This window comes from Lacibacter cauensis (genome assembly GCF_007830055.1).
Lineage (GTDB): Bacteria > Bacteroidota > Bacteroidia > Chitinophagales > Chitinophagaceae > Lacibacter > Lacibacter cauensis.
The window spans coordinates 749,729-865,071 of the sequence record NZ_VLLE01000003.1 but is presented as its reverse complement, the minus strand read 5'-3'; the positions used below and the strand labels follow the sequence as shown (position 1 = coordinate 865,071).

Sequence of the window (115,343 nt, the reverse complement as noted above, 5' to 3'; positions counted from 1 at the left end):
CGCAAACAACTACTGCAAAAGGTTCAGCAGCAGATACCGGCATTGCTACTCAACAGGGTAATGTAGAAAATTATGGATTCAAATCGCTGTTTGTAAACAAAGAGTTCAACAGTACCAATGCGTACGATGCACAGATCCATCCGCAGGCATGGGGTTTTATACAAGACTATCTCGACCGGCACGGTAAGAATCTGCAAAAAATGAAGAGCTGGGGCACACCTTACTTTACACTGATTGATAATGTGCTTACACAATATGGTTTACCACATGAATTAAAATACCTGGCCGTTATTGAAAGCGGCTTGAACACCAATGCGACCAGCTGGGTTGGTGCACGTGGACCATGGCAGTTTATGCCTTACACAGCCAAAGAATATGGATTGAATGTAAACGGCTGGATTGATGAACGCACCGACTATTTCCGCAGCACACATGCAGCCGCAAAATATCTCACCACGCTTTATAACGACCTCAATGATTGGTTACTGGTAATTGCAGCCTATAACGGCGGACCAGGACGTGTGTATAGCGCCATTAAGAAAAGCGGCAGCAGAGATTTCTGGAAGCTGCAATATCATTTGCCTGAAGAGAGCCGTAACCACGTAAAGAAATTTATTGCTACGCATTACATCATGGAAGGAAAAGGCGGCGTTACAACTGTTGTAAACGATGGCAAACAACAACAGCCTGCCGAATTTGCCCCGGAAAAAACAGATCCGAATATTGATGTGCAGGTGATAGCCGGAAAATTCAGTTCGGTAGTGATGGCAAAAAACCTGATGGTGGATCTGTTATACTTCAATCAGCTGAACCCGAATTTTGATGCGGTACTGGCGGGCAACAATACATTTAGCCTGCGTTTACCAAAGGAGAAGATGCAACTCTTCAACAGTAATCGATATGCTATACTTAGCGAAAGTATTCAGCTGCTGATGCGCTTTTATGGCGAAGATGGCATGAAAGATATTTATCCGAAAGTTTCTGAATTACCGGAAGTAAAGAAGAAACCTGTGGTGAAGAAAAAGGGTTAGGCTCTTTACGCATTTGATGGAGAAACAGATTTACTAATTTTTATTTCCTCGAATCAACTAATAAATATTCCTTTGAGATAAGGAAATCAAATCAAGGTCTAAGGTTCAGTAACATAACCTGACATCTCACAATTCTTTATTTGCTTCTACCAAGTCAGCCATTTCATTAATAAACCACTTTTCAAACAAGTTAAAAAATACTATTGAAAGAGATAAAGTCATATTAATAAACAGATTGTACTTTTCCTTCGCCTCATCAGAATTAGTAAGTATAAATTTATTCTCTAGCGAATCAATAATGATTTTTGGCTCATCCGTTTTATACTTGAAAGAAATAATATTTCCCGATCCATCTAATATAGGTTCTACTGAATTTTTCTGAAATAGACTAAAACTACGATTTCCAAGAAATAAAAAACTCTTTACATCAGCTTCTTCACATATCCAGTACTTATTTTTATTCACAACAATGTAAATCTCTGGAAAACAATAAGCATCAATTGAATTATAGCCTAATTTCTTAGACACATACACTAATTCTAACGCCACTTTATCTGATATCCTCTTTTGTCCAGCGTTATTTCCAATTTCATTATAACCACCAATTAACTGGACGAAATCGTAATCTAGGTTCATCATTTTTTTTTCATCGTAAATATAAAAGGGTCTTGGAGATAACCCTTTTATACCTTCTAAGCTGTCAAACTCCCTTCGTCCAAAATAATTTTTCTGTTCATTTCCCATTAGCTTGTTTATAGCTTTTACTTCTCGCTCATCATAAATAATATCATTAAACCCAAGTCGTGGTTTCATGTATCCGAGAAGCTTACTATTGAAATCAAAGAAAGAATTTGCTTCGACACTTTCGACCCATTCAACAATACCGATATTACTCTCATAATAAGTCTTACTAATAGCACTAGCCAATGCTTCATTTGCCGTAAGCATATCAATCAAGAGTAACTTATATGCGCCAATATTTTTTCTCAAAATGTCAGTGAGAGCAGAGTAATTCATGAAAATCTAACCCAATTTTAGAATAGTAAATAAGTTAAACGATGTAAAAGAATCATCCCAACACTTTCCGTATCGCATCTGCTTTCAGTAAACATTCCTCATATTCCTGTTCTGCATTGCTGTAATAGGTAATACCGCTGCCTACCATGTACGAGAGATAATTGGAAGCAGCATTGTAAAAGATGCTCCTGATGACCACATTAAAATCAAAATCGCCATTGGGAGCGATGTAACCAACTGCACCGGAGAACAATCCTCTTCGTGACTGCTCATACTGTTCAATGAGTTGCATTACTTTTCGCTTGGGAGCACCCGTCATACTACCCATAGGGAACGTTGCACGGAGCACATCTGTAAACGTTAACGCATCATTTACTTCACCGCTGATGGTTGAGATCATTTGATACAGTTGCGGAAACGAATAAATACCAAACAACTCATCTACCTGCACCGAGCCTTCTTTGCATACACGACTCAGATCATTCCGCACCAAGTCTACCACCATTACGTTTTCACTACGGTCTTTTTCGCTTTTATGTAACTGCTGTTTCAAGAGTTCATCATCCGCTGCATCTGTAGTATTACGCTTAATGGTTCCTTTAATGGGTTGTGATATGAGTTTATTTTCTTCCTTACGTAAAAAACGTTCCGGACTCGCACAAAGCAGATAGCTGTTGTTTACTTTATAAAAAGCAGAGAATGGATTGGGGGATATCGTTGTAAGCGATTGATAACAGTACAAAGGATCGAGCTGCACATTTTCTGCAAAAAACTCCATGCAGTAATTAAGCTCGTAACAATCTCCACGCAAAATATGTTTGCGGATGGTTTCAATGGCATCAATGTATTGGGCTTTACTGATGCGTTCGCTTACCTGCAGAGGCTGTTTTGTTTGTGCTGCCTGTAAAACCTCAGTTTTGATCTGCTGCCAAACCAAATCATGATCGTAATTAACGGAACCGATCTTCAATTCGGTTTCCGACAGTTGCAGCACATACTGCGGTACAAAAAAACACAGATCAGCAAATCCTGTTTTGTTTTGGTGTGAGGAAGGGAGGTCATCGATCTCTGCTTTCAAATCGTAGCCCAAATGTCCAAAACGCCATTCTTCTGCGTGCTGTTGCAACCATTGTTGCAATTGTTCAAGTGCAGTACCGGCGTTGAGTTGTAATAAGGAAACTTCGCCACAACCAACTAAACACTCGTAACTGTTACCAGGCAAGCGGTAGTGGTGGTTGTCTAAAAAAGAACAAATGTTGAACCGGTTGTTACACCAGCTCAACATTTGTTGCTTTACTACAGAAAAATCTGTTATGAAATAAGTGCGGAAGTTATGCTTCACGTGCAGATTTAAAAATCATCATCATCATCATCAAAATCATCACCACCACCCATCATATCAAACTCTTTGAAATCTTCATCGAGTTTAAAATCATCGTCATCATCGCCGCCTTTCTTTTTACCGGCACCTGTAGCTTTACCTTTCGATTTAGGTAAATCAAATTCTTCGAAATCGGGATCGTAATCATCATCATCTTCCGATTTGTTCCAATCGTCATCTTCATCATCACCTTCTTCATCGTCATCATCATCGTCGTCTTTCGACTTCGATTTTGATGCAACAGCTTTACCGCCCTTTTTTGCAACGGGTTCATCATCTTCTAACTCAAAATCATCTTCGTCTTCATCTTCTTCATGATTCTTTTTTGGCTTGCTGTCAGCCTTGCCTGTGTTCTCCGCCTTAGGAGATGATTTGTCCGCAGATTTCTTTATTGACTTTGCCATTTTATTATTGGATTGTGCTGTAAAATTTCAACGGGTTTTTGAATTAGCCAAACTTTTTTCCAGTTTTTTTTAATTGCTTATTTTCTTATCAGCCGGTAATAATCTGATCACGACCGGGACCATTTGATACATACTTAACATCTACTCCAAGGTAATTGTTGATGAATGCTAAATAGTCGTTCATTTGCTCAGGAAAATCGGCCCATGTTTTACACTCCGTAATTGGTTTACTCCAACCACTGAATGCTTTGTATACAGGTTCAATTTTTACTTTGCTAATCTCAAACGGAATCTGTTTGGTTTCCTTTCCGTTTACATTGTATGCCGTACATACTTCAAGTTCGGTAAAACTATCCAGTACATCGGCTTTTGTCATTACAATTTGTGTAATACCATTCACCATACATGCAAACTTCAATGCTACCAGGTCAATCCACCCGCAACGGCGTGGGCGACCAGTTGTTGCACCAAACTCATTCCCTATTTTACGCAGCTCTTCACCGGTTGCATCGAACAATTCTGTTGGGAAAGGTCCGCTGCCCACACGTGTACAGTAGGCTTTGGTAATACCAATGATCTCACGTATTTTATTCGGCGCAACACCTAAACCTGTGCTTACACCCGCAGAAATCGTGTTTGATGAAGTTACAAACGGAAATGTTCCGAAATCCACATCGAGCATGCTACCCTGTGCCCCTTCGGCCAATACCTTTTTACCTTCATCTATTTTTTCGTTGATGAAATATTCGCCGTTTACAATGTTGAGTGTTTTTACAAACTCAACTGCTTCGAAAAATTCTTTTTCCCACTCGCTGATGTCTTCTGAAAAATTATAATTACCGAGCAGTTGCAGATGTTTTGCTTTCAGCTTTTCGTACAGCTTGTTAAATTCAGGATCGAGCAGGTCGCCAACACGCAATGCATTACGCCCTGTTTTATCCATATAAGCAGGACCAATCCCTTTTAAGGTTGATCCGATTTTTTCATCGCCTTTTGCCAGTTCAGCAGCTTTATCCAACGCACGGTGTGTAGGTACAATAATGTTTGTACGCTCAGCAATAAACAGGTTTTCACGCACATCCACTCCCATGGCTGCTACTTTCTCGCATTCCTTTTTCAAGGTAACAGGATCGAGTACAACACCGTTACCAATGAGGTTAACAATGCCTTTATGAAAAATACCGCTGGGTATCTGGTGCAACACCACCTTGGTACCATTTACATACAGTGTGTGTCCTGCATTGGGGCCTCCCTGGAAACGTGCAATCACATCATAATTAGGTGCAAAAAAATCAACGATTTTTCCTTTTCCTTCGTCGCCCCACTGGAGGCCGAGAATTACATCAACCATAAAAAAGTTTGAGTGGATTATTTTGAAGCCGCAAAAATAAGAGAATACAAAGGGCAAGCCGCAAAAAAATGCGAGTGGGGAAAAGAAAATTATTGCTCTGTATCGTACCGCTCTACTTTCTGAATGCCCGTTAGTTTATACAGCCTCGAAACAAGGTCGTCGAGTTCGTCTTTATCGTGCACAAAGATTTTGATATTGCCTTCAAAGACACCTTCTTTTGCTTCGATGGTAATGGCGCTGATGTTGAGACGCATTTCGCCACTGATGAGGTTGGTGATCTTGCTCACCACACCCACATCATCCACTCCAATAATTTTAATACCGGTGAGGAACGAAATCTCTTTGTTTTTCGCCCACTTGGTTTTTACCACCCTGTGGCCGAAATTAGCCAGCAACCTCGAAGCATTGGGGCAACTGGTACGATGTATGATTAAACCCTTACCTGTGGATACAAAGCCAAACACGTCATCGCCGGGGATGGGCTTACAGCAGTTCGCCAAGGTATACACAATACGATCGCTGCTTTCACCAAAAATGATCAGCTCCGAATCTTTGTGCGATGGTTTGTTGGGATCGTAATCGGGCTTGGGCTCCATGACCGGCTTAACCGGTTTTGGCAGTTCAAACTTATCGCCCACCAGGTGCAGCTCTTTCAGCTCCTTGAGATCGATGCCTTTTGTAGCAATTTTAAAAAACAGTTCAAGGTGCGAAGGCTGTTTGTAAAACAAGGTAAGCGTATCCACATTCTGCACATCGTAACTGGCCCCCAGTTGTTCCAGTTTACGTTGCAGCACATATTTTCCTTCGTCGGCAACCTTGCGCTTTTCTTCCTTCAGCGCATCTTTAATCTTGTTGCGGGCTTTAGCAGTAACAACAAAATTCAACCAGTCTTCGCTGGGCTTTTGTTTGCTGCTGGTAATAATTTCAATCTGGTCGCCGCTGCGTAGTTTGTGCGCTATCGGTACCAATTTGTGATTCACTTTGGCGCCAATACAACGGCTACCTACATCACTATGCACACTAAATGCAAAGTCCAGTGCTGTTGCACCAACAGGCAGCATCTTTACGTCGCCCTTTGGTGTGTACACATAAATTTCTTCGGCCAGAAAGGAGCTTTTGAAGTCCTGCAGAAAATCGATGGAGCTGCTGTCCTGTGTATTGAGTGCTTCACGAATATTATGGAACCATTTATCAAAGCGGTCTTCATCACCGGTTCCTTCTTTGTATTTCCAGTGCGCCGCCAACCCTTTCTCTGCAATTTCATTCATCCGCTTGGTGCGTATCTGTACTTCCACCCATTTACCTTGCGGCCCCATCACGGTTGTGTGCAGGGCTTCGTAGCCATTGCTTTTAGGATTACTCAGCCAGTCACGCAAACGTTCGGGACTAGGCGTGTACATATCGGTAACGATGGAATAGGCTTTCCAGCAATCTTCTTTTTCCTTTTCGGCAGGTGAATCGATGATGATTCGGATGGCAAACAGATCGTACACCTCTTCAAAGCTTACACCCTTCTTCTTGATTTTATTGGAAATCGAATGGATTGATTTCGGGCGACCATACACCTCATAACTGCCAAAACCTGCACGGTCGAGTTTTTCTTTAATGGGTTTAATGAACTCATTAATATACCGGCTGCGTTCCCGCTTGGTTTCGCTGAGCTTACGGGCAATTTCTTTATAGGTATCGGGCTCCAGGTACTTCATGGAAAGATCTTCCATTTCAGTTTTGATGTTGTACAAACCGAGGCGGTGTGCCAGTGGCGCATACACATAAACCGTTTCGCTGGATATTTTCAGTTGCTTTTCCCGCTTCATACTGTCCATCGTACGCATGTTGTGCAAACGATCGGCCAGCTTAATCAAAATCACACGGGGATCATCGGTAAGGGTAAGCAGAATCTTTTTAAAATTTTCGGCCTGTTGCGAGGAGTTGGCATCAACTACGGTAGAAATTTTAGTAAGCCCATCAATAATGCGGGCAATTTCATTGCCAAATTCACGGGCTACATCTTCCAGTGTAATATCGGTATCTTCTACCGTATCGTGCAGCAATGCACAAATGGTAGAGCGTACACCCAACCCAATTTCTTCCACACAAATTTGTGCCACCGCCAACGGGTGGAGTATATAAGGTTCGCCGCTTTTACGACGCATCGTCTTGTGTGCATCGGCTGCCATTTCAAAGGCAGTACGCACCAATTCCTTGTCGCCTTTTTTAAGTTTCGTCTTCAGCGAGCGCAATAAACTACGGTAATGGCGAAGGATTTCCTTTTTTTCCTGTTCGGGGGTAAGGGTATAGGCCGGTATGTTCACGTTTGTTTCCAGTAAATGCGAATTTAGGAAAAAGCGCTTTTACAAAGCGCAGGAATAACTGAAACCCCCTACCTTTGCAACCCATTTAAAAAAGGTCCAGACCACAAAAACCAATGCCCAAGCGCACAGCAGTATTGGAGTTTGGATTTTTCACATTGGATTTTTGACTCCGGATGTGGTGAAATTGGTAGACACGTCAGACTTAGGATCTGATGCCGTGAGGTGTGGGGGTTCGAGTCCCTCCATCCGGACAACCGCTTCAACCTCCCCTTTACCGGGGAGGCTTTTTTAACAGCTTACAGCCGGTAGCTGAAAGCTAAAAGCAGAAATTACTATGGCAACAGTAACAAGAGAAAACATTGGGTTGTTAAACGACAAACTCACTGTAAAAATCACCAAGGAAGAATATTTTCCTGCGTTTGAAAAAACATTAAAAACTTACAGCAAGCAAGCAAATATCCCCGGTTTCCGTAAGGGTATGGTGCCTGCAGGTATGGTAAAGAAAATGTATGGTCCCGGTATCTTTACCGAAGAAGTAATCCGCAATATTGAAAAAGGATTGAACGATTACCTCGTAAACGAAAAGCTGGACATTTTTGCACAGCCTCTTCCTCTTGCCAACACGGAGTTTAAGCCAAACATGGATCAACCGGCTGATTACAGCTTTGATTTTGAAATTGGTTTAAAACCTGCATTCGAAATCAACCTCGGTAACGTAAAAGCTCCTTATTATAAGGTGAAGGCTACTGCCGAAATGGTAAACGACGAAATTGAGCGTTTGCAAAACCGTTTTGGTAAAATGACTGAGCCAGAAGCGGTTAACAGCGACGACAATGTACTGAACCTTACGTTTGAAGAAAGCGATGCACAAGGTACTGTTGTTGAAGGCGGCATTAAAAAAGACAACTCTCTCCTCGTAAAATATTTCACACCAGCTTACCGCACGCAACTGCAGGGCAAAAAGAAAGACGATACAATCGTTATTACTTTGGCTGATGCATTTGAAGAAAAAGAACGCAGCTGGGTTGTAAGTGATTTAGGTTTGAAAGATGCAGCAGAAGCTGAAGGTAAATTCTTTAAACTCACCATTACAAAGGTTGGCCTCATTGAAAAACGTGAGTTGAACGAAGAGTTCTTTAAAGAAGCGTTGCCTGGTAAAGACATTACTACAGAAGCCGATTTCCGTGCTGCCATTGAAGCCGATATCCAGGCATACTGGGATCGTCAGAGCAGCAACCAGATCCAGCACCACCTGTATCATGTGTTGTTAGATGATACAAAAATGGAATTACCTGAAAGCTTCCTGAAAAAATGGTTAGCTACTTCCGGTGAAAAGCCAAAAACAGCTGAAGAAGTGGAAGCAGAATTCCCAACCTTCAACAACCAACTCCGCTGGACGTTGATTACGGATAAAATCATTACTGAAAATAAACTGGATGTAACCCAGGAAGAGCTGAAAGAAAGCATGCGCCAGCAGGTGCTCAGCTACTTTGGCAGCATGAGCCTTGGTGATGGCAACCTCGAATGGTTAGATCAATATGTTGATGGTTTATTGAAAGATGAACAACAGGTTGATCAAACATACCGTCGTTTGGTGACAGAAAAAGTATTTGTGTGGGCAGAAGGCCAGGTGAAAAAAGATGAGAAAGAAGTAAGCTCTGAAGAGTTTATTAAGATGAACGAAGAACACCACCACCACCACCACTAGGATTTTTTTGATTTGCGATTTTAGATTGCAGATTTATTATAAACCCCGCTGTATAATTTACAGCGGGGTTTTTGTTTAAGCAAGCCTCCAACATCTGAAATCTAAAATCGCCAATCTGCAATCAACCCAGCCATAATAACCGAACTGCAAGCAACCATAAACCTTAAACCATAAACCTTAAACCGTTTCCTCTGCCTTAATGTCCTGCTTTTATGCCTCGCATGGTATTTGAAAACAATTTATTCCAAACGTTTCCCTTAACTTCAAACCGGAAAATAAATGACTATGGATTTCAATAAAGAATTTGAAAAATACGCCGTGAAACACCGTGGTATCTCCGGCGCCACATTGCATAATTATCAGAACGCTTTCACCCCTACTAATCTTACGCCTTACATCATCGAAGAACGTCCGTTAAATGTTGCAAGCATGGATGTGTTCTCCCGCCTGATGATGGACCGTATTATTTTTATGGGCGAACCGATTAATGATTATGTAGCCAACATTGTAACAGCCCAGCTGTTGTTCCTGGAAAGTACCGATCGTACACGTGATATTCAGATGTACATCAACAGTCCCGGTGGCAGCATTTATGCAGGGCTTGGCATTTACGATACCATGCAGTACATCACCCCCGATGTAAGCACCATTACCATTGGTATTGCTGCAAGTATGGGTGCGGTGCTAATGTGTGCCGGCACAAAAGGCAAACGTACAGCGCTGAAACATTCTCGTATTATGTTACACCAGCCATACGGCGGTGCAGGTGGCCAGGCTACCGATATTCAGATTATGGTGAATGAAGTAAAAAAGCTGAAAGATGAATTATACCAGATCATTTCTTACCACAGTGGTCAAACATTCGATAAAGTAAAAGAAGACAGCGACCGTGATTTCTGGATGACTGCATCTGAAGCAAAAGAATACGGACTGGTGGATGAAGTACTGGTAATGAACCCACGTAAATCAAAAGAAAGCTAAACCTCAAAACCGTTACAAACAATGAATCAGTATAATTTAAAATTTCCTGTTCGTTTCGAAGACCAAGATGATGAGCCAAAAGAAAATCCGTTGGAACAGTTTTCGGCTGCAGCTTTCGGACCATACAATAAAAAATTCTTAGAGCAACGCAAGATCTTTTTCTGGGGTGTTGTACACGATAATTCAGCCAAAGAAATCGTAAACAAACTGCTTTACTTAGATGCAGTAAAACCCGGCGAAGAAATTAAACTCTACATCAACAGCCCCGGTGGTGTGGTAACGAGCGGTATGGTTATTTACGATACCATGAAACTCATCAGCTCACCTGTAAGCACAATCTGTATGGGCATGGCTGCATCAATGGGCTCTATTTTGCTCAGCGGTGGTACAAAAGGCAAGCGTTATATTTTCCCAAGTGGCGAAGTAATGATTCACCAGCCAAGCATTGGTGGTGCGCAAGGAACCAGTGCTGATTTGGAAATTATTGCTACACAAATTGCCAAAACCAAAGAAATGGGCGCCAGAATTTTGGCTGAAAACTGCGGCAAATCGGTAGAACAGGTGTTGAAAGATTTTGACCGTGACTACTGGATGGATGCCAAAGAAGCTGTAGAGTACGGTATTGTGGACGGTATTCTCGATAAGCTGTAACAGAACATTTACACTATTTACTGGGATGGGGCTTTGTAGTGCTCCATCCCTTTTTTATCATTCTACTACCTTAATTAAAAAGCATTGTTATCTTTGAGTTGGTTTTGTATAATCAAAACAACCTGAAAACCCATTCCAAATGGCGAAAAACAACATGTTGCATTGTTCTTTTTGTGGCAGAAGCAGAGACGAAGTGAAGATCCTCATTGCAGGACAGGAAGGTCATATCTGTGAGAATTGCGTTGAACATGCACAGGAAATTATTGCGCAGGAATTATTGCTGCGTAATGAAACAACTACTTCTAATTTTAAACTCAACGTAAAAAAGCCGATTGAAATAAAGCGCTTTTTGGATGAGTATATCATTGGCCAGGACGAAGCAAAGAAAGTATTGGCAGTTGCAGTGTACAATCATTACAAGCGCTTAAAGCAAAAAGCCGAAAGCGAAATTGAAATTGAAAAGAGCAATATTGTAATGGTGGGCGAAACAGGTACTGGTAAAACATTGCTGGCGAAAACTATTGCACGCTTACTCAATGTTCCGTTTGCGATTGTTGATGCTACCGTATTTACAGAAGCCGGCTATGTAGGTGAAGATGTGGAAAGCATCCTCACCCGTTTGTTACAGGTTTGTAACTACGATGTTGCCGCTGCTGAAAAAGGTATTGTATACATTGATGAGATTGATAAAATTGCCCGTAAAGGCGATAATCCTTCTATTACCCGAGATGTAAGTGGCGAAGGTGTACAGCAAGGTATGTTGAAGCTGCTGGAAGGAACAGAAGTATTGGTTCCACCACAAGGCGGCCGTAAACACCCCGAGCAAAAACTCATTAAGATCAACACACAGAATATTCTCTTTATTTGCGGAGGTGCATTTGATGGTATTGATAAAGTGATTGCACGTCGTGTAAACACCAATGCCATTGGCTTCAATGTAAACAAAGAAGAACAGGAGCACATGAAGAAGAATCTGTTGCAGTATGTTAATGCACAGGATCTGAAAACATTTGGTTTGATCCCTGAATTACTCGGCCGTTTACCAATCGTTACTTACCTCAATCCGCTGGATGCAGAAACGCTCCGTGAAATTCTGGTTACACCAAAGAATGCTTTGATTAAACAATACAAAAAGTTGTTTGAACTGGAAGGCATTGAACTCGTCATCGATAATGAAGTGTACGATTTTATGGTAGCAAAAGCAATGGAATACAAACTCGGTGCAAGAGGTTTGCGCAGCATCTGCGAAAGCATTTTAACCGATGCCATGTTTGATTTACCGGGCAGCGAAGAAAAACAATTCCATCTTACACTCGATTATGCAATGCACAAGTTTGATAAGAGCAAACTCGGCTTGTTGAAAGTTGCGTAAACGCAAGTAAGAATTACAAAGTTAGAAGTACGAACGTGAACTATATTTCAACCTGTTGATTTTTTCAACAGGTTTTTTATTTGCAGAAAGATAGATTGACTTGTAACAGGGACACTACCAATGCACACACATAACAAATCAGTTAGCATCTGCTAAAATCTGCGTCATCCGTGTTTCTATCCAAGTTTAATCTTCTAACTTTCCACTTTAAACTTTTACGCATGCAGGATCTTATCAACCGTTTAATGGAAAAAGGTTTAACCGAACAGCAGGCCTATGCAGCTATCGATGTCATCAAAACATTTGCGAAAGAAAAGTTTCCCATCTTCGGCGGAGCTATTGATAAACTGTTTGACAAGTACGGGCCAAAAGACGACGATGATTTTCTCGATTAAACAATAAAGCCGTTCCCGAAGGAACGGCCCGGCTTTCTCATGCTATCGATCGCCTATTTTAATTGTTCACGTGCAATAACAATCTTCTGTATTTCACTGGTGCCTTCGCCAATGGTGCAGAGTTTACTGTCACGATAATATTTTTCAACCGGAAAATCTTTGGTGTAACCATAACCGCCAAAAATCTGTACGGCATCGTTACTTACTTTCACCGCTATTTCGCTGGCATAGTATTTTGCCATAGCCCCAGCTTCGGTTACTTTTTCACCACGGTTTTTTAAATCGGCTGCTTTTAAAATCAGTAATTCAGCTGCAGCAATTTCAGTAGCCATATCGGCCAGCTTAAACGAAATTCCCTGAAAATTGGCAATCGGCTGATCGAACTGGTAACGCTCCTGCGAATATTTTACCGCCGCTTCGTAAGCTCCTTTGGCAATACCCAGCGAGAGAGCAGCAATAGAAATCCGGCCACCATCCAGTATTTTCAGCGCCTGCCGGAACCCATCTCCCACCGTACCAATTCTGTTGGCATCGGGTATACGACAGTTATCAAAAATCATTTCTGCTGTTTCGCTTGCACGCATGCCCAGCTTGTTTTCTTTCTTTCCGGCTTTAAAGCCAGGTGTACCTCTTTCAACCAAAAATGCTGTTGAGTTACCGCTTTCCCGTGGTTCACCGGTGCGTGCAATCACTACCGCCAGTTCTGCACTAATACCATGCGTAATCCAGCATTTGGTGCCGTTCAATATCCAGTCATCACCATCTTTAACAGCCGTAGTCTTCATATTACCTGCATCGCTGCCGGTATTGGGCTCTGTTAAACCCCATGCACCGATCCACTCGCCACTTGCCAGTTTAGGCAAATACTTTTTCTTCTGTTCCTCGCTTGCACAATAAAGAATATGTCCTGTGCACAACGAATTATGAGCAGCGAGACTTAATCCTATCGACCCACACACTTTGGCTGTTTCCACAATTGCAGCTACATATTCGTAATAGCCAAAGCCACTGCCACCATACTCTTCCGGTACAAAAATGCCCATAAGCCCCAGCTTACCCATTTCATGAAATACATCTTTGGGAAAATGCTGGCTTTCATCCCACTCCATTACATGTGGCAGAATGTGTTTCTGTGCAAAATCTCTGGCTACCTGCGCTACCTGCTGTGTTACTTCGTTTTGCGAAAAATTCATCCTGTATTCTTGTTTACGGTCTTCTTTAAAATAAGTTGAGCCATGAACTGACTCTCAAACCAGTACCATGACTCAACTGTTTTACATAATAGCAATCAATCGAAACGGCTAAACAAATATAGGAGAATTACTAACACGTGTTAGCGAAACAGAGAAAATATTTTTCCTTTATTCAACCTGCAGGTAAGGACTGATCTTTTGGTACAGCTTTTCGTCGATTGCCCCAATTTTCTGTAATTCGGTAATACTGCTGAAACTGCCATGCTCTTTCCGGTATTGCACGATGGCATTGGCAACACTAAAACCAATATAAGGATGCGCTTTTAACTGTTCAACTGTACTGTTGTTCAGGCTTATTTTCCGCACATCAGCTGTTGTATTTTTTAACTGAGGTTTTATTTGTTGAAACACGCTGTCGGGTAGTCCGTAAGTTTCTGCAACCTGATCAACCGAAACAAAACCACCGAGTTTGTTGCGAAAATTAACAATCCGGCGGGCATAACCAGACCCAATGCCACGAAGCAACTTCCAATCGCTTGTATCGGAGCTGTTAATATCAACAACGATCTTTGTAAATTCTTTCCTTTCTTTTGTATAAGAAGTTTCAACAGTTGAATTTTCAGTAACGCTTGCAGGCTTTTGTTTTGCTTCAATTGATACGAAGGGAAGCAACCGCTCTGCTTCATCGGGCCGCAGCCCATAAATACGTTTCAGATCTTCCGGCTTGTAAAATTTACCACCTTTGCTTCTGTACTTAAGAATTGTTGCAACTGTTTTTTCTCTTACACCAAGTCTTTTCCACTCATCCGCAGTTGCGTTGTTCGGATCAAAATAAAACAACTCGCTGCTCTGTTTTTTTCTTTGATACTTTTCAAACTGCGACTCTTTGGGTTGAAACAACGAGGCATCATCATATTCATCATTCACTTTTCCTTTTTCTGTTTCTATAGTTTGTAAAGCGGCCAGTTGCTGCTGCACAGTTGTGTCAACAGTTAGCTCTAGATCATTTTTTACAAGAAATGGAAAAATAGAAGGCAGCAAGGAAAACAAAAGTGCAGCTGCAGCAAGTAGTAATGTTGCATTGCGTTCTTTTTTGGTGAAGCTGAAGTATTCTTTTATCCAATGGGGGCGGGTAAACTGCATACTTTAAAATTAGCAGTTGACGCTTTTAAATGAAATACTTCAAAACGGGTAGAGCTGCAGCTCACAAATGCAGCACAAGACCATCGAACGCTAAATGAATGCCCTTGGGCAATTCTTTTTCAACTACATCGTGCAAACCTAACTGATGGCTGATATGCGTAAAATAAGCCTGCGGTACTTCAAGTTCCTGCACCAGCGCAACAGCTTCCTCAAGATTGTAATGAGAAATGTGTTTTTCCTTGCGCAGTGCGTTCACCACCATTACTTCGCTGCCTTTGATCTTTTGCTGTTCAGCAGGTTCAATAAAATTTGCATCCGTAATATAAGTAAACGGTCCAAAGCGAAAACCAAGCACAGGCATTTTCATATGCCACACCAAAACAGGCTCAATCAATAATTCGTTAATGGTAAATGGTTGATCGGTGATGGTATTGAGATTGATTTCGGGTACACCGGGATAACGGGTATCGGAGAAGGCATAATAGAAATCTCTGCGTAAGGCTTCTTCTGTAAGATAGTTGCAGTACACTTCCATGGGTTTGCGGTTGATGTAGTTGAAGGCACGTACATCATCGAGTCCGGCAATATGATCTTTATGCGGATGTGTAAAAATGATAGCGTCTATTTTCTTTACCCCCAGTCGCAACATCTGGTAACGAAAATCGGGCGTTGTATCAACAACAATTGTTGTATCGGCCGTTTCAACCATAATGCTGCTGCGGAGCCGGTTGTCTTTTTTGTTGGATGAAGTACATACGTCACAATCGCAACCGATCATCGGTACACCACTGCTGGTGCCCGTACCGAGAAATGTAATTTTAATGGGAGGATAGCTCACAACTTAAAATTAAAAATGAAAAATTGAAAAGGAGGAATGAAAAAGTGCATAGATCGACGGCGTTTCCTTTTCATTTTAAATTTTTCATTTCTAATTACTCATTCGTTGCTTTTGCCGCAGCCAGTGCCATCACTTCTTCGTACAATTTTTGCGACTCGCCGGTTAATGCATCAAAGCTGATGTTGATGAGGGGAATTAATTCGAGCAGGGTATTTACCCGGCTTTCGAGCATCAAAAATTTATTCAATACCACCACTTTTTTCTGTTCCAGTATGCAATAACCACTTTGAAAAGTACCACGTTCGTAGCGAACGATATAACCGCTTTCGCCTAAAATAGCTTCTAACTTATTAAGTGTCGTCTGATTCAGTTTCATACTCTGCCCCAATGGGAAGCTTTAGTTCTTGGCAAATTTACCGTTACTGCCTCTTTTTACCTGTTTCGGTAAGGAGGACTTTTCCACAGTTGTACTTTGCCGTTCTTACTTTATACTTGCTATTTGCTTGTCATCCGCACCACAGGTATAATCATTTCCTCCAAACTCACCCCGCCATGCTGAAATGTGTTGCGGTAATAGTTGACATAGTAGTTGTAATTGTTGGGATAGCACAGGTACACATCTTCCCTGGCAAAAATGTATGAGGAATTGACGTTGGGCACCGGTAACCCTGCTTCGGCAGGATCACGAAAAGCCAATACATCTTTTGGTTCAAAATTGAGGTTACGGCCATGCTTGTAGCGGATATTGGTAGTGGTTTCCTTATCACCAATTACTTTGGCGGGCTTTTGTACACGAATACTGCCATGGTCGGTTGCCATTACGATGTTGATCTTTTTATCCGCAATTTTCTTCAATGCCTGGTTCAGCGGCGAATGTTCGAACCAACTGGCGGTAATACTGCGGTAACTTTTTTCATCGTTCGCCAGTTCCTTCAGCACTTCCATTTCGGTACGGGCATGGCTCAGCATATCCACAAAATTGTACACAATCACATTAATATCGTTCTGCAACAGGTTATGTATATTGTTCACCAGCTCCTGCCCTGCCTGGTGATTGAGCACTTTTGTAAACGATACTTTCAAATCGCCTTTGCCCAACCGTTGCAGCTGTGCCCGGAAGAACTCTTCTTCGTGCAGGTTTTTCCCGCCTTCATCATGATCATTCTTCCATTGTTTGGGGAATTTCTTTTCAATATCAACCGGCAACAATCCGCTGAAAATAGCATTGCGGCTGTATTGTGTGGCAGTTGGTAAAATGGCGTAGAACGACTCCTCTTCCGCAATGCGGAAGTTATCGGCAAACACCGGCTGTATCGCCTTCCATTGATCGAAACGCAGGTTATCGATCAGTATAAAAAATAAAGGCGTTCCTTTTTCAGCATGTGGCAATACTTTAAACTGAAACAGCGTATGGCTCATAATGGGCGATTCGGCTGCCTTCGGTTTTACCCAAGTGGAGTAATTGCGTGAAATGTATTTGAAGAACTCATTATTGGCTTCACTCTTTTGTTGCTGCAATACTTCGCTCATTTCGGGACTGTCGGCCTTGCTCATTTCCAATTCCCAATACACCAGCTTTTTATAGATGTCCATCCACTCGTTGTAATTGGGATTACTGTTGAGTGCCATAAACAAATTGCGGAACTGTTGCTGGTAAGCCGATGTTGTTTTCTCGCTCACCAACCGTTTATTGTCGATGATCTTCTTCAAACTCAATAAAACCTGGTTGGGGTTTACGGGTTTAATCAGGTAATCGCTTATCTGTGAACCAATGGCGTCGTCCATCAGGTTCTCGGTTTCATTTTTAGTAATCAATACAACCGGTATGGATTGGTTCACTTCCTTAATTTTTGTAAGTGTTTCCAACCCCGTAATACCCGGCATGGTCTCATCCATCAGCACCACATCAACCGGGTTTTCTTTTACATAATCAATGGCATCAAAACCGTTGGTTAGTGTATGTACTTCGTAGCCCTTCGCTTCCAGAAACAGCTTCTGCGATTGCAGACTTTCAATCTCATCATCAACCCATAATATTTTTGCTAAAGCCATGCTTATTGGTTTATTCTAAAGTTAAGAACCTAAGGTACAAGTTTCAACGCATAAGCTATTACCTTTGCACACTTGCCCGTTTGATATTTAACAGTTTACCAATGAAATGAGCCATAAAAAACAATGAACATTCTTTACAAAAGCAATGTTCATCAATGGCCAATAACGGGTGGCAATAAAAAGCAACTATACATAGCACATGAAGTTTAGAAAAATAGTGAATGATCCGGTGTATGGGTTTATTACGTTCGACGATGAGTTGATTTACAAAGTGCTGTCGCACCCTTTTTACCAACGTTTACGACGCATTCATCAAATGGCGATGGCGCACATGGTTTACCCCGGCGCTGTGCATACACGCCTGCACCACAGCATGGGCGCTTATCATTTAATGTGCCTGGCATTGGCCGAATTGAAAAGCAAAGGTGTTGACATTACTGCCGAAGAAGAGCAAGGGGCAAAACTGGCTATTTTACTGCACGATGTGGGACATGGGCCCTTCAGCCATGCTTTGGAGCATGTGTTAATTGAAGATGTACATCACGAAGAGATATCATTGCTCATATTTGAACACCTCAACAACGAATTCAACGGCGGATTGGAAACAGCGATTGCTATTTTTAAAGGCACGCATCCGAAATTGTTTTTACACCAGCTCATCAGCAGCCAGCTGGATGTAGACCGCATGGATTACCTCACCCGTGACAGTTTTTACAGTGGTGTAAGTGAAGGTGTAATTGGCTACGACCGCATTATTAAAATGATGGTGGTGCACGATAATGAACTGATGGTGGAGGAAAAAGCGGTGTACAGCATTGAAAAGTTTTTAGTAGCACGACGCCTCATGTACTGGCAGGCTTACCTGCACAAAACAGTGCTGAGTGCGGAGAATATGCTGGTAAAAATCCTGGAACGGGCAAGGTTACTGGCGAAGCAGGAAGAAGGTCTTTTTGCATCAACGCCATTGTTGGACGAATTTTTGCGTACAACGCAATCATCGGCATTTATCCGGAACAACCTGGCGAAATTTTGCGAGCTGGACGATTACGATGTGCTCGCATCCATCAAAAAGTGGCAGCACCATCCGGATAAAGTGCTCAGCACCCTCAGCCAATGGCTGTTGAATCGTAATATGCTTAAAACAAAACTGCAGATGCAGCCGTTTGATGAAAAAGAAATGGAGGTGGTGCAGCGTAAAGCAAAGGAACAATTGTCGTTAACAGAAGAAGAAGTCAACTATTTCGTTTTTAATGGCATAGCCGAAAACAGGATGTACAATACGGGTAATGAGCACATCAATATCCTGTTTAAAGATGGTACGGTAAAAGATATTTCGGAAGTTGAGTACGGATTGATACACGAAACAGTGCTAACCCCGGTGCGTAAGTTTTATCTTTGCCGGCCTGCGCTGAAGTAAAAAGTGCAGAAAGCACGTCATAAAGATTGTTTTGGAACGTTTTTGAAAGTAACTTTAAAATAATAAGACAGGATACATGGAGTTTTCGGCCTCGCAAATTGCGCTCATCATTAAAGGTTCAGTAGAGGGTAATCCCAATGCAACAGTAAATTCCTTCAGTAAAATTGAAGAAGCCGTTGCAGGTCAGCTCGCTTTTTTAGCTAATCCCAAATACGAAGATTATTTATATACCACCGGTGCCTCGGTCATCATCATCAACGAATCGCTGGAATTAAGGCAGCCCTTAGAGGCCACTCTTATCCGTGTGCCCGATGCATATACCGCTTTCGCCACCCTTTTACAGGCTTACGAACAAATTATGGAACAAAAGATGGTGGGTATTCAGGAACCATCGTTTGTTGCTAAAACTGCAACCGTGGGCGAAAACGTTTTCATAGGTGCTTTCAGCTACATTGGCGAAAACGTAAAGCTGGGAAAGAATGTAAAGATTCACCCGCATTGCTACATTGGCAATGGGGTAAGCATTGGTGATAATTGTGTGATCAACCCGGGTGTAAAAATTTACCACAATTGTGTAATCGGCAATAAAGTCATTATCCATGCGGGCACCGTACTCGGTGGTGATGGTTTTGGTTTTGCCCCACAAGCTGACGGCACCTATAAGAAGGTACCGCAAATTGGCAATGTGGTGGTAGAAGATGAGGTGGAGATCGGTTCTAATTGCACCATCGACAGGGCAACCATGGGTTCCACCATTATTCATAAAGGCGCCAAGCTCGATAACCTGATTCAAATAGCCCACAATGTTGAAATTGGTACATACACCGTAATTGCGGCACAAACAGGCGTTAGCGGCAGTACCAAAATCGGCAGCCGGGTAATGATTGGCGGACAGGCCGGCATTGTTGGCCATATTACCATTGCCGATGGCAGCCGCATTAACGCACAGAGTGGTGTAAGCAAATCGCTGAAGCAACCCAACAGTGTGGTTACCGGTTCACCCGCATCCGATTATACCAGCACCTTGCGCAGCCAGGCTATTTTTCGCAACCTTCCGGATATGGAAAAACGCATTGCCGAACTGGAACTGTTGGTAAAACAACTCATGGCCGAAAGGGAAAGTATACAGTAAGCGATCTGCTTACAATCGTTTCACCTGTTTTTTATTACTTTCGTGCCCATGAATCAGAGTAACGGCAACGAAAATGCCAACCAACATACACTTGCCCAACCAATTACAATCAGCGGTGTAGGTATACATACAGGTGCATCGGTAACGATGACCCTTGAACCCGCAGAGCCAAACACCGGTATTGTTTTTCAACGAGTTGACTTACCCAATCAACCTTCGGTAAAAGCAGACGTTGATTTTGTAACCGAAACCAACCGCAGCACAACCCTTGCCAACAATGGCGCTTCGATAAGCACAATTGAGCATTTACTGGCAGCCTTTGCCGGTTGCGAAATCGATAACGTTTTAGTAAAGATCGACGGACCGGAAGTACCCATCCTCGACGGCAGTTCCCGCCCTTTTGTGGAAGCCTTGGAAAAAGCCGGTCGTCAAAAACAAGATGCCATCAAAACCTGGTACAGCATTGAACACAATATTTATTTCTTAGATGAGAATAAGAAAGTGGAAATGGTAGCCATGCCGGCTGATACGTTTCGCATTAATACCCTCATCGATTTTAACTCGCCGGTGCTGGGTACACAGCATGCGCAAATGAGCAATATCGGTGAGTTCAATAACGAAATTGCATCCTGCCGTACGTTTTCGTTCTTCCACGAATTAGAATTTCTTTTAAAGAACAACCTCATTAAAGGCGGCGATTTAAACAATGCCATTGTGGTGGTTGATAAGCCCGTTACAGATGAGCAGCTGGAAACCTTATCCACTGCGTTTGGTAAAGAAAAATTTGCGGTTACCAGCGAAGGCTATCTCAACAACCTGCAGTTACGCTTCCCCAACGAACCTGCCCGTCATAAACTCCTCGACCTGGTGGGCGATCTGTCGCTGGTGGGTATACCGTTCAAAGCACACATCATTGCCAACCGCCCCGGTCATGCCAGCAACGTAGAGTTTGCACGCAAGATCAAAGAACATATTAAAAAGAACCGTTTTAAAGCACAGGTGCCGGCTTATTATCCTGATAAGCCACCGGTACACGATGTAACAGCCATTGAAAAAATTCTGCCGCACCGTTATCCGTTCCTGTTAGTTGATAAGATTATTGAGTTGACAGACACCTATATTGTAGGCGTAAAAAATGTAACTTACAATGAGCCCTTCTTCCAGGGACATTTTCCCGGAAACTATGTAATGCCCGGTGTGTTACAGGTTGAAGCATTGGCACAATGTGGTGGCTTGCTGGCAATACCAAAAGATACAGACGATAAGTACGATACTTATTTCCTGAAAGTTGATAATTGTAAATTCAAGCAAAAGGTAGTGCCCGGCGATACCTTAATTTTAAAAATGGAATTGAAAAACCCCATCAGAAGAGGTATTGTTGAAATGAGGGGGACTATTTTTGTGGGCAGTAAAGTTGTTTGTGAAGGCGATCTCACTGCTCAAATTGTAAAAAGAACCAAGAATGATTAGTAACCTTGCTCATATACATCCTAATGCTCAGATCGGTAAAAATGTAACCATCGATCCGTTTACTGTTATCCACGACGATGTTGTTATTGGCGATGGTACCCATGTAATGAGCAACGTCACTATTTTTTCTGCCTCAAGAATCGGAAAAAACTGTAACATTTTTCCCGGTGCTGTTATTGGTGCTGTTCCGCAGGATTTGAAATACCGGGGCGAATACACCCTTGCAGAAATTGGCGATAACACTACTATCCGTGAATGTGTAACCATCCACCGTGGCACCACCGATAAAAACACCACGAAAGTTGGCAGCAACTGTTTAATTATGGCGTATGCGCATGTGGCACACGATTGTATTGTTGGCAACAATGTTATTCTCGCCAACTCTGTGCAATTGGCTGGCCATGTTACGGTTGATGATTTTGCCATCATCGGCGGTATGAGTGCCGCCCACCAGTTTACACATATTGGTAAGCATACTTACATTGCGGGCATGAGCGCCATCCGCAAAGATGTACCTCCGTATGTAAAAGCAGCCCGTGAGCCATTAAGCTATGTAGGCATTAACAACGTTGGTTTAAGTCGCCGTGGTTACAGCAAAGAAACCATTGAAGAGATCTTCAAAATTTATCATATCCTTTTTGTGGAGAAGCATATTGTTTCAAAAGCAGTTGAGCTGATTGAAAGTATGTTGCCTTCTACCGAAACAAGAGACGAAATTCTCGGCTTCATTAAAAAATCGGAGATCGGCATTATCAAACGTCATTCACAAACCATCAGTGATGAAGATATTGCTTTCTGATGCCGGTAAGCGCTACAACAGGGAGTGGATTTTTCGCCATGTAACATACGAGTTCAATGCAGGGGAAGCCTATGCTGTTACCGGTAACAATGGTTCCGGGAAATCGACCTTGCTGCAGATCATTTCAGGAGCAGTTCAACATTCGGAAGGTACTATTGAATACAATAATGGTTCTACCATAGCTGCCGATGTGCAACATCGTTTGGTTGCGATGGCAGCTCCTTACTTAGAGTTGCCCGAAGAAATGACACTGGAAGAATTTCTAACGTTCCATCAATCGTTCAAAACTTTTTTGCCGGGTTTAACTGTGAAAAAGATCATTGCTTTGCTTGGACTTGAAAAAGCAGCGGCCAAACAAATCCGTTATTTCAGCAGCGGTATGAAGCAACGGGTAAAACTGGCCCAGGCTATTTTAAGCGATGTACCTGTTGTATTGCTGGATGAGCCTTGTACCAACTTAGATGCAGATGGTATTTCGTTGTACCATCGTTTAGTGAATGCTTACTGTGCTGATCGTTTGGTGATCGTTAGCAGTAACGATGAAGTAGAATACAACTTCTGCCAACACAAGATCAGCATTATGGATTATAAACAATAAGTGTATGTATTTCCATCATCTCAACAACATTGAAGCTAAAGAATTATTTCCCGGCTATCACGGTAAGTTTGTGCATACAGGCACTTCAACTGTTGCCTTCTGGAATATTGATGCCGGTGCTCCTATTCCTGAACATTCGCACATGCACGAACAGATTATGCATGTTGTGGAAGGCGAGTTTGAATTAACAGTTGATGGAAAAACAGAACAATTAACCGCAGGAGCGGTTGTAACCATTCCCGGCCATATTAAACATGGCGGCAAAGCCATCAGCAACTGCAAAGTGATTGATATTTTTATGCCGGAGAGAGAGGAGTACAAATAACATTGTAACTCTCTTCAACTGTTCTTTATTAACTCCAAAGGAGTTCCCTGCTTTTAGAATATTAATCATAGTATGTCTGGCTCCGTAGGAGCCTCCTGTTTCTCATAAAAATTCAAACAAATATTTCTCGTCGTAAGGAATTACAAATTTTTCAAGAAACTCCAGGTATTCTTCCTTAAACGTTTTCTTTTGATGATGCGCCTCTTGGTTAAGCACATATTTTGCAACTGCATCTATTTGTGAATGACCGTAGGAAAATACACCATACCCCTCCTGCCAGTTAAATTTTTGTTTCATCCACGGTTTGTCATTTATAAACTCATTGCTGGCAACCTTCACTTCCTTTACAAAATCAGAAATAGACATGACCGGTTTAAAGCCTACAAACAAATGGGTATGATCGGGCATACAATGCACAGCAATCATCTTTGCTTTTCTGTTTTGCACGATGCCGGTAAGGTATTTGTGTAATTCTTCTTTGTGTTCTTTGGGTATGAGGCTTTGCCGGTGTTTTACCGCAAACACAAACTGCAGATAGATTTGGGAATAGGTATTTGGCATATGCATGTTTTTCAAACCGGGAGGCTCCTACGGAGCCGAATCTTGCTTTTGATTATGCTAGAAACCGTGTGTTCCTACAGAACAAAAGCATCAGCTAAAGCTCTAAACAAATGTGTTTGTCTCCGAACTGAGAAGATTCTTTCAACAAACAATCAATCGGAATTATTACTCAGAAAACCATTCTTACAAACAAAACGTTCCTTTTATTTTATACCGCTCCCGATAAGCTATCTGTTCTAACCCCTGCTTGCAATCAACAAATTCAAATCGGTGTATTTTAAATCGAAACGCTGACTTAAATAAAAATTGGTGAGCGCTCCCTTAAACAGGTAAATACCGTTGCGGATATTGAGCTTGTGCCAGAGTAGTTTTTCCAAACCACCTTCGTCTGCCATTTCAAGTAATAACGGCATCAATACATTGCTGATGGCTTGCGATGCCGTACGTGCAAAACCACTCGGTATATTGGGCACGCAGTAATGGATTACACCGTGTTTGATGAAGATGGGACTTTCATGACTGGTTACTTCACTTGTTTCAAAGCAACCTCCACGATCAATACTTACATCTACAATAACACTGCCGGGCCGCATGTTGGCAACCATTTCTTCGCTTGCTACAATAGGGCTTCTTGCACCACCAATGGATGATAATGCCCCTACTGCAACATCACACGTTTTTAATTGCTTGGCTAAAATTTTCGGCTCAATAACGGAGGTCCACATGCGATGACCGATGGCCGTTTGCATGCGCTTGAGTTTATAGATATTGTTGTCGAACACTTTTACACTGCCACCCATGGCCAATGCTGTACGGGCTGCATATTCGCCCACAATACCTGCACCGATGATGATGACTTTTGTTGGAGGGATGCCACTGATGCCACCAAGCAACACGCCTTTACCGTTATTGAAACTGCTCAGGTATTGTCCGGCAATCAACATCACTGCACTACCGGCAATTTCGCTCATACTCCTAACAATGGGATTATGTCCCGAATCATCCTTCAGATTTTCAAACGACAATGCCGTAATTCTCTTCTCCATCATACCGGCTAAAATTTCCGGTTTCATCACAGCAATATGTATGGGCGAAATTATGGTTTGCCCGGGCTTGAGTAATTCCAGTTCTGCTTCGCAAACCGGAGCCGATTTAATAAGGATATCACATTGATACACTTCTTTGCGATCGTATGCAATTTTTGCACCTGCTTCACTGTAATCTTTATCGCTGAAATGGGCACCTTCACCGGCAAGGTATTCAATCATCACCCGGTGACCGTTGCTCACCAGTACGCTTACCGCTTCAGGTGTAAGTGCCACACGGTTTTCCTGGAACATATGTTCACGAGGTAAGCCAATAAACAGCTGTGCTCCTTTCGATTTAATATCTAATTTTTCCTCTAATGTTTCGTAGCTGAAGGATGCGCTCACAATCGGTTTCGATAAAGCCATACGGTTTGAAGCTGGTTTCTTGTTGGAAAGAGGTACAAATTACAAAATCAGGACGGAACTTTCACCGTTATTCTGCGGGTTGTGCTGTCCACAACATCGATCGAGAGCTGAACGGTATCTGCAGGAAAAAGATCGGGTGTTTTTTCGGGCCATTCCACCAGGCAGAGATCGCCGCTGTACAATACATCTTCCACCCCGGCCTGTATCGCTTCTTCTTCATCGTTGATGCGGTATAAGTCGAGATGATACACAATTGATCCATCTGCGGCTTTATACTCATTAATGATGGAAAATGTAGGACTGCCCACCGCATCTTCCACTCCCATTACATCGCACAATGCATGAATAAACGTTGTTTTCCCACTGCCCATCGCCGCATAAAAAGCCCATACTTTGTAAGGCTTCAATTGCTGCAATAATTCGTTTGCAACGCTGTGTATATTCTCCTTTGTAATAGTGTACTGCACGGCAGAATTGAATGATGGTTGCAAAGATATTGATTGAAGCGCTTTTGATACTGCCGTAACTTTGCAGTATGGAAACAATGAACTGGAAAGTTGATGGAATGACCTGTGCAAATTGTGCCCTCACCATCAGCAAATACCTCGAAAAAGAAGGCTTGAAAAACGTTAAAGCCAATCCCGCCAGCGGCGAAGTATTATTTGATTTTACAGAAACAACCGATCAGGATAAACTCGAAAAAGGATTGGAGTCCTTGGGCTATACCGTAGCCGAACGTAACGGCGTTGTGGCTAAACCGGAAGAGAAGAAAAAGATGAACCGCTTTCTCCGTTATGTTTTGATTTGTGCGCCATTTACATTGGTGCTGATGCTGCATATGATTGAAAAATGGGTACACATTCATTGGCTCATGAATCCGTGGGTACAACTGGGTTTGTGTTTACCGGTGTATGTAATTGGTATGAGTTATTTTGGCCGCAGTGCATGGAAAAGCATCCGCAACGGTTTACCGAATATGAATGTATTGGTAGCTGTTGGTGCTACTGCTGCATTCGTATACAGTTTATACGGCACATTAACCGGACAGGCAGAAGAATACATGTTTTATGAAACAGCTGCTACCATTATTACACTGGTGTTCTTGGGTAATTATTTAGAAGATGCATCGGTTGAACAAACACAACGTGCACTAAACAGTTTGGCAAAAAGCCAGAAGGTAATGGCCAACATGATCGCCTTTGATGATCAGCATCAGGAACAGATTTTTCCTGTTGAGAATACCGTGTTGCATGTAGGCGATCTCATCCTTATTAAAAGCGGTGAACAGATACCGGCCGATTGTAAAATACTCTGGGGTGAAGCAACGGTTAACGAAGCAATTATTACAGGTGAAAGTTTACCCTTAACAAAAAAACAGAAAGATCAACTGATTGGCGGAAGCTTATTGGTGGATGGCACTGTTAAAGCGCAGGTAACAGCAACTGCAAAAGATTCTGTACTCGCAAACATCGTCAACTTAGTAAAACAGGCGCAGGGCGAAAAACCACCGGTGCAACAATTGGCTGATAAAATCAGCGCTGTATTTATACCGATTGTATTAGGTATTGCCGTTGTAACATTAGCTGCCAACTGGATCATCTTAAAAGAATTTACACCTGCACTCATGCGCAGCATTGCGGTATTGGTAATTGCCTGTCCCTGTGCCATGGGCTTGGCTACACCTGCAGCTATTGCCGTGGGTTTGGGTCGTGCTGCAAAAAATGGCGTACTGTTCCGTAATGCAAAAAGCCTGGAGCTTTTTAAGAACATTACACAGGTTGTGTTCGATAAAACAGGAACGCTTACAACAGGAAGATTTACATTGGCCGATTGGAAGATTGTGAATGGACAAGAAACAACTGTGAATGGTGAATGGTCAATGGTCAATAGTCAGGTTCAAAATAATACTCTACCGAAAGAAAGTAATATTTCAACAGCAGGATCTTCCATTCACCATTCACCATTCAACATTGACAATGACGAATTCCAGCGCATTGTTTATTCGCTTGAAAAATATTCCAATCACCCGATCGCTGTTTGTATAGCAACCGAATGGAAAACGAATAAAGATGAACGCTGGGCTTCTATTGAAGAGATCAAAGGTTTGGGTATGAAAGCCGTTACCAAAGATGGTGTGGAATGGATCGCCGGTTCCTATAAAGCAGCTGCTGTACAAACAACAGATGAAAGTCACAATGTATATGTATTACGCAATGGAGAATTAGTTGGCTGGGTTGATGTAAAAGATGAATTACGACCCGAAGCAAAAACAATTGTACAATACCTGAAAAGCAAAAACATTAAAACCATTTTGCTGAGTGGCGACCGCAAAATAAAGAGTGAAGCCATTGCAAAAGAGCTGGGTATTGATGAAGTGATTGCCGAACAAACACCCGAACAAAAACTGGAAGTAGTTGAACGTTTAAATAAAGCTACACCTACGGCAATGGTTGGCGATGGTATTAACGATGCGCCTGCATTAGCAAAAGCAACCATTGGCATTTCATTGAGCGAAGCTTCGCAGGTAGCGATGCAAACGGCCGATGTGGTGTTGATGAATCACGGATTAAAAAATCTGCCCTTATCATTAGGCTTGGGTAAACATACCTTCTTAACCATCAAGCAAAATTTATTCTGGGCGTTTTTCTACAACATCATTGCCATACCTGTTGCTGCGTTTGGTTTATTAACGCCCACCTTTGGTGCATTGGTCATGGGTATGAGTGATGTGGTACTGGCGATTAACAGTGTAAGGTTGTTTGTGAAAAGAGTCGTGTAATAAGCGTGAGTCGTGAATCGGTAGTCGTGAGTGAGACCCTGATTTTTTCAGGTTACCTGCTATATTTTACAGGACTTTCATTTTCTTTCGAAAATGTTTAGTTTGTATTAAAAATATGTTTCTCAACCTATCGCACACCAACCTCGATCTGTTTAAAGTATCACGCACTTTTACACTGCTTTGCTATAAGGAAACAAATAACTTTCCTTCTGATGAAAAGTTTGCAATAATTCAACAGATCAGAAGGGCAGCATTGTCTGTTCATCTGAATATTGCCGAAGGCGCATCCAGAAAATCACTGGCTGAAAGAAAAAGATTTTACGAAATTGCAAGAGGTTCACTTGTTGAAGTAGATACAGCATTTGATATTGCAGTTGAATTAAATTACACAACAAACGAACAATTACAGGAGCTTGGCTCACACATCATCCGCTGCTTTCAAATGCTGTCGAAGATGATCGGAGCCTGACTGACGACTGACGATTCACGCCTCACGGCTAAACATGTACATGCAAAAAGTTCACGACATACTTCACCAATATTGGGGCTACTCTTCTTTCCGTCCGATGCAGGAGCAAATCATTACTTCTGTACTGGAAGGGCATGATACCCTGGCTCTGCTACCAACGGGTGGAGGTAAAAGTATTTGTTACCAGGTGCCCGCTTTAGCAAAAGAGGGTTTGTGTATTGTGGTTTCGCCATTGATTGCATTAATGAAAGATCAGGTAGAAGCGCTGCACCGGAAAGACATTCGTGCCGCAGCTATTTACACAGGCATGCCGTTTCCGCAGGTAAAAGATATATTACAGATGGCGGTGAACGACAAATTGAAATTTTTGTACGTATCACCCGAACGTTTAGAAACAAATTTGTTTTTAGAATATCTGCCGGGTATGAACATTCAGTTGATTGCTGTAGATGAAGCGCATTGTATTTCGCAATGGGGTTATGATTTTCGTCCTTCGTATCTAAAGATTGCTGCGTTTCGGAAAGAACTTCCCGGTGTTCCTGTGTTGGCTGTTACTGCTTCTGCCACGCCATTGGTGCAGAATGATATCTGCAAACAATTACAATTCCGCAAGCATCATATTTACAAAGGCTCTTTCCTGCGACCGAATGTTTCGTTCAGTGTGTTTGAAGTGGAGAGCCGCATCAATAAAGTTGTACAGGTATTGCAGAATGTGCAGGGCTGTGCTATTGTTTATTGCAAGAGCCGGAAACGTACGCAGGAAGTAGCACAGCTGTTACAGCTGCAACAGATTACTGCCGATTATTACCATGCAGGTTTATCGAACGATGAACGCAGCAAACGGCAGGAAGCATGGTTGCGCAACGAAACAAGAGTAATGGTTTGTACCAATGCATTCGGCATGGGCATTGATAAACCCGATGTACGTGTGGTGATCCATCACGACATGCCCGACTGTTTGGAAAACTATTACCAGGAAGCCGGGCGTGCAGGCCGTGATGGACAAAAAGCATATGCTGTTTTGTTATACGATGCAAAAGATATTGCAGAGTTGAAGGATTTATCGGCCATTCGTTTTCCTTCGGTGGAAGATGTGAAACAGATTTATCGCTGCCTGGTAAACTATCTACAATTACCCTCTGGCAGCGGCGAAGGACAATGGTTGGAATTCGATCTGCAGGATTTCATCAAAACATTTCAGCTCAACAGTCATACTGCTGTGTATGCGTTGAAAACATTGGAACAGGAAGGCTGGATCAGTTATGCCGAACAGATCTTTCTCCCTTCAAGAGTAGTATTTACCAGCAGCAGGCAAACATTAGAAGAATTTGAAGCACAGCATCCGCAACTGGAACCCATCATCAAAGGATTGTTACGTACCTATGGTGGTATCTTCGATATGGAATGTATTATTTCGGAAAAGCAATTGGTAAAAGTGCTCAAAACCGATCTGGCATTTATACAGCAAGCATTAATACAACTGCATCGTTTCGGCATTCTGCAATACACGCCACAAAAAGAAAAACCGCAACTGCAGTTTTTACAAAGCCGTGTACCTGTTGAACAATTGTTTATTAACCCAACAAATATCGCCAACCGCAAACAACAGTTTGAAGCAAGAGTGCAGCAGATGATCCGCTACACAACCGACAACAGCCATTGTCGCAGCAAAACCATTGGCTTGTATTTTGGTGATGAACATAGTACCGATTGCGGCGTGTGCGATGTATGCTTATGGAAAAAAGGAAACGAACTCTCTCCTGCTGAGTTTACACAACTACAGCAACAGATTTTACATGCTGCTACTGAAAAAGGCATTGTCGTAAAAGAATTCATCAGTCGACTTGGAAGCAAACAAAAAGAACGGGTATGGAAGGTGATTGATTACTTGGTAGCGGAAGAGAAGATTGTGTTGAATGAGGAGGGATTGTTGAAAATCAAATAAAAATAATTTTTTATGAATTTTAAAAACCTATCAAATGAAGAAATTATATCATTTCATTTAAACTTGATTGAGCCTTATGATGATGATACGATTGTATTTTCTTCTTTGGTAGCTGCACTTCGTGACGCTAGACAAGCTACGGGGAGAAATATTGAAACAGGAGAAAATCCTGACAAAAATAATAACACTCTTTCAAGCAATTGGTTAGGCTCCATTTGTTATTTAGTAATCCTTGATCAGTTAGGGAAGTGCTACAAAGCCAAAAAGGATCCGAACTTAACAGATTTGAGCCCTATTCAACGTTGTTTAAAACTAAACACAAAGCTTAGTGACCAAGAAATTGATGCAATCTATGCACTTAGAAATGCATTTGCTCATGATTACAGCCTTTCCAATAAGAATAGCAAAAAGCCCTCTTTAACACATCACTTTACATTAAGAGGTGCATATACTAATCCATTTATTAAAATACCTTCCGTAAAATGGGATGGTCAAAATGAAAATAAATCGATTGATAATACAACAATCATTGGTCTGCCATGGATTGGAGACTTCGTTGAAGATATTTACAAAATAGTATCATCTCTTCACACTGAAAATAAATTAGAAATAATAATTCCGGGAGGAGCTGAAGAAATTAAAAACAGATACCTGCTTTTTAGTTATAAACATTAGCTTCAACTACTCTCAAATAATTTTTTAAAACCATCCCCCATATAGTCCAAGTATTTAATCTTTAACATTCGGAAATCTGGCGCAGGAATGAGGCGAAGGATTTGTGCTTTTGCTTCCTGTGCCTGAAAATTAAACTGTTTGCAGTACTATATTCAGGCACAAGATAGCCGCACACAAGCCTGCTCACAAATCTTGCGCCAGCACTCGAACTAAGCTATTTTCCCAATGCGGGAGATATCGATACATTCAACACTTGCACAAAGCTGGTCAGATCCCTCATTCTTCGGGATGACAATAACGATCATCAAAACCAACCCGTCTTCTTACGCTTGGTTGTTCTTCCGCCCAAACCTAATGCACCCAATAAGCTGCGTGTTATAATAGTTGCAGCTGTACGACCAACCTGTTTTACTGTTGGGTTATCAAAAAAGCTTTCTTCTTTTTTAGCAGGCCGTTTCTTTTCTTCTTTTGCTTCTTCTTTCGCCTGCTCTTCTGCTTCTTCAGCTGCTTTTGTTTTGGCGGCAGCTTCTTCCAGTTTAGCTGTAATTATTTCATGCGCACTTTCATGATCAATTGTTTCGGCATACTTGCGTACCAGTTTACTTTTACCTGTCAGCTCATCTACTTCCGCATCACTCAACACATCCATGCGACTACGTGGCGGCATCAACATGGTGTGCACCAACGGTGTGGGAATACCTTTTTCATTCAGCAATGTAACAAAGGCTTCACCAATACCTAATTGTGTGAGCAGCTCATCTACATCGTAGTATTCTGTTTCCGGATAATTTTCTGCGGCCTGTTTAATTACTTTGCGATCGGCTGCTGTAAATGCACGTAACGCATGCTGCACCTTTAAACCCAATTGCGATAATACACTGGCTGGTACATCCTGCGGATTTTGTGTACAGAAGAAAATACCAACGCCTTTCGAACGGATGAGTTTAATCACTGTTTCAATCTGTTGCAACAAAGCTTCATTGGCTTCCTGGAAAACCAGATGCGCTTCATCAATAAACAATACCAGCTTGGGTTTATCCATATCGCCTTCTTCGGGCAATGTAGCATACAGTTCAGCCAATAAACTCAACATAAATGTAGAGAAGAGTTTGGGCCTGTCCTGCAGTTCCATTACACGCAAAATGCTGATCATGCCACGGCCATCATCACCTATTCGCATAAGATCATCTACTTCAAAACTTGGTTCACCAAAAAATGCATCGGCACCCTGCTGTTGCAGCTCTACTACCTTACGCAAAATGGTTCCCGTAGATGAAGTAGAAATTTTGCCGTAGTCTTTTTCAATGGTTGCCTTTCCTTCATCGCTGATGTATTGAATTACTTTGATAAAATCTTTCAAATCGAGCAAGGGCATTTTATTATCGTCGCAGAATTTAAAAATCATGGCAACTATACCCTGCTGCGTATCATTCAATGCTAAAATTTTCGATAAGAGTATTGGGCCAAACTCACTAACGGTGGCCCGCAGGCGAACTCCTTTTTTGTCGTCGCTCAGCGTCATTAACTCCACCGGAAATGCAGTGGGTTTGAATTCGCCGCCCATCAACTGCAAACGCTCTTCAATTTTTGCATTACTTGCACCTGCTGCTGCAATACCACTCAGATCGCCTTTAATATCCATCAACACAACCGGCACACTGGCATCACTCAATCCTTCGGCAATTACTTGTAAGGTTTTTGTTTTACCGGTACCGGTAGCCCCTGCAATTAAACCATGACGGTTCATTGTTTTCAACGGCAACAATACATCGGTTCCTTTCAACACCTGTTGATCGAGCATTGCTGTTCCTAAGCGAAACCATTCGCCTTTGAATGTATAACCCTGTTGTACTGCGGTAGTAAATTGTTGTGCGTCTGCCATTATGAAGTTATTAGATGATTCGTGTATGCTGCTTTTCTTTTGTTGCCGTATAAAGTTACCTGTTTGTTGTATTGACAACAGCAACAAACGAAATTACTTTTACTGCGTCAAGCAATTTTTCTCATACTTTATTGTAACCGCTGCATGTTTATGCAGCGTTTTTTTTAGCTACCACTTTGCGGTAGCTCCCTCAAAGTGGTATTGTTCGCCTTCGTTTAGTAAAATAGTTTTGTGCCTCATTCATCAGTTATCATTAAACCTTAAACTAAACCAAATGAAAAAGCTAGTTACAGCATTTACCGTTTTATCGCTTCTGTTCGTATTTGCATCGTGCAAAAAAGAAAAAGATCCTGTTTATTCCATCGAAGGCTATTGGGTTGGAAAGTATGGCAGCGGATCTGCTACTCCTGCAAGCGGATATTCAATGCTGATTGAACCAGGTGGTGTATTAACAATCGCCGATGGTAGTAAAATTTCAACTTCAAGCAAAGCGGTTGGTACATGGACAATGACTGGTAACGTATTTAAAGCAACCTATACGTACCAAAATGGTGGTTCTACTTTCAGTATTCAGGCTAACTTCAGCAACACCGGTAAATTAACCGATGGCACCTGGGGTTCGGGTTCCAATGTTTCGGGGAGCGGAACATGGTACATGGACCGTGTAAATTAATTCTGGTTCGCTTACATAAAAAAGCATCCTGTTTTCACAGGATGCTTTTTTATAACTCTTCTTCCCGCTCAAGCATCAAAATAGCACTCTGCGGAACAATAAAATACTTATCGCCTTCGTACATTACCTCGGTAGCTCCGCTTAATAAAAAAATGGCAAGATCACCTTCCTTCGCCTGCAGCGGTACATACTTCACCTGGTCTTCATCACTTTTCCACGGTTCATCTTCTACCGGCATAGGTATGGCATAACCCGGGCCTGTTTTTATAACAAACCCCTGCTGCACTTTTTCTTTTTCCTGCACCCCGGGAGGCAAATACAATCCACTTGCAGTTCGTTGATCGGGAGTGCCGGGCTTAATTAAAACACGATCGCCAATTACGATTAACTTTTTAAAACGGTTATCTGCTGTAATACGCATAGCTTTTCAGTTAAAGTGCAAAAATAAGTACCGTGCAATTTTTTATACCTTCTCATACTGCCAAAAACGAGCTTTCTTTAACAAAAAATTGCGCATCAAATGAGGTAAGTACCAAAAGCTTTAACTTTATTTGACATTAAATTTTATACGATGGAAGAAGTAAAATCAAAAGTATTGTTGGTGGAAGATGATACCAGCTTTGGAAATGTGCTGAAGAATTATTTAGAACTGAACGATTTTGATGTGGTGCTGGAGCGTGATGGCCGCCTCGGTTTGGCTGCGTTTCAACGGGAAAAATTCGATATCTGCCTGCTGGATGTAATGATGCCGCACGTGGATGGTTTTACACTGGCTGAAGAAATTCGTGATATAGACCCCGATGTTCCTTTGTTTTTCCTGAGTGCAAAAACCATGAAGGACGACATTTTAACCGGTTATAAACTGGGTGCTGACGATTACATTACCAAACCCTTCGACAGTGAAGTGTTGCTGATGAAAATCAAAGCCATTTTAAAACGTAACGAAGAAACGAAACAGGAAACCGAAAATAAAGAATTCGACTTGGGAATTTACCATTTCAACCCCAAGTTGCGTGAACTGACGATTGAAGGAAAAACGCATACCCTTTCGCCTAAAGAAAGCGAACTGTTACGTATGCTTTGCGAATACAAGAATGATCTGTTACCAAGAGAAACAGCGTTGAAACGTATTTGGGGCAGCGATACCTATTTCAACGGCCGCAGTATGGATGTTTATATTGCCAAGCTGCGTAAATACCTGAAAGATGATCCGAAAGTGGAAATTGTTAACATCCACGGTAACGGTTTCCGTCTGGTAGTATCGGAGTAAGGATAATTAAAAATGAAAAATATCGAATGAGAAATGAAGAAGTATACACTTCTTCATTTCTCATTTTTCATTTAAGCTTCTTCCTATTATTCTTCCTGCTTTGGATTGTAGTAATCTTTGTTGCACTGTTCAATAAAGCCGAGTATTTCTTTTCTTCCCCTGTACTTTACAGCCGAGCTTACAAAACTCTGCGGCAGAAACTGCCAGGTTTTACCCAATGCGGTTAAAAATGTTTTTACCATGGCCGCCACTTCTTTTTGTGTGCTCTTATCGGCTTTGGTAAACACAATTGTGAATGGTATTTCCCACTCGCCCAGTTGATTGATGAAGTCCAAATCGATTTCCTGTGGTTTGTGTCGGCTGTCGATAAGTACAAACAGATTCACCAGGTTTTCCCGTTTGCGGATGTAGTTCTCAATCATTTTGATCCATTGTTTCCGCTTGCCCTGCGCCACTTTCGCATACCCATACCCCGGCAGATCGACCAGGTACCAGGCTGTTTTTTTGTTGCTTTTCTCATCCAGGCTTTCAATTACAAAATGATTGATCATTTGTGTTTTGCCCGGTGACGCACTGGTTTTGGCCAGCTTCTGGTTGTTGCAGATCATGTTAATGAGCGATGATTTGCCCACATTACTGCGGCCGATGAAGGCATATTCGGCCTTATCGGGCTTGGGGCACTGCTCTACCGACGGACTGCTGATGAGATATGTTGCTGCATGAATGTTCACGACTGCAAGATAGTTGTAAATGGTTAAAGGTTAAGGGTTGAAGGTTTAGGGTATAAGCAGCGGCTTTTCCTTCCACCTTCTACCTTACTCCTTACAGCTTTGCCTTACCTTTGCGGCCCATGGCAGAACAATATTCACACGACAAGGTAGTACCCGATGCAGCCTCGGCCGAGAGCAAGAAAAAACAAGTGGCTGAAATGTTCGATGACATTGCGCCCCGTTACGATTTCCTCAACCGTTTTCTTTCGGCCGGTATTGATGTAAGCTGGCGTAAAAAGGCATTGGCCAAACTGGCCCCACTCCATCCGAAGCTGATGCTGGATGTGGCAACAGGTACCGGCGATGTAGCTATTATGGCGGCCAAACAACTGCAGCCGGAAAAAATTATCGGTATCGATATTAGTGAAGGTATGTTGCAGGGCGGAAGGGTAAAAGTGAAAGCCAAGGGTTTAGAAACGGTGATTGAACTGAAAAGCGGCGACAGCGAAACAATAAACTTTCCCGATAACACGTTTGATGCTGTAACTGTGGCATTTGGGGTACGCAATTTCGAAAACCTGGAAAAGGGAATCAGTGAAATTTACAGGGTGTTAAAGCCCGGTGGACGATTAGTGGTGCTGGAATTTTCGAAACCCAAACTACCTGGTGTACAGCAGGCATATAACCTGTACATGCGTTTGGTGGCTCCACAGGTTGCCGGCGTTTTAAGTAAAAACAAAAAAGCCTATCAATATCTTAACAACAGCATACAGGCTTTTCCGGAAGGAAAAAACTTTGTTGCTGTATTGAACAAAACCGGATTTACAAACACTTCATGCAAACCTCTTACGCTCGGCATATGCAGTATTTATTGCGGCGACAAATAATCGTTACCCTGTTTCTGTTTATTTGCATCAGTTCATTTGCTCAACGGGAAATTAATTTGCCGAACCATGAAATGAAGCCCTATTACTTTGGTATTACATTGAGCGGTAACACGGCTTATTTTCATATGGATCATGCCCCGAAATTTTTACAGGACGACAGCGTTGCAAGTGTTGCGTCCATCGGTAAAGGTGGTTTTGGTTTAGGTTTGCTGGGTACACTTCGTTTGGTGAATCACCTGGAAGCAAGAACAAATCCGCAGTTGATCTTTGCAACAAGAGGCATCAATTATTACATTAATCAACCGTTAACCGGCGATCCGAACTGGCAACAAAAAAATGTGGAAAGCATTTACATCAGCCTGCCCTTGCAATTAAAATTCAGCAGTGATCGTATTGATAATTTTCGTGTGTACATGCTGGGCGGTGGTAAATACGAATACGATTTGGCTAGCAACAGCCAGGCACGTCGTGCAGAAGACTTAGTGAAGCTCAACAAATCAGCCTTGGGCTATGAGCTGGGTCTTGGGTTCCATTTTTATTTTCCAACGTTCATCTTCAGTCCCGAAATAAAATTCAGCAACAGCTTTAACAGCGTACACAGCCGGGATAAAAATCTCATCTACTCGAATGTAATTGACAGAATGCAGGCAAGAATGCTGGTGTTTAGTATTCATTTGGAAGGATAAGGCAATAGAAACGCAGATGACACTGAGCATTGCTGATACTCACTGATTATTTCAAATCATTTGACCGACTTGTAATTCAGATTCATTAGCAGAAAAAATCAGCGCTCATCTTTTCAATCGGCGTCATCTGCGAATCTATCATCAATAATCATACTCCCTGTACCACAAATTCATCCGCACACCCAAGCCGAGCATGGTTGTGTTTTGTGCAGCAGCTGTGCCTTTGGTAAAACGGCGGAACAGCAGGTTAGCATCAATAAAAATATTTTCATACAGTTCGTAACTGGCAAGGAACAAGGCATTAATGCCGGTACTCTTCACACCATTGGCCAGGCTATATCCATAATTGCTTGTACGGCCATCGTTATTCAACCGAAAAATATCGCTGCCGGAGTTGCGGCCACTGGCACTATCCAATCCTTGTTTCCAGTAAATAAGTTTGCCGGTTAAGTTAAGCTTGCCAGTTGGCTGGTAACGCAGAATAGCAATCACCTCACTAAAGTTCGCTCCTAACGGATGCGCCAATGGTTGATTGTAATGCGTGTAGCTCGATACCGAATCGAAATGCGAGTAGGTGAACGGACGCACACTGTTCCATTCCACCTGCAGATCCAGGTTGTTTACATTGGCAACATCAATATACTTCAACCCTAACTGTGTACCTGTTTTGTTACCCCACCAGCTGCGATCCTTACGGAGTTCTTTAAAATTGAATTCATCAATAATTAACTGACCGTACAATTGCACACGCTTGGCCAGGTTTGCTTTAAAATCAGCACCTACCAATGCATTGTCGCTGCTGCCTAAGTTTCCTTCAATGGTGCGGTAAAAGATAAGCGGGTTCATATACCCGAATTCAAACTTATCCTTCCGTCCAAATACCACGCCTTCAAACACACCCACATTTAACCAGGGCAACACATTCATACTTAAGTGGTGCATGGCTGCATACTTCTTTGGCACCAGGTCGTTGTTGTTGTTATTCTTTCCTTTTGTATGCAACTCCATAAAAAGATTCTGGTAATTAAATTTCCAGATGCGGGTATTGAGTTTTACAAACAGCTGGTTACCTGCAAACTCACTCAACATTAAACTACGGTAACCATTACCGATAAAATTGCGGTCGTATCCAATTTGAAAGTTGATATACTTCGCCGCATTAAACGTAAACGAACCACGTGCATCAAAATAATCAACACCGGTTTGCTTAAATTTTTTATAGAAGTTGGCACCGGGTACCGCATCCACACTATCAATCCATTGCTGTACAAACAACGGCCCTCTTTCCTGTACATCCATCACCATTGCATTAAAGCCAACACGGTTATCAATACCGCCACGTACCGTTAAACCTCGCTGGTTAATAAATAAATTCTGACTGGTATTATTCAGCTCGACCGATTGACGATAGCTGATGATGGGGTTTACGGCAACAAAAAAATCATCACCATACTTTTCAATCAAACTGGCGGGTGTTTTATAAAAATTTTTCAGAAAAGGTTTCTTACTGTTAAACACACTGCGGTCGCCTTTTACCCATTCCTGGTTGTTGAGGTACAGGCTGCGGAGATTGTATTCATCTACCTTACTCAACCGCAAAGCAGTATCCTGGTTAAAAAACAAAGGCTTCAGCGCCAGCATGGAATCGGCCTTGGCCCCCAGCCATTGTACGGCATATTTACGATCGTACGGTTTCGTGGTGGTGAAGTTGAGGTTACTGACAGTACCTGTTTTCAACTCCAGGCGGTCGATGAAATGCTGGTGTTTCGATTGCTGCGGCAGGTAGGTGCTTTGTGCAGCTGCAAAAAAGGGAAGCGTAAGAAGAGCGAACCATAGACTGCATTTGCTAAATTGCATGCGGTTATATTTTATTCGTAAAAATAAGTTATGCAAAACTATCTCCTCAAAAATTGTTTGCTGGTAAATGAAGGAACCATTACTGCAACAGATGTATTGGTTAAGAACGGACGTATTGAAAAGATTGCTCCCAACATCGGCACCGATACTGCTGTAACAGAAATTAATGCCGAGGGCAAACATTTGTTTCCCGGTGTAATTGACGACCAGGTGCATTTTCGTGAACCCGGTTTAACGCATAAAGCCAATATTTATACAGAGGCGAAAGCTGCAGTGGCAGGTGGTGTTACATCATTTATGGAAATGCCCAACACCGTACCCAACGCATTAAACCTCGAATTGCTGGAAGATAAATACACGATTGCCGCCAACACATCGCTGGCCAACTATTCGTTTTTTATGGGAACGAGTAATGTCAGTGCCGATGATACGCTGAAAGCCAATCTGCATAAAGATAAAATCTGCGGTATTAAAATATTCATGGGTGCCAGTACAGGTAATATGCTGGTGGATAATTACAATACACTGGATAAAGTATTTCGTGAAAGTGAAATGCTGATAGCCACCCATTGCGAAAGCGAAAGCATTATTAAAGAAAACTACGAAAAGCTGAAAGCCGAAAAAGGAGAACTTTCTCCTGCCGATCATCCGGTTATCCGCAATGTAGATGCCTGTTACGAATCGAGCCTGATGGCTATACAAATTGCAAGGCAATACAACACACGTTTACACATCCTCCATATTACAACAGCCAAAGAACTGGATTTATTCGGAAATATGATGCCGCTGAAAGAAAAGCGTATTACCAGCGAAGTGTGCGTACATCATTTACATTTTACAGCCGATGATTATGCAACACTCGGTTACCAGATTAAATGCAACCCCGCCATTAAAGCAAAAGAAAATAAAGAAGCGTTGTGGAAAGCATTACTCGATAACCGGATTGATGTCATTGCAACTGATCATGCACCGCATACATGGGCAGAAAAACAAGGTGGTTACGAACAAACACATGCGGGTTTACCATTGGTGCAACATCCGCTGTTACTGATGCTCCATTATGCCAAAGAAGGAAGAATTTCGCTGGAAAAGATTGCCGAAAAAATGAGCCATGCAGTGGCCGATTGTTTCCAGATAAAAGAGCGTGGTTATGTGCGTGAAGGTTACTATGCCGACCTGGTGTTGGTTGATGTAAACAAACCGTACACTGTTACAAAAGAAAACATACTTTACAAGTGCGGCTGGAGTCCACTTGAGGGCTTTACATTCCCGGCGGCTATTTCGCATACTTTCGTAAGCGGACATTTAGTTTATGAAAATGGAGTGATCAATGAATCTCATAGAGGACAACGCTTATTATTCGACCGGAACTAAACCATAAACGCATCTGCAAGCATTGGAAATAGACAAAGTCACATACTACGATCTTTCGATCTTTAATCCTGAGGAAGAGTACTCGTTGCTGCAACGCATCAACTTCTGCAATACAGTTGGTGGCAGAGAACATCTCGAATACCTGTTAACGCATCCGCATAAACAGTTATCGAATATTCTGCAAACACAACAGGCATTGCAACATATCGGCTCGCTGTTAGAACAGTGGCCAGTATCGATTACCAATGGGACCATTTTAATGATCGAGAAATTTTATGGTTACCCGTTCGATCATATTCCCAACAGTTACTCGCCCTTACCGACATTGATGTACCGGCTGGTAAATGCAGCCGATTACCGATTGGTACGTTATACAGTGGGACACTTTGTTGATTTTTTAAAAGGCATGGATCAGCTGCAGCAATTACTGTGGGATGATAATGGTTCACCCATTTTACAAAAGCTGTTAACCGACATCCGTAAATGGATGAATCATCAAATGATTCATGAAATGATTGCTGCAGGTAACCCCAAATGGCTGCCTCAAAAAATGTTGCAGTTCGGGCATTTTCTGCAGTACCATTACAAACAGGAAGCGGAGCAACTGATCAATCTGTATCATCAGCTCGATGCATTCTACAGCATGGCAAAAGCGGTAAAGCACTTCAACCTGCATTTTCCTGCAATGCACGACAGCAGCGAACCCATGATTAAAGCAACAGGGCTGTATCACCTGCTGTTGAAAACACCTGTTGCATACGATATCACCTTGAATCCGCAGGCCAACTTTTTATTTCTCACCGGTGCCAACATGGCCGGTAAGAGCACGTTTATTAAATCGATGGGCTGTGCTGTTTACCTGGCACACCTGGGTATGGGTGTACCGGCAGCATCGTTTGAATTAAGCATGTTTGATGGATTGCTGAGTAATATTCAGGTGCAGGATAATATTGTAAAAGGCGAAAGTTATTTCTTCAATGAAGTGCAACGCATAAAAAATACGGTACAGAAAATTACTGATGGCCGCAAATGGTTGGTGCTGATTGATGAATTGTTTAAAGGCACCAATATACAGGATGCGATGCATTGCAGTACAGCGGTGATTAAAGGATTGGTGAAGATTAAAAGTTCGCTGTTTATTCTTTCTACCCATTTGTATGAAATTGGTGAAGAGTTGAAACAATACCCGAATATTTCGTTCCGCTATTTTGAAACAACAGCCACCGATGAGCAATTACAATTCAGCTACCAATTAAAAGAAGGCATCAGCAACGACCGCTTTGGTTATTTGATTTTGAAGCGGGAGAAGGTGGTGGATATGTTGGAGAAGTTGTAAGTAAGATAGAATCGCAGATAACACGGATGTAAAAGATTTTCACAGATTTTTTTCTTTGTGTCTCTGTGGTTCAAAAAAATAATTCAATGAAAAAATTCTTCATCCGCATAACGATTCTTTTAGCTGTTTTGTTTGCAGGCTATTTTATTTGGTCGCTTACCGGTCGTGCAACAGAAAAAGAAAGCGGCTGGAGCAAAAACCCCGAGTTTAAAGTACGGTTTGAATATATTGAACAAGGCGCAGACAGTGGCAAAGGAAACCTCATCGGCATACAACCTTATTTAACAGCAGTTAATTATTCCACTGCTTACAATTTCGAAACATCGCTCCGCTTTTATTTTGAACAGCTGAAACGTGAAGGAAAACTCAACAGCAAATCGGTTGTTGTGCTGCCCGAACAGATTGGCACCTGGCTGGTATTAGCGAATGAAAAAGAAAGTGTTTACAAAGCTGCATCGTTACAGGATGCTTTCAAGGGCATTCGATCTGCCAGCTTATTCAGCTATCTCAATGGATGGTTTAAATCGCCGGTGGCAGATAAGAACAGTTATGCTGTTTTTCATCTGAAAGCAGCAAAAATGGCAAAGCAATACTGCCAGGTATTTACCAATTTAGCAAAAGAATACAAATGCCGGATTGCTGCGGGTTCGATCCTGTTGCCCGATGCTGGTATTGATTCCGCCCATACAATCCAACCAAAACCGGGTGCTGTTTTGCTCAATACATTTTTCTTGTTTGATACAAGTGGAGCTATTGCACAGCCTGTAAAAAAACAGGAGTTGAACGGTGCTGCTCTTGTTGATTTTTCAGCATCGGGCAACTTAACTTTTGTTGCAGCAAACCGTCAAAAAATTTGGTTTGAAGCAATGAAACCTACTGCTCATTTTCCGGGTACAGATTCAATACACGCTTTTCCTTTGCACAAGGAAAACCTGGCCAGTGAAATACAGCAAGGTATCGCCCTTACATTTAATGGCAGCCTGTTCGATAAACAGTTAAACGGGCATCTACAGCTGATCCAAAACGATTCTGCAATGGTCTTTCCTCCGGCCACAGGCAAAGGAAGAATTGTATGTTTGTGGCTGAAGTAGAAGACGCAACTTTACAGTACTGTTATGTTTTCACCACAAGTAAAATCAAACATCATTTTCGTCGTGCATTGCATTCTTACTGCGGGTGCTTATGCAGCGCCTTTTCTCCTTAACTGGAAAATCCTGGTACCGGTATTTGTTGCCACGATTCTGCAACATGCGATCTGGGGCCGTTGCCTGCTGAATGCCAAACATGGCTTGAGTGAAGAAGATGGCAGTACGTTCTACTCAGAAGCTTTCGAACGAATGGGATTTCAACCGAACAAAGTAAAGCTGCGGTTCTTTGTACGGAAGATCCTGTATTCACTTCTTACTGCTGTAACATTGCTGTGGCAGGTTTTGCTCAAGAATGAGCCACTCTGGTTTTAACCATGCGGCGACAAGACTTTACTTCTCCGCTAAAAAAATTACTTTTATCTTACAACTAAACATCCACAACCTGCATGCTCGTTAAAACCTTTGGAAGCGCTGTTTACGGAGTAAATGCAATTACCATCACTATTGAAGTGAATGTGAGTAATGGCCAGAAATTTTTCATGGTGGGTTTACCAGATAGCGCTGTGAAAGAAAGCGAGCAGCGTATTGAAAGTGCATTAAAAACATCGGGCTATTTTTTCCCCCGCACAAAAGTAATTGTCAACCTCGCTCCTGCCGACATTCGCAAAACAGGTACTGCATTCGACCTGCCCATTGCCGTTAGTATACTCGGTGCTACAGAGCAAGTACCTAATCCGGAAAAATTAAGTGAGTATGTGATTATGGGTGAACTGAGTCTGGATGGAAGCATTCAACCCATTAAAGGCGCATTGCCTATTGCCATACAGGCACGTAAAGAAAATTTTAAAGGATTGATCGTTCCCAAACAAAATGCACGTGAAGCAGGAATGGTGAACAATCTCAACGTGTATGGCGTAGAGCATATACGTGATGTGATCAACTTTTTTGAAAACGAAGATTCACTGAAGCCTGTTGTTGTAAATACAAGAGAAGAATTCTTTCATGCACAATACGATTTCGAATTTGATTTCAGTGATGTAAAAGGACAGCACAACATTAAACGTGCCTTGGAAATTGCAGCTGCCGGAAGTCATAATGCTATTTTAATTGGCCCGCCCGGTGCAGGTAAAACCATGCTTGCAAAAAGGTTGCCTACCATCCTTCCGCCATTGAGTTTGCAGGAAGCATTAGAGACAACAAAAATTCATAGTGTAGCAGGCAAGTTACCGGAAAATGCTACGCTCATTTCAAAGCGTCCGTTTCGTTCGCCACATCATACAATTAGCGATGTTGCATTGGTTGGTGGCGGCGGCAATCCGCAACCCGGAGAAATTTCGTTAGCGCATAACGGTGTGTTGTTTTTAGATGAACTGCCGGAATTCAAACGCACTGTACTGGAAGTTATGCGTCAGCCCATGGAAGAACGAAGAGTCACCATCTCCAGAGCAAAAATTGCACTCGACTTTCCTGCATCGTTCATGCTCATTTCATCGATGAATCCCTGCCCCTGTGGTTATTACAATCATCCGGAAAAAGAATGTACCTGTCCGCCCGGTGCAGTACAGAAATATCTCAATAAAATATCCGGACCATTGTTAGATCGTATCGATCTGCATGTAGAAGTAACACCCGTTCCCTTCAGCGAATTATCGAAAACAGAAAACAGCGAAACAAGTACTGTTATTCGTGAACGGGTTATTGCTGCACGTGAAATACAGGAACAACGTTATAAAGATGTGGAAGGCATTTACGCCAATGCGCAAATGAGCAGCAAGCAACTGAAAGAAATCTGTGTTATTTCGCAAGCCGGACAAACGTTGCTAAAAGCAGCGATGGATAAATTAAACTTAAGTGCAAGAGCGTATGATCGTATTTTAAAAGTTAGTCGTACCATTGCCGACCTTGCGCAAAGCAACGACATTAAAATTGAACACCTGGCCGAAGCCATTCAATACCGCAGCTTAGACAGAGAAGGCTGGGCAGGATAAGTAGAACTGATGATGCTTGATTTCTATCTTTTAATACCATGTTACAATAATCTTGAAGGATTGATAAGGTCGCTTCGCTCGGTAGTATATCCCAAGAAAAAATGCAAAGTTCTGATTGTTGATGATGGAAGTGATGTTCCTGTAACAATAGAATTACTACCGGCAGACATTCTGCAACAGTTGCAAATTGAAATCATCAGGCTAACAGAAAACAAAGGTATTACGGAGGCATTAAACACCGGCCTGCAACTTATTCTGGAACGCAACGATGCATTGTATACCGCACGTTTAGATTGCGGAGATATATGTAATGAAGAGCGATTTTTAAAACAAGTGAATTTTTTAAATGAAAACACTTACATATCTCTACTTGGTTCTTTGTGTTTGTTTGTTGATTCTGCAAAAAAAAATCGATTCGTTTATCATGCTGCAGAGAAGCATTATGTAATTCGCAAACAAATGCATCTAAAGTGCAGTTTTATACACCCTACAGTTATGTTTAGAAACGAATCACTAAAACAAACAGCACTTTATCCTTACAACTTTCCTTATGCAGAAGATTATGCATTTTTCTTTGAGCTAATCGGGAAATTTCACTCGCATATTCTACAGGAAATCTTAGTTGAAACAGAAGTAAATACAGAGGGAATCAGTGTAAAAAAAAGAAAGCAACAGATACGTTCAAAACTAAAAGTAATAAAGCATTACGGTTTTATTAAAACACTAATTTTCGTCGGATTATTACGTCAACATCTACTTTCATTGTTTCCGTATAAAATCATTACCCAACTAAAGCGCTTTAGTTTTCCACATTGATAAAATAAAAAATCGTCAAAGTTCATAACTGTGTGTTTTAAGCGATAAGTGTGCAGCCGATTAAATACATAGCAAATACCTTTGCAGCGGTTTACGTTTAGCACTTGTCAAGCTAAGTACTGTGACACATAATGTGCCTAAGAAAAAACAATACCTATAAATGAGAATTGTTCATGTAGTAGAGCCGTTTGCGAGCGGCGTAGTAACCTTTGTAAAGTCACTGGTAGAGCATCTGCCGGAGGATTATCATATCGTTATTCACGGAGAGCGCCCCGAGGTAATGGAACGTGCTGAAGTAAAAAAACTTTTCCCTCCAAACCAGGTAAAATTTATTCACTGGAAATCAGCACAAAGAGGATTAAACATTGTAAAGGATACCCGTGCTTTATTTGAACTGTTTACTATACTGAAGCGATTTCGTACTGCAGATGCGGTACATCTGCACTCATCAAAAAGTGGCTTTTTAGGCCGACTTGTTTGCAGATGGCTAAATATAAAGCAGGTTATTTATACCCCCAACGGTGCACCTTTCCTTGTTAAAGACAGCCGCATTAAACGTTTGCTGTATAAGCAATTGGAATTAATTGGTCATTCATTCGGAGGTAAAGTAGTTTGTGTGTCAGCATCTGAAGCAGAAGCTTATCGCAATTTGGGTATTGAAGCTACCTATATCAATAATGGAACCAGCTCGCTTAAGCAGGTAAGAAATGCAGATAACAATGAAGGTAAATTTATAATTGCTTTCAGCGGACGCATTCTTGCACAAAAGAACCCAAAACGTTTTAACGAAATAGCGGAACATTTTTTAGCGTACCCACAAGTAGAATTTGTTTGGATTGGAGATGGAGCTGACAGGTATTTATTATCATCATCCAATATTCGCATAACAGGATGGCTTTTGGAAGAAGATGTAAAAAAAGAACTCTCAAAAGCCTCTCTTTATCTTTCAACTGCTGATTATGAAGGCCTATCTTTTGGTGTACTTGACGCAATGTCATTAGGCAAACCTTTAATTCTATCAAACTGTACCGGTAATAAAGATATTATCCGTTATGGAGTAAATGGTGATTTGTACGATTCCATCGAACAGGCGTGTACACAAATTCTTTACTACATCAATAACCCTTTTATGCTGGAAGCAATGGGTAGCTATTCAAAAAGTTTATGCAACACAGAATTTAATGCGGCCAGCAGTGCTGGTAATTACCGTATTGCTTATGCCTATTAAATCACTTTACATCTAACAACAATGGAAACACAGGGACAAACACAATTACATGACACCGGCAAACTTGTTGCACTCGCAGGCAAGTTGAAAGATCTTCCCCTGGAAGATGTTTTACGCCAGGTTTATACGCACTTGCTTTCGGAGAATGAATTTAAGCGTGATCGTATTGAAGAACTTGTAGAACGATTACAAAAAATAGAAGACCAATTGTTGAAAGAGCAAAAAGAAAAGGAAGAAGCAGAAAAAATATTAAAAGATGAACTCCGTAAGCAGGAAGGAACGAAGCAATTGATTAATAAACTGCTTGAAGATATACGCCGTTACCAGAATGATATTGAGTGGTATAAGAGGACGTATGAGACGAGAAGTTTGATTGGAACGATTAAAGAAAAGCTGCTAGGTACAAAAAAGTGAGGTAAAGAATTGTGATACCAAAAATTATACATTATTGTTGGTTTGGGGATACTCCTCTTAATGATGAGTATAAAGAATATATAAACGAATGGAGACGGTTCAATCCTGATTTCAAAATTAAAGAATGGAATAATAATAATATCCCTTCATATATTCCTTATCTCGAAACTTCAATCAATAAAAAAAATTGGGCTAATGCTAGCAACTATATAAGACTTTATGCATTGAGAACTGAAGGAGGCATTTATATGGACACAGATATGAAAATTCTAGGTCCATTAGATATTCTTTTAAATTATCATTGTTTTTTAGGCTTTGAATCCGGTAACTTCGGAAATGAAGACTATTGGGTTAATAACGCAATTGTCGGTGCAATTCCTAATCATGAATTTATAAAGGATTGTGAGAAAACTCTTCTAGAAAAATTTGATGGCACCGAAAAAGCTAATTTATCTGCTCCCCACCTTGTAACTGAAATTCTAAAACAAAAGTATTCGCTCGCTAAATATGGAGAACAACTTCTTGCCGACATCATGCTTTTCGAAAAGGAAGTCTTCTATCCATTACCTTACGAAAAAGCATACCTACGAAAAAACAGCAGCGAATGGGAACTAACATCAAAAACCATTGCAATCCACATGTGGGGACGCTCATGGTTTACTCAAGAAATGTCTATTGACTTGATTGATTACTATCAAAAGCTGAAAACTGAACAACAGAATATCAACGTTAGTATTCAAAAGAGACTCGATGAATCAGAAGCAAATCTTGAGGTAAAAACGAATGAACTTAATTCCATATTATCAAATAACAGAGAACTGATACAAGTCTTTTCTGCTCTTGAAGCCCTCACTTTCAGTTGTGAAAATCATTTTGCATTAGTTGATTCAGGCATAAATATTACAAAAAATAAAATTAACGACCTTCATAATGTAATTAACGGTCTTGAAATAAGGACTCAACAATTGATTAAGGAAAACGAAAATCACGCTTCTCTTCTTCAAAAAATAGTGAGCTCGCAGGTAGCTCTGCTTTCAGAACAAGAATTGCTATCAAAGCAATTACGGCTTTTTGACACATTACAAACAAGATTAGAAACCTTGTTTGTTATAATAAATGAAATTAAAAAAACACAGTTCGAACAAATGAACTTGTTGCAAAATCAGGATATAGAGATAATTGGTATAAAAAACTCATGTGATAATATTATCCAGTTAATACAACTACATAACACCTCGCAACAACACTTATTGGTTGAACAGGAAAAAAATAATAATATTTTAAACAACAAAATCGACAATCTAGTCGTGCAAATAAGTAAAATTTTTGCTACTCAACAAAACACAGAAAATACTCTTTATAAGGAACTTAATTCTCTTCAGCAAATAATTACCGCACAAAGCAATACAATAAATGAACTATCTGAAAGCAACGATAAACAATCGCAACAAATCATTGCTTATAAAGAAAAATTTGAAGAAGCGAATATTTTACAGATCATGTTCCGAAAAATTTTTAAAAAGAATTAAATAATGAAAATTGGAGAACTATATAACAAACTAACTTATAGCATAAAAAAAACAGAGTATTGTTATAGTGATAATACAGCAAATCTAAATAATGTTCCAAAATTCAATAAGGTTTCATTTGCACCATACGGATCAAACATGTGTATAGTTCTGCTTAGTTTAAACAGGGTAAATTTAACTATCCGATTACTTACTTCTGTAGAATACTATATCCCGGAATTTAAAGGTGAAATACTAATCATTGATAACAATTCTTCGGCTGCACAAAAAAAACTTCTTAAAGAATTTACCTCAACCTGTAGTTGCCCGATAAAGATTATTGAATTACAAGAGAATCTTGGAGTTGGAAATGCAAGAAACTATGCAGCAAGTCAAACAAAAAAAGATTGGATTATGTTTCTTGACAACGATATGTTTTTTGTTGAAGATCCGCTGGAATCAGTTCAACAAGCAATTAATACCTTAGGGGTAAATTTCTTAAACCTTCCATTGATAAATTATGATAACAAATCAGTTTTTGCTTTGGGTGGTGCTCTTTTTACCTGGCCTACAAACGAAACCTTCTTTTCGGGTGGAGGCAGTTGTTATAATTTTAAAACCGATTTAGAATATAATGATCTTGAGATCGAAGCGCCTTTTTTGTCTGATTTTCTATTTGGTGGCGCATGCATACTAAACAGACAAGAATTTCTGGATATTGGAGGATTTGACCGCAACATGTTTGTTGGATTCGAAGACATTGATTTTTCACTCAGACTATACAAAAAGGGTTACAAAATTGGCAACCTACATAAGTTTGTTGTTGTGCATAATCACAAACCTTCAAGTGACAAGGATGATATAGAAGCTGAAAAGAAAAGATTTAATAACGACATAATAAAAGCGTCAGCTGAAGCTTTTGAAAAGAAGAATGGTTTGGTAGTGTATGATAAACATACCGAGGACTGGCTCAAACAAAAACAGGATCAATTAATAACGGCAAGTACAAGTAAAAAAGGAGATGAAATAAAGAAAAGGATTGCACTTATCGTAGATGTTAAGAATTGGGCATTTCATAACATCGCAAAGAATATCGAGCATCATCTTTCGCATAAATATAATTTTACGATATATTTTCAATCCGAATATGCTTGGGAAAAATGGCTTGATCTTTATCCAATCTTATACAAAGAAAAATACGATCTTCTATTCTTTTTCTGGAGACCGGTATATAAACACTTGTTCAGCGTCGATCTTAAAAATTACCTTGAATATAAATTCAGTATCTCCAGGAATCAATTCGAAGACTTCTTAAACGAAACGATTCTTCTAACAGGTGTTTATGATCATTTGTATCTACAAGAACTTGATAAGCAAAACAATATTGACATTTTTAATAATAACATTGATGGCTATTTTGTCTCTTCTCATAAATTAATGAATATCTACAACAAAATAAGCGAATATAAAAAGCCATATTGTGTCATTCAGGATGGCGTTGATATAAATAAATTCTACAGAAAAAAAGAAAAAGCGTTTTCATCTCATAATTCGCCTCTGGTTGTTGGATGGGCAGGTAATAGTGCATGGGGGCAATCTGAAGATGGTATTGATCACAAAGGTTTTATTTCCATTATTAAACCAGCGGTAGAGGAACTAATTCAGGAAGGATATGCAATTAAACTGACTTATGCAGACAAGCAAGAGCCACATACACATATTGACCCAGCAAATATGGTTGACTATTATAATCAGTTAGATGTATACATATGTGCATCCGATATTGAAGGAACTCCAAACCCGGTTTTAGAGTCAATGGCATGCGGTATAGCAGTTATTTCGACAGATGTTGGTATAGTAAAAGAGGTTTTTGGAAAACTACAGAAAGAATATATACTTACTGAGAGATCGAAAGAGGCCTTGAAGAAACTACTACTTAACCTGATAAAGAACAGGGAAATTCTGGAATCACTTTCAAAAGAAAATGAAATAAGGATAAAAAACTGGACTTGGGAAGGCAGATGTGAAAGATTTGACGAACTCTTTGACTATTATTTCAATCAAAAGGAAATGGGCAAACTGCATAAAAAACAGTTTCCTTACAACTCAGCAATCTATCGTGAGCAGTTACACACAAATGAACATCTTTCGAATTTTCCAGAAATAAACAACAGTCAGTTATCTACAAATACAACAAAAGATACTGTAAATACATTAGAGCAAATTTCATTAGAAAAAGCTGAGGCTTTTAGTGAACTTGCTAACTATTGGGAAAAAAACGCATCAGAAATCAAAAGTTGGTATCACAAAGAGTATGAGGTTCTTCCGCTTTGGTACAAACGTTTTGGCCACATTATTAAGGTAATACGAAAGGATCGATCGTTAAAATCACTTTTTAGTAAAAGCCAATAACCCTATGCGATACTGGATTCTAACATCCGAATATCCGCCTGAATATGGCGGCGGAATTGCGACTTATTGTTATCACAATGCGCAAATGCTAAAAGAAAAAGGTTATGAAGTTTCAATTTTTGTTACTTCAGAAATCAGTTTACCTGAAATTATCAAATTTGAACATGGTATTAGGGTAATCAGATTCAATTGTAACACCGAACAATATCCGCATCTTGGATATGAGACAGCAAGATCTTTTCTTTTTGCGAGGGCTATTGAAAACCACATGGCAAAAGAAGGAATTCCTGATATATTGGAGTCTCAGGAATATGGAGGAATTGCCTATTTCACATTGCTATATAAGCACCTGAATTATGCTTTTTTCGGCAATCTGAAAGTATTGCTAACGCTGCATGCACCCGCTTTCTTGTACTACGAATACAATAAAGTTCCCTCATACAGCTTACCATACTTTTGGATCGGAGAAATGGAGAAATGGTGTATTCATGCAGCCGATAAATTAAATAGCCCTGGGCATTTTCTTATAAATGCAATTCAACCTTTTTTTTTAGAATCCTTAACTGAGAAAATTTCAATAATTCGATATCCATATAAAAATGTTTCACCTGTAACAATTCAGCAAAATGAAATAAGAAATAATTGGTTTTTCTTTGGCAAGATGACTCCGCAAAAAGGAATTATTCCTCTCTTGATTGCATGCAAAAAACTTTGGAGTAAAGGATGGAAAAGAAAACTGATCATTATCGGAGGTGGGGATCACTATTATCACCCGGAAAATATGTTAATGTCTGATTGGATTAAGCTAAGGTTTTCCGCAGAACTAAGAAAGCAACAACTAATACTTCTTGGTAACCTTTCACAGGAAAACTGGACTGATAAAACGAAAAATGGAGGCATAATCATTATTCCAAGTATTGGAGATAATTATCCGTTTACTGTACTGGAATCAATGAGTAATGGGCAAATTGTATTGGCTTCAAAACAAGGTGGCCAAAGTGAAATAATCATACATTGCAAAAATGGCTTTTTATTTGACCATACGATCCATGGCGATCTTGAAGCCAAGATTTTACTAATCGAAAGCATGCCTTTAAACGAATTACAAAAAATTAGACAGGAAGCTGTAAGATCAGTTAACAACCTACATAACTATGATAAAGTCTTTTCAGAAAAAAAGACACTTATTAACAACCTATTAGAACAAGCAACTAAAAGCGATGTATTCCCTTTCTTACGCCCTCAAATAAAAGTTCGCAAAGAGGTTTCGGTAAAAGAAATAATAAATAATAAGTTATCTATCATAATCCCATTTTTTAACATGGGAAAAACAGTTAAAGAAACTCTTTCCTCTGTTTATAACATTGAATACGATAACTTCGAAGTAATTGTTATTAACGATGGCTCTACCGAAGAAGAAAGTGTAAAAGAACTAAATAAACTACAAAAAGCTTTCGGATTCCGATTGATCAATCAGTCTAACTATGGACTTTCATTTGCACGAAACAGAGGGGCAGAAGAGGCCAGCGGTGAATACATTGCCTTTATTGATGCAGACGATAAAATAGACCCGAAATTTTATCGAGCTGCAATCTCAGTTTTGCAATCTAAAAGTAACGTATACTTTGTTGGCTCGTGGGTAAGATATTTTGAAAATAGCAATGGCATATGGCCATCATTCACTCCAGAGTTACCTTACCTGCTTTACTACAATATGGTATGTGGCGGAGGCCTTGTTTATAAGAAAATAGCCTACCTAGAAGCTGGCAAAAACGATGAGGCTCTTGAGTATGGACTAGAAGATTGGGAGTCAGTTCTCTCACTCGTTAAAAGTGGAAGGCAAGGCATTGTTCTTCCTGAGCCATTTTACCAATATAGAATCAGAAAAGGCTCAATGGCAAGACGTTTTACTTCAGAAAAAATCCTTTATTCAATAAAATATATTACCAACAAACATTCAGATGTATTTAGCGAATATGCACAGGATTTGACCTTATTACTCAATGCTAATGGACCAGGCTATAAAATTGATAACCCTACATTGGACTATTCAAAAAGGAGATCGCTTCCAAAATGGCTACCATTCAAAAGTTTTATCTTCTATTCAATCAGAAAACATCTTCACGTAAAAAAATTTGCTTTAAAAATTTACAAAGCAGTAAAAAAATAGTAACATGTCATCAACAGTTTTAAGAGATTGGAATAACAGATCCAATAAAATTGAAAGGATTTGGTTATTAGCCAAAATAGAATTTAAACTAAGATATTATGAGAATAAGCTCGGCTTGCTATGGGCCTTACTTAAACCAATATCTGAAATCTTTATTTTTTACGTAGCGTTTGAAATTGTGCTTAAACAAGGTGTACCAAACTTTGTTTCCTTTTTATTTATAGCTTTAATCATGTGGAATTTTTTTGTAGAAAGTACTGCCGGGACAATACAAATATTGAACGCTAAAAAATATTTATACGAGTACACAAATATGAATAAACTTGAAATATATTTGTCTACTATCCTATCTAACTGCATTGGATTCTTTTTCAATCTTTCCCTTTTCCTTATTTACTTCCAGTTTCTTGATAACGGCACAGCAGAATTAAGTTTAAAATCGCTGTATATAATTCCAATTTTCATTAATCTAGTTGTTTTTTCATTGGCTTTTTCGCTTATTCTCTCAAATATCTATGTGTTAGCAAAAGACATTACACAAATATGGTTGGTGATAACCGGGGTAGGATTTTGGCTATCGCCAATTCTTTTCAAGCTGGAATTATTTCGGAAAGCATTACCAGGAGTAGATTACCTTAATCCAATTTCTGGCATCATTATTAACGCCAGAAATGTCATACTGTATAATAAGAACCCTGAGTGGGATTTAATGGCATTCGGCTGGGTATATTCCAGTTTCCTTCTCTTTTTAGGTTTAATACTTTTAAATAAAATTGGAAGCAAAGCTGCAGAAAAACTATAATTATTTTTAAATGAAAAACTCAACAGCATTACTAGCTAAAAATATAAGCAAGACGTTTTACATTTCAGAAGACAGCCACAACACGGTAAAACATCGCCTGTTCAACCTGTTCAATCCTCCCAGAAAAAAGAAAGTATCTGCATTAAAAATGACATCCTTTGAAATCAACAAAGGCGAATGTGTAGGATTGCTCGGCCGTAATGGTTGTGGTAAATCAACGCTGGTTAAGCTTCTTGCAGGTGTATACCCTACTGATACCGGCTATGTAAAAATTAACGGCAGCACCATGCTCATGAACCTTGGTGTAGGTATGAGTCATGAGTTAACTGCACGAGAAAATATTTATGTTTCCGGCTCGGTACTGGGTTTAAAAATCAAAGAAATCGATGCCATTTTTGATACCATTATCGATTTTGCCGAGCTTCGTGACTTTGTAGATACCAAGATTAAATACTTCTCTTCAGGTATGGTGGCACGTCTCGGTTTTTCCATTGCGGTAAACGCCGGTGCAGACATTATGTTCCTCGATGAAATTTTTGCAGTAGGTGATATGAAGTTCCAGGAAAAAGCTATCAAGGTTTTTGAAAGCTCCTGGATAGAAGGAAAAACAGTTGTGCTTGTGAGTCACAGTATGGATGTTATTCGTAAATACTGCAGCCGTGCAGGTTTTATGAAAAACGGCGAAATGGTTTACTTCGGCGATACCGAAAAAGCAATTGAACTCTACATGGCCGATAATCAATAATCGGCCATTATTTCTTTTTTGTTGCGGCTATAAACGAATAGAAAAATCCGGCGAGCATACAACCGAAACTTCGGCCTATGTATACTTCAAACAGCATGGATACAATAAACACGGTTACAACAAACAGATAATATCCATTAGTAGCACGTACAGCATCAACAAATGGCAATACAGCAAACGCTAGTAACAATAAAATAAAACCCCCAATTCCAAACGTCAGCCATGCATCGAGATAACTGTTGTGCACATTCTTTTTTGTTTCAATCGCCATTGCAAATTTTCGATCTGCATAAACTTTATTCATATCGCTTACACGATCGCCGATACCAACTCCGGTAAGCATATTTTGTTTTGCTAGCTCCCAACCACATTGCCATAGTGCAAGTCTTGTATTGGCCCCGTTCCATTGTGCACTGTCGAGTTGCATATCGTAATGGCTTTCGGCTGCTTTACTTTCAAACGTGAAATTGGTATATGCCAATTCTTTAAACCGCTGTACCGTTTTAGGAAAAAACTTAAAGAGCATAAACGCACCAATAACTAACCCTAAGATCAGCGTTGCTCCTTCAAGATACCTGCGCTTTGTAAATACATAGTAAAAAGCAAAAAGTAATGCGCTGCCGTACAACAATAACATGGCAGACCGGCTGGCTAACAGAAAATGAAAGACAAATAAAATAATCAGCGACACATAAAGCCAACCCTGCAGCGATTGTGCTACCGTTTTTCTTTGCAGCAAGTAAACAATACCGGCTATTGAAAGATTAACCAGCATCGCAACATAAATCGACTGTTGCCCAAAATGAACGGTTAAACTATCGTTGTATAGGAAACCGGAGTTGCCTGTTTTCATGTATTGCGAAAATGAAAGACCAAGGCTTACAACTGCAACACCGGTAGTAATGAATCCGATTACAAGAATGATACGATCAGCTAAATCTTTTTTTATAATAACAGTTCCTATTGCCAGCGGAAGAATAAAAATGGGCAACCTGATGGCTAACTGTGTTGCAGCTTCCTCTTTATCTGTTGACCAAGCTAAACTTATAACATGTAATAAATAGTACGCAGTAATTAAAATAACAACTGGCCGCTGTTTCAGAATCTGCAATTTCTCGTTGAGGCGATTATAAAAAAAAGAGTGTGCTACAAACGCCCCAAGTAGAATGTTAGAAGCAACCGGTGCACGGGGTATAAATAAAGAAATAAAAAAAACAAGCACAAGCCAGTAAAACGCTTTTTCCTGCCACTTTAACTGCCGCCCTTCTGCATCCGCTAACAATAATGTCTTCATAAATCAGGTTGTCTGCAAAAATACCTGTAAACAACAACAAGACAAGTTGAATCTCTTACGTTTTACGGTTACTATTCGTGCTCCGCAGATTTTCTAGAAGAATTTCTAATACAGTTAAACTCACTGGAAATTTCATCTCAAACCTGGTCGTAGCCGCTTTCGCAACGCACAACCTTGTTATGCACAACGTCGTAATACGATTGCAGGTTATCTGCTTCTTTATGCCTCGAAGCCAGTTCGTGATGAATATGAAAACAAATAGCCGCCAGTTTTAAATGCCGTTGCTTCACTCCATGGTTCACCAATCTTGCAGCAAGCTCAATATCTTCATGCCCCCATCCCTTCACATCGTTGTTATATCCGTTTACAGCTATAAAATCGCTTTTCCAAACGGCAAAATTGCAGCCTTTTACTTTTCGTGTATTATCAGGTTTGCCATACAAAAGTCGTGATGCCAATGGCAGACGTGTTATATTAAACCTGGATTTGATGCCCGACTGCAGTAACGAAAAATTAATCTGTTTACTCTTGAGTACTTTTTCGGTAAACTCTTTCGTTAACAAACCCCTGCTGCCTTTGATGTAGTAGCCTTTTTCTCTGAACTTAAGATGGTCCTTTATAAAATCAGGATGAATAATAATGTCACCGTCAATCTGTATAATGTAGTCCCCCTTTGCAGCCTTGAACGCTTTGTTGAGAATAATGGTTTTACGAAAACCATCATCTTCGTGCCACATATGAATTAACGGCACCGGAAATGAAGCCTGGTATGCAGCAATCAGCTGTTTTGTTTCTTCATTCGATCCATCATCTGCAATAATGACTTCACCGGGCAATACGTTTTGCTTTGATACACTTTTCAACACAAGATCGAGTGCCTGTGGCCAGTTATAGGTAGATATAACAAGAGTACACTCCATAAATACTTGTGGTTGGTTTAAATTGGTTACTTTATAATCTTTCGATAGTTTTTAAATGCAAACAATCGCTTGCCGGTAAGTTTTTCGTAGCTGTAAAGCAATCGGTCTTTTAACGACAAATGCTTTTTACTGATATCAAGTTCAACCTGCCAGTTGCGGGCAGCAATGCGTTGCTGCATCACCTGCGGATGTGTACCGGTAAATTTTCGCAACGCATCAAACTCGTTAAAATCAAAAAAGTCTAGGCTATTCAGGTGAGCTTCCAGCTGTTGATCATCGGCGTGGTAGAAACGCTGCACATTCTTAAGCTTACGTTTCATTTGTTCGGGGCTTTTTACCCAACCATAATGGTACACTTCTGCATCTATTTTTGCAACATCCAGTTTCTCCTCTCCCCGTCTGAAACTCTGCGCATCTTTATATGAATGAATACTCCTGTCGTTACGGATAATGCGAATCTCATCTTTATACCATTTGCGGCTATCGCCCACATAATCGTATGTACCATAAAAATGGAGGTAGTTGAATAAAAAACCATCTACCCGTTTATTGTTGACATACTTTTCGGCTGTTTGCCTGATGACAGCATGGTATTTTTCATGAATCACTTCATCTGCCTGGATGTAAAAGATCCAATCGGTATCGGCCGATACATGATCGATCGCTTTATCCGTTTCCAACGCATACACCCTTCCGCCTTTGCGAAGCGTCATATCCCAGGTTGAATACACGATCTTCAACTTGGGCGATTGGATACTGCGTATCAAGCCGTCGGTATCATCATCCCCTTTATCAATACTAACAATCATTTCGTCTACCACAGGCAACACCGATGTAATAGCCTCTACCACAGGAAAATCGTTTAAAACAGCATTACGAACAATGGTGACTCCGGTAATCTTCATGATGTATAATATCGCCAAAGTAAACAAATTTTTAGATACGTTCATTTTGGCAGAAATCCTGTTGAACTTTTCCAAAGCCGCTGAACATGAATGACACTAAACGGAACTTACCTTCTTTTTACCCTGTTTAACCCTCCGGGTACTGTAAACTTGTCTTACTTTTAAAACTGGATCGTGCTTTGAACCGTCATAACCTTTTACATCAATCATTTTATGAAACTGCTTTTAAAATATCTGGCTCCTTACAAAGGCCTCATTATGCTAACCATGGCTTTAGCCGGTGTTAACATTGGTTTTTCACTCATCGATCCTATTTTATTTGGTAAGCTGATCAACCTTGCAACAAGACATCTCGGTCAAAACAATACCCCCACACTAACAAAGGAAGATTTCTTTTTTTCCTTTACCTGGGATAAACCGGGAGTGTTATATGTACTTACGACCTCTATTACAGTTGCCATGATCAGCCGTATTGCCAAAGCTTTCCAGGATTATTTTCAAAACCTTACCACACAAAAATTTGGCACCAAAGTTTTTACCGATGGGTTAAAACATGCTATGAAGCTACCCTACCAGGATTTTGAAGATCAACGCAGCGGTGAAACACTTTCTATTTTAACCAAGGTGAGAACAGATACAGAAAAATTTGTTTCAGCTTTTATTAACCTGCTTTTTCCGGTTATTATTGGCATCATCATCGTGGCTATTTATGCATCATCGATTCACTGGTCGTTGCCGTTTATTTATTTTGGTGGAATTATTTTACTCGTCATCATCAGTAATGCACTCAGTAAAAAAGTAAAAGCGGTACAAAAAACCATTGTTGCACAAACCACACAACTGGCCGGTGCTACTACCGAATCGCTCCGTAATATTGAACTGGTAAAAAGTTTAGGTTTAACTGAGCAGGAAGTAACACGCTTAAATAAAAACACATTTAAAATTCTCGGGCTCGAACTAACAAAAGTAAAACGCATCCGCAGCATCAGCTTTGTACAAGGTACGTTTGTAAACACCTTGCGCCAGGTAATTTTATTTATGTTGATGTGGGTGATCTATAAAGGACAAATGGATGCAGGACAGCTGGTAACCATGCAAATCTTCTCTTTCTTTGTATTTGGACCTTTACAGGAAATCGGCAATATTCTGCTCTCCTATCGTGAAGCAGAAGCAAGCATTACCAACTTTCATAAGTTAATGGAAAAACAACCCGAACCAACACCTGTAAAACCTTTGCACCTGGGTGCTATTGAAACACTTTCGTTTAATAATGTTTCGTTCAAACACCAAACCGCATCGCAAAACGCTATTACCGATATCAACTTTAATGTAAAAACAGGCGAAACAGTTGCGTTTGTAGGACCTTCGGGGTCGGGCAAAACAACATTGATGAAGTTGTTGGTTGGTTTGTATCGACCGCAAAACGGAAAAATTTTATACAATGGTATGGATGAAAACTCCATCAATTTTGAAGACCTGCGCAATCAGATTGGTTTTGTAACACAGGATACGCAACTCTTTAGCGGCACCATTAAAGAAAACCTGATGTTTGTGAATCCATCGGCTACAGACGAAGAGTTAACCGATGCGTTAAACAAAGCAAGCTGCCAGCGTTTATTAGCCCGTGCAGAAAAAGGTTTGGATACAATGATTGGTGAAGGCGGATTAAAACTCAGCGGTGGTGAGAAACAACGTTTATCCATTGCACGTGCGTTGTTACGTAAACCAAGGTTATTGATTTTCGACGAAGCAACATCTGCACTCGATTCAATAACAGAAGAAGAAATTACCAGCACCATCCGTGATATCTCATCTCAGCGAAACCAGGTAACCATTTTAATTGCACACAGGCTCAGCACCATTATGCATGCCGATCGTATTTATGTACTGGAAGGCGGCGATGTGGTTGAAACAGGTAGTCACCAGCAATTACTTGAAGACAAAGGTTTATACTATGCCATGTGGCGTCAGCAAATTGGTGAACGTAAAAAATTAATCACTGCAGAACCCGGTGCTAACTAAAGCAGTTTGGCAGAAATTTTTTTTTACAGCAGACAGAAACCATGCAGTTTATTTACTTAAAGTGATGTAAATCACTTTAAGCTATTGCAGATAGGTTACCTTTGCAAAAATTTTTGCTCATGGGTTCCAGTAACAAGCCAAAGCCAAATTATTTATGGAGTATGCTTTCCATGAATTGTCCACGGTGCAGAAGAGGAAAGCTGTTTAAACCATTCAGCGCTTACAACTTTAAACACACGTTTGATATGCACGAAGAGTGCAGTGTTTGCAAGCAAAAATTTGATATGGAACCCGGCTTCTGGTATGGTACCGGTTATGTGAGCTATGCATTAACGGTAGCAATTTCTGTTGCAACATTTGTAGCCTGGTGGGTACTGATTGGTGTATCGTTCGATGATAACCGTGTGTTCTGGTGGTTGGGACTCAATGCTGTGTTGTTATTAATACTGCAACCCTGGTTAATGCGCTTGAGCCGCACTATTTATCTCTACTTTTTTGTACGCTACGACGAAGATTACGAAACTTCCGAACCGCAAAAATTTGATTACTGAGAATGAAGGTTGATGAGTAAGGTTAAGGTTCATTGCAACCTTAACCTCAACAATTATTCTTCCTCCTTATTCATCATCCAGCAAATGCTTCAAAAGGCTGGGGCGTTTTAGTTCCATATCGCTTAATTCCACATCAATGGCTTTTGTACTGAGGATAATTTCAACCAGTGAAAACAGTAATGATGCAAGCAAACTCAGCAGACTTAATGCAAATACCCATTTTGCTGCCACATCGTAATTACGAAAAATAAGAAACATACAAGCTACACAGAGCAAGAAACTAAGAACACCTAAGGCCTGCATGTTGCGGATATAGCTGATGCGCACACGTAAATTGCTGATTTGTTTGTGTAACAGCTTTTGCTCGGTTTCTTTTACATACTCATCGTGCAGCTTACGTACCAATGCTGCAATTGCCAGAAAGCGGTTGGTATATGCCAGCATCAGCAAGGTAATGGCAGGAAATAACAATGCGGGCGTATTGATGGATAAGTCGTTCATGGCTTAAAAATAATCAAACAAAAGAAAAGCTGCAGTAAACTGCAGCTTTCTTCACTTTTATCTTAAACCACGGAACTATTGAATGGTAACCGGAAAATCCACTTCTACATCTGTTTCACCCTTTGTTACAGCATCGTTTGCTGCCTTAACACCAGGCTTATGCTTTAAGGTTATTTTTAACGAACCGGTACTTGCAGCTGCAGTGGTAAACGATGATGTTGTACCCAGCGGCAAACCATTACCATCTGTATTCAGTCCGTTAATGGTTAAGGCAGCACCTCCGCTTACGGCGTAATACACCTGGTGATCTACTCCTTCAGTTACCACTTCGGTTGTAATATCTTCGGCTGGAGTTACGCTTTCATTTAAAAACTGTACAGAACAATTGTACACTTTTGATGGCGCTAATGTTACCGCCTGAATAACCGGAGCATTCCCTCCTACTCCATCAACATCTTTCCACGAATAAACCAACGCACTGCCACCCCCAACCGGTGTTAACGTAAGCTTTACTGTTGTAATCAGTTCTTCTTCATTTTCTTCTTCGTTATTTTTCTTTTTACATCCGGCCAGAATTAATCCGCTCAGCATCACTACTGCAAAGAGTTTGATGTGTTTCATTTTCATAACAATTGATTTAATGATTGTTTTTACGATTTGTGTTTGTGTTTAATATCAAAAGGTATACGTATACGCAGTGAAATATTTCGACCCATTTCATCGCTGAAATAGCGGAACGAATTCATGTAATCTCTGTAAGCTTTGTTAAGCAGATTGGTTACAGCTAAAATGAAACTGACATTGTTATGTTTCCATTTCAGTTTTGTACCCGCTTCAAAACCAAGTAAGAAATAAGCCGGCGGAGGATTAAGATAATCCGATTGTTTAACTGTGGTGCCGGGCACTTCAATATTACCCGTTGCAGGTACACGTGTTTGCTGCAATACCCATGTACTGTTGATTCCAATATAGGTATCGTTCAGTTTACGGGCATTGCCGAAATTATATTCTACCGCTGCTTCATATCTGTCGGCAGGCATTTGTATTAACCATTGCTTGTTGGTTTTATCCCATGCCCGTAACAACGATGCTTTAAGCGAAGAGCTGAAGTGCGCATCAAAACTGTAGGCAGCAGAAAAATCCAATCCGCTTAACCGTGCATTGGTTTGTGTATAGCGAAATGCAGGGAAAGCGCCACGAATGGTTAACTCGGGAGGAAAGGTTGGTTCAAGAAAAATAAATCCATCAATTTCTTTGTGATATATGCCTGCATCAATATCCCATTTACTGTTACTGAAAATAAAATTGGCAGCAATATTATTGGCTCGCTCAGGTGTTAAAGTTGCGTTGCCTTTTTCAATACGTGCCGCACCATGGTGCAACCCATCAGCATACAATTCATTTACCTGTGGTGCACGCCATGCTGTTGAAGCATGTACTGTTGCACGAAACGCTGGCGTAAACCGGTAATTAAAACCAATATTACCCGAAAGATTATTAAATAAACGGTCGGCATAGAAACGTACAGCGCCGTTATCAGTTGTATTGTAAATCGATTTCCGATCGAATCTTACACCTGCTTCAATATCAAGTTTGTTTTTTGTCCACTTCTCAATTACAAACAATCCGGTATTGGTTGATTCGTAATTCGGAATAAACAGCCTGCGTTCGTACTGATTGTTTTGATACATGAACGAGCCGCCGATTGTACCACGAAAGTCGCCGGTATTGAAATGATCCCACACCAATTCGGCCATACCAGTAGCAATGGAAAGATCGAGCTGCGGAGCATTGCTGCTGCTGGCAAATCGTTTCTGATCGTACTCCTGCCGGTTATTGTACTGGCCGGATACAACAAGATTCAACCGGCCGATTGTTCCGGTATTCTTCCATGTTTTTGCCTTGAGTAACTGGTGCTGAATATCCTGGTACGGACGATCAATGTTGTAAGAAAACCCAACGTTTTTAATATAATCGGGAGGATCTTTCGAAAGTATTGCATTCCACAAATCAGTTACGTTGCCTATATGTGAACCTGCAAAAATGCCCAGTCTTGTATTGAATTGCGAATAAAAAAGTTCGGTTCCCCATTCCTGCTTTTTCCAGCCCGCTGCTGCAGAAAAATTGTATTCCTCATTTGCCGAATTAGCTAACCAATAATTAGGTGTATGTGCGTAACCACCACGCTTAACTGTTCCCTGTACACGCCAACTGAATGCAGGTTTCCGTTCGCTGTTTCCTTCCAGCATAGCCGATAATACGCCCATGCGGTTATTGCTGAACAAAGCAGTATTCACTTCCCCGTCTATACCAGGATCATGCCGTAATAATTTCGGTTCAACCAATATTACACCACCAATGGCATCGGCACCATAACGAATGGCTGATGCACCTTTAATCACTGAAATGCGGTTGGCAATAAACGGATCAATCTCCGGCGCATGTTCATTACCCCATTGCTGTCCTTCCTGCCGTACACCATTGTTTAAAATGAGCACCCTGTTACTGTGCAAACCGTGAATCACGGGCTTGTAAATATTCGATCCGGTTTGCAACATGCTTACACCACTCACTTTTTTAATTGACTCTGCTAAACTTAACCCACGTGTTGCTTCCAGTGCTTTTCCTTTTACTTCGGCCGATGGAGTTGCTGCACCCGAGGCCTTGCCCTGTATAACCACTTCCTGCAGTTCGGTTACTGCATGCGATAAATCGATATCTGTTTCAAGATCGGTTTTAAGATGAATATGTTTCTCTGCGGTAACACAACCAGCATGACTTACTTCTAACGTGTACACACCCGGGCATAATCCCTTAAAACTGTAAAAGCCGTCTTTATCAGTGATTGCTGTAATCTTTAATTCCTTGATACGGATAACAGCGTCGGACAAATGTTCTTTTGTTTCAATATCGTTTACATGCCCTGATAAAGTAAGGGTACACTGTGCTGCAGCCGTTTGAAAGATCAGGCCGAAAGCAATAAAAACGATCGCTCGTATCATTTGAAACATGGTTGCAAATTTGCAACAAAGTTTCAAATTTCAAAACTTTATTTTTTAAGTGGCTGAATATTGCTGGAATTTTCACAATTCCTTTATGCATTAGTGTGTTTACCGAACCTTCAACATTGGTTTTACCTGCTGTGTACTTCCATTCTGGAAACGCATGTAGTAAACACCCGGTGGTAAAGTATAGGAATCAAAACTTACCTGGTATTTCCCTGCACTGTAAGTTCTGTCAACCGGTGTTGTAAGTACACGGCCCAGTGCATCCATGATCTGCACTAATGTATGCCCGCCTTTTGTTGTAAAGCTGATGGTAGTAGTTGAGGTAAACGGATTGGGATAATTGGAGATAAGTGTAATGCCTGCATTGCGGATATCGTCAATATTGGTAGTTGTACAGTTTCCGTTTGCACATAAACCAAGCTGCTGAAAGTTCTGCAGCATGATGGTTTGCAGTGTGATGTTATCAACACAAAACCAGTTCTGCAAAATGGTGGCATACACACTGCGAAAATCGTATTGCATGGGTATGTTATCGTTAACCGTTGCCGTTGCTGGTATGATTGGATTTACACCGGTAATACCGGGATTGACTTTGCTGCCGAATACAAACATCGGTGCTGCTGCTCCGTGATCGGTTCCTGTGCTTGCATTCGATTTGATGCGTCGGCCAAACTCACTAAACGTCATACCAATTACACGATCTTCAATACCTAACCCTTTCAGATCGTCCTGGAATGCCTTTACGGCATCACTCAAACGTTGCATCAGCGTTGCGTGTGTACCTGTTGCAGTATCGGTATTTGTTTGTGCCGAATGTGTATCAAACCCACCCATGCTTACCATGTACACTCTTGTTTTTAAGCCGCCTTTAATGAGGCGTGCAACAATTTTTAACTGATCGGCCAATGTATTACCAGTTGGATAAGTGCCTTGCGTTGGAACAGCTGCTGCAGCTGCAGAAATACGAGTTGCATATTGATTGGATTGTTTGGCAACCAAGCGTACATACTGCAAGGCATTGCCTGCTTTTGTTGCTGGTGCAGGATCTTCAATACCGTTGATGAGATTATAAAAATTAGTTGCGCTTGAAATGCTGATGCCCATGTTTACACTCGGCCCCTGAAACGTTAATGAAGCAGAAGAACCGATCTGTATCCCCAATGGATCGGGCATGGTTGTGTTGGGATAACCCGAAGGATAATTCGCAAACTGATCGTTGAGGTAACGACCTGTCCAGCCACTGTATAACTGTTGATCACTGTCACTTGCACTCATCCAGATATCGGTTGCACGAAAATGCGAAAAGTTGGGATTAGGATAACCAACGGCCTGCACCAACCGAAGTTTACCTTCGTTATACATTGTTTGCAAACCTGTCATGGAAGGATGTAAACCAACTGCATTGGTACCACTCAACGTAAGTACTTTATTTTGTGCAATAGCAATGTTGGTACGTGCATTATAATATTTACTGTATTGATCGAGCGGAATAACCATGTTCAATCCATCGTTCCCACCGTTGAGTTGAATAATAACCAATACACGGTCTGTATCTACATACGTGTTCAGTAATGCATTCATCACGGGGTTATCGCCTAACACCCGAAACGAAAACTTGTCGATGATGGATGGCAGTATGGCTGCCGGTATTGTGTTCTGTAAAAAATCTCTGCGTTTCATTGAATCAGATTTTAATTGTTAAGCCAACTGGTATTCGGCGAGGTTCATACAATACTTAAACAGTCCACGTAAACGTGTATTCACCACATTGTAGTTGGCTGTAACTGGCGATGCGATATAAATATTCCAGGCATTAGTCCAGTAATAATCGGAGTCCTGACCGGTTAACAGAAAATCTTTTTTCAATTGATCTTTTACCTGTTGCGAAAGTGGAATCTGGAACAGGATTTCAAACAACTCATTAATCAATTCATTGGGGTCGCCGGGATTGCTGAGCTTTTTTGTAAATGCTACAGCATCTATCACAATCTTTTTTCCGTTGCGTGTGTAACCATTGCCAATCATCAGATCGCTGAACTGATTACGTTTGGGCAACGTATCGGTATTTACCCATAATTCGTAATACTGTGGTACCTGGTAGTAAGCAGGCCAGCCCGCAACATTCGGTGGATCTCCAATGCTTTGCTGGTTGTTTGCAGCAACACTCATAATATAATTCCACATACCATAGGTATCTGCATACTCAGCAGCAGCTGTTGGAAAAACGACTTCCCATTCTCTGCACAATGCCACTGCATGATCAATCGGCGATTTAATCATTGCACCCCTGTTCAATACATCAAAGAAATGTTCGCTTTTAAACAGTGTGGTTAGTGCCGGTTTTATGTCCCAATTATTTGTACGAAGAATGAGTGCCAATGGTTCAATCACATTTGCATCTGCTGCTGCATCAATATCGTAATGCACAAAAAAGCGGTAGAGCTTCTTTGCCATAAATCGACTTACTTCTACATTCTTTGCAAAAATCATATTGAGCAAATCATCCAATTCCAGATCACCTGCTGTTGTACCGGTACGACCGGTTACTGTTGTATTGTTGTAAAAAGAAGAGAAGGTTTTCGTTGTTGCATCATGCCTTGATGATGTGAAGTAAGATGGAAATGTGTTCACCGTTGTATCAACCCGCCAGCCGGTTAATATTTTTGCTGCAGCTTTTACATCGGCTTCAGTGTAATTCGGATTATTTTCTTTTCCCAGTGTAAACAACTCCTGCAATTCACGTGCATAGTTTTCATCGGGAGCAGTTGCTGTATTGGAACGTCCGTTTAAATAAACCAACATAGCCGGATCGAGTGTAATATCTCGTACCAGCTGTTTAAAATTTCCCAATGCCTTTGTGCGCAACAGATTGGCGTGTTTGTATAATAAATTCGCATTGCTTACATCAACCGTTTCGGTTGCAAAATGATTGTGCCAGAACAAGGTCATCTTTTCCCTGATGCTTCTGTCTTGCTGCAACAAACAACCCATCCACCATTTTTTAAACGATGCCCTGCGGCGGCTTTGAATTGTACCATCGTTGTTTACGCTGTTGATCCAGGTTGCGCCGTTTGCGACATCATTATCGGGAGTAGCGGCACCGGTTACCCCATCATAATCTTTCAAAGGCGGATTGGGCAAAGCTGCAACAGGATTCAACAATTCATCTACTGCCTCACCCATTGTTTTTGCAGCGAAATAATTAATGTCGTCGATGCGGGCACCAAACATGGTGCGTTTCAGCAAATGGGTTATTTCTGATTTGGTCCATGCACCTGTGTACACGGCCAAACCGGTAGAAGTACGCCCTTCCAAAGGCAGAGGTTTTACCGAAGCCGGTTGCTTCGATTTTTTGGCAGTAAGAAATGCTCTACGATCCATAAGGCAGTTGGTTTAAGCAGGAAATCGATTGTTTGAGCTGATTAAGATACAAAAGTTTAACGGGCAGGAAAAAAACGACTAAACCTGTAGGAAAGGCATAAAAAAATCCCGTCACGAAGGACGGGATTACTCTGCTTTATTACGACGGGAGATTAAACAATGTTTTCAATAATGCCTGCAATGCCTTGGCCACCACCCACACAGGCCGTTACAATACCGTATTTTTTGTTAAGGCGCTTCATATCGTTGGTGATTTGAATCGTCAGTTTCGCACCTGTACAACCCAACGGATGTCCCAACGCAATTGCACCACCGTTAATGTTCACAATCTCAGGATTGAGATTCAGCTCACGGATAACCGCCAATGATTGCGAAGCAAACGCTTCATTTAATTCAAACAAATCAATATCGTTTTGGTTCATTCCGGCTTGCTTTAATACTTTGGGCACCGCTTCTACAGGGCCAATACCCATTATGCGTGGATGGACTCCGGCCGATGCACAGTTCACCAAACGGGCAATGGGTTTTAAGCCCAGCTGGTTGACCAATCGCTCACTCATCACCAACACAAAGGCTGCACCATCACTTGTTTGTGATGAGTTGCCAGCAGTAACAGAACCGTTCACTGCAAAAGCAGGTTTCAGCTTTGCCAGTGATTCTACATTGGTATCGGCACGCACACCTTCATCCGTATCTACCACATAACTTCTTGTTTGCTTTTTGCCTTTTTCATTCAGGTAAACTTCTTCAACCGTAATAGGCAGTATACCGCTTTTGAAATAACCGTTTTCAATAGCAGCTTTTGCTTTCATATGGCTGTTGAAGGCAAACTGATCCTGGTCTTCTCGGCTCACCTTATATTCTTTGGCAACAGCCTCGGCTGTTAAACCCATGCTTAAATAATAGTCGGGTTCATCTTTGGCAATGGAATAAGCAGGAACGGTTTTCCAACCTGCTGTTGGTACCAGGCTCATACTTTCGGTACCCCCTGCAATAACACATTCGGCCATACCCATGCGGATCTTTGCTGTGGCAATAGCGATTGTTTCCAAGCCGCTTGCACAATAACGGTTCACCGTCATACCCGGAGCATGAAAACCAACTGCACGGGCAGCAATGATGCGGCCAACCTGCAAGCCTTGTTCAGCTTCGGGTACAGCATTCCCCACAATCACATCATCCACTTGCTTCGGGTCGAGCTGCGGTACACTTGCCAATAAGCCTTTGATGACATCAATTGCCAAATCATCAGGTCGTGTAAAACGAAACCCACCTCTTTTTGATTTGCCCACTGCCGTACGGTAACCGGCTACGATATATGCTTCCTGCATAGAAATTTTTTTAGGTTCAATCGTTAAATAGTTGTTTATGCAACTTTCTAATTCAAAGTTAAGGCTTCAAAAGAATTCAATCCAAATCATTGTTGTTAATCTACGAACGGCAATTGAAGTTTATCTTCGCACGCATGTACCAGCTTATACGCTCCATTTTCTTTTGGTTTGATGCAGAGAAAGTACACTACTTCGCAATGAATGCACTGCGGTTTTTCTGCTCCATCGGCTTCATTAAAAAAATACTCGCTGCAAATTTTCAGGCAAAGAATAAAAAACTGGCTTTCGAAAGTTGGGGGTTAGAATTTAAGAACCGTGTTGGACTTGCAGCAGGTTTCGATAAAAATGCAAAGTACCTGCGTGAACTGGAAGTGCTTGGTTTTGGTTTTGTTGAGATTGGTACTGTAACACCAAAACCACAGGATGGGAATGATCAACCACGCCTCTTCCGTTTACCAAAAGACAAGGCCATCATCAACCGTATGGGTTTTAATAACGATGGTGTAAAGGTTGTTGCAGAACGATTGAAGAAATGGAAAGAAAAGCACGAAGTACAAAGTACGAAGTACGAAAACTCACCACTCACCACGCACCATTCACGGCTCATCATAGGCGGAAACATCGGTAAGAACAAAGTAACTCCGAATGAAGATGCATGGAAAGATTACGAGATCTGCTTTAATGAGTTGTTTGATTATGTAGATTATTTCGTAGTGAATGTAAGCAGCCCCAATACACCCGGTCTGCGTGAACTGCAGGAGAAAGATTCGTTACGTAAAATTCTTTCGCATTTGCAAACACTGCGTACCGAACGTTTGAAACTGAAAATAGATTCGGTTGTTGAAAAACCGATCTTACTAAAAATAGCACCCGACTTAACACAGTCGCAGCTGGATGATGTGATTGACCTTGCAAAAGAAATTCAGCTGGACGGATTGGTAGCGAGTAACACCACCATCAGCAGAGAAGGATTAATAACCGATGCTGCAATTGTAACCGCCATTGGTGCAGGCGGATTAAGTGGTTTACCGGTGAAACAGCGCAGCACCGAAATTGTGCAGTACATTACTCAAAAAACAAACGGTGAAATACCGGTTATTGCCAGCGGCGGCATTTTTTCAGCAGCCGATGCCAATGAAAAATTACAGGCCGGAGCCGTGCTGGTACAGGTGTGGACCGGTTTTATTTACGAAGGCCCTGCTATTGCTAAAAAAATCTGCAATGGAATAGCTGTTCAATAACGGTAGCAGTAGATTAATTTTGCATTCCCAAAAACAGGAACAATAAAGTAAAGTATGGAACATCTTTTTACGACCGAAAGCATTATCAGTTTTATTGTATTGGTGATACTGGAAGTAGTGCTCGGCATCGACAATGTAATTTTTGTAAGCATTATTCTTAACCGTTTAAAAGAACTGAAAGATCAGAAACGGGCACGCCGTTTATGGATGATCATCGGTATTCTCTCCCGCAGTTTACTGCTGATGGGACTTGGATGGTTACTCTCACAAAAAGGCAAAGCTGTATTTTCTATTGCAGGAAAAGGCTTCGATTTGGCGAGTTTGGTTATGCTGGCCGGAGGTTTGTTTTTGATTTACAAATCGGTACACGAAATACACCAGAAGCTGGAAGGTGAAGACCCGAACCAGGATCCGAAAAATGCAAAAGGTATTTCGTTTGCACAAGCAATTGGGCAGATTGTATTGATCGATGCTGTGTTCTCTTTCGACAGTATCATCACAGCAGGTGGTACAGCCAAGCATGTTGAAATTATGATTGCAGCAGTAGTTATTGCCATGACGATCATGTTTCTTTTCAGTCCGAAAATTGCAGGCTTTATTCATAAGCACCCAACATTAAAAATGCTGGCACTCTCCTTCCTTGTAATGATCGGTTTAAGTTTAGTCATTGAAGGTTGGAATGCAGAAGCAGCACATCAACTGCACCTGAAAAACTACATCTACTTTGGCATGGCATTCTCCTTTGTAGTGGAAATGCTCAACATGGTGATGCGCAATAAAATGAAAGCGAAACGTGTAGTTGAGTTAAATGAACCTAAGCTGGAAGAAGTATATGAACAAAAAGATGATGTAGCACATTAACAATATCGCAACGTATAAAAAAAGTCACTGTGTTTACAGTGACTTTTTTTATGTACTTCAATTATGAAAACAACGTAGGCGTACTGCCACCGTAAGGTTTCTTTCCTAAATGTTCATAGGCTTTTGCCGTTACCTCTCTTCCTCTTGGTGTGCGTTGCAAAAAACCTTCCTGTATTAAAAACGGTTCGTACACTTCTTCCAATGTGCCCGGCTCTTCACCTACTGCTGTTGCAATGGTGGTAATACCAACCGGACCACCTTTGAATTTATCGATGATGGCGGTAAGGATTTTATTATCCATATCATCCAAACCATACTCATCAACATTCAATGCTTTAAGACCATGTTGTGTAACACCAAGATCAATAACGCCATTGCCCAACACCATGGCAAAATCACGCATACGACGCAACAATCCATTGGCAATACGTGGTGTAGCCCTGCTGCGGCCTGCAATTTCTTTTGCCGCATCGCTGGTAATCTTAACATTTAAAATACCTGCAGCACGTTGAATAATTTTCTGTAACGTTTCGGCATTGTAATATTCCAACCGGGATTTAATGGCAAAGCGAGATAACAACGGTGCTGTTAACAAACCACTTCTGGTAGTTGCACCAATCAGTGTAAAAGGATTAAGGTTGATCTGGATGCTTCTTGCATTGGGTCCGCTGTCGATCATAATATCAATGCGGTAATCTTCCATGGCTGCGTAGAGATATTCTTCAACAACTGTACTTAACCGATGGATCTCATCAATAAACAAGACGTCGTTTGCTTCAAGCCCTGTCAGTAACCCGGCAAGATCTCCCGGCTTTTCAATTACCGGTCCACTGGTTTCTTTAATGCTTACTCCCAACTCATTAGCAACAATGCGGCTCAGGGTTGTCTTACCCAAACCGGGAGGACCATGAAACAATACATGATCTAATGCTTCACCACGCATCTTCGCTGCTTTAATGAAGATTTTGAGGTTATCGATAATCTGCTGCTGACCACTGAACTCTTCAATATTCGACGGACGAATATTGTTTTCAAATTCTTTTTCGGCTGCACTCAGTCCTTCTTTATCGCTATTTAAATTGGGATTGGCCATTGGGTGTAAAACTAAGGAAAAAGGGGAAGTGGTGAATGGTCAATGGTGAATAGTGAATGCTCAGCTGTAAATCGTAACGCATCCGATCAAAAACAAACAGCCGGACGAAAAACTCTCGCCGGTTTAGATGTATTGATTCATCTGCAAAATCAAATCAGCATCGGGGCAATTCTTCAAATAAAAATCTTTATCACTCAACCGGCATACACCGGGATAATCGCCTTCTTTCAGTTCGAGATCGCTGATGATCTGGAAATGCAGGTGTGGCGGCCAATGACCGTTTTCATGCGGTTCACCAAAATGTGCAAACTCCTGTCCACGGTTAATGTATTGTCCTTCTACCAAGGCCAGGTCTTTTAAACTTACATGACCATACAATGTATAAAAAGCAGTGCCCTCCAGTTGATGCAGCAGAATAATGGTTGCTCCATAATCGCCATACGCATCATTAAATTTAAAACTGTGCACCATGCCTCCTAACGGAGCAAACACAGGTGTGTCCGCTTTGCTCCAAATGTCTGTACCTAAATGCAATCGCCGTGGTTCACCGCCATCGGGTGCATCAAATACACTGCTTCGGCTGTACACTGTTCGATGCTCGGCATAACCACCAATACCATACAAAGCATTTGCTGCACCCAACTGTTCATTTACATAACCATCAAATTTTGTTACATCTTCAATTACTTCTTTCGTCAGTGCTTTGTTCGCATCGGTAAAATCCATTTGCAGCAACCGATCCGTTGCAGTATTAAACAACACTACCGGATGAAAACTGTGTTTATTTTTTTCAAGTATTGAAATGAGAGAAGACATGGAAGCAAGTTACGATGGTTAAACGAAGTATCGCTTTCAACCAAACAAAAAAGCCCTACAATGTTGCAGGGCAATGTTATGCTGTAGTTGTTTGCTAAACAAGTTCGGGTTGCTGTTGTGGCAACAGATCCTGCATGGTAAACGTAATTTTATCGGCCAGTTGCTCTTCCAGCAAATCGGCAAAGGTTTCAAAATACACAATTACATCTTCACGCACGTTCCGCTGCAGCCAACGGAAGCCACCGGGCAAACGTTGCAGCACCGCTTTATCTTCCAGGTATTCGAGGTTATGAATATCACTGGGCGTTAAACCAATCTCCTGCAGTTTCGTAATCAGTAACCCCGCAGGTGCGTTGGTAATACCGCAATAATCTTCTGCAAGCTCGGTCCACTCACCAATGCCAGTATGTGCATAGGCTAAAATCTCTTCCTTACTCAACTTGGTTACTACCTGTGTAAGATTACCGCAATTACATGCACCATGATTGCCCCATGCATAATGGGCGCCATTACGGAGACGAGCCGCTGTTTCACGCAGTGCTTCTATTAAAGGGATGTTTGCTTGTGCCATATTTTAAAGTTCTGTAGAAACTTTTTAGCAGTTTGCTTTTGTTGAATTATTAACAATTACAAAAAATATTTACATCAACATTTCGTTTTAGCTGTACACATGAAACTTCGTTTTGTCTACTTACTGGCGGTTTTGTTTTTATTGGGCACCACTACACAGGCGCAAATGATTACCGGTGTATGGAAAGGCAAAGTGGGTAACGGATTACGGCCCGGCCGCCTGGAATTAAAGCTCATTCAACGGGGCGACAGTTTATTCGGTACTTCCTATTATTACGAATCAGCTAACAATTACCGACGTTATGCAGTGAAAGGTTATTTCAACAATCAAACAAATGAAGTTGTGTGGTGGGATGATGAATTGATTGAAGCGAAAACAGGACGTATTAATATTACATCACCAGGAACTGTTCCGCTTCTGATGGAAGCTGATTTTAATTGTCCCGGTGCCGGTATCATGATGTTGGATGGAAAAGCAGTAACAAAGGAAGAACAAAAGAATAAAGGCGATTTGCATTTAGACAAAGTAGAGCAACCGCAATTCAATGATGAATGGAACTTTGTGATCGACAATTACACAGTCGGTGCCAACGATCCTTATTTTATTGATAGTGTGGCAGCCATTCATAAAGTAACCAAACAACCCGAAGTAATTGCAGCAACTCCACCCCCGTCTGTTGTAACCGAACAACCGAAACGTGAAGAGCCAAAACCCGAACCGGTAGTGGTGCAACAGCAACCAACGATTCCAAAAGAAACAAAACCGGTTGTAAAAACAGCAAACAAACCACCTGTAAAAGAACCGGCCGTTGTTACAACCAAGCCGCCAACCATAACCGAAAAATTTATTGAACGGAAGAAAGTATTAACAACAGAATTGCCGTTGCTTGGCGATACCATCGAAATACATTTTTACGATAACGCAGAAATAGATGGCGATTCTATTTCCTTGTTCATGAACAACAGATTGGTATTTGAACACGTGAAACTGAGCGATAAACCACATGTGGTGAAATTTGCTGTAAAGGAATTAAGTGAAACGAATGAACTGGTGATGGTAGCCGAAAACCTGGGTGCTATTCCACCGAATACATCGTATATGATTGCTTATGTAAATGGGGTTCGTTATTCCGCTAACTTAGAAAGTACAGAAAACAGCAGTGCCATGATTAAGTTTGTGAAGAAAGAGTGAACTAAAAGTTTAGAAAGAGAGAAAGAAGAAATGAGGATTGTTCGCTATGCTTGCAATTTTCAACACAGAGAAAAGGAGAAACAGAGAACACAGAAATATTGATTTAGCAAAATAAAAGGGTGTACAGTTGTACACCCTTTGTTTTATTGTTAAAATAAATTACCACTGCTGATCATTCACCATTCACTATTGACCATTCACAACTCACGACTTAATCTGCTTCAATATTTCTTCAATGGCTTTATCCAGTTGCGGATCGTTGCCGTTGAGTTTATCTTCAAAACTGTTGATGATGCGGATATCCGGTTCAACACCGTTTATCTCGAGGTCTTTCCCTTCCAAAGAATAACAACCCCAAGCCGGCATACGCACACTCGAACCATCCACCAAACCAATACCGCTGGTGAAGATGATCCAGCGATAGGTTCCGTTGCCAATGATCTTACCCAGTTTCAATCCTTTAAAGCCTTGTGCTGTCATTTCTGCATCGCTCAACGATTGTTCATTGATAAGTAAAATGATCGGCTTATCAGAAGGTGCAAAATTGGATTGTGGTGCCAGTTTTCCTTCACGGTATTTCCATTGCAGGTAAGAACGCTGACTTAAAAACTTCAACACTTCATCGTGCACATTACCGCCGGTGTTATAACGCAGATCGAAGATGAGTGCATCCTTGCTCGTTAACTCCTGCGTCATATCATTAATAAACTGTTCCAGCTCACCTGTACCCATATTCTTCATATAACCATACGCAATACGTCCTTTACTTTTTTCATCTACACGCTTCTGGTTGTTGTCAACCCATTCATCGTACAAGTTATTAAACAACGTTGCCTGCGGATGAATCTTTACCTGCACCATTTCTGCACCACGCTTAAACGTTAGCTTCAGTTCACGGTCACGAGATGGTAATGTGAAATAAGCATTGCGGTCTTTGTTTGCATCCACTGTTTCATCATTCACTTTCACCAATACATCACCCGGCTTAATATCAATATTCTTACGATCGGCGGCTGAACGTTTTACGATGTATTTTACTTTGTACGGATCATCGTTCTCGAAGATGATGCCTGTTTCCATGGTAGCACTTGTTAATGCAATCGTTTCATCATCACCAAATGTAGCAAAGCCCTGGTGCGACGAGTTGAGTTCGCCCAGCATATCGTTGAGCAGTGTACGCAAATCTGCACGGTTGTTCAGGTAAGGAAGAAACTGCTGGTAATAGGTTTTTGTTTTCTTCCAGTTAAGTCCGTGAAAATTTTCATCGTAATACCCTTCTTCCATTCCTGCCCATGCTTCGTAAAACATTTGTGTAAACTCTTCCTGCAGATTGCGACGGAAGGTATAGCTGATATTTACCGGATCGATACGGTTAGCATCGAGATTCAATTTATTGATGGTTCCATTGCCCAATGCAAAATATTTATCACCTGCTTCAACAATATCCAAACCGCCTGCATTATCTGTGCCTGCAATCTTATCGGTTTTTGTTGATTCAAATGATTCGAGTACTGTTTTCCAAATTGCAAACCGGCCTTCGCCATGATTGCTTGCATACAATACAGATGTCTTCTCTCCTTTTTGATACACATTGATGAGATACTGTGTGCCAAAAGACGGCCCGATCTGTTCCAGTCGTTCCATGATCAGGTCTGTATCAATGTTGATGACTTTACCCGAATCGCCATTGGCGCCTTTTGCTTCTTTCTTTTCTTCTTTAAACAAATCATTGAACTTATCGATGCGATAAGGCTCATCCATTTTTTCCAATGCTACACGATACACTTTCGCATTCGCCATACCAAACGGATAAGCCGGTTTCAAACGTTGCGAAACAAAATAGATATACTTACCATCGGGCGACCATACAGGACTGTTTTCTGTTACACCACTATTGGTGAGATTGATGGTTTTGTTATTCTTGATGTGATGTACTAAAATATCTTCTTCAAAATTGCAACGTGCAGTAAACAGCACATATTCATCGTTGGGAGAAAAACCGGGATCGCTGTTTTGAAAAGCCCACAGCTCATCTTTTACAAGGGTTTTACTTTGCAGTGTTTTTAAATCGAGCAGACGCACTTCGTTTCGTCCGCTGAGATAAACCGCAAGTGTACGTTTTTTATTAACGATTACACTGCGGTTGTTTTGCTGATCGCTGGTGAGTTGTTTGGGTGCAGCACTGCTGTCGGCACGAACAGTAAACAGGTTGGCATAACCATCAACAGTTTGTGTAAACAAGATCGTTTTGTTGTCGTTCATCCAGCGTACTTCACGTACACGCTCTGCCGAACCTCTGTTTATCTGCTGTACAAACTTTCCGTCTATATCACTCACAAACAACTCTCCTCTTACCACAAAAGCAAATTTCTTTGCATCGGGCGACACATCAAATGCAGAAATATTTCCACGCACTTCGTAATCTTTTTCTTTTGGCAATACATGATTGCGTACAATGCCAATATCCAGCTTGCGTTCTTTATCTGTCTTTACATCATACAACCACAACTGGTAATCCTTTTCAAAAACCACTTTACCACCGTTTGCATTTACCTGCGGTGTTTTGATGGAAGAAGCAAAACGGGTCAATGCTTTTTTCTTACCAGCATCGAGTGTGTACAAATTGTATTCACCATTGTTCTCATCGGAAATAAAGAATACATTACCGTTTTTATCAATGGTTGCAGCAAAATCTTTCCCTTCCCAACTTGTGTATTTTTTGTGCTGCTTAGTCTTGAAATTATACGATTGAATATCGGGATTGAAAGGCCCTTTGTAACGTTTGCGCTGTACCTGGCTGGCACTTTCCCAGGTATCGTTAAAAAAGATTTCACCGGTTGCGGGGTGCTCTACCAGGTTATGATCGTATTGAAAAAAGTAATTGCCAAAAACACGTTGTGGTGTACCACCCGCAGCAGCCACTTTAAAACCGGCTATCTGTCCTGCACGGCTGCTGTTAAAGTAAATACTTTTACTATCCCAGCTCCAGCTTGTTACTTCATCATTTCCGCTATGAAACGTAATTTGTTTTACCTCGCCTCCTGCCAATGGCATTACAAACACATCTGCATTCCCATACTGGCGACCGGTAAATGCAATCCATTTACCATCGGGCGAAATACGTGGCGATGTTTCGTAGCCCTGCATAGCAGTAATGCGTGTGGCCTGCAAGTCGTTCACATTCGCTTTCCACAAATCGCCTTCAAATGCAAACACAACGGTTTGTCCATCGGGTGTAAGTGTTGGGTTCGACAAAAAATACGAACTGTTTTGTGCTGTTGAAAAAAAACTGATAAGGCAAATGATTCCTGTTGATAACAGATGCTTCATGTGTGATGATTTTATCCTTGGAAAATACAAAACTCTTTATGTCTAAATGAAGAAAGGTTGATGAATGGTGAAAATCCATTCATCAACCTTTCAAGTCTATGTATCAATTGTATTATTTCTTGGGAGCTTCTACCTGGTATTCTTTCAGGTGTTTGTAACCCAATAAACCGTTTTCTACATTCACAAGACGGTATTCCATAAACACACTGTCTGCATCGTAAAAACCAATAATGCAGGAAAGATCATTTGCACCCTTTTTCAATTCAGGCTTTGGCATCATGCCCATGTTTGGCAGGGTGATGATTTTTTCGCTGCTGGCATCTTTGTAGGAAAACTTCACTTCGTAGTTCAGTGATTTCTTTTGCTCAAACAACTGCACTTTAAACTGTGCACTGTCGGCTCCGGTGAACGCATAGGTTTTAACCGGCTCTGTACTTACAGTAGCACGCTCTTCGGTGTAAGGTTGATTGGTTTCCTGTTTTGTGTTACATGCGGCTAATGCAATTGCGGCTAAGACTACTAGTTTTTTCATTACATAAAAATTAAAGGGGTAAAAGAAAAGCTCAGCAGTGAAGCTGAGCTAACTATTTTAAATTACAATATTGATCATTTTGTTTTTCACATAAATGATCTTCTTCGGTTGTTTACCTTCCAGCCATTTCTGCACCACTTCATTCGCCAGTACAATGGCCTCTACTTCCTGTTGCGTAATACTCAGATCGAGTGTAAGCTCGGTTCTTGTTTTACCGTTAATGGCAACCGGGTAATCTTTGGTTGATTCGGTGACATACTTCGCTTCAAATTTGGGGAAGGATGCATCGAGAATAGAACCACTATTGCCCAGCAGGCTCCACAACTCTTCGCTCACATGCGGTGCATACGGCGTTAAGAGAATGAGCAACTGTTCGAGTATTTCTTTCTTGTGACATTTTAAATCGCTGAGTTCATTTACAGCAATCATGAATGTACTTACACCGGTGTTGAAGCTGAAGCGCTCGGTGTCGTCTTCAATTTTCTTAATGGTTTTGTGCAACACTTTCAACTCTGCATCTGTTGCTTTGTCGTTATTCCATACCTGACCTTTCAGATCATCGTAGAACAAACGCCAGAGTTTTTTAAGGAAGCGATGTACACCTTCGATCCCTTTTGTATCCCACGGCTTGCTGATCTCTACCGGACCAAGGAACATCTCGTACATACGGAATGTATCGGCACCGTATTTATTCACCAGATCATCGGGGTTGACGGTGTTGAACTTGCTCTTACTCATCTTTTCTACTTCAGCGCCGCAGATGTATTTGCCGTTTTCCAAAATAAATTGAGCATTTGCATATTCTCCATTACGCCACTTTTTAAACGCTTCGATATCTAGTTCATAACCATCGACAAAGTTGACATCAACATGCCAAACACTTTCATGAAAATGTAGAGGATCTTCAACTTCTTGACCAATGACTTCTTCAATTGCCTTCTTTACTATAAGCCTCGCTTCACTTGTATTTAATTCAAGTAAGTCAAAGTATTTTTTTGAAAGGAAAATCGTTTCTGATTTTGAAGTCATTGTTGTTCTAAGATTTACTCTATAAACAAACCTTGAACTCCCTTGTATCATCCCCTGATTCACCAACTTCTTAAATGGTTCATCAAAACCAATGTATCCGAGATCGTACAAGGCTTTCGTCCACATACGGCTGTACAACAAATGACCAACCGCATGTTCAGTACCACCAATGTATAAATCAACCTGGTTCCAGTAATCGCTTACTGCACGGTCGCAGAATGCGTTTTCATTTTTCGGATCCATGTAGCGTAAGAAATACCAGCTGCTGCCCGCATAACCGGGCATTGTGTTTGTCTCTAATTCTTTCGCCACCCACTCCGGTATATTGGCCAACGGACCTTCACCTTCAGGACCGGGACTGTAACTATCCACTTCCGGTAACAACAACGGCAATTCCGTTTCGCTTAATGGATAAGCAGTGCCGGCTTTCCATTGAATCGGGAATGGTTCGCCCCAGTAACGTTGACGGCTAAACGCTGCATCACGCATTTTGTAATTCACTTTGCGTTTGCCGATGCCCATTTCTTCCAGCTTATTAATAACGATCTCAGCCGCTTCACGCATCGGAGTTCCGTTTAAGAAGCCACTATTCTGCAACTGTGCATCTTTTGTAGCATTGGCTTCTTCGCCATTGAAATGATTGCCGATAATGTTAGTGATAGGAATAGTAAAATGCTTTGCAAATTTGAAATCACGTTCATCGCCACAAGGCACCGCCATAATAGCACCGGTACCATAACCCGCCAATACATATTCAGAAATCCAGATCGGAATTTCTCTGCCATCGAATGGATTTACGGCATAAGCACCGGTAAACACACCGCTGATTTTTTTCTCTGCCTGGCGTTCACGCTCACTGCGGCTTTTTACATAAGCAATGTATTCATCCACTGCAGTTGTTTGTTCGGCCGATTTTATCTGGTCAACCAAATCCAACTCAGGCGCAATTACCATAAAATCAACACCGAAAATGGTATCAGGTCTCGTTGTGTATACCGTGAGTTTTTGACTGTGACCTTTGATTGCAAAATCGATCTCAGCACCACTGCTTTTACCAATCCAGTTGGTTTGCATTTCCTTCATGCTTTCGCTGAATTCAATGCGCTCCAATCCTTCCAATAAACGATCGGCATATTCGGTAATACGCAAATACCACTGACGTAATTTCTTTTTCACCACCGGATGTCCGCCACGCTCACTTACACCATTCACCACTTCATCATTTGCCAATACGGTACCCAATGCTTCGCACCAGTTCACTTCGCCATAACCGCAATAAGCAAGGCGATAGTCCATGAGTATGCTTTGTTTGGTTGCATCATCATAGCCTTTCCATTCGTCGGCGGTAAAGCCGGCAGTCGTGAGCCGGTAGCCGTGAGTTGCAGAACCCTCAGCTTCAAACGATGCGATCAACACATCAATTTTTTCAGCTTTGTTGGTAATGCGGTTGTAAAAACTATTGAAGAGTTGTAAAAAGATCCACTGTGTCCATTTGTAATAACCGGGATCGCAGGTACGTACTTCACGCTCCCAATCGTAACAGAAACCGATATTATCCAACTGCCGGCGGAAGTTGGCAATGTTTGCATCGGTACTTACTGCAGGATGTACACCATGTTCAATCGCATATTGCTCAGCCGGTAAACCAAACGCATCGTACCCCATCGGGTGTAATACGTTGAACCCTTTGAGGCGTTTAAAGCGGCTGTAAATATCGCTGGCGATATAGCCCAGCGGATGACCTACGTGCAAGCCTGCACCACTGGGATAGGGAAACATATCCAACACATAAAATTTTGGCCTCTCACTTACATTTGAAACCCTGTAGGCATTTGTAGTGATCCATTGCTGTTGCCATTTCTTCTCAATATCTCTGAACTTATATTCCATGTACCGTTGCGGTTAATTTATACTAATCAATTATTTGTTTCAACAAGAACACAAAGTAGCTCACTAAGTACACAAAGATTGCTGTACGCTGTGCTGATCTCCGTGAACGTTGTGTAACCAATTTGCTGAACATTGCATTACACCCGAAGTGTGCGAATTATTCACCGGATGATTCGAATGCAAGGAACGATGATTCAAGCTGTGAAAGAAGACTTAAAAAAACTTCTTCGTGCAGCATTTCTGCACCAGTTGTAAAATAAGTGCAGAATCCCCTCGTTTAAGGGCAACAAAATTAAGGATTACAGGGCTTGTGCAGGAGATTTCTGCTAAATTTGCCCATATCCTGTGTAGGGCGGGATTTTTTTCATTTTCAAGAACTTACAAAATTTTACGGCATGGCGCAACAACCGAACAAAGCATCGATGAAACGTTCCAAACCATCGTACCTCTACAGTATTATTGGCGTGGCCCTGGTGCTCTTTATTCTCGGTATTTTAGGGTGGATCTTCTTAAACTTTCAAAAAGTGGGCAATACCCTGCGTGAAAACATCCAGTTTCATGCATGGCTGAGCACCACCAATAAAAAATCGATCGATAGTTTAACGACCTATGTAGCAGCGCAGCCTTACGTAAAATCGTCGGCCTATGTAAACAAAGAAATGGCCAAAGAAATTTATAATAAAGACGGTAACGAAAGCTGGGATAAGATTCTTGACGAAAACCCTTTGCCTGAAAGCATCGACTTTTTTGCCAAGGCCGATTATGTGCAGAAAGACAGCCTGGATAAAATTACTGCTGACCTCAACGCCCGATTCCCCGGTGTCATTAGCGAAATACAATACCCGAAAGACCTGGTAACATCGCTCAACGACCGGGCCCGGAAAATTGGTCTGGCCTTGCTGGTAGTGGCTATTTTGCTGAGTGCAATTGTAATTGTGTCCATCGATACCACCATCAGGCTGGCCATGTTCAGCAACCGTTTCCTTATTAAAACTATGCAAATGGTAGGTGCTACCCGTGGCTTTATTGTCCGGCCGATGAACATCAGAGCCATTGTGAACGGCCTCATCAGCGCAGGTATTGCCATTGCAGCTATTTGGGCGGTTATTACCTGGGCCGAAAGCTATATCCCCGATATGAAGGCTTTGCGTGACCCCAAGATTTACCTGATTCTCTTTGGTTCGATCATTGTCATTGGCGTGGGCATTTCGCTGTACAGCACCCACCGCAGCGTAATGAAATATTTACGGATGAAGCTGGATGAACTGTATTAAGTCAGAAAGAGATTAGTCGGAAAGACCGAAAGAATGTGCCAGAAACATTAAACTGCGAAGCACTTTCTGTCTTTCCGGACTTTCCGACTTCCCGACTTTACCTTATATTGCACCCCTCAAAACAAGACTATGAGTCAGAAAAAAACAGCAAGCATTTTTACAAAAGAAAATTACAAGTGGATGTTGATTGGCGGCTTGGTAATGCTGGCCGGTTTCCTGTTAATGATTGGTGGTAAAAGTGCAGACCCCAACGTGTTTAATAAAGATGAAGTGTACAGCTTCCGTCGTATTACACTGGCTCCGCTGCTCATCATCGGCGGTTTGATTATTGAGATCTACGCCATTATGAAAAAACCAAAAGAGTAAGCAACATAATTTGAAGATGAGCCAATTTGAAAATTTGAATATTGATTTCGAATTTTCAAATTGGCTTTTTTCATTTCCAAATTCTCAAATTTTCAAATTCTCAAATTTCTCTTCGTGAATACTATTGAATCCATCATCATTGCTATTGTAGAAGGCCTAACCGAATATCTACCCGTATCGTCTACCGGCCATATGATCCTTGCCGAGCGATTGATGAATGTACCCTCCGACAATTTCACCAAACTGTTTACGGTGGCTATACAGCTGGGCGCTATCCTGAGTGTGGTTGTTTTGTATTGGAAAAAGTTTATCGACTTCCAGCGCTGGCAGTTTTATGCAAAGCTTCTTGTGGCAGTTATACCTGCATTGGTGCTGGGTAAACTCTTCAGCGACCAGATTGATGAACTGCTCGAAAGTCCGTTGACTGTTTCGATTACATTATTGGTTGGTGGTATCGTCCTGTTGTTTATTGATACTGTTTTCAAACAACATACCATCAACGAAGAAAAAGAGATTTCATTCGGCAAAGCGTTTGTGATTGGTTTGTGGCAATGTGTGGCCATGATACCCGGCGTAAGCCGCAGTGCGGCCAGTATCATCGGTGGTATGCAGCAAAAACTTACACGGCCATTAGCAGCAGAATTCTCCTTCTTCTTAGCGGTGCCAACCATGGCGGCAGCAACCGGTTATTCGTTGTTTCTGAAAAACTGGAACGAAAACGGTATAGAACAAAAAGGCTATGAACTCATTCTATCTTCTACCCAAAATACACAGGCATTCATCATTGGTAATGTGGTGGCCTTTGTGGTTGCGATGCTGGCCATTAAATTCTTTATCGGCTTTTTGCAAAAGCACGGTTTCCGTTTGTTTGGCTGGTACCGCATTATTGCAGGCGTTATTCTGCTGCTCCTGTTTATGACAGGTTACCTTAAATAGCATTTCGTTTTATTGTACTATTTTCATAGAGCAGGCAAACCCCTGCTCCACTAAAACCAACTTATGCAGACTGCTTCAAAAAAAATAGTCAACGGTTGGGCCATGTACGATTGGGCCAACAGTGTTTACAATCTTGTTATTACCACTACTTTTTTCCCTGCGTATTATGCGGCCGTAACAAGTACGACCAACTTTCCCGATGGCGTAAAATTTCTCGGACGAACTTATGTAAACACCGAGTTGAAGGATTATGTGTTGGCGTTTGGCTTTTTGCTTATCGCCTTACTGTCGCCCATTCTTTCTTCTATTTCCGATTACAAAGGCAACAAGAAAAACTTTATGCGCTTTTTCTGTTACATGGGCGCACTAAGTTGTTCGATGCTGTACTTTTTTGATAAGAGCAATGTAATTTTTGGTTTGCTCTGTTTCATGTTTGCAGGTATTGGCTTTTATGGATCGCAGGTGTTTTATAATTCGTACCTGCCCGAAATAGCTTCAGAAAAAGATATGGACCGCATCAGCGCCAAAGGTTTTACCATGGGTTATATCGGCAGTGTGTTGTTGCAGATGATTGGTTTTGGTTTAGTGGTTGCAATGCCCGGTAAAGCATTACCCTTGCAGTTAACCTTTTTATTGGTAGGTGTTTGGTGGATCGGTTTTGCACAAATCCCCTTTAGCCGTTTACCCAACCAAAGCAACAAAACAGAACGTAAATTAAAGAAGCATGTATTGGTAAATGGCTTCCACGAATTACAACAGGTGTGGAAACAACTGAGCCATATGCCGCAGCTGAAACGCTTTTTAACGGCCTTCTTTTTTTACAGCATGGGCGTGCAAACCGTATTGCTCGTGGCCATTGATTTTGGATTAAAAATTCTCAATCTTGAAAACACAAAACTCATTATTACAGCTGTCCTGTTACAATTGGTTGCAATTGTTGGTGCGTTACTGATGTCGAGACTGTCAGCAAAGTTTGGCAATATCCGGGTACTCATATTTACGGTGCTGTTGTGGATTGGTGCCTGCATTGGTGGTTATAACATTCAAACCGAAATGCACTTTTACATTGTAGCATCGTTTGTAGGATTGGTAATGGGCGGCATACAGGCGTTAAGCCGTGCAACCTATGCCAAGCTGATGCCCGAAACAAAAGACACCGCATCGTTCTTTAGTTTTTATGATGTAACCGAAAAGCTTGCTATCGTTATTGGTCTCTTCTCGTTTGGTTTTATTGAAGGTATAACGAAGAACATGCGCAACTCTATTCTTGTGTTAATCATTTTCTTTGTGCTGGGTCTTGTATTTCTTTGGCATACCTTGCGTACACAACAAAGAGAACAAAAAGCTGCAGCATAATTGATTGCTGCAAATCATTAAGCAGATTACTCTTTTGATCGTTGGCAATAACTTGTAATAACAAATCTTCACATGAACCTCTATTCTGTTAACACCGGTTATTTTAAGTTGGATGGTGGCGCCATGTTTGGCGTAGTACCCAAAGTAATGTGGAACAAGTTAAACCCTGCCGATGAAAATAATTTGTGCAGCTGGGCCATGCGTTGTTTGTTAATTGAAGACGGAGATCGTTTGATCTTAATTGATAATGGTATCGGCGATAAGCAGGATGCAAAATTTCTTGGCCATTATCATTTGCATGGCGATGATACACTGGATAAATCACTGGCGAAGCACGGTTTCAGTAAAGATGATATTACGGATGTTGTACTTACACACCTGCACTTCGATCATTGCGGAGGCTCCATTAAACGTGAGGGAGACAAGTTGGTTCCTGCATTTAAGAATGCAACTTTCTGGAGTAATGAGCAGCATTGGGCATGGGCCACCAAACCCAACGATCGGGAAAAAGCATCGTTCTTAAAAGAAAATATTTTGCCGATTGAAGAAAGCGGTCAGCTGAAATTTATTGTACCAGGTGAAAGCCAGTTTCATCAACTATCATCTTCTGCTTTTACCGAAACTATTTCCATGCGATTTGTAAACGGACATACAGAAAGTATGATGCTGCCGCAAATCAACTACAACGGCAAAACCATTGTGTACATGGCCGATTTGTTACCTGCAGTTGCACATATTCCTATTCCGTATGTAATGGCGTATGATATGTTTCCGCTGACTACGTTGAACGAAAAAAAATCGTTTCTTACTGAAGCTGTAGAGAACGATTATATTTTATTCTTTGAACACGATCCGCACATTGAATGCTGCAACCTGCAGCAAACGGAGAAGGGAATAAGAATGAAAGAGAGTTTCAGATTGGATGAAGTGTAGTCGTTTCCTGCGTTACTCTCGACTGCGCTCGATTGACTGCATACCCTTCGACTTCGCTCAGGGTCCCAAGCACACTATTTCGTTTCGATCAATCCGCTTAAACGGTGACGGGTGTTTTTATAGCCCATCATATCAACCTTTACACTTCCCACCGAAATAGGACTTTCAATACGCACCGGAATACGGTTGGCATCATCGCTTACCCAAACCGTCATTTTTTCACCACCTTTAAAAATGGTTCCTTCAATCAGCAATGGCTTAAACTTTATGGCGTTAAACTTTCCGTACTTGGTCTTAATTTTTTCTTTGCCGAGATAGCGAACATATAAACCATAGGTCTTATCATCAATAAACATATTAAACGGAATACGATCACCGGGTTTGTATTTATTGAAATCGATGTTGCGTGAATAATAAATAGCGCTGAGTACATCCTGCACACATTCGGGTGTTTTAAATGTTCCGCCCTGCGATGTAGCCGTGTTGGCCTGCTGGTTAAACGTTACTGTTTCAAACTTTTTAAAATCGCCTTCCAGGATATTACGAACGAATTTGTAGGGTTGCAATGTAGCTGTATCAATATAACTTTCGTACTTATCCCGCACTTTAAAAAAGCCATCAAAGAAAGAAGTTGTTTTGCCATCGCCAACTACGTGATAAACTGGTTTGCCATTATAACGTTCGTTGTACACGTTAAAATTTGCTTCTCCACCATACACATAAATACCGGCTAACGTATAGTACACATGATAGTTGATGGACTCTCCACCATGCCACGCCGTATTACGGATATTGCCACAGAACTCGTCGGCGGTAACGGTTGGTTGTGTTGTAAACGACAGCAATAAAAAAGTTAACAAAACTACAATGCTCTTCATGCCACAGGTTTTAATTCTTTTCGATTCTTCTTTGCATACGCCGAAACCAATCGGCAGATTTTGTATATAGACAATCCTTTTGTACAGATGGTTTCATCGCTCCTTAAATATTTTTATCGATAACAGCAACAGGCTTCCAAGCAGCGCCGGCAGCACCAGATTTAATAACCACACCAATACACTGCCAGCAAGAATAGCCAGCGTATTAGAACTGAAAACGCCGATAACTGCTATTGCTACTTTACCCCTGATACCCACATCGGCAATTGCAAAACTCGGAACAATCGCCATAACCAGAAAAATTAATGCAATACTCCAAAAACCCTCCCACCAGGGCAAATTTACCTGTAATGCCTGCCATATAAGAACATATTGCAAGGCAAAAACAACAAAACGCAAAAATGAGTAAAATAATATACTGGTATACGCTGCCTTATTTAAATAGTCGAGCACCGTAGCAAAAGCTAACTTTTCCTTTAACCACGGTACCCATTGCAGCATTTTTGCCAGCAACTGCATGCGGAAGAAAAAGAGTGCAGTAAGACCAATAAAAAACAAGACCGACCATAAAAATACCTGCAGCAAAATACCCGACAAATGATTCCCGTCAAGCTGCACCAATTGTATTTGCTTACGCAGCAGTAACAATGCCACCAGACCACAAACCAGAGTAATGAGCAACTGCCCCACACTGCTTACCAATGTAAGTGCAACACCCTTTAAACGATTGTGCGGTTGCAGGTACACAATACGTCCTCCATATTCGCCAATACGATTGGGGGTATTCATTGCAAGTGATAACCCGCTTAATACCGATTCGTATGCTTTGTTGAACGAAAGCGGCTGCAGTTTATTTACCAGTACATACCATTTGTAAGCCTCGAGGCCCCAGTTAACAGGCATCAGCAAAATACCCAACCATAATTTCCAGCTTTGAGGACCGTAAAACGCCTGCTTTACCTGCAGCCATGCATTGGGAAGATCGGGTTGTTGCTTTACCTGGTTATACAGCGAAACACTAATCCACACAAAAAGTACGGGACCAAGAAAGTAATTGATGAAGATTTTGAAGTTCCTGTTCAGTTTCTGTTTATTTTGGTCAAAAATAATCTGCTCCTTGCAAAGTTTTTCGAAAATCATTCTTGGTATTGACCCCGGTACAGTGGTAATGGGTTACGGGCTTATTGGTGTACAGCAGCAAAAATTACATTTAATTGAAATGGATGTGCTGAAATTGGCAAAGCACAAAGACATTTACCTGCGGTTACAATTAATACACGAAAGAGTAAAAGAGATCATTGAGCAACATCACCCCACCGACTTTGCTATTGAAGCGCCCTTTTTTGGAAAAAACGTACAGAGTATGTTGAAACTGGGAAGAGCACAAGGCGTTGCCATTGCTACGGCCATGAGTGCAGGTTTATCGGTTACAGAATATTCGCCAAAGAAAGTAAAGCAATCGGTAACCGGTAATGGTAATGCCGATAAAGAACAGGTTTGGCAAATGCTGCAACAACATTTACACTTCAAAGCCAAGCCGAAATATTTTGATGCAACGGATGCTTTGTCTGTTGCTCTTTGTCATCACTTTCAAACAAGCAAACCTTTATTGAAAGGATTTGGCAAAGTAAAAAACTGGGAAGACTTCGTAAAGCAAAACCCATCACGTATACAAAAGCCAACCAAATAGCCGCATACAAAAGAGGCTGAACAAATTGTTCAGCCTCTTTTGTATTTATTTCTTACTTCCTGCATCAGCCTTAATCCGTCCGTCGCATCTTTTTTATGTTCAATAAAAACACCGCTGCGGGTATAAAGCCAATAAAATAAACAGGATTAAAATGACCAAACAGCAAATCAACAACAATCTTTAACGCCACAACAACAGCAAAGCTGATAGGTCCCCATTTTTCCATACTCCACACACCGCTTAAACCTACAAACGAAAAAACCATCATTAAGGCATTAATAGCGGGATATAATGTATCCACACCACTTTTACTTAGTGCCGTATTACCAGTATACGAAAAAGCAATTTCCCATAAGCCCCATGCAAACAACAGTACACAAAGTATGGTTATCAGTTGCGGGCGTGGATTGCGTTTGCCTCCCTTCTTTTTATAGCCGTATTGATCGTACTTTACTTCGCTCATGCTGACTGTTTATTTAGTTGATCGAGTATTTTTTGTTGTGCAGCTTTCATCTGTTCTGTGCTCAATTTCAATTTAGGTCGGGTAAAGTTTAAATCGTCTGCACTGTTAATAGGTACCAGGTGTACATGTGCGTGTGGCACTTCCAGGCCTACTACTGAGATGCCTACTCTGTCGCATGGAAAAACAGCTTCCATTGCTTTGGCAATAGGTTTGGCAAACACAAGTAATGCAGCTAATTCTTCATCGCTTACATCAAACAATTTATCGGTTTCTTTTTTAGGTACAACTAATGTATGCCCTTCCACCAAAGGAAAAATGTCAAGGAATGCATAAAACCGATCGTCTTCTGCAATTTTATACGAAGGAATTTCGCCTGCAATGATTTTTGAAAATATGCTACTCATAATCGTTTACAATTTACCGCCTTCTACCTTAAATCCTTTGCCCTCTTCCTTACACCGTAATATCTTCAATTCTGAACTTCACCATACCGGCTGGTACCTGTACTTCTGCTACATCGCCAACTTCTTTACCCAGCAATCCTTTACCGATGGGTGATGAAACAGAAATTTTCCCTGCCTTCAGATCGGCTTCTTTTTCGCTTACAATCTGGTAAGTGATTTTTTTATTGGTTGCAATATTGGTAATGGTCACTTTGGTTAAGATAGCCACACGACTGGTATCGATGGTACTTTCATCTACAATACGGGCATTGGCAATAACGCCTTCCAATTGACTGATTTTTGCTTCGAGCAAACCTTGTGCTTCTTTTGCTGCATCATATTCTGCATTCTCTTTCAAATCGCCTTTTTCACGTGCTTCGGCAATCGCTCTCGATGCTGCAGGGCGCTCTACTCCACGCATGTGTTGTAATTCGGCTTGCAGTTTTTCCAATGTTTCTTTCGTAACATATTGTACGCTCATAAGTCCTCCTTGCTTTACGGTTATACAAAAAAATAACAACGCCTCAATTGGGTTTGAAGCGTTGCATGTTTATTTGAACGACAAAAATAGCCCTTTTTTTGAAACAGAAAACAGTTGTTTGTTAAGATTATGTCCTGCTTTTTATTCACCAATTATCAATCTTTCATTGCCTACTTTTGAAAAAAAGAAAATGAAAGCTATCGGCCTTTTGCTTTTGCAGTTGTTCCTTTTCCTTGGCACACAGGCACAAGATGTTAACTACAACCCCAACGCAAAAAAAGATACCAGCAAGAAAAGTATTAAATGCGCTGCTGTAGGTAAAATAGGCGGTGCCAATATCCGCATCAACTATTATTCGCCGGGTGTACGTGGCCGCATCATTTGGGGTGGCGTAGTGCCCATGGATGAAGTTTGGGTTACCGGTGCACATGCAGCCACCAATATCGAAATAGATAAACCGCTTGTGATTGGGGGCAAAAATTTTGCTGCCGGAACGTATGCCATTTTTACCATTCCATCAAATGGCGAATGGACGTTTATCCTCAACAAAAATTATCAGCAGCATTTAACCGATGAGTACGATGCAAAAGATGATCTTGTGCGGCTGAAGATTAAACCGGTTGTTACAGAACAGGTAACAGAACGCCTGCAATATTTTATTGAAGCAGATAAACTTGTTATTGCCTGGGAAAAAATCCGTCTCGAAGTCCCTGTAAAAATCACACGCTGATTATTGCAATCCTAATTTATCGGCCAGCACTTTGCTCATTTTATAAAAAGCTTCGTGTGTGTAACCAGCGATATGTGGAGTTAACACCACATTGGGTTGTGTTGCCAGCCAGTCGAGTTGCTGTACTTCTTCTTCGGTATAAGTATGCAGCTTTTCATTTTCCTGCACATCCAATCCTGCCCCTGCAATGAACCCGTTTTTCAACGCATCAATAACAGCGGCAGTATCGTGTACACGGCCACGGGATGTATTTAAAAAGAAAGGTTTGTTTTTAGCGGCAGCAAAAAAATCTGCATTGGCATAATGATGTGTTTCGGCAGTTAAAGGCAAATGCAGACTGATGACATCGCTGTAACGCAACACCTGCTCCAGCGAAGCTTCTTTTACCATTTCGCCGCCAAACTCGTATTGGTATTTATCATGTGCAAGAATGTTTACATCAAACCCACGGAGCTTTTTTGCAAATGCTCTTCCTGTATGGCCAAAACCAATAATACCTACTGTACGGCCATTGAGTTCAATACCACGATTTTCATCTCGCAGCCAAATGTGTTGTTTTATTTCTTCAAAACTGCTGTTAATGTTGTTCATTAAATTCAGCAGCATGGCCAGTGCATGCTCACCAACTGCATCGCAATTCCCTTCGGGACTGCTGTACACTTTAATGCCTTTGCTTTCTGCAAAAGGCAAATCAATCAATTCCAGTCCACTGCCTAAACGACCAATCCACAACAGCTTTGTTGCCTGTGTAAGCAACGCTGCATCAATACGCACCCGAGTTGAAACAACCAAACCTGCGGCATCAACTATTTGCTCCGTTAATTCTTCGTAAGTAATAGCCGGTGCATAGTGCACTTCGTAACCGCCTTCTTCCAGTTTCTGTTGCAGATAGGGATGGCATTTAGCTGTAATAATAACTTTCACCGATTGATAAATTGATGTTGATTGATCTTATTTCATCCGGAACGTTAACGCCGCAAAATCTTCTACCGATAATTGCTCCGCACGTTTATTGAAAATTTCATCTTGCAAAAAGTCTGCATCAAACATACCACGAACTCCGTTGCGTAACATTTTTCTCCGTTGATTGAATGCTGTTTTAACAAGCAGTTTAAACTTTTCCTCGCTTGCCATTACAGGGGTAGTTTTTGAAGGTTTCAGTTTAATCACACCGCTTTTTACTTTCGGCGGCGGATTAAATGCATTTTCATCCACATCAAACAAATACTCCACGTCATAATACGCCTGCACCAGCACACTCAATATACCATACGCTTTATTGCCGGGTTTGGATGCGACCCGTTGCGCTACTTCTTTCTGAAACATTCCCACCACACAATCTACCTGTTCTTTCCAGTCGAGGATTTTAAATAATATCTGTGAAGAAATGTTGTATGGGAAATTACCCACTACCATAAAGTGGTCTTCGAACGGCACATCGGCATCGAGAAAACTTTTATGAATGAGCTTGCCAGCTATTGCCGGAAATGTATGTTGCAGGTAGGCAATCTTTTCATCATCCAATTCCACTGCTTTAAACTCAAACGAAGTTTCTTTGAGGAAGTATTTGGTAATGGCACCGGCACCCGGACCCACTTCAACCAAACGCTGTGGATGTTCTTCTAAAACAGCATCAACAATGCGCTGGCAAATGTTTTCATCTTTTAAAAAATGCTGACCGAGCGATTTCTTTAATGTATACTGCACAGCACAAAAGTAGCAGAAAAAAAATGCCCCCCGTAAAGGAGGGCTTTTTTGATTTATTGATGGGTAACAATTAACCGTTTTCTGAAAACCTCGTTTCCGAGTTGTAGCTGAACAATGTATTGCCCGTTGCTCCAGTTGGCAGTATTGCTTATTTGCCATTCGTTGGTGCCCGGCTTTATTTGTTCCATTGCTCGGTATACCAAAGCTCCGCTGCTGTTGGTAATGGTTATTTCAGCATTTGCCATGCGGTCGGCAGTAAAGCTGATTCTGAACTGTTCGTGTACAGGATTTGGTGCAACCGTAAGCGTATAACTATTGTTGCGTCGTAAGTACAAACGAACAGCATTGGTATAATAAATTTTCCCTCCCGATGATGCTACATATTTCACACGATAGAAAACCTGCGATGGATCATAGTCATCCAGATTATCCAGTTCAAGATAAGCACCGCCCGATCGTGGTGCAATACGGTTGCCAACGGTGTAATATTCTCTTCCGTTATCACTTCGCTGCAATTCGTAATATGCCACACCTTCTTCACTGGAAGTATTCCAGCTAACCCAGGCAGTTTTATTTTGCAAACGGGCATTGAGGTTAAATGGTTTGTTGCTTAATACTTCGCAGAAATTCTGCATCGTAAGCTGGATGGTATCTGTTGCATAGGTACTGCCACAACTATCCATTAATACCTGCGATACCACATAGGTTCCCGGCTGATCAACATTGATGCGGTCGCCTATATTTGAACCAACAATATTACCATTGATGGTACTCCATGTATAAAGCGAGGTGGATAAAGCATTTGTTACCCAGATATCTGCCGCACCACCTGGACAGAGTGAGGGAAAATCAGTTGCCACATCTGCTGCAGGAGCTCGAAAAAAGCTAAACGGTCCTACAAAATCTTTCAAAGCAGAAGTAAATGATGTAGATGATCTTGATTTTACCAATATTCTTCTGAAAGGTAAACCACATGCATCGCCGGTACGAACCAAGGGATCCAACCCCAGCTTACTCAGGTTAACAGAAAACTCCATAAACTGCTTCGAGGAATAGTTATCAACAACGGATTGATTGCCAAGCACCAATTTAAACGGCCCGGCCCATGTGTTATTTGAACTCGTCATGCCTGTATAAAATGCGCCGGCTGTTTTCGGACTAATCCCAGCGTAACCATAAACAGCACCTGCATCAGCTCCATCGAACGAACCAGTCCAGTTAAATGCTGTTGGCGTTATCAGTAAAGAACTTTTATGTATCCATATTCTTGCTTCGAGTGCTGTAAGACTGGAGCTTTGATATTCTGCTGTTAAAATAATATCGCCGGGAGTAAGGATATTTCCTGCAGCATCGAACTTCCACGTGGTATGACCAGCGTCTGGCCCGTAACCTTTGAAGTTCAAATTAGGTTTATCGTAATAAATATCTGTTTGATACATTTCGTAGTCGAAATACCGGTCGCCGGTAGTATTTTCAATTGAAACACCACCAAACAACCAAAGCGAATCGTTTGTTTCAGAGCCGTCACCATCTCTTCGAACATGCATGAACATATCAAGAATTTCGTTTTTATCGGGTACACTCTGTGCTACCGGTGTTGTCCAGGTATTCGGGTTCATCCCGTTTTTATTACTGCCTGATGCAAACATGGTTGAATCATCGCCATGATGGTCCCTGATGAAAATAGCATCAATCAGCAACATACCGTTCAAAACGCTGAACTGCGGAAAACGCATATTTCGAAATAACGGAAGGTTGCGTGTAGAAGGTGTGGAAGCGTAACGGGAAACGATGTAAGCAGCGCCGGTAGTATCGATAATGAAATCGCCTACTCCTGGTCCAACCACGTTGGTAGAGCTAAACCAATCATCATTACCAACCTGCGCAAAGCCATTAAAAAAGTTGCTTCGCAAGTCTGCATCAATACCAAACCTCGCTTTGATTTGCGGTGTAGTGATTTGTGCAGTTAGGTTTTCATGCCCGATAAAAATCAACAGAAACAAACTGAGTAGAAGTTGTTTCATAGACTTGGATTAAAATTGAAAGATAAGCTGTACAGCTATAAGGCTGTACAGCTTTGTGTTGTTAACCTTTGCGACTAACGATGCGAATCATTTCTGTAGCAGAGGTTACCGATGTGCCATCGGAATTTTTTACTTTAATGCGATAATACAAATAGCCAGGATAGGCTGTTGCATCACGGTATTTCTGTGTTGGTGAACCATCACATCCCACCTCATCAATTTCATAGAAATTAATGCCGTCGAATGAGCGTTCAATAATGAAGCATGCAACATCCGCCGGGCTTGTAATTGACCAATTGAGAGAAACGTCATCTTTTTGACGGTGAATACGGAAATAGCCAATTTCCTGCTGTGCTGCTGCAGGCTTAACTGTTACATATTTAGTTGACGAAACGCCGTTTGAGGCTTCTGTAGAAAGTGCTGCTGACAACATTAGTGCTGTGCCGATAATTATTGCTTTCATGGGGATTAAGATTTGACTGCAAAATACAGCCCTGCTGAGTCAAGTCATAATTTTCCGCCATGAATTTCCACTTAAAGGACCACCTTTTTTCCCTATGAAATTGCCGTATTTTCCGCACTAAGCATAAGTAGTTCTCTATACGGTTAAAAAGGGTGTAATGGTTTTCAAGCCGTTATATAACAGCAATAAAGGAACAAACAGTACATTTGCCCGTAATCTTTAAACCATGAATCAAGCTGAACAGAAACCGGTTATTGGCTTTACCGCCGGCGATTTAAACGGAATTGGCCTTGAAGTAACCATTAAGGCTTTAAGCGACAGCCGCATTACGGAACTCTGCATTCCGGTAATTTTTGCCTCCAACAAGAGCGTCAATTTTTATAAAAAACTCGCTACCGAAGCCAACTTCAGCTACCAGGCCATTAAAGATTTCGAACGCCTCAGCCAAAAAACGGTGAATGTGTTCAGCAGCTGGGAAGATGAAGTAAATATTCAGCCCGGTCAGTTAACCGCCGAAGCCGGTGCCTATGCCGTTAAATCGTTGAATGATGCTGTACAGGCGTTGAAAGACGGCCATCTTGATGCGTTGGTTACCGCTCCGATTCATAAAAAAAATGTGCAGAGCGAAAGCTTTCCATACACAGGTCATACACCGTATTTAAAAGCTGCATTTGAAGCAAATGATGTGGTGATGTTTATGGTGGCTGAAAATATTAAAGTGGCATTGGTTACAGAGCATATTCCCGTAGCAGAAGTAGCCGCACATATTACCAAACAGGGTATTGTAAGTAAGCTGAAGATTATGAACCAATCACTGAAAAAAGATTTCGGCATTACAAAACCAAAAATTGCGGTGCTGGGTTTAAACCCGCATGCAGGTGACGATGGATTGATTGGTAAAGAAGAAGCAGAAATTATTCAACCCGCCATCAAAGAAGCAAAGCAACAGGATGTATTTTGCTTTGGCCCTTACAGTTCCGATGCATTTTTTGCAAGAGGACAATACGAAAAGTTTGATGCCGTGTTAGCGATGTACCATGACCAGGGATTGATTCCGTTTAAATCACTCGCCATTGGCGAGGGTGTAAACTACACTGCAGGTTTAAGCGGCATCCGTACAAGTCCCGACCATGGAACAGCGTTTGATATTGCCGGGAAAGGCAAAGCCGATGAATCGAGCACAAGAGCTGCTTTGTTTGCTGCGATTGATATTTACCGCAGCCGTAAGGGCTATGCCGATGCACGCAAAAACCCGATGCGTAAAATGAGTGCAGCCATGTTGGCAAGAGCAGTAGATGAAAAATTAACTGAAGACGAATAGACCTGAGAAAATACAAAGAACAGTAAACATGGCACAAGGTAAAAACACTTGCGAGCTACAAACTGTTCTCAGCTATTTCAACATGGCATCTGAAACACCCTTGTTGATGACATAAGAACTGTAGGTTATTTCCACTTTTCCTTTTTTATTCTTGGGCAGTTCGGGCTTTTTGCTGCCATCGTCGTACTCCAGAGTAATTCCCTTTGGCAGTTTATAATCTTTGGTGTTGAACGAAAACAACACTTTATCGGGCAAGCCCCACTCTGCATATTTACCAAACTGCATTTCCATATCAAAAGTGCCGTTTTCTTTGGTAGTTGTGCTTGCTTTACGAATGAGCAGATTTGCTTCATCAACATACATCGTGGTTAATACCACATCACTCTTTTCGCTAAGCGGAAGTAACTTAATGATACGGACAGCTGTTGTTCCCAATGTTGTTTTACCGGCATCGATAGCGGTATAATCTTCCGTTAACAACAACGAACTTACGTTTACACTCACACCACCTTTTGGCAATAACGATACGCCGCCATCCCGTTTAATGGCAAAACGGTTAGGCTTTTTATAATACGATTTTATATTAGCAATGGGTGCTTTAATAAACACCACATCTGTTTTCATTTTGCCCGTTGCCACATAATCGTTCACCTTATCCATCTTGGCTTTCACTTTTTTCAACAGTTCGTCTGCCGTAAGTTCTTTACGGAATGAGGTAAGAAGTAAGAAGAAGGATGTAAGAACCAGCATAACCGATACGATCTTCAACTGGTTTCTTTTTTTATGCAATAGTGTCATAACAAATCGTACTTAAAAATTAACTCAACACATCTTTACGGTTGAAAATATAAATTGCTGACCCAGTAAAGACGATGATGTGCAGCAAAAGGATGCCCGCACTGCGCAACACAGCCGGCAAATTGCGGATGGTACCCGGTATAGCATAACCGTCGGCATCAACTTTCATTTCAAAAAAACCTTTCCAGCCAATCATGTGCGAGGTAAAGAAAAAATCTTTTACGTTTTGAAAAAGCGGGATATCCAGTGTGGTTAAGATTGTGAACACGATAATCACACTCATGGTTGCCACAATGGGTCCCAACGAATTTTCTGCAAAAATGGAAAAGAAAAAACCAAGTGATGATACGGTGATGAGCGCCAGTGCAGCAAAGCCAAATGCACACAGGTAACGCCAGAAAATATCATTACCATTGAGGATGATGATTTCATAACTCTTGGCATTCATCAAGCCGTCGGTACCAAAAATAGCCATCGATAAAAATAAACCGAGTATAGCAATCCAGATCAGCAGAATGATGGCATAAATAGCTGATGCTAAAAACTTACTCATCAACAATTTTGTTCGGCTTACCGGTTTACTGATGAGCAAACGCAAAGTGCCCATGTTGGCTTCGCCTGCAATCATATCTGCACTTACCAATGCCACCAGCAATGGCACATGAATCAACAATGTTTGCAGAATAACAAAGCAAACAAAATAACCGTTGAGCGGATTACCGATTACATCAAAACTGTCCTTTACATCACGCAGCACAAAATCCATGTACTTCGGTCCATCAACATAAATCGCCAGCTGAATCAACGACACAATAGCCCATACCGCAATAAACGCAATGTAAGTGCGTGGACGTTTAAATACTTTAAACAACTCAATTTTTAAAAGGCTCCACATGTTGATTGGCTGTTGTAATCTTTAAAAAATAATCTTCCAGTGTATGGCGTGCGTGAATACCCAAAATGCTGATGTTGTTTTCAACAAGCATCTTCGTTAATACCGGCACCTCTTCTTTCCGCAATTTCAACTCTATACCGGCTGCATCAATACCTATTAACTGTGTTGCATAGCTACTGTTACGGATCAGCTGTTCGCAGGCTTTTTGATTGGCTGTTTCAATCAGCACAACTGTATCATCAGGATGAAACAATTCGCTCACCGTACCTTCCACCAGCTTCTTTCCTTTATCAATAATAAGCATGCGGTTGGCAATCTGTTCCACTTCGCTCAACAGATGCGAGGAAACTAATACCGTCTTCTTCATCTTCTCCCGCAGCATCAAAATTAAATTACGCATATCGGCAATCCCCTGCGGATCGAGACCATTCGTTGGTTCATCCAGTACAATCAATTCCGGATTATGCACCAATGCAACAGCAATACCTAAACGCTGTTTCATGCCCTGCGAAAACGTACGCACTTTACTGTTGGCTCTTTGTGCCAAACCAACGAGTTCGAGTTGATCCATGTACTGTTGTTTGGTAAGCTTAACACCACTCATGGCTGCAAACAACTGCAGCGTTTCGTAAGCTGATAAGTATTTGTACAAATCGGGGCGTTCAATAACTGCACCGGTGTTGCGGAGTATTTCTTTGCGGTGATGTTGGAGATCGTAACCAAACACTTCAATGGTGCCGCTGGTAGGTTGTATTAAAGTTAACAGCATACGGATGCTGGTGGATTTTCCTGCACCGTTCTGCCCGAGGAAACCATACACATCACCTTTTTGCACGGTAAACGACAAATCGTTGACGGCTGTTAATTCGCTGAACTTTTTTGTAAGATGGCTAACCTTAATAACTGCTTCCATAATTACTGTGCTGTAACAACAAGCAAGTAAAGATAAGGTTTGGCAAAAAGGAAAACTTATTTGGGAAGATATGTTTGCAAGGCTTTCACATAAGCTTCGAAAGCTGTTACACCCTGCGGAGTAATTTTGCAGATCGTTTGCGGATAGTTGTCTTTAAACTGTTTTACTACATCCACATAACCGGCCTCCTTCAGCTTGCTTATCTGCACACTGAGGTTGCCTGCAGTGGAGCCTGTTTTTTCTTTAATGAACGTAAACTCTGCCTCCTTTACGCCAATAAGCAAACTCATAACGGCCAGCCGCAGCTGCGAATGTAATATGGGATCAAGATCTTTAAACATGCTGTGTGTTCTTCCCCTTCAGATAGTTTTTACGTAACACAATGCCGGGTATTAACCAGGCCAGAGCAGCCGAAACAGCCATCAGCAGAAAGTCGAACTTGGTAATGGTAAAAGCGCTTACGAGGGCACTTACCCAACAAACGATACCGCCGATTGTCATTAAACGGAACTTACGTGCAGCACCGGTAATAATGGTTGGGTAGCCGTACACGAACAGTAAGTACGAAGAGCCATAGCTCCAGAAGTTGGGAATATTTTCTTTGCCTGTTATTTCCCGGTAATCGTTCAGCAACGGATTGAACGCATCGGCTGCAACATTATTCAAAAAATTAACGATAAACACACCAACACCAAAACAAAGCCACACGTAATTCATAATATCATCATCCCAGCCTTTTGCTCTGCGTTCCTTACGCTCCTGCACAGAAATAAAAATCTGCGGAATGATGGCAACCAGTGCCAGTATCCACACATCAAATGGTAAGTGCCATTGAAAGTGAATGATGAGGAATTGCACAATACTGCAGAAGCTGATGACTGCCCCCCATAAAATGGGACCAATACCTGTATCAACAAAATTGTTTTTTGCACGGCTGATCATTTGTTGAATCAGCTGCAGACTTTCCTGCTCGGTGAGTTGTTTATCTTCCATAAAAAATTAAAACTGCGTTTTAAAACGTAACCGAAGTAAATAACCGGGTACAATCCATGTGGTAATAACCGCCAATCCCAACAATAAAAATGAAAATTGGTACGGGATAAAAACAGAAACCAAGGCCAGCACCCAACAACTGATAGCTCCGATGCGTAATGGTACGAATTTTAAAATTACACCCGATAAAAATGTAGGCATACCATACAGCATTAAGATGAGCGGATTGAATAACTCCGGATGTCCGCTTCTGCCAATGATAATACCAACAAGAAAACCCATCACCACAAATACCACCCACACAAAATTGGTAATCTCATCAGTGTACGTACGTACCGTTTCGCTTTTCTTTTTACGTGCCAGGTAAATCATCTGGTAAATAACCGTAGGAATGGTAAGCATCCAGATGTACATGAGGTTTTTAAAACTCTGAAAAAAATAAACGGATACAAAGCTTGTAATGCTGCAAACCAAAACAACCCAGCCCCACAGTAAATACAAATGACCGTTTTCGTTAAAACGGTTCTGTGCTTTGCTGATCATTGATTCGATCAATTGCAAACTGTCTTTTGCTGAAAAATCCTGTTGCTCCATGTACGATTATTTAAACGCCAAAAATAAGATAGTCCCGAAGTGCTTACTCCGGGACTAATACACATTATTTACACGCTGCAAGCGCCTGTTCGTTCTGCTGCCTGCCCCAATTGGGATGCAGTGCTGTTGCCGGCTTAAATGTTTCGAAACGCTTTACCGCTTCTTCAAAAATGGGTTTAGCATTAGCACAGCCACCACCAAATTGCTCCGGTGTACGACTGAGCCCCTGAGCTTCCCACATGTAAGGACGGGGATTGTTGGGATCAAGTTTTTTGGACAATGCAATATTTTCTGCACTGATGGTACCGTATTGCATGTAACGGCTCATCGGATCAACCATCATTTTTACAGTTGCAATCATTGCTTTTACCAACGCTATTTCCGAATTGTTTTTTTCAATGGCTTCAGCTTTTGCAAGAAAAGCGGTTGCTTTATCGCCCAGCACATCATTTTGTTTGGGATCGTTTACCATAAATGCATGCCATACCTGTGCTACCGCTGCATAGTAATACGGCAACCATTGCGTTTTTTCTGCATTGCCAATACGTTCAAATGCATTGACCACATCCAGCATAGCATCGGCTGTTTTTGCTTCGGCCATAGCCTGCAGATTTTTGGCCATGGCTCCGGTGTAGCGTTCGCTTTGTGCAAAAGAAGTAACACATATGTTTACAAAGAAGAGTGCAAGAAGTACTTGTTTCATTGTTGTTATTTTTTAAGATGATAAGTAGTTATTGTTTGTTTTTCAGTTTTTCATATTCACGTTCTACGCTGTTACTTTTCGGGTAAACATATGCACCCATGAAATGCGATACGATACCGATACCCCAGCCCAATGTTGGCCAAACCGGCCAGGGAACACCACCGCCATAATAAGGCGATCCGTTAATGGCCCACAAAATCCATAAGAATGAATTGACCAGCAGATACGTGATGAGATGCTGTTTGAACGATGCACGCTTTTGTGCAATTTCCCACAGTTGTTTGTCTTTTTCATCGTTTGCATCGGGGATGCGTTGAAAGTTGCTCATGGTTGATAAAGTTGAATGGTAAATGATGATTTATAAATTGTTGTTAATGGCATCTTCGCTTCTGTCTACACCAAAGCTGATGAATGCGCCAATGAAAATAAACATGCGTGAGGGCGGTACCAGTTCGGTTTTACGCATACCGTTACCGGAATAGTTATAACCGTACACCTGTTTTAAATTAAACACATTGCTTACACTCAACACATACACCGCAAATGTTTTGCTGTTGGTTTTACCAATAGATGGCAGATAGTTCAACGCAAAACTTACGTTGTGATAATCGGGTATACGGCCCTGATCGGCAAAGAATGTTTTATTGGTATTTGCATCGTACTGGATATTGTAATAAGGTCTTCCACTTGCATAGTTGTACGACAGGTTGAAATTGGTCTTCAACTTTGTTACAAACTTTTTCATTACCAATGATGCGGTGTGCTTTGCTGCAAAATTGGGCGTAATGGCTGTGGGGAAATTTAAGAAATCACGTTTGGTATCGAGGAAGGAATACGAAATCCAGTAATCAAGATTCTTTACATTTTTCTTATCTCTCCAGAACAATTCGAAACCACTTGCTTCGCCGAAACCATTGTTGCTGCTGCCGATTTCACGACCATTAATATTTTGTGTTTTGATAAGGTTATCATATTGCTTGTAAAATGCTTCTACACGAAACGTAGTGGCGCTGGTTGTTTTTTGGTACTGCGCAATATAATGCGTGGCCTTCATAAACGTTAACGGGTTTACAGCAGGTTGGTAACGCAACTCAGGGTTCTGATAGAAGATGCCATACGCCAATGAAGCCTGGCTTTCTTTGCCCAACTTGTACGCCAGCGATGCACGTGGTGCAAGATTCGTTTTGTTTAAGTAAGCAGAATGCTCAGCTCTTGCTCCAAGCTTTGCTGCCAATTTGTTGGTGAGGTACACATCCTGTTCTGCAAACAAGGAATAAATATTTTCAATCAACCTGCTTTTAAACAGCATTCCATTATAAGCTGTGAAATTATTTTTATCGTCGCTGTGGTTATACTCTGTACCAACACGCAGTGTGTTCAATCCTTTAAATCTCTTCTCCAATACCAGTCTTGCATTGGCATAAAAACCTTTGTTGTTTACATCAAATTGTTTGTATTCAAGACCGTTCAGCAATACATCATTTTTAGCTGCATCCTGCATACCAAAAGCAATATCATCTTTGTTGGTAGAAACAGATACACCGGCGTTTAACTTCCATTTGTTCTTTAAATTTTCTTTCCAGCTGAGATTATGATACATGTTGCCGTTGGTTAATGCAAAACGATCTTTATAACCCAACGAATCCAAACTGTTTTGACGGAAACCCAAACTGTTAGTGAGATAGAAGCCATAATACTTCAACATACCATTTTTCGATGTTTTAATACGGAAGTTGGCATCAATGTTATGAGCAGTAGGCGCTTTGCTGTACTCCTGCTGCTGCTTGATTACTGCAAAAGCTGCGGTAAGGTTTGTGTAGCCATAGTTGATACCCCACGATGCAGATTTTTGTTTATTGAGTTGTTGAAACCCTGCACCAACACCAATTACAGATACATTTAAACTGGCCGAAGATTGTTCGGGCAAATCAATTGACTCCAGTATTAATGCAGACGATAATGCCTGTCCGTACAATGCACTGTAACCACCTGTACTAAACACAGTGCCTTTGAAAATGAACGGCGAAAAACGGCCACGTTGTGCAATACCCGGCACACTGCTGAAAAAGAAATTGTTCACTAATGTACCATCAATAAACGTTTTTGTTTCGGCCGCTGTACCACCACGCACAAACAACCCTTCACTCTCGCCTACCTGCTGTGCGCCGGGCAGTGTTTTTAATGCACCGGTAACGTCGCCATTGGCGCTGGCAGTTGTTACAATATCAATAGAGGTAAGCACAGCTGCAGCCCGCTTGCGATCGCTTGCTTCAAACGAACCGGCAGTAATTACCACCGCACTCATTTCGGTTACTTCTTCTTTTAGTTGTACAGGAAGTTCCAGATCGCCTCCTTTTAATTCAACCGGAATTTCAACGGTTTTGAACCCAATGGCTGTTATCACAAGCAGCTGGTTGCCTTTGTCGAAAGCTTTGAACTTAAAACGTCCCAGCGAGTCGGCGGTGGCACCATCGTACGAATCTTTAATGGTGACCGATGCGCCCGGCACCGGTTTCTTTTTATTGTCTACAACTATACCGCTGATGTTGGTTTGGCTCCAACCCTGCAGGGTGATGATAAGGCTGATGAATAAGGTTAAGGTTTTCATTTCCGATAAATAAGACTCAAAAATAAACTGGTTTATTTTATAAACCAAATTTACGGGAAAGAATTTTTAAGGTTTTTTACTGAACTGACTGGGGTGATTTATTTCTGTCCTATTTTTTCCCGCAGCAAAACACGAGCATTGTGGGTATCATCGTCGTTGGCAAACGCATCCTTGGGGATGAGGAAAAACGACCGATCATCGATATAGAGGTGAAAAAAATTAGGCGTTTCAATAAAGTATTTGAACGAATTATAGTTCCAGTTCTTACTTCCGTTGGGGTTTTCGATGTGCATGTAACTATCCAGAAACGTAAGGTTAAACGCATCTTTAAACGTCTTTGCCCTGTTGTACACCGTTAACGGCAGAATAAACCAGAACGAGATCATTAACGCAAACCACAAAAACGAGCTGAGCAAAAAAGCTACGGGTGTAATTTTTTTCCAGAAGAACATGGCTGCTGCAAACAAGGCAAACACATTTACAAAGATGATGAGTAAGCGGATTTCCTTCTTTGAAATAAAATGATAACGCAATGCCTGTATTACTTTGCTGCGGTTATATGTAAAAGAAATGTTCATGTGGTTCTGTTTTGTAAGCCTGCAAATTTACCGGTTATACTTCAGATCGTTTTCGGTAATGCTCCATTCGCCCAGGTTCTCCCCTTTAACACCAAAAAACGCTACCGTGAGTTTGCGTTTACCTCTTTCGCCGGTAAAACTAAGCTTACCATAATTCTGCTTTTCATCAATACCAAGTACCCGGTAAGGATTGTTTTTCTCCGGTCCGTTGAACGTATGTGTTCCGGCGGTTAGGGGTGATATGGTAACATCGTACAACGGATAGGCACCTGTTCTGTTTACTTTTATTACTTCGCTGTGATGACGATCGCCACTCATAAACAGTACACCGTTTATTTTATTGTCGTTTAAAAAGTTCATCACATCGTAATACTCTGCAGGGCAGTTCAATAATTTATCGAAGGGTGAAGCAGGGTTCAAGACCTGGCTTCCGTTTGCAATAATCTTAAATGTTGCTTTGCTGTAGAGCAAAGCATTCTTCAGCCAGGCAATCTGTTGTTTACCCCACATTTCCTTGTCAGGGTTTGGTTGACCATTTACCGAATCCTGCATGTTATCTGCACTTCTCCACCAACGGTCGTCCATCATAAAAATATCTACATCACCATAACTGATCATGGAGTAAATGCCTTGTTCATGCATACCATAGCTGGGGTTCAACCAGTAATTCATAAATACCTGGCGGGAAACATTTTTCAGGATATAGTTCACACCAATATCGTTGGGACCATAATCATGATCATCCCACATCGCATAATGCGAAGTTGATTTCCAGAAATTCTGCATAACAGGTGCTGCACGATTGTCACTTGCACGATTCCACAAGCCCCATGCATCGTAGTAATCTACTTCACGGGTGTACCAGTTATCTCCCATCCAAAACATAAACGCTGCTTTTTCTTTGGCCATCGTTTCAAAAATAGAAGAGTCGCCACCATAGGGTTTACCCGGCCTGTCAACAGGCGGTTCGTTGATGTAAGCGCAGGAACCGGCAAGGAACGAAAAATCGGGAGCAGGTTTACGCCACTGCCACAGTTCTTTGGTGGTAAACGATCCATCTGCCTTTGTGGGCTTGCTGTTATTCGTATTGTTGATGAGGAAACGATATTCGTAGGTTGTGTTTAATTCGAGATCCACCACATCAAACTGCAAGGGAGCGAACCACTGATCGGCATTTGTTTTTTTGCTGATGCGTTTAGCAGCTGAGAGTTGTCCTTTTTTCCAATACCAAAGCTCTGCCGTACTGCCGGGTTTTACTTCAATCCACAATTTTGCTGTACGCAGTTCAACCGGACCAAGCATGGGACCGCTGACTAATTGCGCCTGTACAGTAAAAGAAATAAAAATCAGTACAGGCAGGTATACCAAACGAAGTACGCTTCTCATAATTTCGTGTATAAAGTGAACGACTGTTGAAACGCTGCAATGTAACAAATGTTTGGTTGAAATGGATTTGCCGATACGGCATTCCTGTTATGTACGTATTAATTTTTACAAGCAGTTGCAGGCACCAACCGTCACGTTCTGTTGAACGGGGATTCTATTACTGGAAAAGTAAACTTCAGCTTGGCAATTCCGAAATCAACAGCTTACAACAGCTGCAGGCGAAACATCTTTATGTAAAGTTTTTTGATGTTACGCTTGCAAACGATGGCATCGGACCTGTACCTGTTGCCCGGTTAACAGCAGACAGTTTAAGTTTAGCACAGCTGCGCAAGCAAACCATCGAAATTGTTCCTGTTGTATTCATTACCAACGAATCGCTGCTTGATAACGATTCGACAGCCCTGCAACAACTGGCACAAAACATTGCTACACTTCTCAGCAGTATCAGCAAGCAGCTGCAACAGGAACAGTACAGCGAACTACAGATCGATTGCGACTGGACACAACAAACAAAAACAGGCTACTTCTTTTTGTTGCATGAAGTAAGAAAGCAAATGCAGCAATCGGCGCTTTTTAAAAACAGTTTACTCTCCGCCACCATTCGCCTGCACCAGGTAAAGTACAGCGGCAAAACAGGTATACCACCAGTTGATAAAGGTTTGTTGATGTGTTACAACATGGGGAATTTGAAAAACCCTGCAACCAATAACTCCATTATTGAAGTTGATGAATTGAAAAAATATCTTGGTGGTTTAAACAGCTATCCTTTACAACTCGATGTGGCTTTGCCGTTGTTCGAATGGTCGGTATTGTTCCGAAAGAATCAATTCAAAGGTATTGTGCAAACAGTGAATCCTTCAACACTACCCGGCAGTATTTACAGTAAACAGCACAACCGCTATCATTTTTTAGTTGATACTTCAATCAGCAATATTCAGTTTTACAAAGGCGATGTGCTGCGGTATGAAGAAAGTACGGCTGCGGTACTGCAACAAGCTGCAGCTTACATTGCAGCAGAACTATCACCTGTCAATCAACAAACACGCATCTTATTCTATCATCTCGATCCATTACTTTTATCTAAACACCCCACACATGAACTGGAAGCTTTGTATAGCCGTTTTCATCAGCAGTAGCATTCTTTGCTTTCCGCAAAATTTAATTGGCTGCGGACCAAGTGAAGACCCGTACGATTACTACACCAGCTTTTTTTCGCAAAAGCTGCAAACAGATGAAACCTATCGTCCGTTTTATTACACCGGTTATCGTTTTTTGTACGATGAAGCAGAACCGCTTTCAACTAAAGAAATAACCAGCAGCGAATGGATACCTTACACAGGTAACACTGCATCGAAAAAAGAAGTGCAGGATTTTGTGTTGAAGTACAGTTACAAACAACTTTCAACCATCTACAATCATATTGAAAAAAAGCAACCGCTTACAGTTGCCGATTCGGTAAAACGAAATGGCTTTACCAAATGGTTCATACAATCGAAAGATCTTGAAGCTTTGGGCTATTTGCTCTATGCCAAGCAGGTAGAGCCGTTTGTTACGGGTGATGAAGATTACTGGGAAGAAATCAATAGAGACAGTATTAAAATGCAGCGCCTCATTAAAAGTGGTATTCAACTTTGGAGCGCTTCGAAAAACGAATTCATAAAACTACGTTACGGTTACCAGGTAACAAGGCTTGCACATTATACCGAACAGTACAACAACTGCATCAGCTATTACAACAACTATGTGGCCTCCAATACAACCAAAAGCGAGTTGCACAGTTTGTCGCAGGCGCTGTATGCAGGTGCATTATACCACAGCGGTAAAAAAGAAGAAGCAGCTTACCGTTTTGCTCAACTCTGTGCCGATAATGCGCTTAAACGCAGAAGCAACTATATCAGTTTTATATTCAGCACATCAGGCAATGAAGATGAGACTGCTGTTTCAAAAGAAGATGTATTGAAATATTGCAAGACCAATAAGGAGAAAGCAAATGTAATAGCTGCGTTTGCCTTGAACAGTACAGCCGATGATCTGCTGCACCTGCAAAGCATTTATCAGCTCGATCCTTCATCGCCCATGCTGGAATTGCTTACCACACGTGAAGTAAATAAGCTGGAAGAAAAATACCTGCATCCATCCATACAAAAACTGAAAGGTGAAAAAGTAATGTACTCGTGGAGTTTGTTTGGATGGGATGTTGAGAACCCGAACCACGATAGCCTGTATGCAGCCAGCGAACAGGAAGTAAAACAGATGATGAAGTTCTGCCACGCCGTTGCTGGCAACGCAGCTGTTGCAAACAAAGGATTGTTTGAAGTAGCTGCAGCTTACATCGCATACATCAGTAAAGATTTACAACAGGCAAATAAGTATCTGCAGGCAGCTAAACAATTACCGCTCACAGAAAAAGTAAAAGACCAGTGGATGCTCACCAATCTGCTGGTACAGATCAACGAGAAAGGAAAACTGGATGCTGCATCTGAAGCCGATATACTTCCATCGGTACAATGGCTGGAAGCCAAAGCGAAGAAAGATGAAGAGTGGAAGAAATTCTATCGCAACCTGTTTTCAGAAATTATTGCATTGCAATACGAAAGACAAAACGATACTCATAAGGCTGCATTAGCCTTAGGTTGTGCAGATAAGATTATGTATGTGAAGTATGATGATTATGAAGATTACTATTACTGGCGTCAGAATTCCTTATCCTACCTGCGTACAAAGTTGCAAGGAAAAGAAATTGAAACATTGCATCAGCTCATTACTTCTTCGTCCAAAACAGCATGGGAAAAATTTATGGTTGACAACAACAGCTATACAAAAGATGAAGTGGCAGATGTGGCAGGCACTGCTTACCTACGTGAGCAAAACTGGACCAATGCCGAACGCTGGTTAAAACAGGTAAGCAGCAGTTACTATAAAAAAGATCCGTATAAAACTTATCTGGCAGCAAACCCTTTTGCCGATCTGTTGTACGATACCCATGCACCTACCAAACAGGATACAGTTGTGTACAATAAGCTGCAATACGTTCGTAAAATGAACGCATTGTTACAACAAAGCAATAACGGCACCAACGAGCAAAAAGCAAAAGCATTTTATCAATTAGCCAATGGATTATACCAATCGAGTTACTGGGGTAACAGCTGGCTGTTGCAGGAGTATGGCTGGAGTGGTAACGACGGACTTACCGGCTTAACGCAAAAAGAACCCTGGAAGAAAGAGTATTACGGTGTGTATGCAGCCGAACAATATTATTTAAAAGCAAAAGCATTAACAGCTGATAGAAACTTCCAGGTAAGATGTTTGTTTATGGCTGCAAAATGTTCGCAAAAACAAATTGTTGTACCAAGCTACGATGCATATCCTGATTATGACCAATACGAAAAGGCGAATGAACAGTATGCAAAAAACATTCGGCAGAATAAATACTTTCCGGAGCTGATCCGGGATTACAAACAAACCAAAACCTACAAGGAGGTTTTTAACTCCTGTGTGTATTTAAAAGATTATGTATCGAAATAAAAAATACTGCAAAAAAGAAACCCCGCCATTGCGGGGTTTCTTTTTTTATCTTACACGCATACATTTGCGATACTTTCCATTTGCTGCTTCATAAGGAGTAAGGGTTCGGCTGCAGCTGCTCAAATAAATAATACTCACCAACAATACTGCATAAACAATTGCTTTTTTCATTGATACGGATTTGTTTAGGCATTAAAAATAGTTGTTTGCTTCACAATCTGCAACCGCAACAAACCTGATCTTTTAATAAATAAGGGTATTCACGCATAAAAAAGGGGCTGATAGAAATTATACGTTGTGGAAATACTGATTTACTTTTCAGTATCTACTGCCGAAAATAAAAACGCTCCGGGGAACCGGAGCGTTTATTATAGGAACCTCTGTTGAGATTAAAATTTGGAAGAGTGCATTAACTGCAACCCATACTGTTACCACAGTTTAAGCACTTGTAACAGGTACCACTTCTGATGGTGATGTGTCCGCAGGTGTTACATGCTGGAGCATCGCTTTGCATGCTCTTTGCTGCCATGTTCATTGCATCCAATCCTGTTTCAACTTTCGCTGTTTGTGCAGCTACACGTTGTGTTTTTTGCGCCTGTGGTGCACTTGAGCTTGATGCAACTACACGTACATCACTCAGTTCAGGTGTTTTTTTTTCGTACTCCAAACCGGTCGGGATATCGTCCCAGTCATCAGTACCTGTATTATCAATATCCGGTTTGTCTAACACGTGTACCAAGTCTGTACGTCCTAAGTATTCGTACGCCAGGCAACGGAATACAAAGTCAACAATAGAAGTTGTTGATTTAATATTCGGATGATCTACCATACCGCTTGGCTCAAACTTGGTGAATACAAATTTCTCTACAAACTCTTCTAGCGGTACACCGTATTGTAAGCCTACAGAAATAGCGATGGCAAAACTGTTCATTAAACTACGTAAGGTACTTCCTTCTTTTGCAAGATCAACAAAGATTTCACCTAATGTTCCATCGTTATATTCGCCGGTGCGTAAGAAAATAGCCTGGCCGTTGATCTTTGCTTTTTGTGTAAAGCCACGACGTTTTGCAGGTAATGTTCTGCGTTCTACGATGCGTGCCAGCTGGCGTTTCAGTTTTGTATCGGGCGATGCCTGTACACGTTTGCTCAACTCTTCGAGCAGCTCTTCAACTGTGAGCTTCGCCATATCAACAATAACAGGACCGTCGTTTACCGCAGCAGCTGTTTCTTCTGCAGCAGCATCAGTTGTATCTTTTTTCTTCTTATCGCTTTTTGTACTTAACGGCTGGCTCAGTTTCGAGCCATCACGATACAAGGCACAAGCTTTTAAACCAAGCTTCCAGCTTTCGTAATAAGCTTCGGCAATTTCTTCCACCTTCGCTTCGTTGGGCAGGTTGATGGTTTTTGAAATGGCACCACTTAAGAATGGTTGTGCTGCAGCCATCATACGAATGTGGCCACTGTGGTGAATATAACGCTCACCTTTCTTACCACACTTGTTGGCACAATCAAATACAGGATAGTGTTCCAGTTTTAAGAAAGGCGCACCTTCTACCGTCATCGTACCACAGATGTAGTCGTTTGCTTCTTCGATCTGCTCATCAGTAAAGCCGAGTGCTTCGAGTAAACTCCATTCAAAATCGTTGTATTGCTCAGGGGTAAATCCGAGGCGTTGCAAACATTCTTCACCCAATGTAAATTTGTTGAATACAAATCCAATTTCAAAAGCAGAAAGCATTGCGCCATCCAGCTTCTTGATTTCTTCGGCAATAAATCCTTTTTCGCTTAACGATTGTGGATTGATATGCGGTGCACCGTTTAATGAAGCAGCACCTACAGCATATTTTACAATTGCATCAATTTCTTTTTCGCTGTATCCCAGTTTCGCCAATGCAGTTGGTACAGACTGGTTGATGATTTTGAAGTAACCGCCACCGCTGAGTTTTTTAAACTTCACCAATGCAAAGTCGGGTTCAACACCGGTTGTGTCACAATCCATTACCAAACCAATTGTTCCTGTTGGAGCAATCACCGTTGTTTGTGCATTACGGTAACCATATTTTTCGCCTTGTTCCACTGCATCATCCCAGCTTTTGCAGGCACTCTTTAATAAATAATCAGGGCAGTATTGCGCTTTAATACCCTGCGGCTTAATACTCAAACCAACGTATGCATCTTCTGCATCGTAGGCAGCTGCACGGTGGTTACGCATTACACGCAACATGTCTTCTGCATTCTCTTCGTAACGTGGAAACGCACCAAGAAAGGCAGCCATTTCAGCCGATGTTTTGTAAGCAATACCCGTCATGATAGCGGTTAATGCACCGGAAATTCCACGGGCTTCTTCGCTATCGTAAGGAATACCCATTACCATCAGCATAGAGCCGAGGTTGGCATAACCCAAACCGAGTGTGCGGTAATCGTAAGAAAGTTGCGCTACTTCTTTTGATGGGAACTGCGCCATCAACACAGAAATTTCCAATACCACTGTCCACAAACGGCAGATGTATTCGAAACCTTCTACATCAAATGTCTGTGTTGCTTCATCGAACAAACGACGAAGGTTAACAGAAGCAAGATTACATGCTGTATTATCTAAGAACATGTACTCGCTGCAAGGGTTACTTGCGTTGATACGTCCACCTTTTGGTGAAGTATGCCATTCGTTGATTGTTGTATCGTATTGTGTACCGGGATCAGCACAACGCCATGCAGCGTAAGCGATCTGGTTCCACACTTCCTGCGAAGGAATTTTTTTCATTACACGACCATCGGTACGTGCTTTCAGTTCCCAGTCTTCGCCCTTCTCTAACTTTTCGAAAAATTCGTTGGGGATACGTACAGAGTTGTTGCTGTTTTGTCCACTTACGGTACGGTAAGCTTCACCTTCATAATCGTGTGAGTAGCCTGCACCGATCAACGCACCTACTTTCTTTTCTTCTTCCACTTTCCAGTTGATGAAGTCCATGATTTCGGGGTGATCTAAATCGAGACAAACCATTTTTGCAGCACGGCGTGTTGTACCACCGCTTTTAATTGCTCCTGCTGCACGGTCGCCGATTTTAAGGAAGCTCATCAAACCGCTCGATGTACCACCACCACTTAACTTTTCACCTTCGCCACGAATGGTTGAGAAATTTGTACCTACACCCGAACCATATTTGAAGATACGTGCTTCACGTACCCACAGATCCATAATACCACCGTCGTTCACCAGGTCATCGCTTACACTCAAAATGAAGCATGCATGTGGCTGAGGACGTTCGTATGCAGAAGTTGATTTTTTTAATTGTCCATCGTTTGCATCTACATAATAATGGCCCTGCGGTTTTCCTTTAATGCCATAGCTTTCGTACAAACCACTATTAAACCACTGCGGACTGTTAGGCACACACACCTGGTTTAAAATGCTGTACACCAACTCTTCGTAAAACACCTGTGCATCCTGTTCGCTTGCGAAGTAACCGTAGCGTTCGCCCCACACACGCCAGCAATTAGCCATACGATGCGCTACCTGTTTCGACGACGTTTCTCTACCCAACGTTCCATCCGGTTGCGGCACGCCTGCCTTACGGAAATATTTCTGTGCCAGGATATCGGTTGCTATCTGACTCCAGTGTTTGGGAACCTCAACATTGTTCATTTCAAATACAACCTCACCCGACGGATTACGAATCACGGATGTACGGTAGTCGTATTCAAACAGATCGAAGGGAGAAACGCCTTCTTTAGTAAACCTGCGGCTGAATTGCAGCCCCTGGTTCGTTTTCTTTTTGCTGGCCATAATGAACTGTAAGTTTTGGGGTTAGTAGTTGGGTTATGAAAATCGCTAAACGACAGATTACGAAAATATTTTTTCAGATAATACAGACAAAGTGTGAAATATGCACAGTTTGTGGAAATCGGCTCAAATGCAGTATAGGCCTGCTTTTTGGTGTGGATATTGAGTTATTAACGCCCCAGTTTATAAATGAGCAAAAAAAAGTCTTTGCGGTTAGCAAATAAATCCCTTGGCCTTGCTTTTGCTGCATTACAGGTCAAACTTAACCGAAAATTAAACTAACGTTTTCCTGTAAACGCAGATTTCCGGCAAAGCCTGCAACTGTCTTAACAGGCAGGATTAACTGCTTACAGATAAATAGAACGGTTTCTGGAAAAGCTGAACATTTTTTTGCATTTTTGCACCCATAGCTGAGCATTAATGAATCAATACCTCTATACACAGTTACTGGAAAAAAAGCAGAAAGGACAAAAATCGTTTGCTGTTTTAATTGATCCTGATAAAGTAAATCCGTTGGCCGTTGAACAACTGGTGAAACTTTCTGTGGAAGCAGGTGTAGATTATTTTCTTGTAGGCGGAAGCCTCGTTATTTCCAACCGTTTGGATGAAGTGGTACAACAGCTGAAAGCCAGCTGTGATATTCCTGTTATTTTATTCCCCGGCAGCCCTTCGCAAATAAGCAAGTATGCCGATGGTCTTTTATATCTGTCGCTCATATCGGGCCGCAACCCGGAGCTGTTAATTGGTCAGCATGTTATTTCAGCACCGTTTGTAAAACAAAGTGGTTTGGAAATTATTTCAACCGGTTATATGGTGGTTGATGGTGGTGCACCAACAACAGTATCGTACATCAGCAATGCAACCCCCCTTCCTTCCGATAAAAATGAAATTGCCATGTGTACGGCTATGGCCGGTGAAATGCTGGGCATGAAAGTAATTTACATGGATGCAGGCAGCGGTGCCAAACGCCCCATCAGCGAAAACATGATCCAGGCAGTGGCCCAGCAAATTGAAGCGCCATTGATTATTGGTGGTGGTATCACCGATCCTGAAAAAGCGTATCGCAATTGTAAAGCAGGTGCCGATGTAATTGTTATAGGCAATGCGATTGAAAAAGATCCCAATCTGATTAAAGAGATGGCAGCAGCTATACACAGTGTGCCGGTAAAAGCATAAACTTGTTTTAACGTATTAATGAAAACGCTCCTGCATACAGGAGCGTTTTCATTTAAGCAATGCTCTTTATCTTATCGTAACTCATCCACCTTTACTCTCGTTGGCGAATCTTTTCCTGCAACAATACTTCGTGCACTCAATGCAATGGATTTGATGATCATTGTCATGTTATCAAGGTCAAGTGTTTCCACTTCGTCACTTACTTTATGATAGTTTGGTTCGCTATCCATTTTAGAAGTAGAAATCGTATGCGCAGGAACACCTAAACGTGCAAGCGTTGCGTTATCGGAACGGTAGAATAAATTTTGATCGGTGTATGGGTCGGGATAAAAGGTGAACCCTGTTCCTTCAAGGTTCTTCTGCATAATGGCGCCCATATCTGTTTTTTCGTAACCGGTAATGTAGGCAGAATTTTTACCCCACTTACTTTCAGTACCAATCATTTCAATATTAAACATTGCAGCCACCTGTGCAGGATCGAACTGGCGTGAAAAATATTGTGCACCATACCCACCCGATTCTTCTGCAGTAAAAGCTGCGAAGATGATGGTGCGTTCAT

At 41.3% G+C, this 115,343-nt stretch carries 104 protein-coding genes and 1 tRNA gene (2 of these 105 running past the window's edge); 50 read left to right on the top strand and 55 right to left on the bottom strand.

Annotation, left to right across the window (positions count from 1 at the left end; genetic code table 11):
* Positions 1-1,031, top strand: partial view of a lytic transglycosylase domain-containing protein gene (locus IQ13_RS08985; RefSeq protein ID WP_158637359.1) — the 3' portion only. It extends 55 nt beyond the left edge of the window; 1,031 of the gene's 1,086 nt are visible here — the last part of the coding sequence; the start codon falls outside the window, past its left edge; it ends in the stop codon at positions 1,029-1,031.
* Positions 1,032-1,157: 126 nt separating this feature from the next.
* On the opposite strand, the gene IQ13_RS08980 is transcribed toward IQ13_RS08985, so the two are convergent.
* The 5 genes from IQ13_RS08980 to IQ13_RS08960 form a co-directional block, all read right to left on the bottom strand.
* Positions 1,158-2,048, bottom strand: coding sequence for a hypothetical protein (locus tag IQ13_RS08980; protein WP_144886009.1), 891 nt, complete (start codon positions 2,046-2,048; stop codon positions 1,158-1,160).
* Positions 2,049-2,100: 52 nt separating this feature from the next.
* Entirely contained in the window at positions 2,101-3,390 is a 1,290-nt protein-coding gene (locus IQ13_RS08975) for an anthranilate synthase component I family protein (protein ID WP_144886008.1), read from the bottom strand.
* 8 nt (positions 3,391-3,398) lie between these two features.
* On the bottom strand, positions 3,399-3,833 hold the full coding sequence (locus tag IQ13_RS21365; RefSeq protein ID WP_158637358.1) for a hypothetical protein: 435 nt from the start codon (positions 3,831-3,833) through the stop codon (positions 3,399-3,401).
* A gap of 88 nt (positions 3,834-3,921) precedes the next feature.
* The gene (locus tag IQ13_RS08965; RefSeq protein ID WP_144886007.1) at positions 3,922-5,184 is read right to left on the bottom strand and encodes an adenylosuccinate synthase; all 1,263 of its coding nucleotides are present in this window, start codon (positions 5,182-5,184) and stop codon (positions 3,922-3,924) included.
* 89 nt (positions 5,185-5,273) lie between these two features.
* Positions 5,274-7,499: a RelA/SpoT family protein gene (locus tag IQ13_RS08960; protein ID WP_242009512.1), complete on the bottom strand. Its 2,226-nt coding sequence runs from the start codon at positions 7,497-7,499 to the stop codon at positions 5,274-5,276.
* A gap of 169 nt (positions 7,500-7,668) precedes the next feature.
* On the opposite strand from IQ13_RS08960, the gene IQ13_RS08955 reads away from it, so the two are divergent.
* The 6 genes from IQ13_RS08955 to IQ13_RS21480 all read left to right on the top strand — a co-directional run bounded on the left by IQ13_RS08955 (position 7,669) and on the right by IQ13_RS21480 (position 12,606).
* Positions 7,669-7,750 (top strand) — tRNA-Leu (locus IQ13_RS08955).
* 83 nt (positions 7,751-7,833) lie between these two features.
* The gene (tig, locus tag IQ13_RS08950) at positions 7,834-9,207 is read left to right on the top strand and encodes a trigger factor (protein ID WP_144886005.1); all 1,374 of its coding nucleotides are present in this window, start codon (positions 7,834-7,836) and stop codon (positions 9,205-9,207) included.
* 285 nt (positions 9,208-9,492) lie between these two features.
* On the top strand, positions 9,493-10,188 hold the full coding sequence (locus IQ13_RS08945; RefSeq protein WP_144886004.1) for a ClpP family protease: 696 nt from the start codon (positions 9,493-9,495) through the stop codon (positions 10,186-10,188).
* Between the two features lie 21 nt (positions 10,189-10,209).
* Entirely contained in the window at positions 10,210-10,839 is a 630-nt protein-coding gene (locus IQ13_RS08940; protein WP_144886003.1) for a ClpP family protease, read from the top strand.
* Positions 10,840-10,978: 139 nt separating this feature from the next.
* Positions 10,979-12,211, top strand: a complete 1,233-nt coding sequence (gene clpX / locus IQ13_RS08935) for an ATP-dependent Clp protease ATP-binding subunit ClpX (protein WP_144886002.1) — start codon at positions 10,979-10,981, stop codon at positions 12,209-12,211.
* Between the two features lie 221 nt (positions 12,212-12,432).
* Positions 12,433-12,606, top strand: a complete 174-nt coding sequence (locus IQ13_RS21480; protein WP_199758214.1) for a hypothetical protein — start codon at positions 12,433-12,435, stop codon at positions 12,604-12,606.
* A 53-nt stretch (positions 12,607-12,659) separates the two neighbouring features.
* Here the strand turns inward: IQ13_RS21480 and IQ13_RS08930 are convergent, their stop codons facing one another.
* The 5 genes from IQ13_RS08930 to porX all read right to left on the bottom strand — a co-directional run bounded on the left by IQ13_RS08930 (position 12,660) and on the right by porX (position 17,832).
* Entirely contained in the window at positions 12,660-13,799 is a 1,140-nt protein-coding gene (locus tag IQ13_RS08930; protein ID WP_144886001.1) for an acyl-CoA dehydrogenase family protein, read from the bottom strand.
* A gap of 168 nt (positions 13,800-13,967) precedes the next feature.
* Positions 13,968-14,942, bottom strand: coding sequence for a ComEA family DNA-binding protein (locus IQ13_RS08925; RefSeq protein WP_144886000.1), 975 nt, complete (start codon positions 14,940-14,942; stop codon positions 13,968-13,970).
* Between the two features lie 61 nt (positions 14,943-15,003).
* Positions 15,004-15,780: an MBL fold metallo-hydrolase gene (locus IQ13_RS08920; protein WP_144885999.1), complete on the bottom strand. Its 777-nt coding sequence runs from the start codon at positions 15,778-15,780 to the stop codon at positions 15,004-15,006.
* A 94-nt stretch (positions 15,781-15,874) separates the two neighbouring features.
* On the bottom strand, positions 15,875-16,156 hold the full coding sequence (locus IQ13_RS08915) for a hypothetical protein (protein WP_129132324.1): 282 nt from the start codon (positions 16,154-16,156) through the stop codon (positions 15,875-15,877).
* A 119-nt stretch (positions 16,157-16,275) separates the two neighbouring features.
* Entirely contained in the window at positions 16,276-17,832 is a 1,557-nt protein-coding gene (gene porX / locus IQ13_RS08910; protein WP_144885998.1) for a T9SS response regulator signal transducer PorX, read from the bottom strand.
* Between the two features lie 199 nt (positions 17,833-18,031).
* Between porX and IQ13_RS08905 the strand changes: the two genes are divergently transcribed.
* The 6 genes from IQ13_RS08905 to IQ13_RS08880 all read left to right on the top strand — a co-directional run bounded on the left by IQ13_RS08905 (position 18,032) and on the right by IQ13_RS08880 (position 23,573).
* Positions 18,032-19,249, top strand: coding sequence for an HD domain-containing protein (locus IQ13_RS08905; RefSeq protein WP_144885997.1), 1,218 nt, complete (start codon positions 18,032-18,034; stop codon positions 19,247-19,249).
* Between the two features lie 76 nt (positions 19,250-19,325).
* Positions 19,326-20,381 (top strand): UDP-3-O-(3-hydroxymyristoyl)glucosamine N-acyltransferase, encoded by a 1,056-nt coding sequence (gene lpxD, locus IQ13_RS08900; protein ID WP_144885996.1) that lies wholly within the window; start codon positions 19,326-19,328, stop codon positions 20,379-20,381.
* Between the two features lie 48 nt (positions 20,382-20,429).
* Positions 20,430-21,851, top strand: a complete 1,422-nt coding sequence (locus tag IQ13_RS08895) for a bifunctional UDP-3-O-[3-hydroxymyristoyl] N-acetylglucosamine deacetylase/3-hydroxyacyl-ACP dehydratase (RefSeq protein ID WP_144885995.1) — start codon at positions 20,430-20,432, stop codon at positions 21,849-21,851.
* Positions 21,844-22,650 (top strand): acyl-ACP--UDP-N-acetylglucosamine O-acyltransferase, encoded by an 807-nt coding sequence (gene lpxA / locus IQ13_RS08890; RefSeq protein ID WP_144885994.1) that lies wholly within the window; start codon positions 21,844-21,846, stop codon positions 22,648-22,650. Before IQ13_RS08895 ends, lpxA begins: the two co-directional genes overlap by 8 nt.
* Entirely contained in the window at positions 22,631-23,248 is a 618-nt protein-coding gene (locus IQ13_RS08885; protein WP_144885993.1) for an ABC transporter ATP-binding protein, read from the top strand. The genes lpxA and IQ13_RS08885 overlap by 20 nt, the downstream gene beginning before the upstream one ends.
* Positions 23,249-23,252: 4 nt before the next feature.
* A complete protein-coding gene (locus IQ13_RS08880) occupies positions 23,253-23,573 on the top strand; it encodes a cupin domain-containing protein (protein WP_144885992.1) in 321 nt (106 codons plus the stop codon).
* 102 nt (positions 23,574-23,675) lie between these two features.
* Here the strand turns inward: IQ13_RS08880 and tnpA are convergent, their stop codons facing one another.
* The 3 genes from tnpA to tsaE all read right to left on the bottom strand — a co-directional run bounded on the left by tnpA (position 23,676) and on the right by tsaE (position 26,079).
* Complete coding sequence (gene tnpA / locus IQ13_RS08875) at positions 23,676-24,140, bottom strand: IS200/IS605 family transposase (protein ID WP_242009511.1); 465 nt, start codon at positions 24,138-24,140, stop codon at positions 23,676-23,678.
* A gap of 230 nt (positions 24,141-24,370) precedes the next feature.
* The gene (locus IQ13_RS08870; protein WP_144885991.1) at positions 24,371-25,588 is read right to left on the bottom strand and encodes an alanine dehydrogenase; all 1,218 of its coding nucleotides are present in this window, start codon (positions 25,586-25,588) and stop codon (positions 24,371-24,373) included.
* 47 nt (positions 25,589-25,635) lie between these two features.
* Entirely contained in the window at positions 25,636-26,079 is a 444-nt protein-coding gene (gene tsaE / locus IQ13_RS08865; protein ID WP_242009510.1) for a tRNA (adenosine(37)-N6)-threonylcarbamoyltransferase complex ATPase subunit type 1 TsaE, read from the bottom strand.
* A 44-nt stretch (positions 26,080-26,123) separates the two neighbouring features.
* Between tsaE and IQ13_RS08860 the strand changes: the two genes are divergently transcribed.
* From IQ13_RS08860 to IQ13_RS08845, 4 genes are all read left to right on the top strand, one after another.
* Positions 26,124-28,367: a heavy metal translocating P-type ATPase gene (locus IQ13_RS08860; RefSeq protein WP_144885990.1), complete on the top strand. Its 2,244-nt coding sequence runs from the start codon at positions 26,124-26,126 to the stop codon at positions 28,365-28,367.
* A 115-nt stretch (positions 28,368-28,482) separates the two neighbouring features.
* The gene (locus IQ13_RS08855; protein ID WP_144885989.1) at positions 28,483-28,836 is read left to right on the top strand and encodes a four helix bundle protein; all 354 of its coding nucleotides are present in this window, start codon (positions 28,483-28,485) and stop codon (positions 28,834-28,836) included.
* A gap of 40 nt (positions 28,837-28,876) precedes the next feature.
* On the top strand, positions 28,877-30,781 hold the full coding sequence (locus IQ13_RS08850) for a RecQ family ATP-dependent DNA helicase (protein ID WP_144885988.1): 1,905 nt from the start codon (positions 28,877-28,879) through the stop codon (positions 30,779-30,781).
* Between the two features lie 12 nt (positions 30,782-30,793).
* Positions 30,794-31,456, top strand: a complete 663-nt coding sequence (locus tag IQ13_RS08845) for a hypothetical protein (protein ID WP_144885987.1) — start codon at positions 30,794-30,796, stop codon at positions 31,454-31,456.
* A gap of 304 nt (positions 31,457-31,760) precedes the next feature.
* Here IQ13_RS08845 and IQ13_RS08840 read toward each other — a convergent pair whose 3' ends face one another.
* On the bottom strand, positions 31,761-33,338 hold the full coding sequence (locus IQ13_RS08840; RefSeq protein WP_144885986.1) for a helicase HerA-like domain-containing protein: 1,578 nt from the start codon (positions 33,336-33,338) through the stop codon (positions 31,761-31,763).
* A 274-nt stretch (positions 33,339-33,612) separates the two neighbouring features.
* Here IQ13_RS08840 and IQ13_RS08835 point away from each other — a divergent pair, with 274 nt between their 5' ends.
* On the top strand, positions 33,613-34,011 hold the full coding sequence (locus tag IQ13_RS08835; RefSeq protein ID WP_144885985.1) for a hypothetical protein: 399 nt from the start codon (positions 33,613-33,615) through the stop codon (positions 34,009-34,011).
* Positions 34,012-34,060: 49 nt separating this feature from the next.
* Here IQ13_RS08835 and IQ13_RS08830 read toward each other — a convergent pair whose 3' ends face one another.
* A complete protein-coding gene (locus tag IQ13_RS08830) occupies positions 34,061-34,432 on the bottom strand; it encodes a co-chaperone GroES (protein ID WP_144885984.1) in 372 nt (123 codons plus the stop codon).
* Positions 34,433-34,582: 150 nt separating this feature from the next.
* Here IQ13_RS08830 and IQ13_RS08825 point away from each other — a divergent pair, with 150 nt between their 5' ends.
* Positions 34,583-35,281: a response regulator transcription factor gene (locus IQ13_RS08825; protein WP_144885983.1), complete on the top strand. Its 699-nt coding sequence runs from the start codon at positions 34,583-34,585 to the stop codon at positions 35,279-35,281.
* A gap of 86 nt (positions 35,282-35,367) precedes the next feature.
* Here IQ13_RS08825 and yihA read toward each other — a convergent pair whose 3' ends face one another.
* Positions 35,368-36,012, bottom strand: a complete 645-nt coding sequence (gene yihA, locus IQ13_RS08820) for a ribosome biogenesis GTP-binding protein YihA/YsxC (RefSeq protein ID WP_144885982.1) — start codon at positions 36,010-36,012, stop codon at positions 35,368-35,370.
* A gap of 119 nt (positions 36,013-36,131) precedes the next feature.
* Between yihA and ubiE the strand changes: the two genes are divergently transcribed.
* Both ubiE and porT read left to right on the top strand, forming a co-directional pair.
* The gene (ubiE, locus tag IQ13_RS08815; protein WP_144885981.1) at positions 36,132-36,878 is read left to right on the top strand and encodes a bifunctional demethylmenaquinone methyltransferase/2-methoxy-6-polyprenyl-1,4-benzoquinol methylase UbiE; all 747 of its coding nucleotides are present in this window, start codon (positions 36,132-36,134) and stop codon (positions 36,876-36,878) included.
* A complete protein-coding gene (porT, locus tag IQ13_RS08810; protein ID WP_445352032.1) occupies positions 36,827-37,564 on the top strand; it encodes a type IX secretion/gliding motility protein PorT/SprT in 738 nt (245 codons plus the stop codon). The genes ubiE and porT overlap by 52 nt, the downstream gene beginning before the upstream one ends.
* Positions 37,565-37,705: 141 nt before the next feature.
* Here porT and IQ13_RS08805 read toward each other — a convergent pair whose 3' ends face one another.
* Positions 37,706-39,421: a capsule assembly Wzi family protein gene (locus IQ13_RS08805; RefSeq protein ID WP_144885979.1), complete on the bottom strand. Its 1,716-nt coding sequence runs from the start codon at positions 39,419-39,421 to the stop codon at positions 37,706-37,708.
* 30 nt (positions 39,422-39,451) lie between these two features.
* On the opposite strand from IQ13_RS08805, the gene IQ13_RS08800 reads away from it, so the two are divergent.
* From IQ13_RS08800 to IQ13_RS08740, 13 genes are all read left to right on the top strand, one after another.
* On the top strand, positions 39,452-40,795 hold the full coding sequence (locus IQ13_RS08800) for a dihydroorotase (protein WP_144885978.1): 1,344 nt from the start codon (positions 39,452-39,454) through the stop codon (positions 40,793-40,795).
* Positions 40,796-40,817: 22 nt separating this feature from the next.
* Positions 40,818-42,131: a MutS-related protein gene (locus IQ13_RS08795; RefSeq protein WP_144885977.1), complete on the top strand. Its 1,314-nt coding sequence runs from the start codon at positions 40,818-40,820 to the stop codon at positions 42,129-42,131.
* Positions 42,132-42,217: 86 nt separating this feature from the next.
* Positions 42,218-43,222 (top strand): hypothetical protein, encoded by a 1,005-nt coding sequence (locus tag IQ13_RS08790; RefSeq protein WP_144885976.1) that lies wholly within the window; start codon positions 42,218-42,220, stop codon positions 43,220-43,222.
* A gap of 24 nt (positions 43,223-43,246) precedes the next feature.
* Positions 43,247-43,591, top strand: coding sequence for a hypothetical protein (locus tag IQ13_RS08785; protein ID WP_144885975.1), 345 nt, complete (start codon positions 43,247-43,249; stop codon positions 43,589-43,591).
* A gap of 74 nt (positions 43,592-43,665) precedes the next feature.
* Positions 43,666-45,207, top strand: a complete 1,542-nt coding sequence (locus IQ13_RS08780) for a YifB family Mg chelatase-like AAA ATPase (protein WP_144885974.1) — start codon at positions 43,666-43,668, stop codon at positions 45,205-45,207.
* 9 nt (positions 45,208-45,216) lie between these two features.
* Positions 45,217-46,023: a glycosyltransferase gene (locus IQ13_RS08775; RefSeq protein ID WP_144885973.1), complete on the top strand. Its 807-nt coding sequence runs from the start codon at positions 45,217-45,219 to the stop codon at positions 46,021-46,023.
* 160 nt (positions 46,024-46,183) lie between these two features.
* Positions 46,184-47,251 carry a glycosyltransferase gene (locus IQ13_RS08770; protein WP_144885972.1) on the top strand — a complete coding sequence of 356 codons (1,068 nt, stop codon included), beginning with the start codon at positions 46,184-46,186 and terminating at the stop codon, positions 47,249-47,251.
* 21 nt (positions 47,252-47,272) lie between these two features.
* Positions 47,273-47,665 carry a hypothetical protein gene (locus IQ13_RS08765; RefSeq protein ID WP_144885971.1) on the top strand — a complete coding sequence of 131 codons (393 nt, stop codon included), beginning with the start codon at positions 47,273-47,275 and terminating at the stop codon, positions 47,663-47,665.
* Between the two features lie 11 nt (positions 47,666-47,676).
* Positions 47,677-49,194 (top strand): glycosyltransferase, encoded by a 1,518-nt coding sequence (locus tag IQ13_RS08760; RefSeq protein ID WP_144885970.1) that lies wholly within the window; start codon positions 47,677-47,679, stop codon positions 49,192-49,194.
* A gap of 3 nt (positions 49,195-49,197) precedes the next feature.
* Positions 49,198-51,585, top strand: a complete 2,388-nt coding sequence (locus tag IQ13_RS08755) for a glycosyltransferase (RefSeq protein WP_144885969.1) — start codon at positions 49,198-49,200, stop codon at positions 51,583-51,585.
* A 4-nt stretch (positions 51,586-51,589) separates the two neighbouring features.
* Positions 51,590-53,755, top strand: coding sequence for a glycosyltransferase (locus tag IQ13_RS08750; RefSeq protein ID WP_144885968.1), 2,166 nt, complete (start codon positions 51,590-51,592; stop codon positions 53,753-53,755).
* Between the two features lie 4 nt (positions 53,756-53,759).
* Positions 53,760-54,557: an ABC transporter permease gene (locus tag IQ13_RS08745; RefSeq protein WP_144885967.1), complete on the top strand. Its 798-nt coding sequence runs from the start codon at positions 53,760-53,762 to the stop codon at positions 54,555-54,557.
* Positions 54,558-54,567: 10 nt separating this feature from the next.
* A complete protein-coding gene (locus IQ13_RS08740; protein WP_144885966.1) occupies positions 54,568-55,302 on the top strand; it encodes an ABC transporter ATP-binding protein in 735 nt (244 codons plus the stop codon).
* A 7-nt stretch (positions 55,303-55,309) separates the two neighbouring features.
* Here the strand turns inward: IQ13_RS08740 and IQ13_RS08735 are convergent, their stop codons facing one another.
* The 3 genes from IQ13_RS08735 to IQ13_RS08725 form a co-directional block, all read right to left on the bottom strand.
* Positions 55,310-56,596 carry an O-antigen ligase family protein gene (locus IQ13_RS08735; RefSeq protein ID WP_144885965.1) on the bottom strand — a complete coding sequence of 429 codons (1,287 nt, stop codon included), beginning with the start codon at positions 56,594-56,596 and terminating at the stop codon, positions 55,310-55,312.
* Between the two features lie 137 nt (positions 56,597-56,733).
* Complete coding sequence (locus IQ13_RS08730) at positions 56,734-57,516, bottom strand: glycosyltransferase family 2 protein (protein ID WP_144885964.1); 783 nt, start codon at positions 57,514-57,516, stop codon at positions 56,734-56,736.
* A 26-nt stretch (positions 57,517-57,542) separates the two neighbouring features.
* Positions 57,543-58,421: a glycosyltransferase family protein gene (locus IQ13_RS08725; RefSeq protein ID WP_144885963.1), complete on the bottom strand. Its 879-nt coding sequence runs from the start codon at positions 58,419-58,421 to the stop codon at positions 57,543-57,545.
* Positions 58,422-58,634: 213 nt separating this feature from the next.
* Here IQ13_RS08725 and IQ13_RS08720 point away from each other — a divergent pair, with 213 nt between their 5' ends.
* Both IQ13_RS08720 and IQ13_RS08715 read left to right on the top strand, forming a co-directional pair.
* Positions 58,635-60,443 (top strand): ABC transporter ATP-binding protein, encoded by a 1,809-nt coding sequence (locus IQ13_RS08720; protein WP_144885962.1) that lies wholly within the window; start codon positions 58,635-58,637, stop codon positions 60,441-60,443.
* Positions 60,444-60,562: 119 nt separating this feature from the next.
* Complete coding sequence (locus IQ13_RS08715) at positions 60,563-60,994, top strand: DUF983 domain-containing protein (RefSeq protein WP_144885961.1); 432 nt, start codon at positions 60,563-60,565, stop codon at positions 60,992-60,994.
* Positions 60,995-61,060: 66 nt separating this feature from the next.
* Here IQ13_RS08715 and IQ13_RS08710 read toward each other — a convergent pair whose 3' ends face one another.
* The 6 genes from IQ13_RS08710 to IQ13_RS08685 all read right to left on the bottom strand — a co-directional run bounded on the left by IQ13_RS08710 (position 61,061) and on the right by IQ13_RS08685 (position 69,215).
* On the bottom strand, positions 61,061-61,495 hold the full coding sequence (locus IQ13_RS08710; protein WP_144885960.1) for a DUF2721 domain-containing protein: 435 nt from the start codon (positions 61,493-61,495) through the stop codon (positions 61,061-61,063).
* Between the two features lie 75 nt (positions 61,496-61,570).
* Positions 61,571-62,122, bottom strand: coding sequence for a type 1 periplasmic binding fold superfamily protein (locus IQ13_RS08705; RefSeq protein ID WP_144885959.1), 552 nt, complete (start codon positions 62,120-62,122; stop codon positions 61,571-61,573).
* A gap of 23 nt (positions 62,123-62,145) precedes the next feature.
* Entirely contained in the window at positions 62,146-64,497 is a 2,352-nt protein-coding gene (locus tag IQ13_RS08700) for a TonB-dependent receptor (RefSeq protein WP_158637356.1), read from the bottom strand.
* A 108-nt stretch (positions 64,498-64,605) separates the two neighbouring features.
* Positions 64,606-66,183 carry a DUF1501 domain-containing protein gene (locus IQ13_RS08695; RefSeq protein WP_144885957.1) on the bottom strand — a complete coding sequence of 526 codons (1,578 nt, stop codon included), beginning with the start codon at positions 66,181-66,183 and terminating at the stop codon, positions 64,606-64,608.
* Positions 66,184-66,201: 18 nt separating this feature from the next.
* Positions 66,202-67,884 carry a DUF1800 domain-containing protein gene (locus IQ13_RS08690; protein ID WP_144885956.1) on the bottom strand — a complete coding sequence of 561 codons (1,683 nt, stop codon included), beginning with the start codon at positions 67,882-67,884 and terminating at the stop codon, positions 66,202-66,204.
* 152 nt (positions 67,885-68,036) lie between these two features.
* Complete coding sequence (locus IQ13_RS08685) at positions 68,037-69,215, bottom strand: acetyl-CoA C-acyltransferase (RefSeq protein WP_144885955.1); 1,179 nt, start codon at positions 69,213-69,215, stop codon at positions 68,037-68,039.
* A gap of 134 nt (positions 69,216-69,349) precedes the next feature.
* Between IQ13_RS08685 and IQ13_RS08680 the strand changes: the two genes are divergently transcribed.
* Both IQ13_RS08680 and IQ13_RS08675 read left to right on the top strand, forming a co-directional pair.
* The gene (locus IQ13_RS08680; RefSeq protein ID WP_144885954.1) at positions 69,350-70,456 is read left to right on the top strand and encodes a quinone-dependent dihydroorotate dehydrogenase; all 1,107 of its coding nucleotides are present in this window, start codon (positions 69,350-69,352) and stop codon (positions 70,454-70,456) included.
* 54 nt (positions 70,457-70,510) lie between these two features.
* Positions 70,511-71,317 carry a TerC family protein gene (locus tag IQ13_RS08675; protein ID WP_144885953.1) on the top strand — a complete coding sequence of 269 codons (807 nt, stop codon included), beginning with the start codon at positions 70,511-70,513 and terminating at the stop codon, positions 71,315-71,317.
* A gap of 61 nt (positions 71,318-71,378) precedes the next feature.
* On the opposite strand, the gene ruvB is transcribed toward IQ13_RS08675, so the two are convergent.
* The 3 genes from ruvB to IQ13_RS08660 form a co-directional block, all read right to left on the bottom strand.
* A complete protein-coding gene (ruvB, locus tag IQ13_RS08670; RefSeq protein WP_144885952.1) occupies positions 71,379-72,410 on the bottom strand; it encodes a Holliday junction branch migration DNA helicase RuvB in 1,032 nt (343 codons plus the stop codon).
* Positions 72,411-72,533: 123 nt separating this feature from the next.
* Positions 72,534-73,226, bottom strand: a complete 693-nt coding sequence (locus IQ13_RS08665; protein WP_144885951.1) for a peptidoglycan DD-metalloendopeptidase family protein — start codon at positions 73,224-73,226, stop codon at positions 72,534-72,536.
* A gap of 94 nt (positions 73,227-73,320) precedes the next feature.
* Positions 73,321-73,797 (bottom strand): hypothetical protein, encoded by a 477-nt coding sequence (locus IQ13_RS08660; RefSeq protein WP_144885950.1) that lies wholly within the window; start codon positions 73,795-73,797, stop codon positions 73,321-73,323.
* Positions 73,798-73,896: 99 nt separating this feature from the next.
* Here IQ13_RS08660 and IQ13_RS08655 point away from each other — a divergent pair, with 99 nt between their 5' ends.
* Complete coding sequence (locus IQ13_RS08655; RefSeq protein ID WP_144885949.1) at positions 73,897-74,988, top strand: energy transducer TonB; 1,092 nt, start codon at positions 73,897-73,899, stop codon at positions 74,986-74,988.
* 204 nt (positions 74,989-75,192) lie between these two features.
* On the opposite strand, the gene IQ13_RS08650 is transcribed toward IQ13_RS08655, so the two are convergent.
* The 3 genes from IQ13_RS08650 to IQ13_RS08640 form a co-directional block, all read right to left on the bottom strand.
* A complete protein-coding gene (locus IQ13_RS08650) occupies positions 75,193-78,318 on the bottom strand; it encodes a S41 family peptidase (protein WP_144885948.1) in 3,126 nt (1,041 codons plus the stop codon).
* 112 nt (positions 78,319-78,430) lie between these two features.
* Entirely contained in the window at positions 78,431-78,850 is a 420-nt protein-coding gene (locus IQ13_RS08645) for a hypothetical protein (RefSeq protein ID WP_144885947.1), read from the bottom strand.
* Between the two features lie 57 nt (positions 78,851-78,907).
* On the bottom strand, positions 78,908-81,769 hold the full coding sequence (locus IQ13_RS08640; RefSeq protein WP_144885946.1) for a leucine--tRNA ligase: 2,862 nt from the start codon (positions 81,767-81,769) through the stop codon (positions 78,908-78,910).
* Positions 81,770-82,164: 395 nt separating this feature from the next.
* On the opposite strand from IQ13_RS08640, the gene IQ13_RS08635 reads away from it, so the two are divergent.
* The 5 genes from IQ13_RS08635 (at position 82,165) to IQ13_RS08615 (ending at position 86,634) form a co-directional block, all read left to right on the top strand.
* Entirely contained in the window at positions 82,165-83,043 is an 879-nt protein-coding gene (locus IQ13_RS08635; RefSeq protein WP_144885945.1) for a cell division protein FtsX, read from the top strand.
* Between the two features lie 129 nt (positions 83,044-83,172).
* Positions 83,173-83,409, top strand: coding sequence for a DUF3098 domain-containing protein (locus IQ13_RS08630; protein ID WP_144885944.1), 237 nt, complete (start codon positions 83,173-83,175; stop codon positions 83,407-83,409).
* A 114-nt stretch (positions 83,410-83,523) separates the two neighbouring features.
* Positions 83,524-84,345 carry an undecaprenyl-diphosphate phosphatase gene (locus IQ13_RS08625; protein ID WP_144885943.1) on the top strand — a complete coding sequence of 274 codons (822 nt, stop codon included), beginning with the start codon at positions 83,524-83,526 and terminating at the stop codon, positions 84,343-84,345.
* 63 nt (positions 84,346-84,408) lie between these two features.
* Positions 84,409-85,701, top strand: coding sequence for an MFS transporter (locus IQ13_RS08620; protein WP_144885942.1), 1,293 nt, complete (start codon positions 84,409-84,411; stop codon positions 85,699-85,701).
* A 72-nt stretch (positions 85,702-85,773) separates the two neighbouring features.
* Positions 85,774-86,634 (top strand): MBL fold metallo-hydrolase, encoded by an 861-nt coding sequence (locus IQ13_RS08615; protein ID WP_144885941.1) that lies wholly within the window; start codon positions 85,774-85,776, stop codon positions 86,632-86,634.
* Positions 86,635-86,708: 74 nt separating this feature from the next.
* Here the strand turns inward: IQ13_RS08615 and IQ13_RS08610 are convergent, their stop codons facing one another.
* Complete coding sequence (locus IQ13_RS08610; protein ID WP_144885940.1) at positions 86,709-87,512, bottom strand: DUF3108 domain-containing protein; 804 nt, start codon at positions 87,510-87,512, stop codon at positions 86,709-86,711.
* 93 nt (positions 87,513-87,605) lie between these two features.
* The gene (locus IQ13_RS08605) at positions 87,606-88,652 is read right to left on the bottom strand and encodes a lysylphosphatidylglycerol synthase domain-containing protein (protein ID WP_144885939.1); all 1,047 of its coding nucleotides are present in this window, start codon (positions 88,650-88,652) and stop codon (positions 87,606-87,608) included.
* Here IQ13_RS08605 and ruvC point away from each other — a divergent pair.
* Positions 88,630-89,202 (top strand): crossover junction endodeoxyribonuclease RuvC, encoded by a 573-nt coding sequence (ruvC, locus tag IQ13_RS08600; RefSeq protein WP_242009508.1) that lies wholly within the window; start codon positions 88,630-88,632, stop codon positions 89,200-89,202. The two genes, IQ13_RS08605 and ruvC, sit on opposite strands and share 23 nt — an antisense overlap.
* 70 nt (positions 89,203-89,272) lie before the next feature.
* Here ruvC and IQ13_RS08595 read toward each other — a convergent pair whose 3' ends face one another.
* Genes IQ13_RS08595 through greA form a run of 3 tightly spaced genes read right to left on the bottom strand, consistent with a single transcriptional unit; the run spans position 89,273 to position 90,589 of the window.
* Positions 89,273-89,665, bottom strand: a complete 393-nt coding sequence (locus IQ13_RS08595; protein WP_144885937.1) for a hypothetical protein — start codon at positions 89,663-89,665, stop codon at positions 89,273-89,275.
* Positions 89,662-90,069 (bottom strand): HIT family protein, encoded by a 408-nt coding sequence (locus tag IQ13_RS08590; protein WP_144885936.1) that lies wholly within the window; start codon positions 90,067-90,069, stop codon positions 89,662-89,664. The genes IQ13_RS08595 and IQ13_RS08590 overlap by 4 nt, the downstream gene beginning before the upstream one ends.
* Before the next feature lie 49 nt (positions 90,070-90,118).
* Positions 90,119-90,589, bottom strand: a complete 471-nt coding sequence (gene greA / locus IQ13_RS08585) for a transcription elongation factor GreA (protein ID WP_144885935.1) — start codon at positions 90,587-90,589, stop codon at positions 90,119-90,121.
* Between the two features lie 190 nt (positions 90,590-90,779).
* Here greA and IQ13_RS08580 point away from each other — a divergent pair, with 190 nt between their 5' ends.
* Positions 90,780-91,319, top strand: coding sequence for a DUF2911 domain-containing protein (locus IQ13_RS08580; RefSeq protein WP_158637354.1), 540 nt, complete (start codon positions 90,780-90,782; stop codon positions 91,317-91,319).
* Here the strand turns inward: IQ13_RS08580 and IQ13_RS08575 are convergent, their stop codons facing one another.
* The 4 genes from IQ13_RS08575 to IQ13_RS08560 all read right to left on the bottom strand — a co-directional run bounded on the left by IQ13_RS08575 (position 91,320) and on the right by IQ13_RS08560 (position 95,513).
* A complete protein-coding gene (locus IQ13_RS08575) occupies positions 91,320-92,243 on the bottom strand; it encodes an NAD(P)-dependent oxidoreductase (RefSeq protein ID WP_242009507.1) in 924 nt (307 codons plus the stop codon).
* 27 nt (positions 92,244-92,270) lie between these two features.
* A complete protein-coding gene (rsmA, locus tag IQ13_RS08570) occupies positions 92,271-93,026 on the bottom strand; it encodes a 16S rRNA (adenine(1518)-N(6)/adenine(1519)-N(6))-dimethyltransferase RsmA (protein WP_242009506.1) in 756 nt (251 codons plus the stop codon).
* A gap of 53 nt (positions 93,027-93,079) precedes the next feature.
* Positions 93,080-95,050, bottom strand: coding sequence for a T9SS type A sorting domain-containing protein (locus tag IQ13_RS08565; RefSeq protein WP_144885931.1), 1,971 nt, complete (start codon positions 95,048-95,050; stop codon positions 93,080-93,082).
* 61 nt (positions 95,051-95,111) lie between these two features.
* Complete coding sequence (locus tag IQ13_RS08560) at positions 95,112-95,513, bottom strand: hypothetical protein (RefSeq protein WP_144885930.1); 402 nt, start codon at positions 95,511-95,513, stop codon at positions 95,112-95,114.
* Positions 95,514-95,739: 226 nt separating this feature from the next.
* Here IQ13_RS08560 and pdxA point away from each other — a divergent pair, with 226 nt between their 5' ends.
* Entirely contained in the window at positions 95,740-96,834 is a 1,095-nt protein-coding gene (gene pdxA / locus IQ13_RS08555; RefSeq protein ID WP_144885929.1) for a 4-hydroxythreonine-4-phosphate dehydrogenase PdxA, read from the top strand.
* A 72-nt stretch (positions 96,835-96,906) separates the two neighbouring features.
* Here pdxA and IQ13_RS08550 read toward each other — a convergent pair whose 3' ends face one another.
* The 11 genes from IQ13_RS08550 to IQ13_RS08500 all read right to left on the bottom strand — a co-directional run bounded on the left by IQ13_RS08550 (position 96,907) and on the right by IQ13_RS08500 (position 106,302).
* On the bottom strand, positions 96,907-97,632 hold the full coding sequence (locus IQ13_RS08550) for a hypothetical protein (protein ID WP_242009505.1): 726 nt from the start codon (positions 97,630-97,632) through the stop codon (positions 96,907-96,909).
* A gap of 19 nt (positions 97,633-97,651) precedes the next feature.
* Entirely contained in the window at positions 97,652-98,527 is an 876-nt protein-coding gene (locus tag IQ13_RS08545) for an ABC transporter permease (RefSeq protein ID WP_144885928.1), read from the bottom strand.
* Complete coding sequence (locus IQ13_RS08540) at positions 98,505-99,440, bottom strand: ABC transporter ATP-binding protein (RefSeq protein ID WP_144885927.1); 936 nt, start codon at positions 99,438-99,440, stop codon at positions 98,505-98,507. The genes IQ13_RS08545 and IQ13_RS08540 overlap by 23 nt, the downstream gene beginning before the upstream one ends.
* 56 nt (positions 99,441-99,496) lie before the next feature.
* Complete coding sequence (locus IQ13_RS08535; RefSeq protein ID WP_144885926.1) at positions 99,497-99,781, bottom strand: winged helix-turn-helix domain-containing protein; 285 nt, start codon at positions 99,779-99,781, stop codon at positions 99,497-99,499.
* Entirely contained in the window at positions 99,774-100,433 is a 660-nt protein-coding gene (locus IQ13_RS08530; RefSeq protein WP_144885925.1) for a hypothetical protein, read from the bottom strand. Before IQ13_RS08530 ends, IQ13_RS08535 begins: the two co-directional genes overlap by 8 nt.
* Positions 100,434-100,439: 6 nt before the next feature.
* A complete protein-coding gene (locus IQ13_RS08525) occupies positions 100,440-101,027 on the bottom strand; it encodes a hypothetical protein (protein WP_144885924.1) in 588 nt (195 codons plus the stop codon).
* Between the two features lie 64 nt (positions 101,028-101,091).
* Positions 101,092-101,730 (bottom strand): hypothetical protein, encoded by a 639-nt coding sequence (locus tag IQ13_RS08520; RefSeq protein ID WP_144885923.1) that lies wholly within the window; start codon positions 101,728-101,730, stop codon positions 101,092-101,094.
* Between the two features lie 28 nt (positions 101,731-101,758).
* Positions 101,759-102,058, bottom strand: a complete 300-nt coding sequence (locus IQ13_RS08515) for a 2TM domain-containing protein (RefSeq protein ID WP_144885922.1) — start codon at positions 102,056-102,058, stop codon at positions 101,759-101,761.
* Positions 102,059-102,088: 30 nt separating this feature from the next.
* Positions 102,089-104,338, bottom strand: a complete 2,250-nt coding sequence (locus IQ13_RS08510; protein ID WP_144885921.1) for a TonB-dependent receptor — start codon at positions 104,336-104,338, stop codon at positions 102,089-102,091.
* 98 nt (positions 104,339-104,436) lie between these two features.
* On the bottom strand, positions 104,437-104,916 hold the full coding sequence (locus IQ13_RS08505) for a YcxB family protein (RefSeq protein WP_144885920.1): 480 nt from the start codon (positions 104,914-104,916) through the stop codon (positions 104,437-104,439).
* Between the two features lie 27 nt (positions 104,917-104,943).
* Entirely contained in the window at positions 104,944-106,302 is a 1,359-nt protein-coding gene (locus tag IQ13_RS08500) for an alkaline phosphatase D family protein (protein ID WP_144885919.1), read from the bottom strand.
* Between the two features lie 89 nt (positions 106,303-106,391).
* Here IQ13_RS08500 and IQ13_RS08495 point away from each other — a divergent pair, with 89 nt between their 5' ends.
* Entirely contained in the window at positions 106,392-107,438 is a 1,047-nt protein-coding gene (locus IQ13_RS08495; RefSeq protein WP_144885918.1) for a hypothetical protein, read from the top strand.
* Entirely contained in the window at positions 107,398-109,827 is a 2,430-nt protein-coding gene (locus tag IQ13_RS08490; protein WP_144885917.1) for a hypothetical protein, read from the top strand. Before IQ13_RS08495 ends, IQ13_RS08490 begins: the two co-directional genes overlap by 41 nt.
* Before the next feature lie 45 nt (positions 109,828-109,872).
* Here the strand turns inward: IQ13_RS08490 and IQ13_RS21635 are convergent, their stop codons facing one another.
* Both IQ13_RS21635 and IQ13_RS08485 read right to left on the bottom strand, forming a co-directional pair.
* Positions 109,873-109,998 (bottom strand): hypothetical protein, encoded by a 126-nt coding sequence (locus IQ13_RS21635; RefSeq protein ID WP_262711278.1) that lies wholly within the window; start codon positions 109,996-109,998, stop codon positions 109,873-109,875.
* Between the two features lie 238 nt (positions 109,999-110,236).
* A complete protein-coding gene (locus IQ13_RS08485; RefSeq protein ID WP_144885916.1) occupies positions 110,237-113,611 on the bottom strand; it encodes a vitamin B12-dependent ribonucleotide reductase in 3,375 nt (1,124 codons plus the stop codon).
* A 417-nt stretch (positions 113,612-114,028) separates the two neighbouring features.
* Here IQ13_RS08485 and IQ13_RS08480 point away from each other — a divergent pair, with 417 nt between their 5' ends.
* Entirely contained in the window at positions 114,029-114,784 is a 756-nt protein-coding gene (locus IQ13_RS08480) for a phosphoglycerol geranylgeranyltransferase (protein WP_144885915.1), read from the top strand.
* 71 nt (positions 114,785-114,855) lie between these two features.
* On the opposite strand, the gene IQ13_RS08475 is transcribed toward IQ13_RS08480, so the two are convergent.
* Positions 114,856-115,343: the final stretch of a M28 family peptidase gene (locus IQ13_RS08475; RefSeq protein ID WP_144885914.1), read on the bottom strand. 799 nt of this gene lie beyond the right edge of the window; only the last 488 of its 1,287 coding nucleotides appear in the window; its start codon lies beyond the right edge, outside the window; it ends in the stop codon at positions 114,856-114,858.

Excerpts from the sequence above, each read along its gene's own strand:
- IQ13_RS08640 (WP_144885946.1), bottom strand. The coding sequence starts at position 81,769 with ATGGAATATAAGTTCAGAGATATTGAGAAGAAATGGCAACAGCAATGG.
- IQ13_RS08705 (WP_144885959.1), bottom strand. The coding sequence starts at position 62,122 with ATGAAAATGAAACACATCAAACTCTTTGCAGTAGTGATGCTGAGCGGA.
- IQ13_RS08770 (WP_144885972.1), top strand. The coding sequence starts at position 46,184 with ATGAGAATTGTTCATGTAGTAGAGCCGTTTGCGAGCGGCGTAGTAACC.
- IQ13_RS21635 (WP_262711278.1), bottom strand. The coding sequence starts at position 109,998 with ATGAAAAAAGCAATTGTTTATGCAGTATTGTTGGTGAGTATTATTTAT.
- tnpA (WP_242009511.1), bottom strand. The coding sequence starts at position 24,140 with ATGCATATGCCAAATACCTATTCCCAAATCTATCTGCAGTTTGTGTTT.
- IQ13_RS21480 (WP_199758214.1), top strand. The coding sequence starts at position 12,433 with ATGCAGGATCTTATCAACCGTTTAATGGAAAAAGGTTTAACCGAACAG.
- IQ13_RS08725 (WP_144885963.1), bottom strand. The coding sequence starts at position 58,421 with ATGAAGATTACCGGAGTCACCATTGTTCGTAATGCTGTTTTAAACGAT.
- IQ13_RS08525 (WP_144885924.1), bottom strand. The coding sequence starts at position 101,027 with ATGGAGCAACAGGATTTTTCAGCAAAAGACAGTTTGCAATTGATCGAA.
- IQ13_RS08780 (WP_144885974.1), top strand. The coding sequence starts at position 43,666 with ATGCTCGTTAAAACCTTTGGAAGCGCTGTTTACGGAGTAAATGCAATT.
- IQ13_RS08925 (WP_144886000.1), bottom strand. The coding sequence starts at position 14,942 with ATGCAGTTTACCCGCCCCCATTGGATAAAAGAATACTTCAGCTTCACC.
- pdxA (WP_144885929.1), top strand. The coding sequence starts at position 95,740 with ATGAATCAAGCTGAACAGAAACCGGTTATTGGCTTTACCGCCGGCGAT.
- IQ13_RS08940 (WP_144886003.1), top strand. The coding sequence starts at position 10,210 with ATGAATCAGTATAATTTAAAATTTCCTGTTCGTTTCGAAGACCAAGAT.
- IQ13_RS08905 (WP_144885997.1), top strand. The coding sequence starts at position 18,032 with ATGAAGTTTAGAAAAATAGTGAATGATCCGGTGTATGGGTTTATTACG.
- IQ13_RS08490 (WP_144885917.1), top strand. The coding sequence starts at position 107,398 with ATGAACTGGAAGCTTTGTATAGCCGTTTTCATCAGCAGTAGCATTCTT.
- IQ13_RS08610 (WP_144885940.1), bottom strand. The coding sequence starts at position 87,512 with ATGAAGAGCATTGTAGTTTTGTTAACTTTTTTATTGCTGTCGTTTACA.
- IQ13_RS08550 (WP_242009505.1), bottom strand. The coding sequence starts at position 97,632 with ATGACACTATTGCATAAAAAAAGAAACCAGTTGAAGATCGTATCGGTT.
- IQ13_RS08645 (WP_144885947.1), bottom strand. The coding sequence starts at position 78,850 with ATGAAAAAACTAGTAGTCTTAGCCGCAATTGCATTAGCCGCATGTAAC.
- IQ13_RS08630 (WP_144885944.1), top strand. The coding sequence starts at position 83,173 with ATGAGTCAGAAAAAAACAGCAAGCATTTTTACAAAAGAAAATTACAAG.
- IQ13_RS08735 (WP_144885965.1), bottom strand. The coding sequence starts at position 56,596 with ATGAAGACATTATTGTTAGCGGATGCAGAAGGGCGGCAGTTAAAGTGG.
- IQ13_RS08565 (WP_144885931.1), bottom strand. The coding sequence starts at position 95,050 with ATGAAACAACTTCTACTCAGTTTGTTTCTGTTGATTTTTATCGGGCAT.
- IQ13_RS08980 (WP_144886009.1), bottom strand. The coding sequence starts at position 2,048 with ATGAATTACTCTGCTCTCACTGACATTTTGAGAAAAAATATTGGCGCA.
- IQ13_RS08885 (WP_144885993.1), top strand. The coding sequence starts at position 22,631 with ATGAAGATATTGCTTTCTGATGCCGGTAAGCGCTACAACAGGGAGTGG.
- IQ13_RS08745 (WP_144885967.1), top strand. The coding sequence starts at position 53,760 with ATGTCATCAACAGTTTTAAGAGATTGGAATAACAGATCCAATAAAATT.
- tig (WP_144886005.1), top strand. The coding sequence starts at position 7,834 with ATGGCAACAGTAACAAGAGAAAACATTGGGTTGTTAAACGACAAACTC.
- IQ13_RS08535 (WP_144885926.1), bottom strand. The coding sequence starts at position 99,781 with ATGTTTAAAGATCTTGATCCCATATTACATTCGCAGCTGCGGCTGGCC.
- IQ13_RS08915 (WP_129132324.1), bottom strand. The coding sequence starts at position 16,156 with ATGAAACTGAATCAGACGACACTTAATAAGTTAGAAGCTATTTTAGGC.
- lpxD (WP_144885996.1), top strand. The coding sequence starts at position 19,326 with ATGGAGTTTTCGGCCTCGCAAATTGCGCTCATCATTAAAGGTTCAGTA.
- IQ13_RS08845 (WP_144885987.1), top strand. The coding sequence starts at position 30,794 with ATGAATTTTAAAAACCTATCAAATGAAGAAATTATATCATTTCATTTA.
- IQ13_RS08765 (WP_144885971.1), top strand. The coding sequence starts at position 47,273 with ATGGAAACACAGGGACAAACACAATTACATGACACCGGCAAACTTGTT.
- IQ13_RS08635 (WP_144885945.1), top strand. The coding sequence starts at position 82,165 with ATGGCGCAACAACCGAACAAAGCATCGATGAAACGTTCCAAACCATCG.
- IQ13_RS08560 (WP_144885930.1), bottom strand. The coding sequence starts at position 95,513 with ATGAAAGCAATAATTATCGGCACAGCACTAATGTTGTCAGCAGCACTT.
- IQ13_RS08520 (WP_144885923.1), bottom strand. The coding sequence starts at position 101,730 with ATGAAACAAGTACTTCTTGCACTCTTCTTTGTAAACATATGTGTTACT.
- IQ13_RS08790 (WP_144885976.1), top strand. The coding sequence starts at position 42,218 with ATGAAAAAATTCTTCATCCGCATAACGATTCTTTTAGCTGTTTTGTTT.
- ubiE (WP_144885981.1), top strand. The coding sequence starts at position 36,132 with ATGGCAGAACAATATTCACACGACAAGGTAGTACCCGATGCAGCCTCG.
- IQ13_RS08945 (WP_144886004.1), top strand. The coding sequence starts at position 9,493 with ATGGATTTCAATAAAGAATTTGAAAAATACGCCGTGAAACACCGTGGT.
- IQ13_RS08965 (WP_144886007.1), bottom strand. The coding sequence starts at position 5,184 with ATGGTTGATGTAATTCTCGGCCTCCAGTGGGGCGACGAAGGAAAAGGA.
- IQ13_RS08895 (WP_144885995.1), top strand. The coding sequence starts at position 20,430 with ATGAATCAGAGTAACGGCAACGAAAATGCCAACCAACATACACTTGCC.
- IQ13_RS08545 (WP_144885928.1), bottom strand. The coding sequence starts at position 98,527 with ATGTGGAGCCTTTTAAAAATTGAGTTGTTTAAAGTATTTAAACGTCCA.
- IQ13_RS08615 (WP_144885941.1), top strand. The coding sequence starts at position 85,774 with ATGAACCTCTATTCTGTTAACACCGGTTATTTTAAGTTGGATGGTGGC.
- IQ13_RS08530 (WP_144885925.1), bottom strand. The coding sequence starts at position 100,433 with ATGGAAGATAAACAACTCACCGAGCAGGAAAGTCTGCAGCTGATTCAA.
- IQ13_RS08650 (WP_144885948.1), bottom strand. The coding sequence starts at position 78,318 with ATGAAGCATCTGTTATCAACAGGAATCATTTGCCTTATCAGTTTTTTT.
- IQ13_RS08660 (WP_144885950.1), bottom strand. The coding sequence starts at position 73,797 with ATGGCACAAGCAAACATCCCTTTAATAGAAGCACTGCGTGAAACAGCG.
- IQ13_RS08710 (WP_144885960.1), bottom strand. The coding sequence starts at position 61,495 with ATGAACGACTTATCCATCAATACGCCCGCATTGTTATTTCCTGCCATT.
- IQ13_RS08715 (WP_144885961.1), top strand. The coding sequence starts at position 60,563 with ATGGGTTCCAGTAACAAGCCAAAGCCAAATTATTTATGGAGTATGCTT.
- IQ13_RS08515 (WP_144885922.1), bottom strand. The coding sequence starts at position 102,058 with ATGAGCAACTTTCAACGCATCCCCGATGCAAACGATGAAAAAGACAAA.
- IQ13_RS08480 (WP_144885915.1), top strand. The coding sequence starts at position 114,029 with ATGAATCAATACCTCTATACACAGTTACTGGAAAAAAAGCAGAAAGGA.
- clpX (WP_144886002.1), top strand. The coding sequence starts at position 10,979 with ATGGCGAAAAACAACATGTTGCATTGTTCTTTTTGTGGCAGAAGCAGA.
- IQ13_RS08750 (WP_144885968.1), top strand. The coding sequence starts at position 51,590 with ATGCGATACTGGATTCTAACATCCGAATATCCGCCTGAATATGGCGGC.
- IQ13_RS08860 (WP_144885990.1), top strand. The coding sequence starts at position 26,124 with ATGGAAACAATGAACTGGAAAGTTGATGGAATGACCTGTGCAAATTGT.
- IQ13_RS08665 (WP_144885951.1), bottom strand. The coding sequence starts at position 73,226 with ATGTCTTCTCTCATTTCAATACTTGAAAAAAATAAACACAGTTTTCAT.
- IQ13_RS08880 (WP_144885992.1), top strand. The coding sequence starts at position 23,253 with ATGTATTTCCATCATCTCAACAACATTGAAGCTAAAGAATTATTTCCC.
- IQ13_RS08825 (WP_144885983.1), top strand. The coding sequence starts at position 34,583 with ATGGAAGAAGTAAAATCAAAAGTATTGTTGGTGGAAGATGATACCAGC.
- IQ13_RS08740 (WP_144885966.1), top strand. The coding sequence starts at position 54,568 with ATGAAAAACTCAACAGCATTACTAGCTAAAAATATAAGCAAGACGTTT.
- IQ13_RS08620 (WP_144885942.1), top strand. The coding sequence starts at position 84,409 with ATGCAGACTGCTTCAAAAAAAATAGTCAACGGTTGGGCCATGTACGAT.
- IQ13_RS08685 (WP_144885955.1), bottom strand. The coding sequence starts at position 69,215 with ATGCAGGAAGCATATATCGTAGCCGGTTACCGTACGGCAGTGGGCAAA.
- IQ13_RS08850 (WP_144885988.1), top strand. The coding sequence starts at position 28,877 with ATGCAAAAAGTTCACGACATACTTCACCAATATTGGGGCTACTCTTCT.
- IQ13_RS08840 (WP_144885986.1), bottom strand. The coding sequence starts at position 33,338 with ATGGCAGACGCACAACAATTTACTACCGCAGTACAACAGGGTTATACA.
- IQ13_RS08690 (WP_144885956.1), bottom strand. The coding sequence starts at position 67,884 with ATGGATCGTAGAGCATTTCTTACTGCCAAAAAATCGAAGCAACCGGCT.
- IQ13_RS08775 (WP_144885973.1), top strand. The coding sequence starts at position 45,217 with ATGATGCTTGATTTCTATCTTTTAATACCATGTTACAATAATCTTGAA.
- IQ13_RS08495 (WP_144885918.1), top strand. The coding sequence starts at position 106,392 with ATGTACGTATTAATTTTTACAAGCAGTTGCAGGCACCAACCGTCACGT.
- IQ13_RS08730 (WP_144885964.1), bottom strand. The coding sequence starts at position 57,516 with ATGGAGTGTACTCTTGTTATATCTACCTATAACTGGCCACAGGCACTC.
- IQ13_RS08830 (WP_144885984.1), bottom strand. The coding sequence starts at position 34,432 with ATGCGTATTACAGCAGATAACCGTTTTAAAAAGTTAATCGTAATTGGC.
- IQ13_RS08540 (WP_144885927.1), bottom strand. The coding sequence starts at position 99,440 with ATGGAAGCAGTTATTAAGGTTAGCCATCTTACAAAAAAGTTCAGCGAA.
- IQ13_RS08870 (WP_144885991.1), bottom strand. The coding sequence starts at position 25,588 with ATGGCTTTATCGAAACCGATTGTGAGCGCATCCTTCAGCTACGAAACA.
- IQ13_RS08930 (WP_144886001.1), bottom strand. The coding sequence starts at position 13,799 with ATGAATTTTTCGCAAAACGAAGTAACACAGCAGGTAGCGCAGGTAGCC.
- IQ13_RS08500 (WP_144885919.1), bottom strand. The coding sequence starts at position 106,302 with ATGAGAAGCGTACTTCGTTTGGTATACCTGCCTGTACTGATTTTTATT.
- greA (WP_144885935.1), bottom strand. The coding sequence starts at position 90,589 with ATGAGCGTACAATATGTTACGAAAGAAACATTGGAAAAACTGCAAGCC.
- IQ13_RS08805 (WP_144885979.1), bottom strand. The coding sequence starts at position 39,421 with ATGCAATTTAGCAAATGCAGTCTATGGTTCGCTCTTCTTACGCTTCCC.
- IQ13_RS08695 (WP_144885957.1), bottom strand. The coding sequence starts at position 66,183 with ATGAAACGCAGAGATTTTTTACAGAACACAATACCGGCAGCCATACTG.
- lpxA (WP_144885994.1), top strand. The coding sequence starts at position 21,844 with ATGATTAGTAACCTTGCTCATATACATCCTAATGCTCAGATCGGTAAA.
- IQ13_RS08675 (WP_144885953.1), top strand. The coding sequence starts at position 70,511 with ATGGAACATCTTTTTACGACCGAAAGCATTATCAGTTTTATTGTATTG.
- IQ13_RS08605 (WP_144885939.1), bottom strand. The coding sequence starts at position 88,652 with ATGATTTTCGAAAAACTTTGCAAGGAGCAGATTATTTTTGACCAAAAT.
- IQ13_RS08510 (WP_144885921.1), bottom strand. The coding sequence starts at position 104,338 with ATGAAAACCTTAACCTTATTCATCAGCCTTATCATCACCCTGCAGGGT.
- porX (WP_144885998.1), bottom strand. The coding sequence starts at position 17,832 with ATGGCTTTAGCAAAAATATTATGGGTTGATGATGAGATTGAAAGTCTG.
- IQ13_RS08835 (WP_144885985.1), top strand. The coding sequence starts at position 33,613 with ATGAAAAAGCTAGTTACAGCATTTACCGTTTTATCGCTTCTGTTCGTA.
- IQ13_RS08700 (WP_158637356.1), bottom strand. The coding sequence starts at position 64,497 with ATGATACGAGCGATCGTTTTTATTGCTTTCGGCCTGATCTTTCAAACG.
- IQ13_RS08785 (WP_144885975.1), top strand. The coding sequence starts at position 43,247 with ATGTTTTCACCACAAGTAAAATCAAACATCATTTTCGTCGTGCATTGC.
- IQ13_RS08720 (WP_144885962.1), top strand. The coding sequence starts at position 58,635 with ATGAAACTGCTTTTAAAATATCTGGCTCCTTACAAAGGCCTCATTATG.
- porT (WP_445352032.1), top strand. The coding sequence starts at position 36,827 with ATGCAAACCTCTTACGCTCGGCATATGCAGTATTTATTGCGGCGACAA.
- IQ13_RS08655 (WP_144885949.1), top strand. The coding sequence starts at position 73,897 with ATGAAACTTCGTTTTGTCTACTTACTGGCGGTTTTGTTTTTATTGGGC.
- IQ13_RS08855 (WP_144885989.1), top strand. The coding sequence starts at position 28,483 with ATGTTTCTCAACCTATCGCACACCAACCTCGATCTGTTTAAAGTATCA.
- IQ13_RS08505 (WP_144885920.1), bottom strand. The coding sequence starts at position 104,916 with ATGAACATTTCTTTTACATATAACCGCAGCAAAGTAATACAGGCATTG.
- IQ13_RS08800 (WP_144885978.1), top strand. The coding sequence starts at position 39,452 with ATGCAAAACTATCTCCTCAAAAATTGTTTGCTGGTAAATGAAGGAACC.
- IQ13_RS08680 (WP_144885954.1), top strand. The coding sequence starts at position 69,350 with ATGTACCAGCTTATACGCTCCATTTTCTTTTGGTTTGATGCAGAGAAA.
- ruvB (WP_144885952.1), bottom strand. The coding sequence starts at position 72,410 with ATGGCCAATCCCAATTTAAATAGCGATAAAGAAGGACTGAGTGCAGCC.
- IQ13_RS08590 (WP_144885936.1), bottom strand. The coding sequence starts at position 90,069 with ATGAGTAGCATATTTTCAAAAATCATTGCAGGCGAAATTCCTTCGTAT.
- IQ13_RS08485 (WP_144885916.1), bottom strand. The coding sequence starts at position 113,611 with ATGGCCAGCAAAAAGAAAACGAACCAGGGGCTGCAATTCAGCCGCAGG.
- IQ13_RS08580 (WP_158637354.1), top strand. The coding sequence starts at position 90,780 with ATGAAAGCTATCGGCCTTTTGCTTTTGCAGTTGTTCCTTTTCCTTGGC.
- IQ13_RS08595 (WP_144885937.1), bottom strand. The coding sequence starts at position 89,665 with ATGAGCGAAGTAAAGTACGATCAATACGGCTATAAAAAGAAGGGAGGC.
- IQ13_RS08755 (WP_144885969.1), top strand. The coding sequence starts at position 49,198 with ATGAAAATTGGAGAACTATATAACAAACTAACTTATAGCATAAAAAAA.
- IQ13_RS21365 (WP_158637358.1), bottom strand. The coding sequence starts at position 3,833 with ATGGCAAAGTCAATAAAGAAATCTGCGGACAAATCATCTCCTAAGGCG.